At 68.3% G+C, this 106,811-nt stretch carries 101 protein-coding genes, 3 tRNA genes and 1 pseudogene; 55 read left to right on the forward strand and 50 right to left on the reverse strand.

Annotation, left to right across the window (positions count from 1 at the left end; genetic code table 11):
• A partial coding sequence (locus K6T84_RS15000; RefSeq protein WP_329786701.1) for a hypothetical protein occupies positions 1–200 on the forward strand: 200 nt, incomplete at its 5' end.
• 670 nt (positions 201–870) lie between these two features.
• On the opposite strand, the gene ricR is transcribed toward K6T84_RS15000, so the two are convergent.
• On the reverse strand, positions 871–1,161 hold the full coding sequence (ricR, locus tag K6T84_RS15005) for a copper-sensing transcriptional repressor RicR (RefSeq protein ID WP_046189986.1): 291 nt from the start codon (positions 1,159–1,161) through the stop codon (positions 871–873).
• Positions 1,162–1,520: 359 nt separating this feature from the next.
• Between ricR and K6T84_RS15010 the strand changes: the two genes are divergently transcribed.
• Positions 1,521–1,658, forward strand: a complete 138-nt coding sequence (locus K6T84_RS15010) for a hypothetical protein (protein WP_225401027.1) — start codon at positions 1,521–1,523, stop codon at positions 1,656–1,658.
• 27 nt (positions 1,659–1,685) lie between these two features.
• On the opposite strand, the gene K6T84_RS15015 is transcribed toward K6T84_RS15010, so the two are convergent.
• The 12 genes from K6T84_RS15015 to K6T84_RS15070 all read right to left on the reverse strand — a co-directional run bounded on the left by K6T84_RS15015 (position 1,686) and on the right by K6T84_RS15070 (position 19,449).
• Positions 1,686–3,200 carry a multicopper oxidase family protein gene (locus K6T84_RS15015; RefSeq protein WP_225401028.1) on the reverse strand — a complete coding sequence of 505 codons (1,515 nt, stop codon included), beginning with the start codon at positions 3,198–3,200 and terminating at the stop codon, positions 1,686–1,688.
• A 145-nt stretch (positions 3,201–3,345) separates the two neighbouring features.
• On the reverse strand, positions 3,346–5,529 hold the full coding sequence (locus tag K6T84_RS15020) for a heavy metal translocating P-type ATPase (RefSeq protein ID WP_408066120.1): 2,184 nt from the start codon (positions 5,527–5,529) through the stop codon (positions 3,346–3,348).
• 144 nt (positions 5,530–5,673) lie between these two features.
• Positions 5,674–6,693 carry a hypothetical protein gene (locus K6T84_RS15025; protein WP_225401029.1) on the reverse strand — a complete coding sequence of 340 codons (1,020 nt, stop codon included), beginning with the start codon at positions 6,691–6,693 and terminating at the stop codon, positions 5,674–5,676.
• A gap of 433 nt (positions 6,694–7,126) precedes the next feature.
• The gene (locus tag K6T84_RS15030) at positions 7,127–10,204 is read right to left on the reverse strand and encodes a replicative DNA helicase (protein ID WP_225401030.1); all 3,078 of its coding nucleotides are present in this window, start codon (positions 10,202–10,204) and stop codon (positions 7,127–7,129) included.
• Between the two features lie 483 nt (positions 10,205–10,687).
• The gene (rplI, locus tag K6T84_RS15035) at positions 10,688–11,146 is read right to left on the reverse strand and encodes a 50S ribosomal protein L9 (RefSeq protein ID WP_224863801.1); all 459 of its coding nucleotides are present in this window, start codon (positions 11,144–11,146) and stop codon (positions 10,688–10,690) included.
• Between the two features lie 32 nt (positions 11,147–11,178).
• Positions 11,179–11,433: a 30S ribosomal protein S18 gene (gene rpsR / locus K6T84_RS15040; RefSeq protein WP_046285275.1), complete on the reverse strand. Its 255-nt coding sequence runs from the start codon at positions 11,431–11,433 to the stop codon at positions 11,179–11,181.
• 33 nt (positions 11,434–11,466) lie between these two features.
• Positions 11,467–11,985, reverse strand: coding sequence for a single-stranded DNA-binding protein (locus K6T84_RS15045; RefSeq protein WP_224863800.1), 519 nt, complete (start codon positions 11,983–11,985; stop codon positions 11,467–11,469).
• Between the two features lie 69 nt (positions 11,986–12,054).
• Complete coding sequence (rpsF, locus tag K6T84_RS15050) at positions 12,055–12,345, reverse strand: 30S ribosomal protein S6 (RefSeq protein WP_225401031.1); 291 nt, start codon at positions 12,343–12,345, stop codon at positions 12,055–12,057.
• A gap of 86 nt (positions 12,346–12,431) precedes the next feature.
• On the reverse strand, positions 12,432–14,030 hold the full coding sequence (locus tag K6T84_RS15055; RefSeq protein ID WP_225402087.1) for a glycosyltransferase family 87 protein: 1,599 nt from the start codon (positions 14,028–14,030) through the stop codon (positions 12,432–12,434).
• A 41-nt stretch (positions 14,031–14,071) separates the two neighbouring features.
• Entirely contained in the window at positions 14,072–16,468 is a 2,397-nt protein-coding gene (locus tag K6T84_RS15060; protein WP_408066121.1) for a transglycosylase domain-containing protein, read from the reverse strand.
• A 112-nt stretch (positions 16,469–16,580) separates the two neighbouring features.
• The gene (locus tag K6T84_RS15065; protein ID WP_255612418.1) at positions 16,581–19,106 is read right to left on the reverse strand and encodes a transglycosylase domain-containing protein; all 2,526 of its coding nucleotides are present in this window, start codon (positions 19,104–19,106) and stop codon (positions 16,581–16,583) included.
• Positions 19,024–19,449, reverse strand: a complete 426-nt coding sequence (locus tag K6T84_RS15070; RefSeq protein WP_224863698.1) for a DUF5318 family protein — start codon at positions 19,447–19,449, stop codon at positions 19,024–19,026. The genes K6T84_RS15065 and K6T84_RS15070 overlap by 83 nt, the downstream gene beginning before the upstream one ends.
• A gap of 111 nt (positions 19,450–19,560) precedes the next feature.
• Here K6T84_RS15070 and K6T84_RS15075 point away from each other — a divergent pair, with 111 nt between their 5' ends.
• The 9 genes from K6T84_RS15075 (at position 19,561) to K6T84_RS15115 (ending at position 27,623) form a co-directional block, all read left to right on the forward strand.
• Positions 19,561–20,403, forward strand: coding sequence for a DUF1707 SHOCT-like domain-containing protein (locus K6T84_RS15075; RefSeq protein WP_224863700.1), 843 nt, complete (start codon positions 19,561–19,563; stop codon positions 20,401–20,403).
• Positions 20,404–20,527: 124 nt separating this feature from the next.
• The gene (locus K6T84_RS15080; protein ID WP_224863702.1) at positions 20,528–21,076 is read left to right on the forward strand and encodes a PadR family transcriptional regulator; all 549 of its coding nucleotides are present in this window, start codon (positions 20,528–20,530) and stop codon (positions 21,074–21,076) included.
• A gap of 24 nt (positions 21,077–21,100) precedes the next feature.
• Positions 21,101–22,192 (forward strand): inositol-3-phosphate synthase, encoded by a 1,092-nt coding sequence (locus tag K6T84_RS15085; RefSeq protein ID WP_224863705.1) that lies wholly within the window; start codon positions 21,101–21,103, stop codon positions 22,190–22,192.
• 10 nt (positions 22,193–22,202) lie between these two features.
• The gene (locus tag K6T84_RS15090; RefSeq protein ID WP_224863707.1) at positions 22,203–23,063 is read left to right on the forward strand and encodes an alpha/beta fold hydrolase; all 861 of its coding nucleotides are present in this window, start codon (positions 22,203–22,205) and stop codon (positions 23,061–23,063) included.
• 4 nt (positions 23,064–23,067) lie between these two features.
• Positions 23,068–23,862 carry an LLM class F420-dependent oxidoreductase gene (locus K6T84_RS15095; RefSeq protein ID WP_225401032.1) on the forward strand — a complete coding sequence of 265 codons (795 nt, stop codon included), beginning with the start codon at positions 23,068–23,070 and terminating at the stop codon, positions 23,860–23,862.
• A complete protein-coding gene (locus tag K6T84_RS15100; RefSeq protein ID WP_224863709.1) occupies positions 23,844–25,661 on the forward strand; it encodes an ABC transporter substrate-binding protein/permease in 1,818 nt (605 codons plus the stop codon). Before K6T84_RS15095 ends, K6T84_RS15100 begins: the two co-directional genes overlap by 19 nt.
• Positions 25,658–26,413, forward strand: a complete 756-nt coding sequence (locus tag K6T84_RS15105) for an amino acid ABC transporter ATP-binding protein (protein ID WP_224863711.1) — start codon at positions 25,658–25,660, stop codon at positions 26,411–26,413. The genes K6T84_RS15100 and K6T84_RS15105 overlap by 4 nt, the downstream gene beginning before the upstream one ends.
• 47 nt (positions 26,414–26,460) lie before the next feature.
• Positions 26,461–26,967, forward strand: coding sequence for a MarR family winged helix-turn-helix transcriptional regulator (locus K6T84_RS15110; RefSeq protein WP_224863713.1), 507 nt, complete (start codon positions 26,461–26,463; stop codon positions 26,965–26,967).
• Positions 26,967–27,623 carry an SDR family oxidoreductase gene (locus K6T84_RS15115; protein WP_224863715.1) on the forward strand — a complete coding sequence of 219 codons (657 nt, stop codon included), beginning with the start codon at positions 26,967–26,969 and terminating at the stop codon, positions 27,621–27,623. The genes K6T84_RS15110 and K6T84_RS15115 overlap by 1 nt, the downstream gene beginning before the upstream one ends.
• Position 27,624: 1 nt before the next feature.
• Here the strand turns inward: K6T84_RS15115 and K6T84_RS15120 are convergent, their stop codons facing one another.
• Positions 27,625–28,764 carry an adenylate/guanylate cyclase domain-containing protein gene (locus K6T84_RS15120; RefSeq protein ID WP_329786702.1) on the reverse strand — a complete coding sequence of 380 codons (1,140 nt, stop codon included), beginning with the start codon at positions 28,762–28,764 and terminating at the stop codon, positions 27,625–27,627.
• Between the two features lie 17 nt (positions 28,765–28,781).
• Positions 28,782–31,670 (reverse strand): leucine--tRNA ligase, encoded by a 2,889-nt coding sequence (gene leuS, locus K6T84_RS15125; RefSeq protein ID WP_225401034.1) that lies wholly within the window; start codon positions 31,668–31,670, stop codon positions 28,782–28,784.
• Between the two features lie 174 nt (positions 31,671–31,844).
• Here leuS and K6T84_RS15130 point away from each other — a divergent pair, with 174 nt between their 5' ends.
• Together K6T84_RS15130 and K6T84_RS15135 are read left to right on the forward strand one after the other, a co-directional pair.
• The gene (locus tag K6T84_RS15130; protein ID WP_224863721.1) at positions 31,845–32,630 is read left to right on the forward strand and encodes an LpqN/LpqT family lipoprotein; all 786 of its coding nucleotides are present in this window, start codon (positions 31,845–31,847) and stop codon (positions 32,628–32,630) included.
• A 25-nt stretch (positions 32,631–32,655) separates the two neighbouring features.
• Positions 32,656–33,114, forward strand: coding sequence for a hypothetical protein (locus K6T84_RS15135; RefSeq protein WP_224863723.1), 459 nt, complete (start codon positions 32,656–32,658; stop codon positions 33,112–33,114).
• A 1-nt stretch (position 33,115) separates the two neighbouring features.
• Here K6T84_RS15135 and K6T84_RS15140 read toward each other — a convergent pair whose 3' ends face one another.
• Positions 33,116–33,721 carry a YqgE/AlgH family protein gene (locus tag K6T84_RS15140; protein ID WP_224863725.1) on the reverse strand — a complete coding sequence of 202 codons (606 nt, stop codon included), beginning with the start codon at positions 33,719–33,721 and terminating at the stop codon, positions 33,116–33,118.
• Positions 33,722–33,855: 134 nt separating this feature from the next.
• On the opposite strand from K6T84_RS15140, the gene K6T84_RS15145 reads away from it, so the two are divergent.
• Entirely contained in the window at positions 33,856–35,139 is a 1,284-nt protein-coding gene (locus K6T84_RS15145; protein WP_225401035.1) for an MFS transporter, read from the forward strand.
• Positions 35,140–35,148: 9 nt separating this feature from the next.
• Positions 35,149–35,922, forward strand: a complete 774-nt coding sequence (locus K6T84_RS15150; protein ID WP_224863729.1) for a TIGR03084 family metal-binding protein — start codon at positions 35,149–35,151, stop codon at positions 35,920–35,922.
• A gap of 64 nt (positions 35,923–35,986) precedes the next feature.
• Here the strand turns inward: K6T84_RS15150 and K6T84_RS15155 are convergent, their stop codons facing one another.
• Positions 35,987–36,517 carry a pullulanase gene (locus tag K6T84_RS15155; protein ID WP_224863730.1) on the reverse strand — a complete coding sequence of 177 codons (531 nt, stop codon included), beginning with the start codon at positions 36,515–36,517 and terminating at the stop codon, positions 35,987–35,989.
• Positions 36,518–36,542: 25 nt separating this feature from the next.
• On the reverse strand, positions 36,543–37,985 hold the full coding sequence (locus K6T84_RS15160; protein ID WP_225401036.1) for a CCA tRNA nucleotidyltransferase: 1,443 nt from the start codon (positions 37,983–37,985) through the stop codon (positions 36,543–36,545).
• Positions 37,986–38,057: 72 nt separating this feature from the next.
• Here K6T84_RS15160 and K6T84_RS15165 point away from each other — a divergent pair, with 72 nt between their 5' ends.
• The 8 genes from K6T84_RS15165 to K6T84_RS15200 all read left to right on the forward strand — a co-directional run bounded on the left by K6T84_RS15165 (position 38,058) and on the right by K6T84_RS15200 (position 48,380).
• On the forward strand, positions 38,058–38,831 hold the full coding sequence (locus K6T84_RS15165) for an NUDIX hydrolase (protein WP_408066122.1): 774 nt from the start codon (positions 38,058–38,060) through the stop codon (positions 38,829–38,831).
• Between the two features lie 59 nt (positions 38,832–38,890).
• Entirely contained in the window at positions 38,891–41,179 is a 2,289-nt protein-coding gene (locus K6T84_RS15170) for a hypothetical protein (RefSeq protein ID WP_329786703.1), read from the forward strand.
• A complete protein-coding gene (gene murJ, locus K6T84_RS15175; RefSeq protein ID WP_408066123.1) occupies positions 41,101–44,544 on the forward strand; it encodes a murein biosynthesis integral membrane protein MurJ in 3,444 nt (1,147 codons plus the stop codon). Before K6T84_RS15170 ends, murJ begins: the two co-directional genes overlap by 79 nt.
• A gap of 66 nt (positions 44,545–44,610) precedes the next feature.
• Positions 44,611–45,162 carry an RNA polymerase sigma factor SigM gene (sigM, locus tag K6T84_RS15180; protein WP_224863738.1) on the forward strand — a complete coding sequence of 184 codons (552 nt, stop codon included), beginning with the start codon at positions 44,611–44,613 and terminating at the stop codon, positions 45,160–45,162.
• Positions 45,149–45,643 carry an RsmA family anti-sigma factor gene (locus K6T84_RS15185; RefSeq protein WP_224863740.1) on the forward strand — a complete coding sequence of 165 codons (495 nt, stop codon included), beginning with the start codon at positions 45,149–45,151 and terminating at the stop codon, positions 45,641–45,643. The genes sigM and K6T84_RS15185 overlap by 14 nt, the downstream gene beginning before the upstream one ends.
• A gap of 75 nt (positions 45,644–45,718) precedes the next feature.
• Positions 45,719–46,708 carry a thioredoxin-disulfide reductase gene (trxB, locus tag K6T84_RS15190; RefSeq protein ID WP_224863742.1) on the forward strand — a complete coding sequence of 330 codons (990 nt, stop codon included), beginning with the start codon at positions 45,719–45,721 and terminating at the stop codon, positions 46,706–46,708.
• Positions 46,705–47,037 carry a thioredoxin gene (gene trxA / locus K6T84_RS15195; RefSeq protein WP_225397924.1) on the forward strand — a complete coding sequence of 111 codons (333 nt, stop codon included), beginning with the start codon at positions 46,705–46,707 and terminating at the stop codon, positions 47,035–47,037. Before trxB ends, trxA begins: the two co-directional genes overlap by 4 nt.
• A gap of 122 nt (positions 47,038–47,159) precedes the next feature.
• Positions 47,160–48,380 (forward strand): N-acetylmuramoyl-L-alanine amidase, encoded by a 1,221-nt coding sequence (locus K6T84_RS15200; protein WP_224863745.1) that lies wholly within the window; start codon positions 47,160–47,162, stop codon positions 48,378–48,380.
• 12 nt (positions 48,381–48,392) lie between these two features.
• On the opposite strand, the gene K6T84_RS15205 is transcribed toward K6T84_RS15200, so the two are convergent.
• The 9 genes from K6T84_RS15205 to rpmH all read right to left on the reverse strand — a co-directional run bounded on the left by K6T84_RS15205 (position 48,393) and on the right by rpmH (position 54,683).
• Entirely contained in the window at positions 48,393–49,121 is a 729-nt protein-coding gene (locus K6T84_RS15205; RefSeq protein ID WP_224863747.1) for an acetyltransferase, read from the reverse strand.
• Between the two features lie 254 nt (positions 49,122–49,375).
• The gene (locus tag K6T84_RS15210; protein WP_224863749.1) at positions 49,376–50,377 is read right to left on the reverse strand and encodes a ParB/RepB/Spo0J family partition protein; all 1,002 of its coding nucleotides are present in this window, start codon (positions 50,375–50,377) and stop codon (positions 49,376–49,378) included.
• A complete protein-coding gene (locus K6T84_RS15215; RefSeq protein ID WP_224863750.1) occupies positions 50,374–51,324 on the reverse strand; it encodes a ParA family protein in 951 nt (316 codons plus the stop codon). Before K6T84_RS15215 ends, K6T84_RS15210 begins: the two co-directional genes overlap by 4 nt.
• Entirely contained in the window at positions 51,321–52,061 is a 741-nt protein-coding gene (gene rsmG / locus K6T84_RS15220; RefSeq protein WP_224863751.1) for a 16S rRNA (guanine(527)-N(7))-methyltransferase RsmG, read from the reverse strand. The genes K6T84_RS15215 and rsmG overlap by 4 nt, the downstream gene beginning before the upstream one ends.
• Before the next feature lie 77 nt (positions 52,062–52,138).
• A complete protein-coding gene (locus tag K6T84_RS15225; RefSeq protein ID WP_224863753.1) occupies positions 52,139–52,726 on the reverse strand; it encodes a Jag family protein in 588 nt (195 codons plus the stop codon).
• 54 nt (positions 52,727–52,780) lie between these two features.
• Positions 52,781–53,839 (reverse strand): membrane protein insertase YidC, encoded by a 1,059-nt coding sequence (gene yidC / locus K6T84_RS15230; protein ID WP_408066124.1) that lies wholly within the window; start codon positions 53,837–53,839, stop codon positions 52,781–52,783.
• 43 nt (positions 53,840–53,882) lie between these two features.
• Positions 53,883–54,149 (reverse strand): membrane protein insertion efficiency factor YidD, encoded by a 267-nt coding sequence (gene yidD, locus K6T84_RS15235; RefSeq protein ID WP_224863757.1) that lies wholly within the window; start codon positions 54,147–54,149, stop codon positions 53,883–53,885.
• Positions 54,149–54,523, reverse strand: a complete 375-nt coding sequence (rnpA, locus tag K6T84_RS15240) for a ribonuclease P protein component (RefSeq protein ID WP_224863759.1) — start codon at positions 54,521–54,523, stop codon at positions 54,149–54,151. The genes yidD and rnpA overlap by 1 nt, the downstream gene beginning before the upstream one ends.
• Before the next feature lie 16 nt (positions 54,524–54,539).
• Positions 54,540–54,683, reverse strand: a complete 144-nt coding sequence (gene rpmH / locus K6T84_RS15245; RefSeq protein ID WP_024442093.1) for a 50S ribosomal protein L34 — start codon at positions 54,681–54,683, stop codon at positions 54,540–54,542.
• A 604-nt stretch (positions 54,684–55,287) separates the two neighbouring features.
• On the opposite strand from rpmH, the gene dnaA reads away from it, so the two are divergent.
• The 9 genes from dnaA to K6T84_RS15290 all read left to right on the forward strand — a co-directional run bounded on the left by dnaA (position 55,288) and on the right by K6T84_RS15290 (position 67,322).
• Positions 55,288–56,760 (forward strand): chromosomal replication initiator protein DnaA, encoded by a 1,473-nt coding sequence (dnaA, locus tag K6T84_RS15250; RefSeq protein WP_224863761.1) that lies wholly within the window; start codon positions 55,288–55,290, stop codon positions 56,758–56,760.
• Positions 56,761–57,234: 474 nt separating this feature from the next.
• The gene (gene dnaN / locus K6T84_RS15255) at positions 57,235–58,431 is read left to right on the forward strand and encodes a DNA polymerase III subunit beta (RefSeq protein ID WP_224863764.1); all 1,197 of its coding nucleotides are present in this window, start codon (positions 57,235–57,237) and stop codon (positions 58,429–58,431) included.
• Positions 58,432–58,468: 37 nt separating this feature from the next.
• Complete coding sequence (gene recF / locus K6T84_RS15260) at positions 58,469–59,629, forward strand: DNA replication/repair protein RecF (RefSeq protein ID WP_225401037.1); 1,161 nt, start codon at positions 58,469–58,471, stop codon at positions 59,627–59,629.
• Complete coding sequence (locus K6T84_RS15265; protein ID WP_224863766.1) at positions 59,626–60,186, forward strand: DUF721 family protein; 561 nt, start codon at positions 59,626–59,628, stop codon at positions 60,184–60,186. The genes recF and K6T84_RS15265 overlap by 4 nt, the downstream gene beginning before the upstream one ends.
• Before the next feature lie 195 nt (positions 60,187–60,381).
• A complete protein-coding gene (gene gyrB, locus K6T84_RS15270; RefSeq protein ID WP_225401038.1) occupies positions 60,382–62,433 on the forward strand; it encodes a DNA topoisomerase (ATP-hydrolyzing) subunit B in 2,052 nt (683 codons plus the stop codon).
• Positions 62,434–62,495: 62 nt separating this feature from the next.
• Complete coding sequence (gene gyrA, locus K6T84_RS15275) at positions 62,496–66,251, forward strand: intein-containing DNA gyrase subunit A (RefSeq protein ID WP_225401039.1); 3,756 nt, start codon at positions 62,496–62,498, stop codon at positions 66,249–66,251.
• A gap of 44 nt (positions 66,252–66,295) precedes the next feature.
• Entirely contained in the window at positions 66,296–67,078 is a 783-nt protein-coding gene (locus K6T84_RS15280; protein ID WP_225401040.1) for a DUF3566 domain-containing protein, read from the forward strand.
• Positions 67,079–67,163: 85 nt separating this feature from the next.
• Positions 67,164–67,237: transfer RNA gene (locus tag K6T84_RS15285), tRNA-Ile, on the forward strand.
• 12 nt (positions 67,238–67,249) lie between these two features.
• Positions 67,250–67,322 (forward strand) — tRNA-Ala (locus K6T84_RS15290).
• A 50-nt stretch (positions 67,323–67,372) separates the two neighbouring features.
• Here K6T84_RS15290 and cwsA read toward each other — a convergent pair.
• Positions 67,373–67,810, reverse strand: a complete 438-nt coding sequence (gene cwsA, locus K6T84_RS15295) for a cell wall synthesis protein CwsA (RefSeq protein WP_224863770.1) — start codon at positions 67,808–67,810, stop codon at positions 67,373–67,375.
• Positions 67,811–67,868: 58 nt separating this feature from the next.
• On the opposite strand from cwsA, the gene K6T84_RS15300 reads away from it, so the two are divergent.
• Positions 67,869–68,399 (forward strand): peptidylprolyl isomerase, encoded by a 531-nt coding sequence (locus K6T84_RS15300; RefSeq protein WP_224863771.1) that lies wholly within the window; start codon positions 67,869–67,871, stop codon positions 68,397–68,399.
• A 69-nt stretch (positions 68,400–68,468) separates the two neighbouring features.
• Here the strand turns inward: K6T84_RS15300 and K6T84_RS15305 are convergent, their stop codons facing one another.
• Both K6T84_RS15305 and crgA read right to left on the reverse strand, forming a co-directional pair.
• Positions 68,469–68,900, reverse strand: a complete 432-nt coding sequence (locus K6T84_RS15305; protein ID WP_225401041.1) for a PH domain-containing protein — start codon at positions 68,898–68,900, stop codon at positions 68,469–68,471.
• 140 nt (positions 68,901–69,040) lie between these two features.
• On the reverse strand, positions 69,041–69,322 hold the full coding sequence (gene crgA, locus K6T84_RS15310) for a cell division protein CrgA (RefSeq protein ID WP_224863773.1): 282 nt from the start codon (positions 69,320–69,322) through the stop codon (positions 69,041–69,043).
• A 93-nt stretch (positions 69,323–69,415) separates the two neighbouring features.
• Here crgA and K6T84_RS15315 point away from each other — a divergent pair, with 93 nt between their 5' ends.
• Together K6T84_RS15315 and K6T84_RS15320 are read left to right on the forward strand one after the other, a co-directional pair.
• Positions 69,416–70,165 (forward strand): DUF881 domain-containing protein, encoded by a 750-nt coding sequence (locus K6T84_RS15315; RefSeq protein ID WP_224863774.1) that lies wholly within the window; start codon positions 69,416–69,418, stop codon positions 70,163–70,165.
• A gap of 23 nt (positions 70,166–70,188) precedes the next feature.
• Complete coding sequence (locus tag K6T84_RS15320; protein WP_224863775.1) at positions 70,189–70,857, forward strand: aminodeoxychorismate/anthranilate synthase component II; 669 nt, start codon at positions 70,189–70,191, stop codon at positions 70,855–70,857.
• Here the strand turns inward: K6T84_RS15320 and pknB are convergent.
• From pknB to K6T84_RS15355, 7 genes are all read right to left on the reverse strand, one after another.
• Positions 70,851–72,716 carry a Stk1 family PASTA domain-containing Ser/Thr kinase gene (gene pknB, locus K6T84_RS15325; RefSeq protein ID WP_225401042.1) on the reverse strand — a complete coding sequence of 622 codons (1,866 nt, stop codon included), beginning with the start codon at positions 72,714–72,716 and terminating at the stop codon, positions 70,851–70,853. The two genes, K6T84_RS15320 and pknB, sit on opposite strands and share 7 nt — an antisense overlap.
• A complete protein-coding gene (locus K6T84_RS15330; protein ID WP_329786705.1) occupies positions 72,713–73,936 on the reverse strand; it encodes a serine/threonine-protein kinase in 1,224 nt (407 codons plus the stop codon). The genes pknB and K6T84_RS15330 overlap by 4 nt, the downstream gene beginning before the upstream one ends.
• Positions 73,933–75,411, reverse strand: coding sequence for a D,D-transpeptidase PbpA (pbpA, locus tag K6T84_RS15335; protein WP_225401043.1), 1,479 nt, complete (start codon positions 75,409–75,411; stop codon positions 73,933–73,935). The genes K6T84_RS15330 and pbpA overlap by 4 nt, the downstream gene beginning before the upstream one ends.
• Positions 75,408–76,820, reverse strand: coding sequence for a peptidoglycan glycosyltransferase RodA (rodA, locus tag K6T84_RS15340; protein WP_225401044.1), 1,413 nt, complete (start codon positions 76,818–76,820; stop codon positions 75,408–75,410). The genes pbpA and rodA overlap by 4 nt, the downstream gene beginning before the upstream one ends.
• A complete protein-coding gene (locus tag K6T84_RS15345) occupies positions 76,817–78,205 on the reverse strand; it encodes a PP2C family protein-serine/threonine phosphatase (protein ID WP_225401045.1) in 1,389 nt (462 codons plus the stop codon). The genes rodA and K6T84_RS15345 overlap by 4 nt, the downstream gene beginning before the upstream one ends.
• The gene (locus tag K6T84_RS15350; protein ID WP_224863780.1) at positions 78,202–78,669 is read right to left on the reverse strand and encodes an FHA domain-containing protein FhaB/FipA; all 468 of its coding nucleotides are present in this window, start codon (positions 78,667–78,669) and stop codon (positions 78,202–78,204) included. The genes K6T84_RS15345 and K6T84_RS15350 overlap by 4 nt, the downstream gene beginning before the upstream one ends.
• A 163-nt stretch (positions 78,670–78,832) precedes the next feature.
• Entirely contained in the window at positions 78,833–80,287 is a 1,455-nt protein-coding gene (locus K6T84_RS15355; RefSeq protein WP_225401046.1) for an FhaA domain-containing protein, read from the reverse strand.
• Between the two features lie 259 nt (positions 80,288–80,546).
• On the opposite strand from K6T84_RS15355, the gene K6T84_RS15360 reads away from it, so the two are divergent.
• Positions 80,547–80,629: transfer RNA gene (locus tag K6T84_RS15360), tRNA-Leu, on the forward strand.
• Between the two features lie 47 nt (positions 80,630–80,676).
• Here the strand turns inward: K6T84_RS15360 and K6T84_RS15365 are convergent.
• From K6T84_RS15365 to K6T84_RS15380, 4 genes and pseudogenes are all read right to left on the reverse strand, one after another.
• Entirely contained in the window at positions 80,677–80,964 is a 288-nt protein-coding gene (locus K6T84_RS15365) for a hypothetical protein (protein ID WP_225401047.1), read from the reverse strand.
• Positions 80,965–80,971: 7 nt separating this feature from the next.
• Positions 80,972–81,481 carry a GNAT family N-acetyltransferase gene (locus K6T84_RS15370; RefSeq protein WP_224863783.1) on the reverse strand — a complete coding sequence of 170 codons (510 nt, stop codon included), beginning with the start codon at positions 81,479–81,481 and terminating at the stop codon, positions 80,972–80,974.
• Positions 81,478–81,783: pseudogene (locus tag K6T84_RS15375) on the reverse strand (type II toxin-antitoxin system TacA family antitoxin); the annotation flags it as partial. The pseudogene K6T84_RS15375 and the gene K6T84_RS15370, both read right to left, overlap by 4 nt.
• Positions 81,784–82,253: 470 nt before the next feature.
• Positions 82,254–82,871, reverse strand: coding sequence for a TetR/AcrR family transcriptional regulator (locus K6T84_RS15380; protein WP_225401048.1), 618 nt, complete (start codon positions 82,869–82,871; stop codon positions 82,254–82,256).
• Between the two features lie 125 nt (positions 82,872–82,996).
• On the opposite strand from K6T84_RS15380, the gene K6T84_RS15385 reads away from it, so the two are divergent.
• From K6T84_RS15385 to K6T84_RS15410, 6 genes are all read left to right on the forward strand, one after another.
• Positions 82,997–84,361 (forward strand): flavin-containing monooxygenase, encoded by a 1,365-nt coding sequence (locus K6T84_RS15385; RefSeq protein ID WP_225401049.1) that lies wholly within the window; start codon positions 82,997–82,999, stop codon positions 84,359–84,361.
• Positions 84,358–85,275: an alpha/beta hydrolase gene (locus K6T84_RS15390; RefSeq protein ID WP_225401050.1), complete on the forward strand. Its 918-nt coding sequence runs from the start codon at positions 84,358–84,360 to the stop codon at positions 85,273–85,275. The genes K6T84_RS15385 and K6T84_RS15390 overlap by 4 nt, the downstream gene beginning before the upstream one ends.
• Before the next feature lie 8 nt (positions 85,276–85,283).
• Complete coding sequence (gene fadD1, locus K6T84_RS15395) at positions 85,284–86,906, forward strand: fatty-acid--CoA ligase FadD1 (protein ID WP_225401051.1); 1,623 nt, start codon at positions 85,284–85,286, stop codon at positions 86,904–86,906.
• Entirely contained in the window at positions 86,903–87,679 is a 777-nt protein-coding gene (locus K6T84_RS15400) for an SDR family NAD(P)-dependent oxidoreductase (protein ID WP_224863788.1), read from the forward strand. The genes fadD1 and K6T84_RS15400 overlap by 4 nt, the downstream gene beginning before the upstream one ends.
• A 4-nt stretch (positions 87,680–87,683) precedes the next feature.
• Positions 87,684–88,709, forward strand: coding sequence for a zinc-binding dehydrogenase (locus K6T84_RS15405; protein ID WP_225401052.1), 1,026 nt, complete (start codon positions 87,684–87,686; stop codon positions 88,707–88,709).
• An 80-nt stretch (positions 88,710–88,789) separates the two neighbouring features.
• Complete coding sequence (locus tag K6T84_RS15410; protein WP_255613087.1) at positions 88,790–89,815, forward strand: NAD(P)H-dependent amine dehydrogenase family protein; 1,026 nt, start codon at positions 88,790–88,792, stop codon at positions 89,813–89,815.
• Between the two features lie 7 nt (positions 89,816–89,822).
• On the opposite strand, the gene K6T84_RS15415 is transcribed toward K6T84_RS15410, so the two are convergent.
• Both K6T84_RS15415 and K6T84_RS15420 read right to left on the reverse strand, forming a co-directional pair.
• Positions 89,823–90,788: a pirin family protein gene (locus K6T84_RS15415; RefSeq protein ID WP_224863791.1), complete on the reverse strand. Its 966-nt coding sequence runs from the start codon at positions 90,786–90,788 to the stop codon at positions 89,823–89,825.
• Between the two features lie 48 nt (positions 90,789–90,836).
• Entirely contained in the window at positions 90,837–91,253 is a 417-nt protein-coding gene (locus K6T84_RS15420; protein WP_224863792.1) for a WhiB family transcriptional regulator, read from the reverse strand.
• A gap of 163 nt (positions 91,254–91,416) precedes the next feature.
• On the opposite strand from K6T84_RS15420, the gene K6T84_RS15425 reads away from it, so the two are divergent.
• From K6T84_RS15425 to K6T84_RS15445, 5 genes are all read left to right on the forward strand, one after another.
• Positions 91,417–92,187, forward strand: a complete 771-nt coding sequence (locus K6T84_RS15425) for a helix-turn-helix domain-containing protein (RefSeq protein WP_224863793.1) — start codon at positions 91,417–91,419, stop codon at positions 92,185–92,187.
• On the forward strand, positions 92,184–93,008 hold the full coding sequence (locus tag K6T84_RS15430) for a C40 family peptidase (RefSeq protein ID WP_224863794.1): 825 nt from the start codon (positions 92,184–92,186) through the stop codon (positions 93,006–93,008). Before K6T84_RS15425 ends, K6T84_RS15430 begins: the two co-directional genes overlap by 4 nt.
• A 78-nt stretch (positions 93,009–93,086) precedes the next feature.
• The gene (locus K6T84_RS15435; RefSeq protein WP_224863795.1) at positions 93,087–94,433 is read left to right on the forward strand and encodes a DUF4226 domain-containing protein; all 1,347 of its coding nucleotides are present in this window, start codon (positions 93,087–93,089) and stop codon (positions 94,431–94,433) included.
• A 46-nt stretch (positions 94,434–94,479) separates the two neighbouring features.
• On the forward strand, positions 94,480–94,794 hold the full coding sequence (locus K6T84_RS15440) for a type VII secretion target (protein ID WP_225401054.1): 315 nt from the start codon (positions 94,480–94,482) through the stop codon (positions 94,792–94,794).
• Positions 94,794–95,108 (forward strand): DUF2694 family protein, encoded by a 315-nt coding sequence (locus K6T84_RS15445; RefSeq protein ID WP_224863797.1) that lies wholly within the window; start codon positions 94,794–94,796, stop codon positions 95,106–95,108. The genes K6T84_RS15440 and K6T84_RS15445 overlap by 1 nt, the downstream gene beginning before the upstream one ends.
• On the opposite strand, the gene K6T84_RS15450 is transcribed toward K6T84_RS15445, so the two are convergent.
• Positions 95,105–95,263, reverse strand: coding sequence for a hypothetical protein (locus tag K6T84_RS15450; RefSeq protein ID WP_224863798.1), 159 nt, complete (start codon positions 95,261–95,263; stop codon positions 95,105–95,107). The two genes, K6T84_RS15445 and K6T84_RS15450, sit on opposite strands and share 4 nt — an antisense overlap.
• Before the next feature lie 82 nt (positions 95,264–95,345).
• Here K6T84_RS15450 and K6T84_RS15455 point away from each other — a divergent pair, with 82 nt between their 5' ends.
• Both K6T84_RS15455 and K6T84_RS15460 read left to right on the forward strand, forming a co-directional pair.
• Complete coding sequence (locus K6T84_RS15455; protein WP_225401055.1) at positions 95,346–96,947, forward strand: DUF5631 domain-containing protein; 1,602 nt, start codon at positions 95,346–95,348, stop codon at positions 96,945–96,947.
• A 49-nt stretch (positions 96,948–96,996) separates the two neighbouring features.
• Positions 96,997–97,305 (forward strand): DUF2710 domain-containing protein, encoded by a 309-nt coding sequence (locus K6T84_RS15460; protein ID WP_224863917.1) that lies wholly within the window; start codon positions 96,997–96,999, stop codon positions 97,303–97,305.
• 73 nt (positions 97,306–97,378) lie between these two features.
• On the opposite strand, the gene K6T84_RS15465 is transcribed toward K6T84_RS15460, so the two are convergent.
• From K6T84_RS15465 to K6T84_RS15480, 4 genes are read right to left on the reverse strand one after another with little or no spacing between them, the layout of a single operon-like run.
• Positions 97,379–97,780 carry a type II toxin-antitoxin system VapC family toxin gene (locus K6T84_RS15465; RefSeq protein ID WP_224863918.1) on the reverse strand — a complete coding sequence of 134 codons (402 nt, stop codon included), beginning with the start codon at positions 97,778–97,780 and terminating at the stop codon, positions 97,379–97,381.
• Positions 97,773–98,027: a type II toxin-antitoxin system Phd/YefM family antitoxin gene (locus tag K6T84_RS15470; protein WP_224863919.1), complete on the reverse strand. Its 255-nt coding sequence runs from the start codon at positions 98,025–98,027 to the stop codon at positions 97,773–97,775. Before K6T84_RS15470 ends, K6T84_RS15465 begins: the two co-directional genes overlap by 8 nt.
• Positions 98,028–98,059: 32 nt before the next feature.
• Entirely contained in the window at positions 98,060–99,079 is a 1,020-nt protein-coding gene (locus tag K6T84_RS15475) for a CobW family GTP-binding protein (protein WP_224863920.1), read from the reverse strand.
• 16 nt (positions 99,080–99,095) lie between these two features.
• The gene (locus K6T84_RS15480; protein WP_224863921.1) at positions 99,096–100,073 is read right to left on the reverse strand and encodes a PE-PPE domain-containing protein; all 978 of its coding nucleotides are present in this window, start codon (positions 100,071–100,073) and stop codon (positions 99,096–99,098) included.
• Between the two features lie 168 nt (positions 100,074–100,241).
• Here K6T84_RS15480 and K6T84_RS15485 point away from each other — a divergent pair, with 168 nt between their 5' ends.
• Genes K6T84_RS15485 through K6T84_RS15510 form a run of 6 tightly spaced genes read left to right on the forward strand, consistent with a single transcriptional unit; the run spans position 100,242 to position 104,393 of the window.
• Complete coding sequence (locus K6T84_RS15485; protein ID WP_225401056.1) at positions 100,242–101,222, forward strand: PE-PPE domain-containing protein; 981 nt, start codon at positions 100,242–100,244, stop codon at positions 101,220–101,222.
• Between the two features lie 56 nt (positions 101,223–101,278).
• Complete coding sequence (locus K6T84_RS15490) at positions 101,279–101,512, forward strand: type II toxin-antitoxin system Phd/YefM family antitoxin (protein WP_225401057.1); 234 nt, start codon at positions 101,279–101,281, stop codon at positions 101,510–101,512.
• Positions 101,491–101,898, forward strand: a complete 408-nt coding sequence (locus K6T84_RS15495) for a type II toxin-antitoxin system VapC family toxin (RefSeq protein ID WP_225401058.1) — start codon at positions 101,491–101,493, stop codon at positions 101,896–101,898. The genes K6T84_RS15490 and K6T84_RS15495 overlap by 22 nt, the downstream gene beginning before the upstream one ends.
• A gap of 59 nt (positions 101,899–101,957) precedes the next feature.
• Positions 101,958–102,272: a DUF2563 family protein gene (locus tag K6T84_RS15500; protein WP_225401059.1), complete on the forward strand. Its 315-nt coding sequence runs from the start codon at positions 101,958–101,960 to the stop codon at positions 102,270–102,272.
• Positions 102,254–103,750, forward strand: coding sequence for a putative alpha/beta hydrolase (locus K6T84_RS15505; RefSeq protein WP_225401060.1), 1,497 nt, complete (start codon positions 102,254–102,256; stop codon positions 103,748–103,750). Before K6T84_RS15500 ends, K6T84_RS15505 begins: the two co-directional genes overlap by 19 nt.
• 1 nt (position 103,751) lies before the next feature.
• The gene (locus K6T84_RS15510) at positions 103,752–104,393 is read left to right on the forward strand and encodes a hypothetical protein (protein WP_224863927.1); all 642 of its coding nucleotides are present in this window, start codon (positions 103,752–103,754) and stop codon (positions 104,391–104,393) included.
• Between the two features lie 24 nt (positions 104,394–104,417).
• On the opposite strand, the gene K6T84_RS15515 is transcribed toward K6T84_RS15510, so the two are convergent.
• Complete coding sequence (locus K6T84_RS15515) at positions 104,418–105,356, reverse strand: hypothetical protein (RefSeq protein ID WP_225401061.1); 939 nt, start codon at positions 105,354–105,356, stop codon at positions 104,418–104,420.
• Positions 105,353–106,270: a DUF5631 domain-containing protein gene (locus K6T84_RS15520; protein ID WP_225401062.1), complete on the reverse strand. Its 918-nt coding sequence runs from the start codon at positions 106,268–106,270 to the stop codon at positions 105,353–105,355. The genes K6T84_RS15515 and K6T84_RS15520 overlap by 4 nt, the downstream gene beginning before the upstream one ends.
• Positions 106,271–106,811 lie beyond the last annotated feature (541 nt).

The raw sequence follows: 106,811 nt of genomic DNA on the forward strand, positions 1-106,811 counted from the left end.
CAAAATTCGTGAAGAAAACCGACCCAACTGGGGCCAACTCAGGTGACCACACTCAGATATACGCGTATCCAGCGATGCCAGCGGCGAACAGGGCGGTGACGATCCACCGCAGCGCGAGGTCGTCGATCACGAAGCAGGTCGTCGTGACCTGGCGAACGCTGCGCGTGGCGCCGACACCAGCGAAGGTGCTGCTTGTTTAGGTCCGGGACATGACAGTCTCGTGAGTCCGTACCGGCCTGCGCCCTGCGCGGTGTCCATCAAATCTGCCTTACAGTTCGTCTGCTGCTGATTCCGCGCCGAGCGGCTGACCCGTCCGATTCGACAGCTCCGTTGGGTGAATGTTTCCCATAAACCATCGGCCGCTTTGGGTCCTGCCCGGGCGGTGGTGATGTGGCGGTGGCCTGCTGGGCGAACGCGGCATTGTCGCCGCCCAGATCAAGTTCTTGGTCCGCGGCACTCAGCGGTGGTGGAGGTGGAACATCGGCATCGCCCATGTTCCACCGAACGGCCGGCTTGCCTGGATCACTTCAAGCGGACCGTGTCACCAGGGCTCGGCCAGCACCGCACCCCTTGGCCTTCTGTCGCGGCTAGCGAATCCAGGCCAAGGGGGAAGAATCGTCGCGGTGCTGGTTGATCAGTCGTTGCAGGTGCAGGAGGGATGACCGCACTGGCAGCCCGGGCCTTGGGTGCACGAGGCGTCACCGCAATTGCAGGTGCCGGCTTTGCAACAAGTGGCTTCGGCTTCTTTGGTTTCGTTCATAACTTCAACCATACCCAGGTAGGGTATGAGTGTCAAGGTTTCTGCGGCGTCAAATGGCCGGATGCGGTCACGCCCGGGCCGGCCGCTACGGCCCGATCTCGCCGTGGCGATCAGGAGCGCACGAGGCGCGCGATGGCGGCGGAGGCTTCGGTCAGTTTCGCCTGGGCCTCGCCCCCGCCCTCGGCGACCGCGCGGGTCACGCAGTGTTCGAGGTGCTCATCGAGCAGGCTCAGCGCCACCGAGCGCATAGCACTGTTGACCGCGCTGATCTGGGTGAGGACATCAATGCAGTACTTGTCATCTTCGATCATCTTGGCGATGCCGCGCACCTGACCTTCGATGCGGCGCAGCCGCTTGGCGTAGTTGTCCTTCTGCGCCGAATATCCGTGTGCGGTTGTCATCTAGCCTCCCGGCGTTCTCATTGTCGGACCGATCTCGACCACGTTTGGTCATCGGGATAGGGCCCCGATGGCCGAGCATCGACGGCATTCCAGCGCGACCAGCCCAAGGCCAAGGCCGCGGGAACGAAAAAGATCGGCCAGCTTCATACAGCCATGGTACCTACCCCATGGGGGTACCCGGATGTAGATGGGCGCACCGGCACCTACCTGTACCTTGGTTGCTACGGGATCCTCGGCCAATACTCGGTGATCCCAGCACTGTGCGGGTAGCGCGCGGTCAGCGAGTTGCCAGTGCTCGACGATCTTCGACAGGCCCATTCCGTTCGTGGTGGCGCACTGCGCGACGGTAGCGCGCCTAGGTGCCCGTCACGTCGCAGCGGTGCGCTCGAAGCACCAAGTGGTTCCTGACCGAACCACAACTGGTCACAGACGAGATCATCCGGATCGCCGACCACCGGCACGAGCGGATCGACCACGGCCAGTTCGGCGCAACGTAACGATCGGGCGCGAGCAGTCGCACGACATTAGTTGGTGTAGTTGAGGCTGGTCATCATGCCGGCGTCTTGGTGGTAGGTGTTGTGGCAGTGGATCATCCAGTCGCCGGGGTTGTCGGCAACCAGCACGGCGCTGACTTTCTGCTGGGGCAACACGATGACGGTGTCTTTGCGCGACCCCAGGCTGCCATCGGGTTTGATGATTTGGAACGTGTGGCCGTGCACGTGCACGGGGTGCCACATCGCCGTGGAGTTGGTGAACCCCAGGGTGGCTCGCTGCCCCTGCTTGATGATCAGCGGCGGGTTGTCGGGGTAGGGCTTGCCGTTGATGCCCCAGTCGTATTGCATCATCGAACCGGTCAGATCAATGGCGAGGTCGACGTCGGAGTTCGCCGACGCCAGCCCGGCGGCCGGTGTGGCGGTGAACATGTCGATGGTGCCGACCCGGCGGTTGAGTTCGGGCGGCTGAAAATCGGCGTTAGGGGGTGCGCCGGCCCCGGTGGACAGCAGCGCCCGTCCGAGCGCGTTCTTGCCTTCGGCCAGCGCCACCAGGGGGAACACGCCGTCGCCGGCGGTGACGATGACGTCGTAGCGTTCCCCCATCCCGAGCAGCAGCGCGTCGACCTCGGTGGGCACGACCGGATACCCGTCGGTGTGTGTGACCGTCATGGCATGTCCGGCCAGCGCCACCCGGAAGGCGGTGTCGGAGCCGGCGTTGATGAACCGGATCCGGATCCGCTGCCCAGGTTTGGCGTCGAAGACAGTCGGTGCGGCGGGGATGCGCCCGTTGACCAGGTAGTGCGGGTAGGTGACGTCGCCGGCGTCGCCACCCAGAAGATCGCTCGACGCGGCGGGCATGCCAGGCATGCCGGGCATACCGGGCATGGTGTCCATCGAGGGCATGTGATGCCCGCCGCGCAGGTCGTCGTAGATCTGTTGGGGGCTTTTGCCGATCCCGTCGGTCCAGTCATCGAGGACCACAATCCATTCGGCGTCGTAGTTGCCCGGCTCAGCGGGGTCATCGACAATCACCGGAAAGTACAGGCCGGTGTCGGCGTCCAGGCCGGTGTGCGGGTGCGCCCAGTAGGTACCCGGATCCGGCAGCGAGAACCGATAGGTGAAATCGGTGCCGGCCGCGATGTTGGCGGAGGCGGGGGTAGCGCCGTCCATGTCGTTGCGCAGCGCAATGCCGTGCCAGTGCACCGAGGTGGGGTGATCGAGCCGGTTGGCGACCGTGACAGCGAGTTCGTCGCCGACATTGGCCCGGATCAGCGGGCCAGGGAGAGTGTCGCCGTAGGCGAGGGTCCGCGCGAGCCGGCCGCCGAGGTCGATGGTCGCCGGTTGGGGTGTCAGCGTGGCGGTCACGGTACGTCCGGTGTGAGGGCGGGCCGCTTCGGCAGCGGCGATCGCCGCATCAAGGTTGGACGCGGCCGGGTTCGTCGAGCGGCCACAGGCGGCCAGCACCAATCCGGCTCCGCCGACCAGCGAGGCGGTGACAAATACCCGCCGGTTCAGCCGAAGGTCATTCCCCGTCGATCCGGTCACGCCCACTCCCTTATCCTTGGTGCCCGCCATCCGGTCAGGGCTCCTGCTATTGCTGATCGGCCCCCGCCGGTACACACGCCGCTGTCGCGGAGGCGTGTCCGGCAGTGCCTTCTGCTCGTCTGCTGCTGGCTCACGCGTCGTGGCCCTACGGCCGGCCTTGCTGCCCCGCGTCGGCCGACTGCTGATGCCCGCTACCACCGTGGCCATGTGCCTGATGTGCCTGATGTGCGTGGTCAGCACGCGCAGACGGCAGCGCAGCGACGCTGACGTCCGGGCGCAGGTCTAGGCGCCGCAGCAGCTGGGCGTTGAGCGCGACGACAATGGTCGACAGCGACATCAGGACCGCGCCCACCGACATGGGCAACACGAAGCCCACCGGGGCCAGCACACCGGCGGCCAGCGGGACCGCGACCACGTTGTAGCCGGCTGCCCACAACAGATTCTGGGTCATCTTGCGGTATGTCGCCTTGGACAGTTCGATGACCGAGAGCACCGACCGCGGATCCGAGCTGGCCAAGATCACGCCCGCGGAGGCGATCGCGACATCAGTGCCGGCGCCGATCGCGATGCCCACGTCAGCTTGGGCCAGCGCGGGCGCGTCGTTGACACCGTCACCGACCATGGCCACCTTGAAGCCCTCGCGCTGCAGCTCGGTCACCTTTCCCGCCTTGTCCTCGGGACGCACTCCGGCGAACACCCGGTCGATGCCCAGCTCGCCGGCCACCGCGTGCGCGACCGCATCGGCGTCGCCGGTGACCATCGCGACGCGGATACCGAGCCGGTGTAGGGCGTTGACGGCCTGCACGGACTCCTCGCGCACCGCATCGGCCAGCTTCAATGCCCCGATCACCGCGCCGTCGGCTACCACGTGCAAGATGATCGCGCCCTCGTCGCGCCACGGCTGCACCTGCGGCAATTCGTCGAGGTGCTGCTCTGCCAGCATCGAGGGGCCACCGACGTGCACGACCCGGCCACCGACCGTGGCGGTCACCCCGATGGCCGGCGACGACGCGAAGCCACTCGCCTTGGGCACCGACAGCTCGCGCCAGCGGGCTGCGTCCATGATCGCGCGAGCCAGTGGGTGCTCGCTATCGGATTCGGCGGCGGCCGCCAGGGCCAGCACCTGGTCTTCGGAAAAGTCAGGGGCACCGGCTTGGGCGATGACGTCGGTCACCGCCGGCTCACCCTTGGTCAAGGTGCCGGTCTTGTCGAACAGCACCACGTTGACCGTGCGCATACTTTCCAGCGCCAGCCGGTCTTTGATGAGTACGCCGCCGCGGGCGGCCCGCTCGGTGGCAATCGACACCACCAACGGGATGGCCAGCCCCAGCGCGTGCGGGCAGGCAATCACCAACACGGTGATCACCCGGGTCACCGCCTGATCCGGATAACCCAGCAAGCCCCACACCACCGCGGTGATGACCGCCGCGCCCAACGCGAACCAGAACAACCACCCGGCGGCGACATCGGCGAGCCGCTGCGCCCGTGACGACGAGTTCTGCGCCTGCATTACCAGCCGCTGGATCCCGGCCAACGCCGTCTGGTCACCGACCGCGGTGATCTCGACCCGCAACCCGGAGTCTGTGGCGACCGTCCCGGCAACCACGGGATCCCCAGCTGAGCGGCGCACCGGGCGCGATTCACCGGTGACCATGGACTCGTCGACTTCGGCGACGCCCTCGACCACGGCGCCGTCAGCCGGGACGGTGCCACCCGGTCGCACCACCACCAGATCACCCACCCGCAGGTCGGCAGGCGCGACGGTGACCACCGTGTCCCCCTCGACGCGCTCGGCTTCATCGGGCAACAATGCCGCCAATGAGTCCAGCGCCGACGTCGTCTGCGCCAGCGACCGCATCTCCAGCCAATGACCGAGCAACATGATCACGATCAACAGCGCCAGTTCCCACCAGAACTCCAACTGCCGACTCAGCACGCCGAGGCTGGCACCCCACGACGCCACAAACGCCACCGTGATCGCCAAGCCGATCAGCAGCATCATTCCTGGTGCCCGCGAACGGATCTCGCTGACCGCCCCCGTTAAAAAGGGCGCGCCACCCCAGAGGTACATGATCGTGCCGAGAATGGGTGCCGCCCAAGCCACGCCAGGGAGCGCCGGAATCGTGTAGCCGACGATCATCGCGAACATGCCCGACAGCCCAACGGTCGGGATCGCGAGTATCAGCATCACCCAGAACAGTCGCCGGAACTGCGCGGCATGATCCCCGTGACCGTGACCGTGACCGTGACCGTGACCAGCGTGGTCGGCGTGAGGCGGGGCATCGGCGTCCATCAGCATGGCGTGACCGTGTTCGTGGTGAGCAGTCATACCGCCAACATATACCCGTATGGGGTATTGATGGCAAGCCGTCAGTGGATGCCGCACTCCCTCTGGTGGGCGCGCGCGCCGGGCTGCGTCGGCGCGGCGAGGCGAGACGAACCGGTAGCAGTCCGTCCCGCCCGCCGTCCAGCGCTAGAAGAGACCGCTCAGCACGTCCCCGGACCCAAACAGGTCCAGGAAGGCGCCGGGGTCGACGGCGTCCGCCGCGGCGCTGGCCGCGTTGGTCGGCAGATCCGCCGTGCCCACCGTAAGCGCTTCGGCCAGCCGTGCCGGCCAGTCCACCAGCAGCGCGTCAAAGATGCTTCCGTCATTGAGCAGCCCAACGAACACGTTTGGAGTGTCGGGGACCTCCCACCCATTGATCAGGGCGTTCATGAGATCGGCGGGGGCGCTGAGCAGCGCATTCAGGTCTCCGCCGACAGCCTGTGTGATGGTGTTCGCCAGCTGGTAAAAGACCCCGATCAGCGGTTCCATCTGAGTCCCGCTGAATTCCTTTATGAAGGACCACGCGTCGAGGGGCCCGACAAACTCGGAAACGGCGCTCGAGAGGTTCTCCAGCATCCTGGCGGGAATGGACAGCACGGGAGCCATAGCCTTCCCGATGTCCTCGAGTCCGTAGAGCGTCCAGAGGTTGAGGTCGTTGAAGACCCCGAAAGCGTTGCCGTCCGCGGCGTAGCCGGCCATGCGTTCGAACAGAGTTTCCAGCCCCGGGTACTTGAAGGGGTCGCTTTCAACTCCAAAAATCATCTTCTGCAACGCCTCGCCGACACCCGCAAAACCTGAGGTGACGAACCTGGTCATGGGTTCTCCATCGACGATTCTCACGTCGAGCGGGACGTTTTCCATGCCGATGATCAGCTGGCCGTAGTCCGTCAGGTTGCCACCGATCTGCTCCAGCAGCGCGGGGATGTTGGAGTTGCTGAACAATGCGTCGAGGTTCTCCCCCGCCCGCTCGAATACCGAGGACCAGCCCATGAAGTCGTCGGCACCAGCGGTCAGGTGAACATATCTGTGCTGAATATCGGGCGGAACGGGTGCGGCCGGATTGACGAGAATCAGGCCGGTTCCTACCAAGGCGACACCTGCTGCCGCGAATCGGCTCGTGCGGGTGGCGCCGGATCCGGTCGGAGCGGATCCAAGAACTAATGACACGACATCTCCCTTGCTAAGTATGTGCGTGCGCCTTGAGCGAGCGCACGCCAACTGTGAACAGAACATATGCGGTATACCCGTATAGGGTACGTATATAGGGTACCCTACCCTAAGTACCCCTAGTGCCCGGTCGCGTTCACCGACATCGTCCAGGTCGTGCGCACCCGATTCGGACTCAAGGCGCTGGTGCTAGCCGGCGATCGCGACAGTGTGAGCAAATGGGCTGTGGCTCTGTCTGATTCGGGAGTTCTGGTCGGTGTCTGCGGTGCCGGGTCGACCCGAATTGGAGTTGGGATTCCCTTTACCCCGGTCCGTCAGCGAACACTCCGAAATATGCGTCTACCCGCATGACACGTTCGTGAGACACATGACAAGGACATGACACCACCGTTGAGAAAATGACACGGAGCGTGAGACCCTACAAAGTTCTCCCTCAGTGCGCCATGTTCGTAAACCGCGACAAATGCAGCTGGTGCGCCACCGTCACGGTCTTCGTCGGACCGTTGCGGTGCTTGGCCAGGATCAGGTCCGCCTCACCGCCACGCGGGTCGTCACGTTCGAACGCGTCCGGACGGTGCAGCAGGATGACCATATCCGCATCTTGTTCAAGCGAGTTATGGACCGAAATCCCTTGCGCCACAAAGTTATGTGTGCCGTCCACGGTTCCGTCGAACACATCGTGCTCGCCGATGCTGGTGATCTCGACGATGCTGTCCCAGAACACGTCGCTGGTTGCGATCGCGTGGATGTCCAAGTCTTCGAGCACCGCGGCGGCGCGGTGCAGCCGGTCCCGGCTCGGCGCATGTTTCCACATGGTCGACCCGCAGTACTTGGTGTCCATGGCCACGGCGAATTCGCGTTGGGTCATCTGCTGATCGGCCAGTGCCCGGCGGACCTGCGCCCAGACCTCCTTGGGGACGGTGTCCAGGTTGGGGTTACGTGCCACGCCTTGCAGGTGCGACAGAATCTCCTTGGCTCCCACCGCCTTAGCGCCCTGGGCACCGACGTTGTGCAGGAACCGCACTTGATGCTCGGCGCCGTAGATGACCAGGTGCCACGAGTCGCGATAGCCGGCCTTGGGTACCCGCTTGATCCGGCCGAACACCCCCACCCGTGACAGCAGGGCCGCCACGTCATCAATCAGCTGGCGACTGGTCGACGCGTAGTAGATCCGGCCGATACTGCGCTTGGCGTCCCAAATCACCGATCCGTCGGTGGCCCACAGGTGCCGCAGGAACAGCGCCACCTGATCGTTCGGCAGCGCGAAAACCTCTTGCGGCACGAACTTCTCGTAGCTGCGCTTGCCGAACAGCCCCAGCCCATCGAGCCACGCCGCGATCGGATTGCGCTTACCGTGCGTCAGGTGGAACGGCGCCGGCAGCCGCAACGTGGTCACCCGCGCCGCCGGGTACTCGTCGCGCACCGCCATCACCCCGAAGTGCATGGCCGCCGCGGTCACCGCGGTCAGGTTCGCCTCGTCGATCGACGCATACCGGATCGGCTGGTTCTTCACGCACGACCCGTCGCCGATCATGTGCGCCAGCAGAATGACCTCGCTGTTTTCCATCCGCGTGGTCTCTACCGGCTCGGGCACCCGCCGCGGCACCGCCAGGCGGTCCCCGACGTTCAAGTCGCCCAACGCAACCCAACCGTCCAGCGTGAGGAACGGGTGATTCGCGGTGGCCTCGACCTCACGGCCCGAGGCCATCCGCAGCTTGAACACCTCGCGGTGTCCGCTGGGGAACACGTTGGTCATCGGCCGGGCCACCATCCGCAGCCGCTCATCCAGCGACCACACCAGGGGGCGCTCCCCCGTCCGCATCAACTCGCCCAGGGTGACCTCGGAGCCGTTGTCGGCCCGCAGGATTCGCGTCGAGGCGGTCAGGCAGCCCGATTCACGCAGATCCGAGAGCATCGGCTTCTTGTCGGTGCGCTGCTCGGGCCCACGGTTGAGCTGGCTGAGCGCAATCACCGGAAGCTCCAGCTCCTTGGCCAGCAGCTTGAGGTGCCGGGAGAACTCCGAGACCTCGATCTGGCGCGACTCGACCTTCTTGCCCGAGGACATCAGCTGCAGGTAGTCGACCACCACCAGGCGCAGGTCGGCCTTCTGCTTGAGCCGGCGGGCCTTGGCGCGTATCTCCATCATGGTCAGGTTCGGTGAGTCGTCGATGTAGAGCGGCGCTTCGCTGATCTCACTCATCCGCCGGGCCAGCCGGGTCCAGTCGTCGTCGGTCATCCGGCCCGAGCGCATGTCGCCCAGCTTGATCTTCGCCTCGGCCGACAGCAGCCGCATCACGATCTCGGACTTGCCCATTTCCAGGGAGAAGATGACGCTGGGCAGTCGGTTCTTGATCGAGCACGACCGCATGAAGTCCAGGGCCAGCGTGGAGTTGTGGGTCGGCACCATGCCTCGGCCGGCCAGGTAGAGCCGCTCCGGGTTGTCCACCTGCACGCAGCGCACCGCCACGCTGGGCACCCGCCGCACCGACACCAGGCTCAACGCCGGCGCCAGCAGCGCGGTGCCCCCACCGGCCCGCACCGCCGAACCCGCCGGGGCGATCCGGTCCAGCCCGCAGCGCAACTGCGCGGTAGTCCGCACACCCGCGTCCGTCGGCCACAGATGCTCGGCGTCGGCGACGATCACCGTTCCGTCGGAGAACTCGACTTCGTAACAGGGCCGGCCCAACAGGATGCCGGTGGCGGCCACGACGCGGGTGGGCTGCCCGTCGGCGTCCAGCAACTGATCACCGACCGCCACCTCGCCCATCGTGGTCCACCCCGTTGGGGTGGCCAGGGGCGTCTTCAAGCACAGTGCCTTCCCCATGCCCGGCCGCGCCGCGATGATCACCATCTGCCCCGGGTGCAGCCCGTTGGTCACCTCATCCAGATCGGTGAACCCGGTCGGCACACCGCGCGCGATGCCGCCGTGCGAGGCGATCGCGTCGATCTCGTCCATGGTGGGCTGCAGCAGGTCTTCCAGGGGGACGAAGTCCTCCGAGAGCCGGCGGTCGGCGACGTCGTAGATCTCGGCCTGGGCGCGATCGACCACCTCGGCCACATCGGCGCCCTCCGCGCCGGCGTAGCCGTACTGCACCACCCGGGTACCGGCCTCCACCAGGCGGCGCAGGATCGCCTTCTCCGAGACGATCCCGGCGTAGTAGCCGGCGTTGGCGGCCGTGGGCACCGTGGAGATCAGGGTGTGCAGATAGGGGGCGCCGCCCACCCGGCGCAGCAGGCCCCGGCGGTCCAGCTCGGCGGCCACCGTCACCGCGTCAGCGGGCTCACCGCGGCCGTAGAGGTCCAGGATCGCGTCGTAGATGTTCTGGTGCACCGGGCGGTAGAAGTCGCTGGGGCGCAGCCGCTCCAGCACGTCGGCGATGGCGTCCTTGGACAGCAGCATCCCACCGAGCACCGACTGTTCGGCGGCGACGTCCTGGGGTGGCTGACGGCCGACGTCCTCACGGGGCGGTTCCTCGAGCTCAGACTGCCCACGGTCGTCGACAACCGCCATCCGCTCGCCTCCTTCGCCGCATGATCGAACGTCTATTCGACGCATATGCCCGACCATATCCGCAGGCTCTGACAAACCTCGCCGCGTCGTGCCGGGTTGACGCTAGGCGTTGCTGGCAGGCGCAACAACCGGGCTTGTTCACAAAGGTGTGGATGACGTGTGTACACCGGCCCTCCACTTGTTTGGGATGGTGGGGAAGACTTGTGGAGCAACGCTCCGCGGCCGGTCATCACTGCAGGTAAGCGCACCACGCAGGGCGCCCGGGGCTGTGGAGGACAATCCCTTCGGCGTGTCGGCTCAGGTAGACACCTTGGGCGTGTTGTCTTGCCGACGGGTAGACGTCGTTCCACCGTCAGGTGAACAGGCCTCGCGCTACCACACCGGCCAAATGTTTGCCGGAGTTAATTGAAGTTAACTCAAATTCGGCACAGCAAAGCCCCGGCGGTCCCAACCAGGGACCACCGGGGCTGCTGAATGTCTTGCTTAGTTCGCCGCGGTGACGTCGAGCGTGACGTCGACGTTCACGTCGTGGTGCAGGTGCACCGACACCGGGTGGCTGCCGACGGACTTGATGTGCGCCTTGGGCAACCGCACGATCCGCCGGTCCAGGTTCGGTCCGCCGGCCTTCTTGATCGCGGCCACCACGTCAGCGGCGGTCACCGAGCCGAACAGCTTGCCCGAGTCGCCAGCGGTCTTCACCGGCAGCGTGACGGTGCCCAGCGCCTGCAAAGCCTCCTTGAGCTCCTTGGCGTGGTCCAGGTCGCGCACCTGCTTGGTCTCGCGGGCCCGGCGGATGTCGTCGGCCTGCTTCTGCGCGCCGCGCGAGGCGACGATCGCCAGCCCCCGCGGGAGCAGGTAGTTACGGCCGTATCCGTCCTTGACCTCGACAGAGTCTCCGGCCGCTCCGAGGTGGTCCACCTCGGCGGTCAAAATCAGCTTCATCGTTTCGTACTTTCTCTGACTTATGCGATCGGCTAGCGCGCCGACGAGGTGAAGGGCAGCAACGCGACCTCGCGGGCGTTCTTCACCGCGAGCGCGACGTCGCGCTGGTGCTGAACGCAGTTGCCGGTCACCCGGCGGGCGCGGATCTTGCCCCGCTCACTGATGTAGGTGCGCAGCAGCGAGGTGTCCTTGTAGTCGATCACCTGCTTCTTGTTAGAGCAGAACGCGCACTTGCGAGTCTTGATCGGCTTCTCGGGAGCCGGACGCCGCTTGTTGGATTTGGCCATCTACCTGTCTCTTTCGTGCTGTGGTTCGTTAGTTCAGAAGGGCGGTTCGTCGTCGGCGCCACCGAAGGAGCCGGACGCCGGAGCACTGCCCCACGGGTCCTCCGCGGGGGCGCCACCGGCGGACATTCCCGACGCCTGAGACGGCGCGCCGCCACCGCCGCCGAAGCCCCCGCCACCGCCGCCGCGGCTGGCCTTGTTGACCTTGGCGGTCGCGTACTTCAGCGACGGACCGATCTCGTCGACCTCGACCTCGACGACGGTTCGCTTCTCCCCCTCGCGGGTTTCGAAGGACCGCTGCCGCAGCCGGCCGGTGACGATCACCCGCGAGCCGCGGGTGAGGCTCTCGGCCACGTTCTCGGCAGCCTCGCGCCAGATGTTGCACCGCAGGAACAGCGCGTCGCCGTCCTTCCACTCACCGCTCTGCCGGTCATAGACCCGCGGAGTGGACGCCACCGTGAAGTTGGCGACTGCCGCCCCCGAGGGGGTGAACCGCAGATCCGGATCGGCCGTCAGGTTTCCGACGACGGTGATCGTGGTGTCACCAATGGCCACGGGGCCCTCCTATAGATCGGTGTCGCGCTGCATGTGGAGCTGAGCCTACGCAACGGCGGCGACAGCGGGCTACGACTTGTCGGTGCGCATCACCTTGGTGCGCAACACCGACTCGTTCAGGCCGAGCTGACGGTCAAGTTCGGACACCGTGGCCGGAGCCGCCTTGACGTCGATCACCGCGTAGATGCCCTCGGCATGCTTGGCGATCTCGTAGGCCAGGCGGCGCCTGCCCCAGATGTCGACCTTGTCCACGGTGCCACCGTCTTTGCGGACGACGTTCAAGAACGTCTCCAAGGACGGGGCGACAGTGCGCTCGTCGAGAGTGGGGTCAAGGATGACCATGATTTCGTATGGACGCATGGGAACCTCATCACCTCCTATGGTCGTAGTGCGGCCGTGGATGTGACCACGGCAGGAGGGTCGCCTGCGTCGGCAACCCGGTCAGGCTACCGGAGGCTGGGCTGCGGAACGAAATCGGCCGGGACGGGCGTCCTCGCCGACGACGGGCGCAGCCGGGCCGGCAGCCACGACGGCGGGTTGTCCGGCGCGCCGTCGAACACCCCGCCGGCGGGATCGTCGGCCCACCCGCGGGCCCGCACCAAGTCGCACTGAGGGCGGTAGATCTGCCGGATCACCAGCACGCACAATCCGAACACCGCCACGTCACGCAGCAGCACCACGCTGGTGAACCACTGCTCGGGCAGGCTGCGGTCCGGCACGCTGTAGAGGTAGTACATCCGCGGCACCCACACCAGCGCGTCGACGGTCATCCAGGCCAACAGCAGCCGGCGATGCGGCAACGCCAGCACCGCCAACGGCACCAGCCACAGCGAGAACTGCGGACTCCACACCTTGTTGGTCAGCAGGAACGCGGCGATCAGCAGGAACGCCAGCTGCGCCAGCCGGGGCCGCCGCGGCGCGGTCAGCGCGATGTAGCCGATGCCGACACAGCACAGCGCGAACGACACCGCGACTACGCTGTTGAGCACCACCGGCGGCTCCCACAACCCGAGGTCGCCATCGAACCCGCGCCAGCCGGTCAGTGATCTCACCACGTTGTACAGCGAGTCCATGTCGTCGCCGCGGCGGGAGTTGAGCCGGAAGAATTCGCTCCACCCACGCGGCGCGTAGAGCATCACCGGCAGGTTGACCGCCAGCCAGCTCAGCGCCGCCGTCGACGCGGTGCGCTTGACCTCGGCCAGCCGTCCGGTGCGCAGTCCCAGCACCAGCAGCGGGCCCAGCAGCAGCACCGGGTAGAGCTTGGCCGCCGCGCCCACCCCGAGCAGCACCCCCGCGGCCGTCGGCCGCCGTCGTGCCCAGGCCAGCAGCCCGCAGGTGGCCAACGCGACGGCCAACGCGTCGAAGTTGGTGAAGATCTGGAAGATCACCAGTGGCGAGGCCGCCACCAAGGCGGCATCCCAGATCCGTCGTCCGGCCAGCCCGGACGTGGCCCACACCGTCGCCAGCCAGGCCAGCGCCAGGCCCAGCGCGACGATGTCGAAGAACACCACCACCTCGGCCACCCCGAGCAGCGCCGGGATGGCCAGCACCTTGGCGATCGCGGTATAGGTCTTGGCCAGCGCCATCGCGGCGTACTGGTAGAGCCCGGTGACCACCGGATACTCCATGTAGCGCACCGCAGGCGCACCGTCGTAGCGGGTCTGCTCCTGGCCCTTGCCGTCCTTCTCGACCCAGCTGGACCGGTAGGGGAACTTGCCCTGGTCGAGCAGCTCGGCGGTGTAGAGCGGGACGACGTCGGAGTAGCACAGCTCGAAGTAGGCCCGCTCGTTGTCCCAGTTGGCCACCCGCTGGTCGGGGCCACCGGTGCCGGCGCTCTGCAGGCAGGCCGCCTTACTGGTCCAGCCCAGGGCCAAAAACAGCACGGCGATCAGGAACATCACCCGCAGTGGGGTCATGAACCGGGTCCGCCCGATCAGTGCGTGTCGGCCCACCGGCCCGCCGATGGTGCCCGATAGCGCATGGGTGAGCGCGTCGGTGCGGCTCGGCAGGTCTCGATCGTCGGCGGTGCGCAGGTCCGTGGCCATCCGGCGTGGCGAACGGACCAGCCGTTCGGCGATCTCTTCGGTCACGGCACGGCTTCCGGCGGAGGCGGAGGCGGCGGCTCCGGCGGCGGCGGTGGTGGCGGCGGCGGCGGAGGTGGTGGCGGCGGCGGCGGCGGTGGAGGCGGTGGTGGAGGTGGTGGCGGCGGCGGTAGCGGCGGCGGCGCGAACGGCTCCGGCAGCGGCGGCAGGGGCGGCGGCGGCTCGTTCCAGTCCTGCTGCGGCGCCGGGGACCAGTCGTTCTGCACCGGTACAGGTGTGGCAGCCGGCACCCCGGCGAAGCCGCCGATGTCGGTGGGCTTGGGGAACTGCACCGCGGGCTCGCCCCACAGCGCGCCGTCCATGCTGGCTTTCCAGATGTCGGCGGGCAGCCCCGCGCCGTACACCGGCCCGCCCCACTTGTTGGTCAGCGGCTCGTCGCCGGTGGTGGTGCCCACCCACACCGCCGTGGACAGGGTCGGGGTGTAGCCCACCATCCAAGCGTCCCGGTTGGCCCCGGTGTCGCCCAGCTGGGTGGTGCCGGTCTTGGCTGCCGCCGGCCGGCCGGCCAGGTCGTGCCCGCCCGAATAGCTCGGGATCGCCTTCATGGCGTCAGTGACGTTGTCGGCGACCGCCTTGGGGATGCGTTGCTCGCCGGAGTCCTTGGCCGCCGCGATGTCGTAGAGCACCCGGCCGTCGGCGCCCACGACCTTCTGGATGAAGTACGGCCGGTGGTAGATCCCCGAGTCGGCCAGCGTGGCGTACGCCGATGCCATGTCGATCACCCTGGTCTGGTACTGCCCGAGCACGACGCCGTTCTCCGGGGGCCCGCCCAGTCCGTCTTGCGACAGGGTGTGCGGCACGCCCGGGAAACTCTCGGCGACGCCGGCCTCGTGCGCGGCGTCGGCGACATCCTTCGCGCCGTGCTTGAGCTTGAGCATCAGCCGGTAGTAGACCGTGTTGAGGGAGCGCTTGAGCGCCTCGGCGATGTTGCAGGTGCCGCAGCTGGCTCCGCCGACGTTGCTGATCTTGGTCTTGCCGACCGTCAGAGGGCCGCTGTCGATCTCGGTGCCCAGACCGATGCCCTGCTTGAGCGCGGCCACCAGGGCGAACACCTTGAACGACGACCCGGTCTGCAGGCCGGCCTGGGCGAAGTCGAAGCCGCCGGCCTCGTCGCCGCCGTAGTAGGCCTTCACCGCGCCGTTGCGCGGGTCGATCGAGACCACCGCGGTGCGCATGTTCGGTTTCTGCCCTGCCATCACCGAGCCCACCGCCTTCTCGACGGCGCGCTGCGCCTTCATGTCGATGGTGGTGGTGACCCGCATGCCCTGGAAGTTCAACGTCTGCTCGTCCATGCCGAACATGTCGAGCAGTTCTTCGGTGACCTGGCGCTGAATCAGCCCGTTCGGCCCGGAGGCGCGGTCGGCGTTGCGCGCCTGATCCGGTGGCACGGTGGTGGGGAAGAACTGCTTGGCACGTTCGCTCAACGACAGCGCACCGGTCTCCACCATGCCGTCGAGCACCCAGTTCCACCGGGCGACGGCCCGCTCGCGGTTGATCGCCGGATCCAGAGTGGACGGCCGCTGGATGATCGCGGCCAGTAAAGCACCCTCGGAGAGGGTCAGGTCCTCGACCCGCTTGTCGAAGTACGCCCGCGCCGCCGCGGCGATCCCGTAAGTGGTCCGACCGAAGTAGATGATGTTGAGGTAGGCCTCCAGCACCTCGTCCTTGGGCCACTCCTCGGACATCTTGGTGGCGATCACCAGCTCTTTGGCCTTGCGGATCAAGCCGCCCAGACCGGCCCGGGCGTCACCGACGAGGGCGTTCTTGACGTACTGCTGGGTGATCGTCGAGCCGCCCTGGGTGTCACCACCGAGCAGGTTGTTCTTGATCGCCCGGAAGAACCCCGAGGAGGAGTAGCCGGAGTTGGTGTAGAAGTCGCGGTCCTCAGCGGCCAGCACCGCGTCGCGCACGTGGACCGGCACCTGGTCGATGGTGACGTCGACCCGGTTGCCGTCCGGCGGAACGATTTTCGCCAGTTCGGTGCCGTCGGCCGCCAGGATCGTCGACACCTGGGTGGTGTGGATGCTGTCGCGTTCGGGGATCGCGACCGTGTGATAGGCCATGCCGAAGGTGATCACCGGGGCCACCAGCATCAGCGCGATCGCGGCGTAGGCGACGCGGCGCACCACCACCCAGTTCACCCGGCGCCGCGCCCGTTCGTCGGCTTCCTTGGCGGCGTCATCGGCCGCCGGCTCATCCGGGGTCGCCGGTTTTGCGTCGTCGGGCCGGGGCCGCGCCAGGGCGGCCTTCACCTCGTCGATGGGATCGTGCAGATCCGGCTGGCCGGGCTCGGCCTCTTCCGGCTGCTCGTCGACCGGTGGTTCGCGGTGTTCTGCCTCGGTGCTTCCGGGTGCCGGCGCTCTCGGGCCGTTAGTCGTCACGATCGGCGGGCATATCCCACGCGTCGCTGCAGTCGCATGACGAACAGATTACGTGGGCGCTCGTCCGGTGGCGCGCAAACGCGTCAGATAACTGGCCAGAAGTGAACTCCCGCTACGGGATCGGGGATTGCTGCTCAGCTCCCTGCGGAGGTGGCTCGGCCCCGGCCGGTGGTGGCGGTGGTGCCGCCGGCGGTGGTGCCTGCGGCTGTTGCTGCGGAGCAGGCGGGCCGACCGGCACCGTGGTGGGCGGGCCGATCGGAATGGTGATGCCCGGGGCGATCTCGATGGTCGGCTGGATGACGGTCTCCTGCGGCGGCGCCGGCACCGGACTGTTATCCATCTGCGGCGGTGGCGCCACATACGGCACACCCGCGTAGCCGCCGATCTCGGTCGGCGTCGGGAAGCTCTCATTGGTGGTGCCCTGCAGGGCGCCGTCCATGGTGGCCTTCCAGATGTCGGCGGGGATGCTCGCCCCGTACACCGGGCCGCCCCACTGGTTCACCAGCGGCTCGTCGCCCCCGGTGGTGCCCACCCAGACCGCGGTCGACAGCGACGGCGTGTAGCCGACCATCCACCCGTCCCGGTTGGCTCCGGTGTCGCCCAGCTGGGTCGTGCCGGTCTTGCTCGCCGACGGCCGCCCGCCGGCCAGATTGTGCCCGCGCGACCAGCCAGCGATCGGCGCCATGGCCGCGGTGACGTTGTCGGCGACCGCCTTGGGGATGCGCTGCTCGCCGGTGTCCTCGGCGGTGTCGGCGTCAAAGAGCACCTCGCCGTGGGCGTTGACCACCTTCTGTACGAAATGCGGCGGGTGGAACACCCCCGAGTCGGCCAGCGTGGCGTACGCCGACGCCATGTCGATCACCCGGGTCTGGTACTGCCCCAGGACCACACCGCCCTCGGGCGGCCCGCCGTCCTGCGAAAGGGTATGCGGCACACCGGGGAAACTCTTGGCGACGCCGGCCGCATGCGCCGCGTCGGCGACGTCCTGCGCACCGTTCTTGAGCTTGAGCATCAGCCGGTAGTAGGCGGTGTTCAGCGAGCGCTTGAGCGCCTCGGCGATGTTGCAGGTCCCGCAGCTCTCACCCTCGGCGTTGGTGATCTTGATCCGGCCGTTCTCGACGGTCAGCGGCGAACTGTCGATCTGATACCCCAGCCCGATGCCCTGCTCCAGCGCGGCCACCAGCGCGAACACCTTGAACGACGAGCCGGTCTGCAGCCCCGCCTGGGCGAAGTCGAAGCCGTTGGCATCCGCGCCTCCGTAGTAGGCGCGTACCGCACCGGAGCGAGGGTCGATCGAGACCACCGCGGTGCGCATGTTGGGGATCTGGTCCTTGAGATAGGTGTCCACCGCATCCTCGGCGGCGTCCTGCGCCTCGGGGTCGATGGTGGCGGTGATCTGAAGACCCTGGGTGTTCAGTGTCTCCTCGTCGATGTTGAACAACTCCAGCAGTTCTTTGGTGACCTGGCGCTGGATCAGCCCGTTGGGACCGGTGGTGACGTTCTGCGACTTGGCCAGATCCGGCGAGACCGTGATCGGAAAGTCTTGTCCGGCACGTTCTTCGGCGGACAGTGCGCCGGTCTCCACCATGCCGTCGAGCACCCAGTTCCACCGCTCCACCGCGCCCTCGGGGTCGACGGCGGGGTCCAGGGTGGACGGCCGCTGAATCAGCGCCGCCAGCAGTGCCCCCTCGGCCACATCCAGCTGCTCGACGGGCTTGTCGAAGTAGGCGCGCGACGCCGCGGCGATCCCGTACGAGCCGCGACCGAAATAGATGATGTTCAGATAGGCCTGCAGCACATCGTCTTTGGGCCACTCACTGGACATCTTGGTGGCGATCACCAGTTCCTTGGCCTTGCGGACCAGCCCGCCCAAGCCAGCCCGCGCGTCACCGACCAAGGCGTTCTTGACGTACTGCTGGGTGATCGTCGAACCGCCCTGGGTGTCACCGCCGAAGATGTTGTTCTTGATCGCCCGGGCGAAGCCGGAGACCGAGAAGCCCGGGTTGGAGTAGAAGTCGCGATCCTCGGCGGCCAGCACCGCGTTGCGGACGTACACCGGCACCTGGTTGATATTGATGTCAACCCGATTACCTTCCGGCGGAACGATTTTCGCGAGCTCCGTGCCGTCCTTGGCGAAGATCGTCGACACCTGGTTGGTCCGGATGTCACCGGGTGAGGGCACGTCGGTGATCGAGTAGGCCATCGCGAAGGTGATCACCGGCAGCAGCAGCATGAACGCGAAGGCGGCGTAGCAGCCCCGGCGGATCCACTTCCAGTTGATCCCCAGCCCGCGCAGCCGGTCCAGTGGGTGCGGGGCGGCGGGGCGCTCGCGCTCTTGCTTCGGCTTCTGCGGGTCCTTCGCCGGCGGCTCGCGACGCGGGATGCGGCCGCTGAGCGCCGGCTCACGTTCCGGGGCGGAGCCGTCGAGCGCGGCGCGAACCGCGTCGATCGGGTCGCGCAGGTCGACGGTGACGTTGTCGTCGACCGCCGGGATGATCGTGGTGTGCCGGTCGTCGGGCCCGACCGGAGCACCTTCCGGCGGGTCGTCGCTGTGTCTACTCACTGGCGGTGCGGGCTCCACTGCGTGCCGGGCGGCGGCCCCGAGACCCCTTGGGCGGCTGCGCGATGCCCAACACATACGACTTCACCAGGTGATTCCAGCTGCAGGTGCGGCACACCTCGACCACGTGCACCGAGAATTCCGGGTAGCGCGTGGCCAGCAGCACCAGCTCCTCGGCCGAGCGCGCCGAACCCGAGACCGGCCCCAGGTTGTCGCCGTACACCCACGACACCAGGGTCAATGGCTCCTTGCGGCAGATCGGACAGACCACCGCGCTGGTCTTGCCGTGGTACTTCGCCGCCCGCAGCAGATACGGATTGGCGTCGCACACCTCCGACACCCCGGTACGCCCGGAGTAGACCTCGGCCAGCAGGGAACGACGCCTAAGCGCGTAGTCCACCACCTGTCGCTGCAATCGCACGGTGACCAGAGTACGTCGGGTCGCAGGCGACCGGAGCGATGAACGCCCCTTCGCACACCCGCGGGCGGATTCGCCCGTCGTCACCCGCCGCGAACTTCTACCATCGTGGCCGTGGCAACACGGCAGACCAGCGTGACCCGCGCCAAGGACAGTGACCGCGACGACACCTGCCGCATCCTCGACAGCGCGCTGGCCGAGGGTCAGGTGTCCAGCGCGGAACATCGCGAGCGGATCAGCGCGGCCACCCGGGCGGTGACGCTCGGCGATCTGCACGCGCTGGTCGCCGACCTGCAGAATGCCGACGCTCCGGTACAGCTGCCCGCCCTGACCAAACCGCTCAAGATGGGCAGCCGCGGCCTGGCGCTGGGCGCGCTCGGGGCGGCGATCCTGGTGGGCATCGGCATCGGCTGGGGGGTCTACGGCAATACGAGCTCCCCGCTGAGCTTCACCTCCGACCCCGGCGCCAAGCCCGACGGCGTCACTCCGGTGGTGCTCACCCCGCCGCGGCAGCTGCACTCGCTGGGCGGACTGAGCGGGCTGTTCGAGCAGGCCCGCACGAAATTCGGCGACACCATGGGCTATCGGCTGGTGGTCTACCCGGACTACGCGTCGCTGGATCGGCCCGACCCGGGCGAACCGCGCCGCCAGCTCAACTACTCCTACCGCGGTGGATGGGACTCCCCGAGCAGCTCGGCCACCAGCAGCCGCGGCACGGCGGTCGACCTGAGCAGGTTCGACATGAAGGCCACGGTGGGGATTCTGCGCGGAGCGCCCGAAACCCTGGGAATCAAGGCCTCCGAGGTCAAATCCACCTACCTGATCATCGAGGGCTCGACGGATCCGACCGAGCCGGGCACGGTCACGCAGTCGATCTACGTCTCCAGCGACTTCGGCAGCGGCTACATCTCCCTCGACGGGGCCGGCAACGTCAAACGGATCAACTACCCGTCCTGAACTGCTGATTTCCCACAGCACAACAATTGGCGAATAATGACCGGTTAGGTCTGGTTATATCGGCGCGATACTATGGCGCGAACCGTCGACCGGTCGTAACCGAACATCATAGGAGGTGTCTCGAGTGCTGGAGCTTGCCATCCTCGGCTTGCTGCTCGAGTCACCGATGCACGGCTACGAACTGCGTAAGCGGTTGACCGGTCTGCTGGGTGCGTTCCGGGCGTTCTCCTACGGCTCGCTGTATCCCGCCCTGCGGCGGATGCAGACGGCCGGGATGATCGTCGAGGACGCCGCCCCGACGGGAACTCCGGTGCGCCGGGCCCGCCGGGTCTACCGGATGACCGACGCCGGCCGTCAGCGCTTCAACGAACTGGTGGCCGACACCGGCCCGCAGAACTACACCGACGACGGCTTCGGGGTGCACCTGGCGTTCTTCAACCGCACCCCCGCCGAGGCGCGGATGCGGATTCTCGAAGGCCGGCGCCGCCAGGTGGAGGAACGCCGGGAAGGGCTGCGCAACGCGGTGACGCGGGCCAGCAACTCGGTGGACCGCTACAGCCGCGGACTGCACCAGCTCGGACTGGAGTCCAGTGAGCGGGAGGTCAAGTGGCTCAACGAACTGATCGCGGCCGAACGGGCCGCGGGGCAGCACAACACAGCACATCAGCAGTGAAAGCAAAAAAGGAGATCGTCGAAAATGACTGAGCAAACGACGGATGTGCGAGTCGCCATCGTCGGCGTCGGCAACTGCGCGTCCTCGCTGGTCCAGGGCGTCCAGTACTACCAGGGCGCCGACGACAGTTCGACGGTGCCCGGCCTGATGCACGTGCGCTTCGGCCCGTACCACGTTCGCGACGTCAAGTTCGTCGCCGCGTTCGACGTGGACGCCAAGAAGGTCGGCTTCGACTTGTCCGAGGCCATCTTCGCCTCGGAGAACAACACCATCAAGATCGCCGACGTGCCGCCGACCAACGTGATCGTGCAGCGCGGCCCGACCCTGGACGGCATCGGCAAGTACTACGCCGAGACCATCGAGGTCTCCGACACCGAGGCCGTCGACGTGGTAGCCGCCCTGCGGGAGGCCAAGGTCGACGTCCTGGTGTCCTACCTGCCGGTGGGTTCCGAAGAGGCCGACAAGTTCTACGCCCAGTGCGCCATCGACGCAGGCGTGGCGTTCGTCAACGCGCTGCCGGTGTTCATCGCCTCCGACCCGGTGTGGGCCAAGAAGTTCGAGGACGCCGGTGTGCCGATCGTCGGCGACGACATCAAGAGCCAGGTCGGCGCCACCATCACCCACCGCGTGATGGCCAAGCTGTTCGAGGACCGCGGCGTCACGCTGGACCGCACCTACCAGCTCAACGTCGGCGGCAACATGGACTTCAAGAACATGCTCGAGCGCGAGCGGCTGGAGTCCAAGAAGGTCTCCAAGACCCAGGCCGTCACCTCCAACCTGACCGGCTCGCTGGCCGGCAAGGTCGAGGACAAGAACGTGCACATCGGCCCGAGCGACCACGTCGCCTGGCTCGATGACCGCAAGTGGGCCTACGTGCGCCTGGAGGGCCGCGCGTTCGGCGACGCCCCGCTGAACCTGGAGTACAAGCTCGAGGTGTGGGACTCGCCCAACTCGGCCGGCATCATCATCGACGCCGTGCGCGCCGCCAAGATCGCCAAGGACCGCGGTATCGGCGGCCCGATCCTGCCCGCATCGGCGTACCTGATGAAGAGCCCGCCCAAGCAGCTGGCCGACGACGTCGCCCGCGCCGAACTCGAAGAGTTCATCGTCGGCTGAGCGACCCGGCATGTCGGAGTTCGCGCTGCTGGCCGGCAACGCCGAACAGGCCGGGGTGACCGGTCCGTTGCCCGCCGTTGCGCGCGTGCAGAGCGGTGACATCAGCGCACTTCGCTTCGGGACCGCGCCGGCGCGCGTGGTGTTCCTGCACGGCGGGGCGCAGAACGCCCACACCTGGGACACCGTCGCACTCGGGCTCGGGGAACCGGCACTGTCGGTGGACCTGCCCGGGCACGGCCGCTCGGCCTGGCGCGAGGACGGCGACTACTCGCCGCAGCGCAACGCCGACACCCTGGTGCCGGTGCTGCGCGAGCTGGCACCGGCCGCCGAACTGGTGGTCGGCATGTCACTGGGCGGGCTGACCGCGATCCGGATGGCCGCCACCACACCGGAGCTGGTTCGTCGGCTGGCGATCGTGGACGTGACTCCCTCCGCGCTGCAGCGGCATTCGCAGATGAGCGCCGCCGATCGCGGAACCGTGGCCCTGGCCGAAGGTGATCGCAGCTTTGCCGACTTCGACGCGATGTTCGACATGGTGAAGATGGCGGCGCCGGGTCGCGATCCGGAGTCGCTGCGCCGCGGCCTGATTCACAACACCCGACAGCTGCCCGACGGCCGCTGGACCTGGCGCTACGACACCATCCGCACCGTCGGCGACTTCGCCCCGCTCTGGGACGACGTCACGGCGGTCACCGCCCCCACGACCCTGATCCGCGGCGGCGATTCGGGATTTGTGACCGACGACGATGTCGCCGAGTACGCCCGGCGTTGCCCGGGTCTGAGCGTGCACGTGGTGGCCGGTTCCGGGCATTCGGTGCAGGGCGATCAGCCCCGCGCTCTGGTCGAACTGCTGCGCGCGGCGCTACCGTGACGACGTGAGCCGTCCCAGAATCGGAGTACAGCTACAGCCCCAGCACGCCCCGCAGTATCGCGCGATCCGCGACGCCGTCCGGCGCTGTGAGGATCTGGGCGTCGACATCGCCTTCAACTGGGACCACTTCTTCCCGCTCTACGGTGACCGCGACGGACCGCACTTCGAGTGCTGGACCATGCTGGGTGCCTGGGCCGAGCAGACCTCCCGCATCGAGATCGGCGCGCTGGTCTCCTGCAACTCCTACCGCAACCCGGAACTGCTCGCCGATATGGCCCGCACCGTCGACCACATCGGCGGCGGCCGGCTGATCCTGGGCATCGGCTCGGGCTGGAAGCACCGCGACTATCGCGAATACGGATACGAGTTCGGCACCGCGGGCAGTCGGCTCGACGACCTGGCGGAGGCGTTACCGCGGATCAAATCCCGGCTGGCCCAACTCAATCCGCAGCCTACCCGTCCGCTGCCGATCATGATCGGGGGCGGCGGAGAACGCAAGACGCTGCGGCTGGTCGCCGAGCACGCCGACCTGTGGCACAGCTTCGCCACCGCGGCGGACTACCCGCACAAGGCCGCGGTCCTGGCCGAGCACTGCGCCGCGGTGGGGCGCGACGCGACCGAGATCGAGCACTCCGCCGCGGTCGGGGGCGAACAGGGCCGCGCCGCCGTCGACGATGTGCTCGCCGAGGCCGAGACGCTGACCGGACTCGGGGTGCGACTGCTGACCATCGGCTGCAGCGGACCCGACTACGACCTGACCGCCGCCGAAGCGCTGTGCCGATGGCGCGACCGGCGGTGAAGGCGCCCGCACGCCGGGCAGCGCTACTGGGCCGACGGATCTCGGCGTGCATCGCCACCTGCCTGATCATCGGCGGCATCGCGGTGGCACCCCCGGCGGCAGCGGTACCCGACCAGTGCTACCCGGCCGGTGAGCAGGCCGCGGTGGCACTGCCGCCGAAGCTGGCCAATGCCAAACGTCCCCGCGAGGACAAATACACCACCGCCGGTGTGGAACCACTGGATTCGATCGACATCACCAAGTTGGGTCTGAGCACTCCCGGGGTACTGACGGTGGGCACGCTGACCGAGAGTCCGCCGTCGAACTGCATCAACGCCAAGGGCCGCTACACCGGTTTCGACAACGAACTGCTGCGGGCCATCGCCAAAAAGCTGAGCCTGCGGGTGTATTTCGTGGGCACCGACTTCTTCGGGCTGCTCGCCCAGGTGGAGTCGGGGCGCTTCGACGTGGGTTCGGCGTCGATCAACGCCACCGACGCCCGGCGGCGCACCGTCGGCTTCACCAACGGCTACAACTTCGGCTACATGGCGCTGGTGGTCCCCACCGGGTCGCCGATCACCGGATACGACGGCCTGGCCGCCGGCCAGCGCATCGCGGTGGTGCAGGGCACCGTCGAGGACGCCTACGTGGTCGACACCCTGGAGCTGGAGCCGGTGCGGTTCCCGGACCCGATCACGTTGTACGCCAGCCTCAAAAGCCGCCAGGTCGACGCCTGGGTGGCGCCATCGCTGACGGCGCTGAACCTGATGCGCCCGGGTGACCCGGCGAGCGTCGTCGGTGCCACCTTCAGCCCGGCCGGTTTCGAGGCGTACGCGGTGGCCAAAGAGAACCGGGCGCTGATCTCGGCACTGAACTCCGGCCTGGACGCCGTGATCGCCGACGGCACCTGGCCGCAGCTCTACGCCGACTGGGTGCCGCGGCCGTTGCCGCCGGAGTGGCAGCCGGGCTCCAAGTCGGCGGCCACCCCGCACCTGCCGGATTTCGCCGCGATAGCCCAGCGCAATCACAAGGTCGCCGGCGAGTCGTACGCGCCCAAATCGACTCTGGCGCAACTGCGCGATTCCTTCTTCGACTGGGAGCTGTACCGGGCGGCGCTGCCGGACCTGATCAAAACCGGCCTGCCCAACACGCTGCTGCTCACGCTGAGTGGCGGGATCATCGGCCTGGTGGCCGGACTGGGCCTTGCCGTGGCCGGGATCTCGCGCACCCGCTGGCTGCGTTGGCCGGCCCGGATCTACACCGACATCTTCCGCGGCCTGCCCGAGGTGCTGATCATCCTGCTGATCGGGCTGGCGGTCGGCCCGTTGGTGAGCGGGCTGACGCACAATAATCCCTACCCGCTGGGGATCGCCGCGCTGGGCCTGACCGCCGCGGCCTACATCGGGGAGATCCTGCGCTCGGGTATCCAGAGCGTGGAGGCCGGCCAGCTTGAGGCCGCGCGCGCACTGGGTTTCGGCTACCCCGCCACGATGCGCCTGGTGGTGATACCGCAGGGCATCCGGCGGGTGCTGCCGGCGCTGGTCAACCAGTTCATCGCATTGCTGAAAGCCTCCGCGCTGCTGTACTTCCTGGGGCTGGTCGCCGGCCAGCGGGAGCTGTTCCAGGTGGGCCGTGACATCAACGCCCAGACCGGCAGCCTCTCGCCGCTGGTGGCCGCCGGGGTGCTCTACCTGGCGCTGACCATCCCGTTGACGCACCTGGTGAACGTCGTCGACCACCGGCTGCGCCGCGGGCGGCCCGCCGACGCCGAGGATCCCGCCGACCTCGATCCGGTGATCATCGGCCAGGAGATGACATGACCCCGGACATCCCCGCCGGCTCGCGTGAGCCGGTCTCGCTGGCGGCCCAAGGGATTCGACTGTCCTTCGGCCGGAACGAGGTGCTGCGCGGGGTCGACCTGGACGTGCCGGCGGGCAGCACCGCCGCGGTGATCGGGCCGTCCGGCTCGGGCAAGTCGACCATGCTGCGCACCCTGAACCGGCTGCACGAGCCCGACGGCGGCGACGTGCTGCTGGGTGGCCGGTCGGTGCTGGGCGACGATCCCGATGCGCTGCGGCAGCGGATCGGGATGGTGTTCCAGCACTTCAACCTGTTCGGCCATCGCAGCGTGCTGGACAACATCACTCTGGCGCCGCGCAAGCTGCGCGGGCTGTCGCAGGACGCCGCGACCGAGCTCGCGCTGGGCCTGCTGGACCGGGTCGGGCTGCGCAGCAAGGCGGCGTCGCGGCCGTCGGCGCTGTCCGGGGGGCAGCAACAGCGCGTGGCGATCGCCCGGGCGCTGGCCATGCAGCCTCAGGTGATGCTGTTCGACGAGGCGACGTCGGCGCTGGACCCCGAGTTGGTCAAAGGGATTCTGGCCCTGATCGCCGAACTGGGCGCCGACGGCATGACGATGGTGGTCGTCACCCACGAGATGGGGTTTGCCCGGTCGGCTTCGGACACCGTCGTTTTCATGGATCGCGGCAAAGTCGTGGAGAGCGGCCCGCCCGATCAGATCTTCGACGCCGCCGAGACCGAACGCCTGCAGCGCTTCCTTTCACAGGTGTTGTGAGCTGGCTTATCGCCCCTCGTCACGGCCACCGGTTAGACTGGCGAACTATGACCGGGAGCAAAGCCGAAACGCCACAGGTGCCGGCTATCGCCGAGAGCTTGCACCGCTCGCTGGGCAGGCTGTTCTCGATTCTGCGGCGCGGTGACCTCAGCGGCGGCGCGACCACCAGCGAGCTGACCCTGGCACAGTTGTCGATCCTGATCACGCTGTTGGACCGCGGGCCCATCCGGATGACCGAACTGGCCGCCCACGAGCGGGTGCGCACCCCCACCACCACCGTGGCGATCCGCCGGCTGGAGAAGATCGGTCTGGTCAAGCGCAGCCGGGATCCCTCCGATCTGCGGGCCGTGCTGGTCGACATCACCCCGGAGGGCCTGGCCAGTCACCGCGAGTCGCTGGCCAACCGGCACTCCGCGCTGGCGATGATGTTGAGCAAACTCAGCCAGGAAGACCTGGAGACGCTGGCGCGGGCGCTGGAACCGCTGGAGCGGCTGGCGGCCTGTGACGGGATCCCAGCCGAGGCCGCCGACGGCTGCCCGCTGGACTGCACTTGATGCCGAGTGCTCTGATCACCGGTGCCGGCGGCGGAATCGGTTCGGCGATAGCGACGGCGCTGGCACCCACCCACACCCTGCTGCTGGCCGGTCGTCCCTCGGCGCGCCTGGACGCCGTCGCGCAAGCCCTGGGCGCCACCACCTGGCCACTGGATCTGACCGACGCGCACGAAATCGAGTCCGCCGTCGAGCTGGTCGACGAACTCGATGTGCTGGTGCACAACGCCGGGGTGATGGTGCCCGGCCCGGTCGGTGAGTCCTACATCGAGGAGTGGCGCGCCACCTTCGAGGTCAACGTGTTCGGCGCGGTGGCACTGACGCTGGCGCTGCTGCCCGCGCTGCGGGCGGCCCGCGGGCAGGTGGTGTTCATCAACTCGGGAGCCGGACAACGGGTTTCGCCGGGAATGGCGTCCTATTCGGCCAGCAAGTTTGCGCTGCGGGCGTTCGCGGACTCGCTGCGCAACGACGAGCCGGCACTGCGGGTCACCACCGTCTACCCCGGCCGCGTCGACACCGACATGCAGCACGACCTGGTCGCCTACGAAGGCGGGCAGTACGACCCGGCGCGGTTCCTGCGCCCCGAGACCGTCGCCGAGGTGGTGGCCGCCGCGGTGGCCACCCCGACCCTGCACGAGGTCGTGGTCCGGCCGCGCTGAGCTACCCGGTGGCGTGGCGCCTCACCCGGAACAGCCTGGTCTCGCCCCCCACACCCTTGAGTGCGTGGGCGCCCACGAATGACCAGGCGTAGCCGGGTGCGTCGCCGATGGCTTCGCGCGCAGCCCCCTCCACCATGACCTCACCCGGCTCGGCGACGCTGGTGACCCGGCTGGCCACATTCACCGGGCTGCCGAACCAATCCCGGGCCCGGCTCACCGCCCACCCCAACGCGATTCCGGCCCGCAGCTCCGGGAGGTCTCGAGTGTCGGCAGCCCTGTCGACCAGCTGCAGCGTCGTATCGAGCAGCTTCGCGGGGTCGGCAGAAACCAGCATCACGGCATCGCCGATCGTCTTGACCAGCCGTACCGGCGGGCTGACCACTTCGCGGGCCAGATCGGCAAGGCGTTCAACCAGGCCCACGAGTTCCTCCGGCGGCACCGCCTCACCCAGCCCGGTGAACCCGACCATGTCGGCGAAAGCCACCGCGAGCTGCCGCGCCCCGGGCAGCGCCACCCCGGCCGCCCGTTCGCTGGCGTTGACCTCTTCACCTTCCAGTACCCGCCGCAGCTGAACAAACATGATGTCGCGAATCATGTTTCCCAACAGGGGGATAACAGTACGCACGATCTCCTTGTGGGCTTGAGCGACCTCGAGCTCGGTCAGGCCCGGCCGCATGATCGCCGATATCGTGCTGTACCGGAATGCCGGAACGGCACGGGAGATGCCGTCGGAAAGTCTGCGGATCATCAACAGCACCTGACCCTGATCCAGTCCGACGTCCATAAGCTGCCGTAACCGCACGGCTGCCTCGGCGTCGGCCCGCAACAGTAGGGCGGCGTCGGGGTCGTCCAACCTGGGCAGCCCCAAGGCACGTTCGATGCCCTGCAACAGCGCCAAGTCGATCCCGCCGGCGGCGCTGGCCTCACGTTCGGACACGTACCTGCCGTCGTCACCGAGCTCCCGGTGCGCCGGCATCAGCATCGGAGCGACCGCGGCCCGAATCTGCTCCAAGTCGAAGCCCTGCCCCAAGAGCCAGGCCACCAACTCGGCCCGTTCCTCGCGCGCGCTACCCGCGAGCCCGTCCAGCAGACCCAGCTCCTCCAGCATCTCGCCGAATGCTCCGGTGTCCGCCCCCATCATGACTTCCTAAACCGTTGTCATATAACCAGGTTGACCAGGCGACCGGGCACCACGATGACCTTCTTCACCGGTGCTCCGGACAGGAACGCCTGCACCTTCTCGTCGGCCAGCGCCGCGGCCTTGATGGCGTCGTCGGCCGCGTCGGTGGCAACCGTCACCAGACCCCGCTTCTTCCCGTTGACCTGCACCGGGTAGTCGACGCTGTCGGTGACCAGATACGCCGGGTCGGCGACCGGGAACGGTCCGTGCGCCAGTGAGGTGTCGTGACCCAGCCGCCGCCACAGCTCTTCGGCCAAGTGGGGGGCCAGCGGCGCCAGCATCAGCGCCAACGGTTCGGCCGCCGACCGCGGAACCCCGTCGCGCAGTTCCTTGGTCAGGTGGTTGGTGTACTCGATCAGCTTGGCGGCGGCGGTGTTGTTACGCAGTCCCGCGTAGTCTTCCGATACCCCGACGATGGTGCGGTGCAGCAGGCGCAGGGTCTCGGTGTCCGGCTCGGTGTCGAGCACCCGGGTCTCGCCGGTCTCTTCGTCGACCATCAACCGCCATACCCGCTGCAGGAATCGGTGCGCACCGACCACGTCCTTGGTGGCCCACGGCCGCGACATCTCCAGTGGGCCCATGGACATCTCGTAGACCCTCAGGGTGTCGGCACCGTAGCTTTCGCAGATCTCGTCGGGCGACACCGAATTCTTCAGGCTCTTACCCATTTTCCCGTACTCGGCGAACACCTCGATCTCGCCGTCGGGGCCGGGCAGGTAGAACTTCCCGTCGCGTTCGACCACGTCGACGGCCGGCACATACGATCCGCGGGCGTCGGTGTACGCCGACGCCTGGATGTAGCCCTGGTTGACCAGGCGGCGGTACGGCTCGCGCGAGCTGACATGGCCCAGGTCGTGTAACACCTTGTGCCAGAAGCGGCAATACAGCAGGTGCAGCACCGCGTGCTCCACGCCGCCGACGTAGAGGTCCACCCCGCCCGGGTCGTCCGCGCCGTGCTCGGCCGGGCGCGGGCCCATCCAGTAGGCCTCGTTCTCCGGGGCGCAGAACTGCTCGGAGTTGAGCGGGTCGGTGTAGCGCAGCTCGTACCAGGAGCTTCCGGCCCACTGCGGCATCGTGTTGGTGTCGCGGGTGTAGGACTGCAGTCCGTCGCCGAGGTCCAACTCGACATGCACCCAGTCGGTGGCCTTGGCCAGTGGCGGCGAGGGTTCGCTGTCCGCGTCGTCGGGGTCGAACAGCACCGGTGAGTAGTCGCCGACGTCGGGCAGCTCCACCGGCAGTGCGGTCGCATCCAAGGCGTGCGCGCGACCGTCGCTGTCGTAGACGATCGGGAACGGCTCGCCCCAGTAGCGCTGGCGGGCGAAAAGCCAGTCTCGCAGCTTGTATTCGATGCGCGCCCAGCCGCGGCCCTGGTCCGCCAGGCGCTGCGTCATCGTTTGCTTCGCGTCGGCGACCGACATTCCGTCCAGCGGGCCGGAGTTGACCAGGGTTCCGTCGCCGGCATAAGCGGCCTGCGAGATGTCGCCGCCGGCAATGACTTCCACCACCGGCAGCCCGAACTCGGCGGCGAATTCCCAGTCCCGCTGGTCATGACCCGGCACCGCCATAATGGCGCCGGTGCCGTAGCCGGCCAGCACGTAGTCGGCGATGAAGATCGGAACCTGCTGGTCGTTGGCCGGGTTGGTGGCGTAACCGCCAAGGAACACACCGGTTTTGGTCTTGTTCTCCTGACGCTCCAGATCCGACTTCGCCGCGATCGTCTTGCGGTAGGCCGCCACCGCCTCCGCCGGGGTGGCCGCACCGAACGTCCAGCGCGGGTCTGTTCCGTCCGGCCAGGCCGGCGCGGTCAGCCGGTCCACCAGATCGTGCTCGGGAGCCAGCACCAGATAGCTGGCTCCGAACAGGGTGTCCGGACGGGTGGTGAACACCTCGATGTCGACCGCCGTACCCTCGGCCGGCTGCGCGCTGAACAGCGCCGCCGCACCGGTGGACCGCCCGATCCAGTTGCGCTGCATGGTCTTGACCTTCTCCGGCCAGTCCAGCACCTCGAGATCGTCGAGCAGCCGGTCGGAGTAAGCGGTGATGCGCATCATCCACTGCCGCAGTCGTTTCCGGAACACCGGGAAATTGCCGCGTTCGCTGCGACCGTCCGACGTCACCTCTTCATTGGCCAGCACCGTGCCCAGGCCCGGGCACCAATTGACCATGGAGTCCGAGCGATACACCAGTCGGCGGGCGTCGACGACGTCCGCCTTCTCACCTGCCGACAACTGCGCCCAGTCCCGGTCGTCGTCGAGTGTGCGTGTCCCCGAATCGAATTCGGCGATCAGCTCCGATACCGGGCGGGCCTTGTTGGCGGCGGCGTCGAACCAGGCGTTGTAGATCTGCAGGAAGATCCACTGCGTCCAGGTGTAGAAGTCCACGTCAGTGCTGGAGAAGCTGCGCCGGTTGTCGTGGCCGAGCCCGAGCCGCCTCAGCTGGCGACGGAAATTCTCGATGTTGGCCTCGGTGCGGATCCGCGGGTGCGTGCCGGTCTGGATGGCGTACTGCTCGGCGGGCAGGCCGAACGCGTCGAACCCCAGTGCGTGCAACACGTTGTGTCCGGTCATCCGGAAGTAGCGGGCATAGACGTCGGTGGCGATGTAGCCCAGCGGGTGCCCGACGTGCAGGCCGTCCCCGGACGGATACGGGAACATGTCCTGGACGAACATCTTGGCGGCGGGAATCGCCGATCCGTCCACCGGTGCCAGCGCGCCGACCGGGTTGGCGACGTGGAAGGTGTCTGCGCTCTCCCAGTGGTCCTGCCAGCTGCCTTCGATCTGCCCGGCCAGGGCCGCCGTGTAGCGATGCGCAGGTGCCTGGTCGCTGGTTTCGTGCAGCGGTCCGGCGGTGGTCGGAGCTTCGTTCACCTCAACAGGGTAAAGGGCGCTCTCGGCACAGCTTGGTCTCGGTTGCGTTGCGGGCCGATGTGGGCTTCGTTCCAGGTCGGTTGCGGCGCTGGCGGGCACCTCACCTGCTGGTTACCGTCGATTCAAGGCCGGGGCAGCGTCGCCCGGCCCGCCCGTGGAAGGACCCTGAGCAAGATGACTAACACCACCCGCCGCTTGCGGCTTCTGGTCGGCTGCACCGCCGTAGCGGCGGCGGGGATCTGCGGCCCGAGCGCCACCGCCGATCCCCAGCCGGTGCCATCGAACCCGTACGGCCCGGTCACCGCACCCGCAGCACCGGCCGCTATGCCGGTGACGTCCGCCACGACGGCCGGTGCCCCCGTGCAGGCACCCATGCAGGCACCCGCGCCCGCGCAGGTTGCGCCGAATGCGGTCCTGCCGGCGGCCACCGGCACCCTGCGCGACTACTTCGCCGCCCACAAGGTCCAGCTGGAGCCGCAGCAGGCCACCGGCTTCTCCGCGTTCAACATCACCCTGCCGATGCCGACGGGCTGGACACATGTCCCCGACCCCAACGTGCCGGACGCGTTCGCCGTCCTCGCCGACCGGCACAGCGGATCGCTGTACGCGCCCAACGCCCAACTCGTGGTCTACCGCCTGGTGGGACAGTTCGACCCGAAGGAGGCGATCAGCCACGGCTACGTGGACAGTCAGCAGCAGATGGCCTGGCAGACCACCAACGCCTCCCTGAACGACTTCTGCGGATTCCCGTCGTCGGTGATCGAGGGCACCTACCGCGACGCCGACATGACGCTGAACACCTCTCGTCGGCACGTGATCGTGCCGGCGGCCGGCTCGACCTATCTGGTCTCGCTGACCGTGACCACCGGCGCCGGGCGCGCGATCGGTGCCGCGCCGGCCACCGATGGGATCATCAACGGGTTCCGGGTGAGCTTGCCCGGAGCCCCGCCGTCGCCCTGATCAGCCGCCTCGTATCCTTGAGCCCATGCAGATCATGGGTGTGTTGTGCCTGGTTGCGGCCGCGGTGTCGCTGATGTTCGGAGTGCGGACCCTGATGCGGCCGCTGACCGGCGACCCCGAACAGCTGGTGCTGCGGGCGGTCGCCCCGGCCCAGATCGCGGTCGGCGTGATCCTGGCGGTGGGTGGCGCGCTGGTGCTGGCCGGCCCGCCCGCGGTGGCGTTGCTGGCGCTGATCATCTCGATCACCGCCGCACTGGCCATCCTGGCGGCCGGAGCCTGGCAGGGCGCCCGCTTCGCCGCCCGGCAGTCCGAGCTGGTCTCGGCCGGCGGCTGCGGTGCCGGGTGCGGGTGCGCCGCCAGTGCGCCCGTCGAGACCGCGCCGGTTGAGCAGGGGAGCTGTGGTTCGGGCTGCGGGTGCGCGGGCGAACCGGAACCGGAGCCGGAGCCTGCGTCGGGGTGCGGCAGCGGTTGCGGCTGCAGCTGATTCAGTTGCGGCTGATGTCGATCGGGTGGGTGGCCAGCAGCGCCGTCGGCCAGGGCTGACGCCGCAGCGCCCGGCCCCACAAGTCCACCCGCGGCGGCGCCATCACATCCGACGGCAGCGCCGACAACACGACCCAGTCGTCCCGCTCGATCTCGCCCTCAAGCTGGCCGATGGTCCAGCCGGCGTAACCGGCGAAAATCCGTACCCCCTCGACGTACGGGGCGATGGTGTCCGGTTCCGCGTCGAGGTCGACCATCACCAACCGGCCGTCGATGTGGCGCAGCCCCGGCATGCCGGTGGGCTCAACGCCGACCTTGAGCAGGCCGACGCACAGGGCCGCGTCGCGTTTCACCGGGCCGCCCACGAACATGGTCTTGGGTTTTGCGGCCAGCTCGGACCACTGCGGCAAAACATTGTACACCGCGGTTTCGCTGGGCCGGTTGAGCACCACGCCCAGGGTGCCGCCGTCGTTGTGCTCGACAACGTAGATCACCGTGCGACGAAAGGTGGGCTCGAGCAGGTCTGTGTTGGCCAGCAGCAGCGTGCCGGCCCGTACCCGATGCGCGGCGGGCGCGACGTAGTCCTCGGGGTCTTCAGGTTGCGCCACCCTCCCATAATGGCACCCCCACCCGACGATCGTGGGAGAGCTGTGCCAAACGCCAAGAGGCGTCGAAGATTTGTACTCTGGTCTGGGGCCGGTGCCACCGCGACAACCGCCCTCCTCGGGAAGTAGGTCTTGTGGTGGACACCCGTGCACCCGCACACCTGTGGCGCGCAGCGCGCAGCCTGCCGGACTTCTGGCGCCTGCTGGAGCTGCGTGCCGCAAGCCAATTCGGCGACGGACTCTTTCAGGCCGGCCTGGCCGGTGCGCTGTTGTTCAACCCCGACCGGGCCGCATCGCCATGGGCGATCGCCGGCGCGTTCGCCGTGCTGTTCCTGCCGTATTCGGTACTGGGGCCGTTCGCCGGGGCACTGCTGGACCGCTGGGACCGTCGCTCGGTGCTGGTGGCGGCCAACCTCGCGCGGCTGGTCTTGGTGATCGCCATCGCGGCGCTGCTGGCGACCGGAGCCGGCGACCTGCCGGTGTTGTGCATTGCGCTGATCGCCAACGGATTCACCCGGTTCACCGCGTCGGGGCTGTCGGCGGCACTGCCCCATGTGGTGCCGCGCGACGACGTCGTCACGATGAACGCGCTGGCGATAGCGACCGGCGCGGTGGCCGCGTTCGTCGGCGCCAACTTCATGCTGGTCCCGCGCTGGCTGGTGGGCGCCGACGACCGTGGGGCGGCGTCGATCATCGCCGCGGTGGCGATCCCGGTCACCATCGCGCTGGTGCTCTCCCTGCTCTTCGGCGCGCACGTGCTCGGGCCCGACGACACCAAGCGCACCATTCACGGTTCGGTGCTCTATGCGGTGACGACGGGTTGGCTGCACGGCATCCGCACGGTGCGGGCCCGGCCGACGGTGGCCTCCACCCTGGCCGGGCTGGCCGCGCACCGAATGGCGTTCGGTATCAACACCTTGCTGGTGCTGGTGCTGGTCCGCCACGTCGGCGAGCACACGGTGTCCGGCCTGGGAACGACCGCGTTGTTCGTCGCCTCCGCGGGTGCCGGGTCGTTTCTGGCCACCGTGCTTACCCCGCCGGCGGTGCATCGCTGGGGCAGTTATGCGACCACCAACGGGGCACTGATCGCGGCCGCGGCGATCCAGCTGGCCGGCATCGGGCTGTACCTGCCGGTGCTGGTGCTGTGCGGATTCCTGCTCGGGGTGGCCGGGCAGGTGGTGAAACTGTGCGCCGACACCGCCATGCAGATCGACGTCGACGACGCGCTGCGCGGGCACGTCTTCACCGTGCAGGATTCCCTGTTCTGGGTGTCGTTCATCATCGCCGTGGCCGCGGCCGCGGCGGTGATCCCGCCCGATGGCCAGGTGCCGGCACTGATCGTGGCCGGCTCGCTGCTCTACCTGGCCGGACTGGCCGGGCACGCCGTGATCGGGCGCAGCCGCGAAGCGGTCGGGGCCTAGGGTAGGCAGATGGCCGAAACCGAATCGATCGTCGCCGATCTCAGCGCCGAAAGCGACGCACTCGATGCGTTGGTGGCACCGCTGGCCGACAGCCAGTGGGGCACGCCCACGCCGGCGGCGGGCTGGACCATCGCCCACCAGATCGGGCACCTGCTCTGGACCGACCGGGTGTCGCTGATCGCCATCACCGACGAGGCCGGGTTTGCGGACGCACTCGCCGAAGCGATGAAGGACCCGGCCGGATTCGTCGATGCCGCAGCCGATGAACTCGCGCAGGTGCCGCCGGCCGAGCTGCTGGCGGACTGGCGCTCGACCCGGGCCCGGCTGCACGCCGAGCTGCGCGGTGTTGCCGACGGCCGCAAGCTGCCGTGGTTCGGCCCGCCGATGAGCGCGGCGTCGATGGCCACGGCCCGGTTGATGGAGACCTGGGCGCACGGCCTAGATGTCGCCGACGCCCTCGCGGTGCGCCGGCCCGCCACCGATCGACTGCGCTCGATCGCGCACCTGGGGGTGCGGACCCGCGACTACGCCTTCACGGTCAACAACCTGACGCCGCCGACCGAACCGTTTCACGTGGAACTACACGCCCCCGGCGGCGGAGTGTGGGCGTGGGGCCCGGTAAACGCCGAGCAGCGGGTGGTCGGGTCGGCCGAAGACTTCTGCTTCCTGGTCACGCAGCGCCGCGCGCCGGCCGAGTTGGATCTGGTCGCCGACGGCGCCGATGCCCAGCGGTGGCTGGAGATCGCCCAGGCGTTCGCCGGGCCGCCCGGCGCCGGTCGATGAGCGCTTGCGCGAAGAGAGCCGGCGGCGCATAGGCCCGGCGCCGGTCGATGAGCGCTTAGTCCTCTCACACCGTCGTCGCCCCGTCCGCGACACCGTCACCGTCGGAATCTGTGAGGTGGACGTCCCACCGGCCGTCGCCGTCGGTGTCGACATACGCCGAGCCGTATCCCCCCGCGCCGTCGCTGATCAGCACCCGATCGGCCCGTCCGTCACCGTCGAAGTCGACCAGCAGATCCTCCGCCCGCCCGTCGCCGCCGAAGTCGACCAGCGGGCCACCGGTGTGTTCGGCACCGTCGAGGTCCAGCCACCGCAACTCCCCCGTCCGGCCCGCCACACCCACCGGGGCACCGTGACCCCAGGTACCGGTTCCGTCGTCGGCGAAGTAAGCCTCGGGCGTGCCGTCGTCGTCGAGATCGAGCACCAGATGGTCGGCGATCCCGTCCCCGTCAAGGTCCACCAACGCGTCGTCGCGCAGCCCGTCACCGTCGAAGTCCAGGCCGATCGCGTCAGGGACCCCGTCCCCGTCGAGGTCGAGGTCCGGAACCCGAGTCCACATCGTCGCGCCGCCATCACCGTCGCCCAGGCAGTAGTCCATACCCGGTTCAGACGCGCGCGTGCGGCTAGCGGTTCCCCTGGTTCCGCCACCAGGCCAGCAGCTCCGCGGTCGCCTCCTCACGCGTCAGCGGACCGCGCTCCAGGCGCAGCTCCTTGAGGTAGCCCCACGCCCGGCCCACCTGCGGGCCCGCCGGGATGCCCAGCAGCGCCATGATCTCGTTGCCGTCCAGGTCCGGCCGCACCCGCTGCAGATCCTCCTGCGCGGCCAGCACCGCGATCCGCTCCTCGAGCTGGTCATAGCTGGCCTGCAGCCGCGCCGCCCGCCGCTTGTTGCGGGTGGTGCAGTCGGCGCGGACCAGCTTGTGCAGCCGGGGAAGCAGCGGCCCGGCGTCGGTGACATAGCGGCGCACCGCCGAGTCCGTCCACTTGCCGTCGCCGTAGCCGTGGAACCGCAGGTGCAGGTAGACCAGCTGCGAGACGTCGTCGACCATCTGTTTGGAGTAACGCAGCGCCCGCATCCGCTTGCGGGTCATCTTGGCGCCCACCACCTCGTGATGGTGAAAACTGACCCCGCCGTCGGCTTCGTGGCGGCGGGTGGCCGGCTTGCCGATGTCGTGCAGCAGCGCCGCCCACCGCAGTACCAGGTCGGGTCCGTCGGATTCGAGATCGATCGCCTGCCGCAGCACCGTCAGCGAGTGCTGGTAGACGTCCTTGTGCTGGTGATGCTCGTCGATCGCCATTCGCATGCCGCCGACCTCGGGCAGCACCACCTCACCCATTCCGGTGGACACCATCAGATCGATACCGGCGACCGGGTCGGCACCCAGTAGCGTCTTGTCCAGTTCGGCGGCCACCCGCTCGGCGGTGATCCGGGCGAGTTCGCCCGCCATGTCCTCGATCGCCGCGCGTACCCGCGGCGCCACGGCGAAGCCGAGCTGCGCGACGAATCGGGCGGCCCGCAGCATCCGCAGCGGATCGTCGCCGAAGGAGTCCTGGGGTGCGGTCGGGGTGTCGAGTACGCCGGCCCGCAGCGCAGCAAGGCCACCCATCGGGTCGAGGAACTCCCCCGGCCCGTCCGGGGTGATCCGGACGGCCATGGCGTTGGCGGTGAAGTCGCGGCGCACCAGGTCGGCCTCCAGCGAATCTCCGAACTGCACCAACGGATTACGTGAGACCCGGTCGTATTGATCGGCGCGGAAAGTGGTGATCTCCACCCGCTGGCCGGCGACCTCGGCGCCGATGGTGCCGAAGTCGATGCCGGTGTCCCACAGCGCGGTGGCCCGGCCCCGAAGGATGCGCTGCACGGCGTCGGGGTGGGCGTCGGTGGTGAAGTCCAGGTCCGGGCTCGGCCGCCCCAGCAGTGCGTCGCGAACCGACCCACCGACCAGGTACAGCTGATGGCCCGCGCCGTCGAACATCGCGCCGAGGTCCCGCAGCACCTCGGCGTGCCGGTTCAGCGCGACCGCCGCCGCGGTCAGCAGCTCGGCATCGGAGTGGGCTTCTGGCACGGTCGATGAGCCTAATAGCGGTCGCAAGCACGGCGAAGTCCAGACCGGCGAGGGACGCAGGTCGGCCCGCGCGTGCCAGCTACTATCGCATGGGTGTCGTCCGACGGTGAAGAAGCCAATCCGGGACGTCGCCGCAGGCGGCGCCGTGGTCGGCGCGCTTCGGGCCCGAAATCCGCTCACACCGAGGCGGCCCCTTCAGTCGACACTCCCGCACTCCCCCGATCAACCCAGCGTCGGCACCGTTCGACGCGGCACGGCCCGGACCGATTGCGCACCGTGCATGAGACCTCCGCCGGCGGCCTGGTGGTCGACGGAATCGACGGCCCGCGCGAGGAGCAGGTCGCTGCGCTGATCGGGCGCATCGACCGGCGGGGCAGAATGCTCTGGTCGCTGCCCAAGGGCCACATCGAAGTCGGTGAGACCGCCGAGCAGACCGCGATCCGCGAGGTCGCCGAGGAGACCGGTGTCCAGGGCGACGTGCTGGCCGCCCTGGGCAGCATCGACTACTGGTTCGTCACCGACGGCCGCCGGGTGCACAAGACCGTGCACCACTACCTGATGCGGTTCTCCAGCGGAGAACTGTGCGACGACGACGTGGAGGTCACCGAGGTGGCGTGGGTGCCGATCCGGGAACTGCCGTCCCGGCTGGCCTACGCCGACGAGCGGAAGCTGGCGGTGGTCGCCGACGAACTGATCGACCGGTTGCAGGCCGACGGCCCGGCGGCACTGCCGCCGCTGCCGGTGAGCGCCCCGTGGCGGCGGCCGCAGACCCACTCCAGCACCCGCCGCTCCCGAGACGGCGAGCGCAGCCCGGACCGGAAGAACGGTCCCGGGCTGGAGCCGTGATCCGTACCCGACGACGCGGTGGGGGTGTTGCGTCCGGCTCCCCCACGGCCCTCACGGCGGTGATCGCCGCCCTGCTGGTGGTGCTCGGCGCCGCTGCCGTCCCACTCGCCGGTGCCGGCGAACCCGATGCCGTGCCGTTCGTCCAGATTCGGGTGGACCTTGTCACCCCGGAAGTGGTCACCACCTCCAGCGCCCCGGTCGTCACCGTCGCCGGCTCCGTCCGCAACGTCGGTGACCGGCCGGTGCGCGACGTGATGGTGCGGCTGGAACAGGCCGGTGCCGTCGCGTCGTCGGCCGGACTGCGCACCAACCTGACCGGTACCAACGACCAGTACCGGCCGGTGGGCGCGTTCACCACCGTCTCCGCCGAGCTGCAGCGCGGCCAGGAGACCCGCTTCAGCCTGTCGGCCCCGCTGCGGTCAGCGAGCCAGCCGGCCCTGAGCATCGACCGGCCGGGCATCTATCCGCTGCTGGTCAACGTCAACGGCACCCCCGACTACGGCGAGCCGGCCCGCCTGGACGACGCCCGCTTCCTGCTGCCGGTCACCGGCCTGCCGCGGACCGGCGCCGAGTCCGATCCACCGGCCGGCGCCGTGCCCCCGGACACCTCCCATCCGGTCGGGATCACCATGTTGTGGCCGCTGGCAGATCGTCCCCGGCTGATGCCCGGCGCGGCCGGCGGCACGGTGCCGGTGCGGCTGATCGACGACGACCTGGCGACCTCCCTGGCGCCGGGCGGACGACTGGACGCGCTGCTGTCCGCCGCCGAGTTCGCCGGCAGCGCCGCGGTGGAGGGCGGCAGGGCCGTCAACCGAGCGCTGTGCCTGGCGGTCGACCCCGACCTGTTGGTCACGGTGAACGCGATGACCGGCGGTTACGTGGTCGCCGACTCCCCCGACAGCCTGACCTCGCACCCGGGCACCGGTCAGGCGGCCGCCACCACCTGGTTGGAGCGGCTGCGCAGGGTGGCACGCGACAGCTGTGTGGCCGCCACCCCCTACGCCCAGGCCGACCTGGACACCCTGGCCCGGGTGGGCGACCCGGGACTGGACGCGATCGCGGTGAGCCGGCCGGCCGAGGTCGTCGACCGGATCCTGCGGGTCAGCTCCACCCGGGGCGCGGTGCTGCTGAGCGACGGGCGGCTGACCGCCGGTGCCGCGGAGATGATCGGCGCCCAGGGTGACGCGGTGGTGATCACCGGCGGCGACTGCGCGGCCCACGATTCGGGCAGCGGCGCCGCCGCGACCGCCGACCTCACGCCCCGGCGACTCTCGCCCCAGCTGGTGGCCGCTCCCTACGACCCTGCGGTCGGTGCGGCCCTGGCCGGACTGGGCACCGATCCGGTGGCGCCCACCTACCTCGACGGCTCCCTGGCCATCCGGCTGCAGCACGACTCGGCCCTGGCCCGTCGTCAAGACGCCCTCGGTTCGATGCTGTGGCGGGCGCTGGAGTCCCCCGATACTCCCGGCGCCCCGCGCGATGAGATCCTGATGCCGCCCGCCTACTGGAAGCCCCGGGCCGACGACGCCCGGGCCGTGCTGACCACCCTGGCCACCGCGCTACGGTCGGGCCTTGCCGTGCCGAAGCCGCTGACCGCGGTGATCGAGGAGGCCGCCGCCGTCACCGCCACGACGGAGCACCCGTTGCCCTCCGGACAGCCGGTGGGCGGTTTCGGGCCGGAGATCGTCAGTACCGTCGCCGGGGACGTCGACCGGCTGTGGCGGCTGACGGCCGCGCTGACCACCGACACCCGCACCGGTATGACCGGTGAGGCCTACACCGCGCCGCTGGCCGAGGACATGCTGCGGGCGCTGAGCCAGTCCGAACCGGCCGACGTGCGCAACCAGGTGGCCACAGAGCGCCTGGGGGTCGTCGGCCACGCCGTCGGCGATCTGATCGGCGCGGTCACCATCGTCAACCCTGCGGGCACCTACACCCTGGCCACCGAACACAGCCCGCTGCCGCTGGCGCTGCGCAACGACCTGGCGGTCCCGGTCCGGGTGCGGCTGCACGTCGATGCGCCACCGGGCATGACGGTGGCGGACGTCGGCGAGCTCGAGCTGCCGCCGGGCTATCTGCCGCTGCGGGTACCGGTGGAGGTGCGGGTCAACCAGCACTTCGTCGTCGACGTGGCGCTGCAGACCCCGGACGGTCTGCCGCTGGGCGAATCGGTGCGGCTGTCGGTGCATTCGAACGCCTACGGCATGGTGCTGTTCCTGATCACCATGGCGGCCACCGCGGTGCTGATCGCGCTGACCGGGCGCCGGCTGTGGCACCGGTTCCGCGGCCAGCCGGACCGCGCCGACTTGGACCGCCCCCGCCCGCCCGACCCGGACCCCGCCCGGTGAGCGCGCCGAATCCGCGGCCGGTCCGCGCGGAGCTGACCGACGCCGCGGTGGTGTCGCGGTCCTGGGGGATGGCGCTGGCCACCCTGGTCAGCCGGATCACCGGGTTCGTCCGCATCGTGATGTTGGCGGCGATCCTGGGAGCGGCGCTGTCGAGCGCCTTCTCGGTGGCCAACCAACTGCCCAATCAGATCGCGGCACTGGTGCTGGAGGCGACCTTCACGGCGATCTTCGTGCCGGTGCTGGCGCGCGCCGAACGCGACGACCCCGACGGCGGCACCGCCTTCGTGCGGCGGCTGGTCACGCTGGCCACCGCGCTGTTGCTGGCCACCACGATGATCTCGGTGGCCGCGGCGCCCCTGCTGGTCCGACTGATGCTGGGCGGTGACCCTCAGGTCAACGAGCCGCTGACGATCGCGTTCGCCTACCTGCTGCTGCCGCAGGTGATCTGCTACGGGCTGTCCTCGGTGTTCATGGCGATCCTGAACAACCGCAACATCTTCGGGGCGCCGGCGTGGGCGCCGGTGGTCAACAACGTCGTCGCGATCGCCACCCTGGTGGTGTACCTGCTGATGCCCGGGGAACTCTCCGTCGACCCGGTGCGGATGGGCAACGCCAAGCTGCTGGTGCTGGGTCTGGGCACCACGGCCGGGGTCATCGCCCAGACCGTGGTCCTGCTGGCGGCGATCCGGCGTGAGCGGATCAGCCTGCGTCCACTGTGGGGTATCGACGACCGGCTCAAGCGGTTCGGCACGATGGCCGCCGCGATGGTGCTCTACGTGCTGATCAGCCAGATCGGGCTGGTGGTGACCAACCAGATCGCGGCCACCTCGGCGGCGTCCGGGCCGGCGATCTACTACTACGCCTGGCTGTTGCTGCAACTTCCGTTCGGGATGATCGGCGTGACGGTGCTGACGGTGGTGATGCCTCGGCTGAGCCGCAACGCCGCCGCCGGCGACGACCCCGCGGTGCTCGCCGATCTGTCCCTGGCCACCCGGTTGATGATGATCACGCTGATCCCGATCGTGGCGTTGATGACCGTCGGCGGTCCGGCGATCGGCAGCGCGCTGTTCGCCTACGGCAACTTCGGCGACGTCGACGCCGGGTACCTGGGCAGCGCGGTCGCCCTGTCGGCGTTCACGCTGCTGCCCTACGCCATGGTGCTGCTGCAGCTGCGGGTCTTCTACGCCCGCGAACAGCCGTGGATCCCGATCGTGATGATCGTGGTGATCACCGCGGTCAAGATCGTCGCCTCGCTGGCCGCCCCGCACCTGACCGACAACCCGGACCTGGTGGCCGGCTACCTGGGCCTGGCCAACGGGCTGGGATTCCTGGCCGGCGCGATCGTCGGGCACTTCCTGTTGCGCCGGCAGCTGCTGCCGCCCGCCGGCCTGGGGGCGGTGCCGGTCCGCCGGGCCCTGCTGGGCACGGAGGTGCTTCGCACCGTCCTGGTCACGCTGACGGCGTCGCTGCTGGCCGGGCTGGTCGCGGTGATCCTCGACCGGGGCCTGAGCGGGCTGACCGATCACGGCGCGGCCGGGTCGATGCTTCGGCTGCTGGTGCTGGGGCTGGTGATGCTGCCGATCATCGCGACGGTCATGGTGCGTGCCCAGGTTCCCGAGGCCGTCTCGGCACTGGCGGCGGTGCGCCGCCGGCTCGCCCCGGAGATCGGCACGTTCAACCGGCCTGCTCACGGCCGAATCGTCCCGTACGCTGAGCAGAACCGTTTGCCCACATCGGGCGGGGAGGAGTTCGACGCTCCCAGCTGGCATACGCCCCCGGCCGACATCGCCGGTGGCCGGAGACCGAAAGGCGCGGATGTGGCCGACACTTCTTCGACGGGCGCGGGGGCGGGCACCACAGCGCAATCGGTAGCTCACCCTGGTGACGATGCAACGCCGGCCAGCGCCCATCTGACACCCGGCCTCAGCATCGCCGGTGGCCGCTACCGGCTGCTGGTGCGGCACGGCGCCACCGCCACGCTGCAGTTCTGGCAGGCGCAGGACACCTCGCTGGAACGGCAGGTGGCGCTGACGTTCGTCGACGTCGATCAGACGATGAACGAAGCCCAGCTCACCGGCGTCCTGTCGCGCACCCAGCGGCTCAGCCAGATCGACCTGCCCGGGATCGCCCGGGTGCTCGACGTCGTGCGGATCGGCGCGGGCGGGCTCATCGTGTCCGAATGGGTGCGCGGCGCCTCCCTGCAGGAGGTCGCCGGCACCGCCCCCTCACCGATCGGTGCCGCTCGTGCGATGAAGTCGCTGGCCGCCGCCGCCGAGGCCGCCCACAAGGCCGGCGCCGCCCTGTCGCTCGACCACCCGGCCCGGGTCCGGGTCAGTATCGACGGCGACGTCACGCTGGCCTTCCCGGCGACGATGCCCGAGGCCAAACCCGAGGACGACATCCGCGGAATCGGTGCCGCCCTGTACGCACTGCTGGTCAACCGGTGGCCCCTGCCGGAGTCCGGCGCCGACTGCGGACTGCCCCCGGCCGACGTCGACGACTCCGGCAACCCGGTCACCCCCGACTCGATCAACTCCGACATCCCGTTCCCGATCTCCTCGGCGGCCGCCCACGCGATCCAGCGGGACGGCGGGATCCGCGGCGCCGCGACATTGTCGAACCTGCTGCAGCAGGCCACCGCGGCGCACGAGCAGACCGAGGTGCTGAACACGGTCGGCGAAGCCCGGCCGCCGGCACGTCCGGCGGTACCGGCACCACCGGACGCCGAGGAGCAGGCGGAGCGTCGGCGGCGCGTGCTGATCGGTATCGGCATCGGCGGAGCGGTCATCCTGATCGCACTGCTGGTGCTGGCCTCGGTGCTCAACCGGATCTTCGGCGACGTCAACGGGCTGGACAAGACGGAGCTCGGCCTGAGCAGCCCCTCGGCGTCGGCCCTGCCGGGTGCCGAGGCGCCCGGCACGGTGCGGCCGACGGTGGCCACGGTCTTCTCCCCCGGCGGCGAGGCCGACCGGCCCCAGGATGCGCGGCTGGCGATCGACGGCAATCCGGCCACCGCCTGGTCGACCGACACCTACTCCGACGCGGTGCCGTTCCCCGGGTTCAAGAGCGGTGTCGGACTGTTGCTGACGCTGCCCAAGCCCACGGTGATCAGCAGCGTCAGCCTCGACGTGCCCAGCACCGGGACCAAGGTGGAGCTGCGCTCGTCGCCGACGCCGCACCCGACCCGGCTGGAGGAGACCACGGTGCTGGTGCCGGCCAAGGCGTTGCAGCCCGGGCCCAACAAGATCTCGGCGGACTCCTCGGAGCCGACCAGCACCCTGCTGGTGTGGATCTCCACCATGGGCAGCACCAACGGTGAGAGTCGCACCCAGATCTCCGAGATCACCGTGCAAGCGGCGTCCTGAGTGGTCCTGAAATCGCCTGTGGACAGGTGAAGTGCCGCTGACCCGTGGGCTGGCTACTGTCCGCGCATGGGGCTCCGGGACCGCAGCGACACCGAACTTCTGGCCGCGCACGTCGCCGGCGACCACACCGCTTTCGGTGAGCTCTACCGCCGCCACGAGCATCGGCTGCGCCGGCTGGCCCGGCGCACCATCGGGTGCCGCGACGACGCCGAAGACGCCCTGCAGGACGCGATGCTCTCGGCGCACCGCGGCGCGGGGTCGTTTCGCCATAACGCCGCGGTCGGCAGCTGGCTGCATCGAATCGTGGTGAATGCCTGTCGGGACCGGCTGCGGCGCAACAGGTTTCACCAGGTGGAGCTACATGACGAGATGTCCTGGGTCGCCGACCGCACCGCCGAGGTCGATACCGCCCTGCAGGTCCGTGCGGCGCTGCGCCGGCTGCCCGCCGGACAGCGGGCCGCGGTGGTGGCCGTCGACATGGCGGGCTACTCGATCGCCGAGGCCGCCGCCGCGCTCGGGGTGGCGCCGGGCACCATCAAGAGCCGATGCGCGCGGGGCCGGGCCCGGCTGGCGATCCTGCTGGGCCGGATACCCTTGCACTGCCATGGATGCAGGTGATCGAGACGGCCGGGGCCACCCGGCGCATTCCAGCCGGCCGCTGCCCCGGTTCAACCGGATCGCCGCCGGTGTCGGCGGTGGCGCCGCACTGCTGGCCATCGCGGTCGGCACGGCGGCGCTGATCCGTTCCCCCGGTGACACCGCCAGCGGCCCGCGCACCCTGGATGCGATCACCGTGTCGGCTGAGCCCACCGCGACGCTGCCGCTGACCGGGCCGGAGATCCTCGCGCTGCTGGACCGCAGCCCCGAGTACGGCGCACTGGCCGACCCGGCCCGCCGGATCGGCTGCCTGGCCGGCCTCGGCTACCCGGCTTCGACCCGGGTGCTGGGCGCCCGCGAGGTAGAGATTCGTGGGCATCCCGGGGTGGTGCTGGTGCTGGCCGGCGAGCAGACCGGCAGCTATGTCGCCGTCGCGGTGTCTCCCACCTGCAGTTCCGCCGATACCGGTCTGCTGGCAGATACCACCGTGCGCAGCCCTTAGCGGCCGCGGGAACATCCTGCCCCTACGCTGACGTTGCTAGCCCCTGAAACCAGATCCGAAAAGGAAAGGCCCTGGATGTCCTCGCAGCCTGAGACGCCGTCGGTCCACGACGTGATCATCATCGGTTCCGGTCCGGCCGGCTACACCGCCGCGATCTACGCCGCGCGGGCCCAGCTGGCTCCGCTGGTGTTCGAGGGAACCTCGTTCGGCGGGGCGTTGATGACCACCACCGAGGTGGAGAACTTCCCCGGCTTCCGCAACGGCATCATGGGGCCGGAGCTGATGGACGAGATGCGCGAGCAGGCGCTGCGCTTCGGCGCCGACCTGCAGATGGAGGACGTGGAGTCGGTGTCACTGGAGGGTCCGGTCAAATCCGTGACCACCGCCGACGGCCAGACCCACCACGCCCGCGCGGTCGTGCTGGCCATGGGCGCCGCAGCGCGCTACCTGAACATCCCCGGCGAGCAGGAGTTGCTGGGCCGGGGAGTCAGCTCGTGTGCCACCTGCGACGGATTCTTCTTCCGCGACCAGGACATCGCCGTGATCGGCGGCGGTGACTCGGCGATGGAGGAAGCCACCTTCCTGACCCGGTTCGCCCGCAGTGTGACGCTGGTGCACCGCCGCGAGGAGTTCCGCGCCTCCAAGATCATGCTCAAACGCGCGCAGGAGAACGAGAAGATCCGCTTCCTCACCAACGCCACCCCGGTGGCGGTCGAGGGTGAGAGCACCGTGACCGGCCTGCGGGTGCGTGACACCGTGACCGGCGCCGAGAGCACCCTGGCGGTGACGGGCGTGTTCGTCGCGATCGGCCACGATCCCCGCTCGGAGTTGGTGCGCGGTGCCATCGACCTCGACGCCGACGGCTATGTGCAGGTCACGCACCCGAGTTCGCGCACCTCGCTGGAAGGGGTGTTCGCCGCCGGTGACCTGGTGGACCGCACGTATCGGCAGGCGATCACCGCCGCCGGAACCGGCTGTGCGGCCGCGATCGACGCCGAACGCTGGCTGGCCGAAGCAGCCGAATCGCAGGACGACACCGCAACCCTGATGGGAGCACAGAAGTGACCGACAACCACCACACCGTGACCGTCTCCGACGCCACCTTCGCCGCCGATGTGCTGGCCAGCAGCAAGCCGGTGCTGGTGGACTTCTGGGCAACCTGGTGCGGCCCCTGCAAGATGGTCGCCCCGGTACTGGAGGAGATCGCCGCCGAGCAGGCCGCCGAGCTGACCGTCGCCAAGCTCGACGTGGACGCCAATCCTGCCACCGCTCGCGATTTCAACGTGGTCTCGATCCCCACCCTGATCCTGTTCAAAGACGGTCAGCCGGTGAAGCGGATCGTCGGCGCCAAGGGCAAGGCGGCGCTGCTGCGCGAGCTCGCCGACGCCGACTGACCACCTCGTCGTTTACCGAAAATCGGGCCGCGTCTGAGACAATGCTGGCGGATCTGCCGTCAACCGTCGGCTAAATCACGGCTGCCACAGCGGCCACAGCGACGACCAGGGAGGGCCAGGCCATGCCGGGTCGGCATCGCGGCGCGCACGACGTATTGCGCCGTGGCGACCGCAGCGGCGCGGTGGTCGAGATCCGGGCCGCACTGGCCGCGCTGGGCCTGCTGAACAGCCCCGACGCGGATCTGAGCACCGGCAAGCACGTGGCGCTGGATGTCTTCGACGACGAGCTGCTCCAGGCGGTGCGCGCGTTTCAGCAGCAGCGCGGCCTGCTCGTCGACGGCGTGATCGGCGAGGCCACCTTCCGTGCGCTCAAGGAGGCGTCCTACCGGCTGGGCGCGCGGATCCTCAACCACCAGTTCGGTGCGCCGATGTACGGTGACGACATCGCCACGCTGCAGGCCCGCCTGCAGGATCTGGGCTTCTACACCGGCATGGTCGACGGCTATTTCGGTATCCAGACCCACAATGCGCTGATGTCCTACCAGCGCGAGTACGGGCTGTGCGCTGACGGCATCTGCGGTCCGGAAACGTTGCGCTCCTTGAACTTTCTCGCTTCCCGGGTCAGCGGCGGTTCACCGCACGCGATCCGCGAGGAGGAGTTGGTGCGGCGCTCGGGGCCCCGGCTGTCCGGCAAGCGGATCGTCATCGATCCCGGCCGCGGCGGCAGCGACCACGGCCTGATCACCCAGACCCCCTCAGGTCCGATCAGCGAGGCAGACATACTGTGGGACTTGGCAAGTCGGCTCGAAGGCCGGATGACGGCGATCGGTATGGAGACGTTCCTGTCCCGGCCGCATGGCCGCGGGCCGTCGGATGCGGAACGCGCCGCGACCGCCAACGCGGTTGGTGCCGACTTGATGATCAGCCTGCGTTGCGCGGCCCATACCAGCCCGGCGGCCAGCGGGGTGGCGTCGTTTCACTTCGGCAACTCGCACGGCTCGGTGTCGACCATCGGCCGTAGCCTCGCCGACTTCATTCAGCGAGAGATTGTGGCGCGCACCGGTTTACAGGACTGTCGCGCTCACGGCCGGACCTGGGACCTACTGCGTCTGACTCGGATGCCCACCGTCGAGGTCGACGTCGGCTACATCACCAGTCCGCGCGATCGCGGTTTGCTGGTCTCCCCCGCCACCCGCGACGCGATCGCCGAAGGCATGCTGGCAGCCGTGAAGCGGCTCTACCTGCTCGGCAAGAACGACCGGCCCACCGGCACTTTCACCTTCGCCGAGTTGCTGGCCCACGAACTGTCGGTCGAACAGGCCGGCCGGCTCACCGGCGGTTAGGGGCGCAGCTGGTCAGCCGGACGCCGGGGCCCCCGCCCCGATCGGCTGGGCGATCCGGGAGCTCTCCAGCAGCCGCTCCAGCGCAGCCTCCACCTCGGCCTTCCAGCCCAGTCCCTTGTCCAGTTCCAGCCGGAGCCGCGGGAAGTACCGGTGCGGTGCCACGATCGTGAAGCCGGCGTCGAGGAGGACTTCTGTCGCGATGACGCAGTGCTCGACCGAGCAGTCACCGACTGCCTCCAGCACCGGCGCAACATCGGGCGGGACCGCCAGCGGGTCCAGTAACTCCCCCACCTCCGGTGTGCGGCCGAACGCCTCCAATGCGCGGACGCCGCGGCGCATGAGTTCGTTGACGGCGTGGCCGATCAGCTCCCGCGGCAATCCGTCAGCCATCGCGGCGGGATCGACACCCATCGACATCAGCAGGACCGCATCGGCCGAGACCGGCGCCGTCGGGAACCGGTCAGCCCGCGGCACCGTCCGCGGCGGGGCGTAGAGCACGTAGCCCAGGCAGTCCGGGTCGCCGATCGCGCGGGTGGCGGGCGACGGGGTGGCGACCTGACCGCAGCATCCCCACTCCAGCATCACCATCGAGAGCCAGGCTTCCTTTTCGAACTCCGGATCTGAGAGGTGTTCGTCGTTGCCGAGGGTGGCCGGATCGACCTCCCAGAAGACACAGCGGCGGGCGTGCTTGGGAAGTTGCTCGAAACCCTCGAGCTTCAGGGGTGCGATTCGGACAGCCACTCAACTCCCGGTCTCAAACCGTGCTGTCACTGCTGACAGCTCCTTAAGGATAGGAGGAATACGCCACCGGATGCCACCATCGGTGACCGCGAGTGCCGTCGTCCCGCTCTGAGACGCAACCTATTGTTGCTCAACATGTTTCACTCGATCGGACACCGTCCGAGAGTCATACCGTCACAGTGACGTAATTGCCGTGTGGGGTAGGACGTCGGTTGGTCGGGGTTGTTCCGGTTGTTCGGCGCCGGTTGGCGGTTTCAGTCGTTCGTCGAGTCCATCAGCGCGACGATCCGCTGCAAATCGTCGACAGACCCGAACTCGACGACGATTTTGCCCTTCCGCTTGCCCACACTGACCGTCACGCGGGTGTCGAACGCGGTCGACAGCTTCTCCGCGAGGTCTTGCAGACCCGGCATCTGAATCGGTTTGCGCCGGGGCGCGGCGGGCGGCGGGGGGCCGTTGCGGTTGGCCAGAGTGACCGCTTCCTCGGTGGCCCGTACCGACAGTCCTTCGGCGACGATCCGCGCCGCCAGTGCCTCCTGGGCCTCCGGACCGGCCTCCAGCGACAGCAGGGCCCGGGCATGGCCGGCCGACAAGACGCCCGCCGCGACCCTGCGCTGGACCGCGATCGGCAACCGCAGCAGGCGGATCATGTTGGTCACCAACGGCCGGGATCGCCCGATCCGGGTGGCCAACTCCTCGTGGGTGACCCCGAACTCTTCGAGCAACTGTTGGTAGGCGGCCGCCTCTTCCAACGGGTTCAGTTGCACCCGGTGGATGTTCTCCAGCAGTGCGTCGCGCAGCAGGTTGTCATCCTCGGTCTCCCGCACGATGGCCGGGATGGTCTCCAGGCCGGCCTGCTGGGAGGCGCGCCAGCGGCGCTCCCCCATCACCAACTGATACCGCGGTGCCCCAGCCGTGGCGCCCGCTACCTCCCGGACGACGATCGGCTGCATGAGCCCGAACTCCCGGATGGAGTGCACCAGTTCGGCCAGCGCCTCGTCGTCGAAAACCGTTCGCGGCTGACGGGGGTTCGGCTCGATGTCACTCGGGCGGATCTCGCGGTAGACCGCGCCGGCTTCGACCGCAGGCGCCGGGGAAGCGCCGGGCCGCCCGCCCATGACCACGTCGGCCGCGGCGTCGCCCAACCGCGGCCCCAGCGGCCCGCGGTCTCCCGAGGTCTCGTCGCCGGGCCCGGTCGGGATGAGCGACGCCAAGCCGCGGCCCAGGCCGCCCTTCTTCCGCGATGGTCCGGTCACCTGCGCCGCCCCTCCCCTGTGTCTGCCGCATCGCGCTCGACGAGCTCGCGGCTGGCGTCCAGATAGCTCATGGCCCCGCGCGAACCGGGGTCGTAGTCGATGATGGTCATGCCGTAGCCGGGCGCCTCCGAGACCTTGACGCTGCGCGGGATCACCGTCCGCAACACCCGGTCACCGAAGTACCCCCGCACCTCGTCGGCGACCTGGTCGGCGAGTTTGGTGCGGCCGTCGTACATCGTCAGCAAGACGGTCGTCACCTCCAACTGCGGGTTGAGATGCGCCTTGACCATCTCGATGTTGCGGACCAGTTGGGACACGCCTTCCAAGGCGTAGTACTCGCACTGGATGGGGATCAACACCTCCGGTGCCGCGACCAACGCGTTCACCGTCAGCAGGCCGAGCGAGGGCGGGCAGTCGATGAAGACGTAGTCGAAGCCGAAGCCGTCCAACTCACTCAACGCGGTCCGCAGCCGGTTCTCCCGCGCCACCATGCTCACCAACTCGATCTCGGCGCCGGCCAGATCGATGGTCGCCGGGATGCAGAACAGTCGTTCGTTGTGCGGGCTCTGCCGCAGCGCGGCCTGCACCGGCACCTCGCCGATCAACACCTCGTAGGACGACGGTGTACCGGACTGGCGATCGGTGATGCCGAGCGCCGTGCTGGCGTTGCCCTGCGGGTCGAGGTCGATCACAAGTGTCTTGATGCCCTGCACCGCGAGCGCCGAGGCGAGGTTGACCGCCGTAGTGGTCTTGCCGACGCCGCCCTTCTGGTTGGCCACCGTGAAGATCCGGCGGCGCTGCGGCCGGGGCAGGCGGTTGCGGGTGTGCAGCACCTGCATCGCGCGTTCCGCCGCGGCGCCGATCGGGGTGTCGAGGTCGGTCGATGTTTCACGTGAAACGGAGGCTTGCGTTGTTTCACGTGAAACGGGGCCGCCTGGGTTGCTCATTCTGATCTCCTGGTGGGCCGTCGCGTCGAGCTTCCCCGCGTCGGGCTTGCTGCGGTCCGGCGCCGTGGGCGCGCCGCCTTGGGCTCCCCTCGCAGCGCCATCACCACGGTCGCGGGCGGGGTTAAATAGTTCACGCCACATCTCACCACCCTTACGTCGTCTGCGCCTAGCGCGATCATCGCGCGGCGATGCTCCTCGATCTCCGCCTCTGCCCGCTCGCCCTTCATGGCGATCATTCGCCCTCCGGTGCGAAGCAGCGGCATGCTCCATCGGCAGATCTTGTCCAGCCCGGCGACCGCCCTTGAGACCACCGCGTCCTGTCCCACGACCACGTCGCGCACAGGCTGATCCTCGGCACGACCACGTACCACTGTCACGTCACCGAGTCCTAGTTCGTCGACCGCCTCGCGGAGGAAATCGCTGCGACGCAGTAGCGGTTCCACGAGTGTCACGCGCAGGTCCGGCCGAGCGATGGCTAACGGTATCCCTGGCAGCCCGGCGCCGCTGCCGATATCGACAACCCGCTCATCCGCTTCGAGAACCTCCGCGACGGCCGCGCAGTTGAGTAGGTGGCGGTCCCAGATCCGGTCGACTTCCCGCGGCCCGATCAGGCCGCGCTCGACGCCCGGCCCAACCAGAAGTTGCGCATAGCGGCGGGCGATCGGGAGCCGTCCGCCGAAGACGTCGCCGGCACTGTGCGGTGGTCCAGGCCCCGCTGCGTCCGCGACATGTTTCACGTGAAACGTTCCTCCGGCTTCCCGGGGACGGAGCGCGGGCCGAAATTACCCACGTGTAATTTCGGCTGCTGAGTCCGTCAGTCCCGCCGAACCACGACTCGTCGGGCCGGCTCGACGCCCTGACTCTCGCTGTGCACACCCGCGACGGCCGCCACCGCATCGTGGACGATCTTACGTTCGAACGGGCTCATCGGAGACAGTTCCTCGTCAGCACCACTGTCCAGCACTCGGCGGGCCACCTCGTCGCCCAGTGCCGTCAGATCGTCGCGGCGACGCTTGCGCCAGCCGGCGATGTCGAGCATCAGGCGGCTGCGCTCACCGGTCTTTTGATGCACCGCCAGGCGGGTCAGCTCCTGCAGCGCGTCGAGCACCTCGCCCTTGCGGCCCACCAGCTTGGTCAGATCACTGCCGCCGTCGATGCTCACGATGGCACGGCGGCCCTCGACGTCGAGGTCAATGTCGCCATCGAAGTCCAACAGGTCGAGCAACTCCTCGAGGTAGTCGCCGGCGATCTCGCCCTCGGCAACCAGACGGTCCTCCAGGTCCACCCCCGGCGCCGCGGCCGGCTCTCCCGTCTCGGCGGGGGTCTCCCCCGGCGCCTCGGTGGCCCCTTGGGCGTCCACCGCGTCGCGCTCGGTGGTCTCTGAATCAGTCGTGTCGGTCATGTCGTCTCCCTCCGTGTCCGGCTGCTCACGCGCCGGCTGGCTTGTGGCGGTCTGTCACCGCTTGCGTTTCCTGGGCTTGGAACCGGCTCCGGGGCGGCCGCCGCGGGCCGCCGGCCGGGCCGGGTTGCGCTTGACGGGCTCGGCCCGGGTCACCTCTGGCGCGGTAGCCGTGTCCCCGTCGGCCTCCGCGTCGGCGGTCTCGGCCTTAAGTGCATCGCTGTCGCCCGCAGCGTCACTGACCGCGGCGCGACCAGATCGCTTGGGCTTGGCACCGGGGGCCGGTGCGTTGGCAGCGCGGCGACGCAGCGCCTCGTCCTTCTTGGCCTCGTCCTCCTTGGCGATGAGCCCGAAGACGTAGTGCTGCTGGGCGAACGTCCAGATGTTGTTGGAGAACCAATACAGGATGATGGCCAGTGGCAGGAACGGTCCACCGACGACGACGCCGAGCGGGAACACGTACAGCGCCAGCTTGTTCATCATCGCGGTCTGTGGGTTGGCGGCGGCTTCCGGACTCTGCCGCGCCACCGACGCCCGGCTGTTGAAGTAGGTCGCGATGCCCGCCGCGATCATGATCGGCACCCCGACAGCGATCACCGATAACCGGTTGAACTCAGTGAATGCCGTCAGGCTGGTGCCTTGCTGGATCATGGTCGCACCCAGCGGTGCGCCGAACAGGTTCGCGTCGAGGAAGTGGCCGACATCGGTGGCGCTGAAGAAGTAGTTGCCCAGTTCCCGGTTCTGCTCCGGGGTCAGGCCCAGCTGCCCGATCCCGGTCGTGGTGCGGTTGAACGAGCGCAGTACGTGGAACAGGCCCAAGAACACCGGGACCTGAGCCAGCATCGGCAGGCAGCCCAGGATCGGGTTGAACCCGTGCTCGCGCTGCAGCTTCTGCATCTCCAGCGCCATACGCTGGCGGTCCTTGCCGTACTTCTTCTGCAGCGCCTTGATCTGTGGCTGCAGTTCCTGCATCTGCCGGGTGGTGCGGATCTGCTTGACGAACGGCTTGTAGAGGATGGCCCGCAGGGTGAACACCAGGAACACCACCGACAGCGCCCACGTGAAGAAGTTCGCGGGGCCGAGAAAAAGGCCAAAAGCCTTGTACCACAACCACATAATGCCCGAAACCGGGTAGTAGACCCAGTCCAGACTCCATGGATCAAAGGTCAATGGACTCACTCTCCCTCGCTTGCGGCTCGGGTATCGGATCCCAGCCACCTCGGTGCCACGGTCCACACTTTGCCAGCCGCACCAGCGCCAGCCAGCTCCCATGAATCAGCCCGTACTCGCTCAGCGCATCCACCGCGTACTGGCTGCAAGTCGGCATGAACCGACAACTCGGCAGTCGCAGCGGCGACACCATGTGCCGGTAGAGCTGGATGACGAAGATCAGCGCCCGAACGGGGGCTGCGGTGATTGCGTTCATCAGCGTGCCGCGTCTCGGGTTCGCCGGATCGAGGACAGGCCGTCACGCAACTGGGCCCGCAGTGTCTGTGAGGTGGCGCCGTTGCTGCCCGGCAGGGCGCGAATCACCAGCTGTTCGGCCGGCGCCAATTCACCGATCACGTCGCGTGCCACGTGCCGCAGCCGCCGGGCCACCCGGTGACGATCCACCGCCGAACCCACCGACTTGGCAATGATCAAACCCACTGCCGGGGGCGATGATTGAGACTCGACATCCGTCGAAGGCTCCGGACGCCGACCGTAGACCACGATATCGGGCTGTACCGCCCGTCGGCCGCGCTTGACCGTCACACCGAAGTCGGCCGAGCGTCTCATCCGGTATTGCGCCGGAAGCACAGCCGTGCCGCCGTGTTCAGGCGGTCAGCGAGCGACGGCCCTTGCTGCGCCGGGCGGTGACGATCGCACGACCGGCGCGAGTCCGCATCCGCAGCCGGAAGCCATGCACCCGGGCCCGACGACGGTTGTTGGGCTGGAAGGTCCGCTTGCCCTTGGCCACGGCACACTCTCCTTATTGCATCTCGCGTCGCGTCTGCCCGACACACCGGATGCCCGTTGTGCCTGCCGCACGCGACGCACTGGGTAAGTTCGGTGAACTTCTGCGTCTTTGCTCGTAACCGGCGCGGTCTCCGGCTTGGGGCCGGTCGCTGCCGTATCGCCAGCGTTCGGGCGACTGTTCGAGGGTACTGATGCAACTTCGCTGGGTCAAACCCCGGCTAGACAACCGTCTCTGAGGCAGACGAACCAATCGCTCTGTTAACACTGGTCTCACCTGTCTCAGCTGTTCAGAAGCCCGGCGCTTTGCGGCCAGTCATCTGCCCAAAAGGTGTAGTCCCCCGCCCAGAAACCTGTTAGCTTCCTTGCCAACACCGTTTCATCACTCGATCGGTGAGCGTCCACGGAGTCAAGCGGACCAAGGGGCCGGCGCCTCAGATATCAGAAGAACGTCTGGGGTGGCCGTTGCCGAGTAACCGGGCCGGCGGGCCCCGACGGAGAACGCGCATCTCATCCACAGCTGTGGATAACTGTGTGGATAGCATGCCCTACGATGCTCAAGCAGGATATCCATTCCAGTCACGGCATCGAATCAGGGGGATGGAGCATTGACCGATGACCCCGGAACGGCGTTTCTCAGCCTATGGGACGAGGTCGTCGCCGAACTCAACGGTGAATCCCCGGAAGCGGACCCCCCGACACCTGCTCTGACACCGCAGCAGAAGGCCTGGCTGAACCTGGTTCACCCGTTGGCCATCGTCGAGGGATTCGCGCTGCTCGCGGTGCCGAGCAGCTTCGTCCAGAACGAGATCGAACGCCACCTGCGTTCCCAGATCACCGCTGCACTCAGTCGCCGGCTCGGTCACCAGATCGAGTTGGGCGTCCGTATCGCTCCGTCGGAGTCCGAGAACCAGGCCACCCCGGCGGCCGACAGCACGCCCACCGCGGCCGATGATGACCTCGACGACGAAGACGACACCACCGATGTCGCCTATGACTGGCCCAATCACTTCACCGAGCGTCCCAGCGACGACTCGACCACCGCCGACGGTGCCAGCCTCAACCGGCGCTACACCTTCGACACGTTCGTCATCGGTACCTCGAACCGGTTCGCCCACGCCGCCTCCCTGGCCATCGCCGAAGCACCCGCCCGCGCCTACAACCCCCTGTTCATCTGGGGTGAGTCGGGCCTGGGCAAGACTCACCTACTGCACGCGGCAGGCAACTACACCCAGCGACTCTTCCCCGGGATGCGCGTCAAGTACGTCTCCACCGAAGAGTTCACCAACGACTTCATCAACTCCCTGCGCGACGACCGCAAGGTCGCCTTCAAACGCAGCTACCGCGATATCGACGTGCTGCTGGTCGACGACATCCAGTTCATCGAGGGCAAAGAGGGTATCCAGGAAGAGTTCTTCCACACCTTCAACACGTTGCACAATGCCAACAAGCAGATTGTCATCACCTCCGACCGGGCGCCCAAACAGCTTGCGACACTGGAGGATCGGCTTCGCACTCGGTTCGAGTGGGGGCTGATCACCGACGTTCAACCACCCGATCTGGAGACCCGGATCGCGATTCTGCGCAAGAAGGCACAGATGGAGCGACTCGATGTTCCCGGCGACGTGCTGGAGTTGATCGCCACCAGCATCGAGCGCAACATCCGCGAACTCGAAGGCGCGCTGATCCGCGTCACGGCCTTCGCCTCACTGAACAAGACACCAATCGACCGGGCCCTGGCCGAGATCGTGCTGCGCGACCTCATCGCCGACGCCAGCACCATCCAGATCAGTGCCGCGATCATCATGGCCGTCATCGCCGAGTACTTCGACATCACCGTCGAAGAACTGCGCGGTCCGGGCAAGACGCGGCCGCTGGCCCAGTCCCGTCAGATCGCGATGTATCTGTGCCGTGAGCTGACCGACCTCTCACTTCCCAAGATCGGCCAGGCCTTCGGCCGTGACCACACCACCGTGATGTACGCCGAACGCAAGATCCGCAACGAGATGGCCGAACGCCGCGAGGTCTTCGATCAGGTCAAAGAGCTCACCACCCGGATCCGGCAACGGGCCAAGCGCTGACCGCCGCATCCACCGGGTGGGTGTCAACTTTCTCCGCAAGAAACTTTCGACACTCTGTTATCACCAGTCACTGTCCACACCTGTGGATGCCGCTGCGGACAACCTGTCGAGGATCCGGGCACCAACCGCCCGCGATACACACACATCATCGTCATACACAGACACCCACGGCCGGCTCCGCGTGTCACTCACCGGCCCTCCCCAACGTCACAACCCCGTTCAACAGCGCAGATGCCCCGCTGTCCCCAGATTCCACAGGACTTATTACTAATACTGAAATCTCTTCATCGATTCTCTTTCAAAACAGGACGTTGGGGATTCAGCGCGGATCTCCCTGTTCACAACTAGACGAAGCCGCCCCGGCGCCCTGCCTTCGGTGTCTGGGATTAACTTTCAAGACGGGCGTCGAGGCTCTACGGTTGTGACCTACCGCTCTTACGCCTGGCGTAGGGCGTTTCGTGACGAAGGGACACTATGGACGCGGCGACCATGAACGCGGGCCTTACCGACTTGAGGTTCCGGCTAGACCGAGACGACTTCGCCGATGCGGTGGCGTGGGTAGCCAAATCCCTGCCGGCCCGGCCGACGGTTCCGCTGCTGGCAGGTGTGCTGCTGACCGGCTCGGACGACGGCCTGAAGGTGTCGGGCTTCGACTATGAAGTCTCCTCTGAGGTACAGCTCGCGGCGGAGATCTCTTCCCCGGGAAGTGTTTTGGTATCCGGTCGGCTGCTTTCCGACATCACCAGAGCGCTGCCGGCCAAGCCGGTCGAGGTCCAGGTGGAGGCCACCAGGGTGTCGTTGACGTGTGGCAACGCACGGTTCTCGCTGCCGACCATGACAGTCGAGGACTACCCGACGCTGCCGACGCTGCCCGATGAGACCGGCACACTTTCCGCTGATGTCTTCGCCGAGGCGATAGGTCAGGTGGCAGTGGCCGCAGGCCGCGACGACACCCTGCCGATGCTGACCGGAATCCGAGTGGAGATCTCCGGCAACACAGTGGTTTTGGCCGCTACCGACCGCTTCCGATTGGCGGTCCGGGAACTCACCTGGTCGGCGGCTCCCGGTACCGAGGCCGCGGTGTTGGTCCCGGCCAAGACTCTGGCCGAGGCGGCCAAGGCCAGTACCGACGGCACCGACGTGCATCTTGCGCTCGGCGCGGGCTCTGAGGTGGGCAGCGACGGCCTGCTGGGTATCACCAGCGCCGGCAAGCGCAGCACCACCCGGCTGCTGGACGCGGAGTTCCCGAAGTTCCGCCAACTGCTGCCCAGCGAGCACCTCGCGGTGGCCACGATCGGCGTGGCCGAGCTGACCGAGGCGATCAAGCGCGTGGCCCTGGTGGCCGACCGCGGTGCGCAGGTTCGGTTGGAACTGTCCGAGGGGACTTTGCGGCTCTCGGCCGGTGCCGAAGATGTCGGCCGAGCCGAAGAGGACCTGCCGGTCGACTTCGTCGGTGAGCCGTTGACCATCGCGTTCAACCCGACTTATCTGACCGACGGCCTGGGTTCGCTGCACAGTGAACGAGTGTCGATGGGTTTCACCGACCCGAAGAAGCCTGCTGTGTTGCGGCCGGCCGGCGCCGACGACGCGCAGCCGACCGGAAGCGGCCCGTTCCCGGCGGTAGCCTCGGACTACGTGTACCTGTTGATGCCGGTTCGCCTGCCCGGCTGATCGGCGCGACTGCGACGACGGGAGGGGTGGGTTTCGCGTGTATATCCGTCACCTGGGCCTGCGCGACTTCCGATCCTGGGCCCAGATCGACCTCGACCTCGAGCCGGGTGCCACGGTCCTGGTTGGGCCCAACGGGTACGGCAAGACCAATCTCGTTGAGGCACTGTGGTATTCGTCCACACTCGGCTCACATCGGGTGGCTACCGACGCACCCTTGATCCGTTCGGGTGCGTCCCGGGCCGTGGTATCGACGATCGTGGTCAATGAAGGCCGCGAGTTGGCGGTCGATCTTGAGATTGTCGCCGGACGCGCCAACAAGGTCCGGTTGAACCGCGCCCCGGTCCGTCACGCCCGCGAGGTGATCGGTGTGCTGCGGGCGGTGCTGTTCGCCCCCGAAGACCTCGCGCTGGTGCGCGGCGATCCCGGCGAGCGCCGCCGATACCTCGATGAACTGGCCAGCGTGCGCCGGCCGCGGATCGCCGCGGTACGTGCCGACTATGACAAGGTGCTGCGCCAGCGGACCGCGCTGCTCAAGAGTGCGTCCGGGGCGCTGTACCGCGGCGACCGCTCGGTCCTGGACACCCTCGATGTCTGGGATGCCCAACTGGCCGCACACGGCTCGGAATTGATGGCGGCCCGCATCGAGTTGGTGAATCAGCTTGCGCCCGAAGTGGAGAAGGCCTACCAACTGCTGGCCCCGGGCCCGCGGGCGGCGGGCATCGTCTACCGACCCAAACTGGAGGTCACCGACGGTCAGGTCGGCGAGAGCCCGGCCGAGCTACAGGATGCACTGCTGGCGGAATTGGCGAGTCGCCGCCGGGCGGAGTTGGAGAGAGGCGTCTGCCTGGTCGGCCCGCACCGCGACGAACTGGAACTCAGTCTTGCCGAGAAACCCGTGAAAGGCTTTGCCAGCCACGGTGAATCGTGGTCGATGGCGTTGTCGCTGCGGTTGGCGTCCTATGAACTGCTACGCAGCGAGGGCCCCGAGCCGGTGTTGCTGCTGGATGACGTGTTCGCCGAATTGGACGCGGCGCGGCGCCGCGCACTGGCCGACGTCGCGGCCTCCGCCGAGCAGGTGCTGATCACCGCCGCCGTCCCCGACGACATACCCGGCCAGTGGTCGGCCCGCCAAGTCGGTATCACCGTCGCCGAAGACGACCACGGCAGGGTCTCGGAACTCTCCGGTGGGCCGACGTGACCGACCCCGAGGACCCGCAGCCTCCGGCACAACTGGCCGGCCTGGCCGGGATGGATCTGGTCCGTCGAACCCTGGCCGAAGCCCGGGAGGCGGCACGCAGTCAGGGCAAGGACGTCGGGCAGGGCCGCCGGGCACCACTGCGGCGCCGCGCGCCCGGGGCCGGTGGGGGCCGCCGTCGTTGGTCCGGTCCGGCTCCGGACGGCCGTGACCCCCAGACCCTCGGTGCGGCCACCCACGACCTGGCGCAGGCGCGCGGCTGGTCGGCACAGGTGGCCGAGGGAACGGTGCTGGGCCGGTGGAGTTCGGTGGTGGGTGAGGACATCGCCTCACACGCCGTCCCGACGAGGTTGGCCGAAGGGGTGCTCAGCGTGTCGGCCGAGTCCACCGCCTGGGCCACCCAGCTGCGGCTGGTGCAGGCGCAGCTGCTGGCGAAGATCGCCGCGACGGTCGGCGACGGGGTGGTGACCAGCCTGAAGATCACCGGTCCCAGCGCGCCGTCCTGGCGCAAGGGACCGCGGCATGTGTCGGGCCGCGGCCCGCGCGATACCTACGGATAGGTCCGGCCACCCACCGCTGAGCGGCGCTACGAGCTGAGAAATCCCGTCGTCGAGCGATCGGACACACCATCGACCGCGATATCCGCGCCACGACGCAATCAGATGGGTGGAAACACCCGGAGAAAATGCCCGCCGCCGGGCCGTCACGGTAGACTGTTGCGGTATCCAGCGCACCCACTCGGAGTGGTGTGACGAATGCTGGCTTGTGACCCTGAGGAGAGCTTCCCGACCGTGGCTGCCCAAAACCAATACGGTGCCGATTCGATCAAAGTTCTCGAAGGCCTCGAAGCCGTTCGCAAAAGACCCGGTATGTACATCGGCTCCACCGGTGAGCGCGGCCTGCATCACCTGATCTGGGAAGTCGTCGACAACGCCGTGGACGAGGCGATGGCCGGCTTCGCGACCAAGGTCGCGGTGCGCATCCTCGAAGACGGTGGCGTCGAGGTCACCGACGACGGCCGCGGCATTCCGGTGGCAATGCACGCCACCGGTGTCCCCACCGTGGATGTTGTGATGACCGTGCTGCACGCCGGCGGAAAGTTCGAAGAGGGTGCCTACACGGTCTCCGGTGGACTGCACGGTGTGGGAGTCTCCGTCGTCAACGCCCTGTCGAGCCGACTGGAAGCCGACATCCTCCGTGACGGGCACGAATGGTTCCAGACCTACGACAAGTCCGTGCCGGGAACCCTGCGCCAGGGCGACAAGACCAACAAGTCCGGCACCACCATCCGGTTCTGGGCGGACCCGGACATCTTCGAGACCACCACTTATGACTTCGAGACCGTCGCACGACGCCTGCAGGAGATGGCTTTCCTCAACAAGGGCCTGACCATCGACCTGACCGACGAGCGGGTTCGGGTCGAAGAGGTCGTCGACGAGGTGGTCAGCGATACCGCCGATGCGCCGAAGACCGCCGAGCAGCAGGCCGCCGAAGCCCAGGGGCCGCACAAGGTCAAGCACCGCACCTTCCACTACCCCGGCGGACTGCGCGACTTCGTCGCGCACATCAACCGCAGCAAGACCCCGATCCATCAGAGCGTGGTCGACTTCGACGGCAAGGGAACCGGACACGAAGTCGAGATCGCCATGCAGTGGAACAACGGCTATTCGGAGTCGGTGCACACCTTTGCCAACACGATCAACACCCACGAGGGCGGCACTCACGAAGAGGGCTTCCGGTCCGCGTTGACCAGCGTCGTCAACAAGTACGCCAAGGACAAGAAGCTGCTCAAGGACAAGGACCCCAACCTCACCGGCGACGATATCCGCGAGGGCCTGGCCGCGGTCATCTCGGTGAAGGTGTCCCAGCCGCAGTTCGAGGGCCAGACCAAGACCAAGCTGGGCAACACCGAGGTCAAGTCGTTCGTACAGAAGGTCTGCAACGAACAGCTGGGCCACTGGTTCGAGGCGAACCCGGCCGAGGCCAAAACCATTATCAACAAAGCCGTTTCGTCGGCCCAGGCCCGAATGGCAGCGCGCAAGGCACGAGAACTGGTGCGGCGCAAGAGCGCTACAGACCTGGGTGGGTTGCCCGGCAAGCTGGCCGACTGTCGCTCGAATGACCCGAGTAAGTGCGAACTGTATGTGGTGGAGGGTGATTCGGCCGGCGGCTCGGCCAAGAGCGGCCGTGACTCGATGTTCCAGGCCATTCTGCCGCTGCGCGGCAAGATCATCAACGTGGAGAAGGCCCGTATCGACCGGGTGCTCAAGAACAACGAGGTCCAGGCGATCATCACCGCCCTGGGCACCGGCATCCATGACGAGTTCGATCTGGCCAAGCTGCGCTACCACAAGATCGTGTTGATGGCCGACGCCGACGTCGACGGTCAGCACATCTCCACGTTGCTGCTGACCCTGCTGTTCCGTTTCATGCGGCCACTGGTCGAACACGGGCACGTCTTCCTGGCGCAGCCGCCGCTGTACAAACTCAAGTGGCAGCGCGGAACTGCGGCCGAATTCGCCTACTCCGACCGTGAGCGCGACGGTCTGCTCGAAGCGGGCAAGGCGGCCGGCAAGAAGATCAACATGGACGACGGCATCCAGCGTTACAAGGGTCTCGGTGAGATGGACGCCAAGGAACTGTGGGAGACCACCATGGATCCGACGGTGCGAGTGCTGCGCCAGATCACCCTGGACGACGCCGCCGCGGCCGACGAGCTGTTCTCGATCCTGATGGGCGAGGACGTCGAGGCGCGCCGCAGCTTCATCACGCGCAACGCCAAAGACGTTCGCTTCCTGGATGTTTAGGGATATACCGCGCCATTTAGCGCCCGCTGACCTCCTTGCCTGCTGATACGAACGAGGAATAGATGACAGACACCACGTTGCCGCCCGGAGACGACTCGGTAGACCGGATCGAACCGGTCGACATCCAGCAGGAGATGCAGCGCAGCTACATCGATTACGCGATGAGCGTCATCGTCGGCCGCGCACTGCCCGAGGTGCGTGACGGCCTCAAGCCGGTGCACCGCCGGGTCCTCTACGCGATGTACGACTCCGGTTTCCGCCCGGACCGCAGCCACGCGAAATCCGCGCGCTCGGTTGCCGAGACGATGGGTAACTACCACCCGCACGGCGACGCCTCGATCTACGACACCCTGGTCCGGATGGCCCAGCCGTGGTCGCTGCGCTACCCGCTGGTCGACGGCCAGGGCAACTTCGGCTCGCCGGGCAACGACCCCGCGGCGGCGATGCGTTATTGCGTCACCGGTGATTCGCTGGTGCGGTTGCCCTTCGGGCAGTCCGTGCGAATCGCCGACGTGGCCGCGGGCGCTCGGCCCAACTCCGACAGCGTCGTCGAGTTGAAAGTTCTTGACCGGCACGGCAATCCGGTTGTCGCCGACCGGCTGTTCCACTCCGGGGACCATGAGACATACACGGTGCGAACTGCCGAGGGCTACGAAGTCACCGGCACGGCGAACCACCCGTTGCTGTGCCTGGTGAACGTCGCCGGGGTACCGACGCTGCTGTGGAAGCTGATCGAGGAGATCGGCCCGGGCGATCATGTTGCGCTGCAACGCACACAGCCGACGGAGTTCGGACCGGCGGAATGGCGCGCAACGATGGAAGCCCTTTTGGCGGGCGCGTTCGTCAGCGAAGGCTTTATCTCCAAGAATCGTGCAGGCTTCAACAACCTCGACGTCGATTACTTCAACATGGTCCTCGCCGCCTACGACGCGGTGGTGGGTGGTACGCGATATGTATCGCGGCGGGTCATCAAGTCCGGGTCGCTGCTGCATGAACTCGACATCCAGAACCTCGAGGCCCTCAAACGCTCCCGACTGGCGGACCTCATCGGTCAGCGGTCCGCGGACAAGTCCATCCCAGACTGGATCTGGCAGGCCCCAGCCGCGGTCAAGCGAGCCTTCCTCCAGGCTTTGTTCGAGGGCGACGGATCTTGCTCAGCCTTGCCCCGCAACTCGATTCAGGTCTCGTATTCCACGCGCAGCAAGCGCTTGGCCCGCGACGTGCAGCAGATGCTGCTGGAGCTCGGCGTGGTGTCGAAGCGGTATCGGCACGCCACCGGTGAGCACAAAGTCGTCATCACCAACCGCAGCCAGGCCGATCTGTTCGCGAACCAGATCGGCTTCGGCGGTGCCAAACAGGAGAAGCTGGTCGGGATCCTTTCGACATTGCCGCCCAGCGCCGGCATGGACAGCGATCACGTTCCAGGATTGGGAACGTTCATCCGGGACCATTGCGGCAGTGGCCGGGTCGACGAGAACTGGCTGCGCAGGCACAACGTCGATCGACTCTCGCGTTGGCGTCGAGACGGGGCGGAGATCCTGGGCCGCATCGCCGACCCCGACGTCCGCGCAATCGCCACCGACCTCACCGACGGCCGGTTCTACTACGCCGAGGTCGAGTCGGTCACCGCAGCCGGCACGCAGCCCGTCTACAGCCTGCGGGTGGACACCGAGGACCACGCGTTCATCACCAACGGGTTCGTCAGCCACAACACCGAGGCCCGTCTCACTCCCCTGGCTATGGAGATGCTGCGCGAAATCGATGAGGAGACAGTCGATTTCATCCCGAACTACGACGGCCGGGTGCAAGAGCCGACGGTGCTGCCGAGCCGGTTCCCCAACCTGCTGGCCAACGGCTCCGGCGGTATCGCGGTCGGTATGGCGACCAACATCCCGCCGCACAACCTGCGCGAACTCGCCGAGGCGGTGTTCTGGTGCCTGGACAACCACGAGGCCGACGAAGAGGCCACCCTGGAAGCGGTGATGGAGCGGGTCAAGGGCCCCGACTTCCCCACCTCCGGGCTGATCGTCGGCTCGCAGGGCATCGGTGACGCCTACCGGACCGGGCGCGGCTCGATCCGGATGCGCGGCGTGGTCGAGATCGAGGAGGACGCGCGCGGGCGGGCCCTGCTGGTCATCACCGAGCTGCCGTACCAGGTGAACCACGACAACTTCATCACTTCGATCGCCGAGCAGGTGCGCGACGGAAAGTTGGTGGGAATAGCCAACATCGAGGACCAGAGCAGCGACCGTGTGGGCCTGCGGATCGTCGTGGAGGTCAAGCGCGACGCGGTGGCCAAGGTGGTGCTGAACAACCTCTACAAGCACACCCAGCTGCAGACCAGCTTCGGCGCCAACATGCTGTCGATCGTCGACGGGGTGCCGCGCACTCTGCGGCTGGATCAGATGATCCGCTACTACGTGGCGCATCAGCTCGACGTGATCGTGCGGCGCACCACCTATCGGCTGCGCAAGGCCAACGAGCGGGCGCACATCCTGCGCGGTCTGGTCAAGGCGCTCGACGCCCTCGACGAGGTCATCGCGCTGATCCGGGCCTCGGAGACCGTCGATGTCGCCCGGGCGGGCCTGATCGACCTGCTCGACATCGATGACATTCAGGCACAGGCGATCCTGGACATGCAGCTGCGCCGGCTGGCTGCCCTGGAACGCCAGAAGATCATCGACGACCTGGCCAAGATCGAAGCCGAGATCGCCGATCTGGAAGACATTCTGGCCAAGCCGGACCGGCAGCGCGGGATCGTCAAGGACGAGCTCGCCGAGATCGTCGAGAAGTACGGTGACGATCGGCGCACCCGGATCATCGCCGCCGACGGCGACGTCGCCGATGAGGACCTGATCGCCCGCGAAGACGTCGTGGTGACCATCACCGAGACCGGCTACGCCAAACGCACCAAGACCGACCTCTACCGCAGCCAGAAGCGCGGCGGCAAGGGCGTGCAGGGCGCCGGCCTCAAGCAGGACGACATCGTGGCGCACTTCTTCGTGTGCTCTACTCACGACTGGATCCTGTTCTTCACCACCCAGGGCCGGGTGTATCGGGCCAAGGCCTATGACCTGCCGGAGGCACTGCGCACCGCGCGCGGCCAGCACGTGGCGAACCTGCTGGCCTTCCAGCCCGAGGAGCGCATCGCCCAGGTCATCCAGATCAAGAGCTACGAGGACGCGCCGTATCTGGTGCTGGCCACCCGCAACGGTCTGGTCAAGAAGTCCAAGCTGACCGATTTCGACTCCAACCGCTCCGGCGGCATCGTTGCGATCAACCTGCGCGACTCCGACGAACTCGTCGGTGCGGTGCTGTGCTCGTCCGAGGAAGACCTGCTGCTGGTGTCGGCCAACGGCCAATCCATCCGGTTCTCGGCGACCGACGAGGCGCTGCGGCCGATGGGCCGGGCCACCTCCGGCGTCCAGGGCATGCGCTTCAACGCCGACGACCGGCTGTTGTCGCTCAACGTGGTCAGCGAAGGCACCTACCTGCTGGTCGCCACCGCCGGCGGTTACGCCAAGCGGACGGCAATCGAGGAGTACACCGCGCAGGGCCGGGGCGGCAAGGGCATTCTGACCATCCAGTACGACCCGAAGCGTGGCAGCCTGGTCGGGGCGCTGATCGTCGACGAAGACAGCGAGCTGTACGCGATCACGTCCGGCGGCGGGGTCATCCGCACCGCGGCACGGCAGGTTCGCAAGGCCGGCCGGCAGACCAAGGGCGTTCGGTTGATGAACTTGGGCGAGGGCGACACACTGATAGCCATTGCCCGTAATGCCGACGAAGAGGCGGCCGACGAGGACGCGGGTAGCTGAATTCGGCCCGAGACCGGTCCGGACACACAGGTAAGGAGCCGTGGGTGAGCGCACCGAAGGAGCCGGGGCACCCGGGCAATGGTCCGGCCAAGAGGGAGACGCCGGGCGCGGCGCCCCCCTGGCAGCGTGCCGGCCAGGCCCGCCCATCGGGGCCGAATCAGCCGGGCCACTCCCCAGGGGTGGACGAGCGGCTTCGCCGCTTCGTGTCCGGCGGCGACGCACCGAGCGCCCCGGCTGGGCAGCCCCCCGCCCCGGCGCCGGCCAAACCCGCCACCGCCCCGGCGCCGGCCAAACCCGCCACCGCCCCGGCCGCTCCGGTCGCCGCACCAGCGGCGGCGCCGGCTTCACCGCCGGCACCCGCGCCGAAGCCGGCCGCTGAGGACGCCTACGGTAGCGAGCTGCCGGACCTGTCCGAGTCGGCCAAGCGGCGAGCTCCGGTCCGGCGGCCGCAGGTGACGGCCGGGCCACGCGGGCCGGTGCGAGCCACCATGCAGATCCGCCGGATCGATCCGTGGAGCGCGCTGAAGGTCTCGCTGCTGCTCTCGACGGCGCTGTTCTTCGTCTGGATGATCGCCGTCGCCGTGCTTTACGTGATGCTGGGCGCGATGGGCGTGTGGAGCAAATTGAACAGCAACGTCGGTGACCTGCTGACGAATAACAGTGCCGCAGAACTGGTTTCAGGCAGCTCAATCTTCGGTGCGGCCGCCCTGATAGGTCTGGTCAACATCGTGGTGCTGACCGCGATGGCCACGCTGGGGGTGGTGATCTACAACCTGAGCACCGACGTCGTCGGCGGTGTCGAGGTGACGCTGGCGGACCTGGACTGACCGGGTGGTCGTCCCAGCGCGTTTTGGGTGCATTTTGGTCGGGGGGCGGCCGGTGCGGTAATCTCGCTCGGTCGTAGATGACTAAGGGCCTATAGCTCAGGCGGTTAGAGCGCTTCGCTGATAACGAAGAGGTCGGAGGTTCGAGTCCTCCTAGGCCCACGAGTCCCACCAGGGGCCTTAGCTCAGTTGGTAGAGCGCTGCCTTTGCAAGGCAGATGTCAGGAGTTCGAATCTCCTAGGCTCCACAAGTTAGTTCGGCGGCCGGCTATGACGGCGTCTCACCCCTACAAGGCCCCTAAATCTTGGGCTGCGCGTCCACGCTCGGTGGGCGCGGTGAGGTCTCCTCGGATTGACTCGACCGGCGGATCAGCACCGCGGCGACTCCACCCACCGTTACCGCCGCGACGACGGCACCCGCGATGACCCAACCCCGGTGCAGACGGCGGCGTGACGGCGGTTCCTCGAGCAGCTCGGGCAGACCGGCGAGCGCCTCTTCGGCGGCGGCCAGGGTCCCGGAGGCGGCTTCGGCCAGCTGGCGCGCCAGCCGGCTCTCGCGGTAGCGCCGGCGCAGTTCGGCGGCGCCGGCGTACACCTGCGCCGCGCCCCGATACACCGCTGCCCCACCGAGACCGGCCGCGCCGCGCGCCACGTCCACCGGCCCCGCCGCGGAGTACGCCAGCCCTCGGGTCAGGCGTTCCCGGTGGGTCAGAGGTGCATCGGTGGCCAGCGGCATGGCTGCAACGCTACCCGTGACGCAGCCCACCGCGACGTGTTTGGCACACTGTCATCCCATGACCACCAGCTCAATCGCCACCGCAACCGCAACCCTGCACACCAACCGCGGCGACATCAAGATCGCGCTGTTCGGCAACCACGCCCCCAAGACCGTCGGCAACTTCGTCGGTCTGGCGCAGGGCACCAAGGACTATTCGACCGCTAACGCCTCCGGCGGCTCATCGGGCCCGTTCTACGACGGCGCGGTGTTCCACCGGGTGATCAGCGGCTTCATGATCCAGGGTGGTGACCCGACCGGCACCGGCCGCGGTGGCCCCGGCTACAAGTTCGAGGACGAGTTCCACCCCGAGCTGGTGTTCGACAAGCCCTACCTGTTGGCGATGGCCAACGCCGGCCCCGGCACCAACGGTTCGCAGTTCTTCGTCACCGTCGGTGCGACTCCGCACCTGAACCGCAAGCACACCATCTTCGGTGAGGTTGTGGACCCGGACTCGCAGCGCGTCGTCGACGCCATCGCGACCACCTCCACCGACCGCGGCGACCGGCCGACCGAGCCGGTCGTGATCGAGTCGATCACGATCTCCTAGAACCCGCCGGGTTCATGCGGCGGTCCCAGTTTCGCCTCTCCTACGTCGAGGCTCGCTGAACCGCCGGGCTCAGCGGCCGGTGTAGCCGGCCGCTGCCAACGTGTCGAACACCTCGCGTGGATCGGCGCCCAGATCCCATCGCGACAGGATCACCAGGGCGTCGTCGCTGGTCTCGATCTCCAGCAGCCGATGGGTGCGGCCGATGCGTTGGAAGTCGGTGACCCGGACCCGCGCTAGCGCGTCCCGGGTCAGCAGCCGGGTCCGCCACCAGCCCCGCACGGCCAGGCCGTCGGGTGTCAGGGCGAGCTTCGGCCGGGCTCGCCACGAGAAGCTGGCAAACACCAGCAAGCCGACCCCGGCAAGGCCTGCCACCAGCGTGCTGGCCCCATCTGTGGCGAGCGTCACAGCGACCACAGCTAACACGGCGCCGCCGATCGCGCAACCGATGATGCCACCTGTGGGCGGCGACCACTGTTGTTGCGCGGACGAGTTCTCAGGCAATTCGACCTGCGACTTCGGGGTTATCTACAGGCGTTGTCCACAATGGGGATGAATCACATCGATGTGATTGAGCAATCGCTTGGTTCGTCAGCTGGCATCGTGGACAGAGCGACATAACCGAAATCCGGGCCCGCGACGGCTCAGCGCCAGCGCATGGTGAGCAACAGGCCGCTGATCATGAAGGCAAACGCGATGGCGTAGTTCCACGGACCCAGCTCGCTCATCCAAGTCAGCGCCGCGGGGGTGTCCAGGCCGGTGGCTGCCAGCTGGTACACCATCAACCACATCAGCCCGAAGAGCATCAGGCCCAGGAACAGGGCGATGAACCAGGTGCTCGACGGCCCACCCTTGACCTTGACCGGGGTACGGCTCACCGACGACGGGGTGAAGCTGGTCTTCTTGCGAACCTTCGACTTGGGCATCGGTACCTCGGGACAGTGCGGCAGTGAAGCTGCGAGGATGGGTCGGGTACGAGATTAACCCAGCCGGGTGCGCACAGGAGAATTGGAGAGCCGATGGAGCACGACCGGCGCCGCCCCTCCCCCTGGCGGTTCGGCGTCCCGCTGGTGTGTCTGCTGGCCGGCCTGCTGCTGGCCGCCACGCACACGGTGTCCGGCGGCCGGGAGATCCGCCGCGGCGACGCGCCCCGCCTGGTCGACCTGGTCCGCTCCACCCAGGCCAGCGTGGAGGACCTCACCACCAGGCGCGACACCCTGGCAGCCGCCGTCGACGCGGTGCACGGCCGCGGCGCCGGCAGGGCGCTGCAGGCGATGCGCCAGCGCACCGATCAGCTCGCCGACGCGGCCGGCCTGGCGGCCATGCACGGGCCCGGCCTGGTGGTGACGCTGACCGACGCCCAACGCGACGCCAACGGCCGGTTCCCGCGGGACGCCTCCCCCGATGACCTGGTGGTGCACCAGCAGGACATCTCCGCGGTGCTCAACGCGGTGTGGAGCGCCGGCGCCGAAGCCGTCCAGATGCAGGACCAGCGGATCACCGCGTCGTCGGCGCCGCGCTGTGTGGGCAACACCCTGCTGCTGGGCGGGCGCACCTACAGCCCTCCGTATATCGTCACCGCGATCGGCGACCCGGAGGCCATGCAGGCCGCGCTGGCCGCCGCCCCGCTGGTCACGCTGTACAAGCAGTACGTGATCCGGTTCGGCCTGGGTTACAGCGAGCAGGCCGGCACCGATCTGCAGGTCACCGAGACGCCGGGTCCGGCCAAGATGCGCTACGCCGTCCCGGCCGGCCCGGTCGACTACTGACCGCCGGCGGTAGCCTGTCAGACGTGCGGATCCTGGTCGTCGACAACTACGACAGCTTTGTGTTCAACCTGGTGCAGTACCTGGGCCAGTTGGGTGTCAAGGCGGATGTCTGGCGCAACGACGACGAGCGGCTGGCCGACCCGGCCGCGGCCGTGGCGGACTTCGACGGGGTGCTGCTGAGCCCGGGGCCCGGAACCCCGGAACGCGCCGGCGCGTCGATCGCCCTGGTCGGCGCGTGCGCGGCCGCGCGGATCCCGGTGCTGGGCGTGTGCCTGGGCCACCAGGCCATCGGCGTCGCATTCGGCGGCACCGTGGGCCGGGCGCCGGAGCTGCTGCATGGCAAGACCAGCACCGTCTTCCACACCGACGCCGGGGTGCTCAAGGGCCTGCCGGATCCGTTCACCGCCACCCGGTACCACTCGCTGACGATCCTTCCCGAGACCATGCCCGCCGAGCTGCAGGTCACCGCGCGCACCCGCGGCGGGGTGATCATGGGCGTGCAGCACACCGAGCTGCCGATTCACGGGGTGCAGTTCCACCCGGAGTCCATCCTCACCGAGGGCGGCCACCGAATGCTGGCCAACTGGCTGGGCTACTGCGGCCAACCCTGCGACGACGCCCTGGTGCGCCGGCTCGAAGAGGAGATCGCGGCCACCGTGCAGTCCGCCCGGGAAGCGGCCCCGACTCACTGACCGAAGCGCAGGGTGATGTTGCCGTCGGTGTTGACGCCCTGGCCGGCCGCCGGGGTCTGATAGAGCACCCGGTTGTGCCCCGAGCCGCCGGCGTCGACGTCGGCGCCTTTGACCAGCACCCCGGTCCAGCCCAGTGCCCGCAGCGCCGGCTCGGCGTCGGCCCAGAACATTCCGCTCAGATCCGGCATCACGAATTGGTTGCCCCGTGACACCCGCAGCTCGATCACTCCGTCGACCGGCGCGGTCTCCCCGGACGGCGGGCTGGTGGCGATCACCTCGCCGGCCGGTCGTGGGCTGTCGGCCGTCACCTCGGTGATCTTGGTGAAGCCGTAGACGGTCAGGTTCTTACTCGCGAGCTCAAACGTCTGACCGGTGACGTCGGGCACCTGCTTGGTGGCCGGGCCGGTGCCGATCGTGATCACGATCTCGTTGGTGATCGCGGTGGTCTGGTTAGCCGGCGGATTGGTGCCGAGCACCTTGTCCTTCAGCTCGGGACTCGACGGTGCATCGACCTGCTTGAACTTGCCGAACCCGGCGGCGGTCAGTTTCTTGACCGCGTCGGCGTAGCTCAGGGCCGCGACGTCGGGCAGTTGGCGCTGCTCGGGCCCGTAGGACACGTTGACGGTGATCTTGTCGCCCTTGTTCGCCGGGGAGCCGGCCGGCGGTTCGGTGCTGATCACGTGGTCCGGTGGGACCTCGGAGTCGGCGCGCTGCTCGGTGCGGGTCTTGAAACCCTTGTTCTGCAGTTCGGCGATCGCGTCGAACGACGCACGCCCGTGCACGTCGGGAATCTGAATCTGGTGGGTGCGGCCACCGAAGTTGTTGATCGACACCGTCACCATCACGGTCAGCACGGCCAGCACGATCGCGGCGATCAGCCACCGGCCCACCGAACCCGGGCGTTCCGGGGTGAAGTCCAGTTGCTGGCGCGGCAGCGGATCGGTCTGCTGACCGCTGCCGTCGCGCGCCATCAGGCTGACGCGGTCGGCCTCGGTGAGCACCCGGGGTGCCTCCGGCCGCTCCCCGTTGTGCACCCGCACCAGATCGGCACGCATCTCTGCGGCGGTCTGATAGCGGTTGTCCGGGTTCTTCGTCAGCGCCTTGAGCACCACGGCGTCCAGATCGGCAGGCAGGTCCGGGCGGCGCTGCGACGGCGGCACCGGGTCTTCGCGGACGTGCTGATAGGCCACCGCCACCGGGGAGTCGCCCACGAAAGGTGGGTCACCGGTGAGGATTTCATAGAGCACGCAACCCAGCGAGTACACATCGGAGCGGGCGTCGACGGTGTCGCCGCGGGCCTGCTCCGGCGACAGGTACTGGGCGGTGCCGATCACCGCCGCGGTCTGGGTGACGCTGTTGCCGGCGTCGGCGACGGCGCGGGCGATGCCGAAGTCCATCACCTTCACCGCGTTGGTCTGGTCGATCATGATGTTGGCCGGCTTGACGTCGCGGTGCACGATGCCGTGCTGGTGGCTGAAGTTCAGCGCCTGGCACGCGTCGGCGATCACCTCGATGGCGCGGGTGGGCGACATCGGGCCGTCGTTGTGCACGATGTCGCGCAGCGTCTCGCCCTCGACGAGCTCCATCACGATGTAGGGCAGCGGACCGGCCGCGGTCTCGGCTTCGCCGGTGTCATAGACCGCGACGATCGCCGGGTGGTTGAGCGCGGCCGCGTTCTGCGCCTCGCGCCGGAACCTCAGGTAGAAGCTGGGATCGCGGGCCAGGTCGGCGCGCAGCACCTTGACGGCCACTTCGCGGTGCAACCGGGTGTCGAGGGCCCGATGCACCTCGGACATGCCGCCGAAGCCGATGATCTCGCCGAGCTCGTAGCGGTCGGAGAGGCGCTGCGGGGTGGTCACGGTGACGTCCCGGTCCGGGTCCAGCCGGTGGGGTGTGCCGGGGTGCTGTCCGGGTGCGACTCGGAGCTCGGCGGAGAGACCTTCTCGATGACGGTCTGTTCCGTGCCCGAGGTCCCGGGCTGGTTCTTGTTGAACGCCACCAGCATCACCGCGATGATGATCGCCAGCGTGCCCAGCACGCCGGCCGCCCACAGCAACGCGCGCTGACCGGCGGTGAAGGTGCGCCGCGGCTCCGGCGGGCGGTGGCTGCCGGTGGCCGGCCGGGCGCGCCGCGCCGCGGTCTGCCGTGCTGACACCGGCGCCACCGCGCGGGTCACCTGACCCGACGGGATCGACGACGGTGCGGCTCGTCCGGCCGGAAGGGCCTGGCCGGGCCGGGTGGGACGGCGGCCGGAGCGCACCGCGGCGACTGCGTCGGCGAACGGGCCGCCGCTGCGGTACCGGGAGCCCGGGTTCTTGGCCAGGGTGATCTCGATGAGCTCACGCACGTTGGGCGGCAACTCCGCCGGCAGGGGCGGAGGCGGCTCCTTGATGTGCTTCATCGCCACGGTCAGCGCCCCGTCACCGGTGAACGGGCGGCGCCCGGACAGCACCTCGTAGCCCACCACGCCCAGCGAGTACACGTCGCTGGCGGCAGTGGCGTCCTGGCCCAGGGCCTGCTCCGGGGCGATGTACTGGGCGGTGCCCATCACCATGCCGGTCTGGGTGACCGGGGCGGCGTCGACGGCCTTGGCGATACCGAAGTCGGTGATCTTCACCTGGCCGGTGGGCGTGATCATGATGTTGCCCGGTTTGACGTCGCGGTGCACCAGCCCGGTGCTGTGTGCCACCTGCAGGGCGCGGCCGGTCTGCTCCAGCATGTCCAGGGCGTGCCGCAGCGACAGTCGCCCGGTGCGTTTGAGGACCGAGTTCAACGGCTCACCGTTGACCAGCTCCATCACCAGGAACGCGGTGCGGCCCTCGCCGTCGAGCTCGGTCTCGCCGTAGTCGTGCACGCTGGCGATGCCCGGGTGGTTGAGCATGGCGGTGTTGCGTGCCTCGGCGCGGAACCGCTCGATGAACTCGGGGTCGGAGGAGAACTCGGGCTTGAGCACCTTGACCGCGACACGGCGGCCCAGCCGGTTGTCGACGGCTTCCCACACCTGGCCCATGCCGCCGGTGGCGATCAACCGCTGCAAGCGGTACCGCCCGGCGAGCGCCGCCCCGACCTGCGGACTCATGATCGCCCCTGTAGTGCTGCTTCGATGACGGCCCGGCCGATCGGGGCCGCCAGGGCGCCGCCGGTCGCCGACAGGCGGTCGCCGCCGTCTTCGACCACGACGGCAACGGCCACCTTGGGGGCGCTGGCCGGGGCGAAGGCGATGTACCACGCGTGCGGCGGCGTGTGCCGCGGATCGGGACCGTGTTCGGCGGTACCGGTCTTCGACGCGATCTGTACGCCCGGGATGGCCCCCTCCTGCTGGGTCACTCTTTCGGCGTCGATCATCAGTTCAGTCAGCTTAGCCGCGACCTGCGAGGACACCGCACGGCGCTGTTCGCGCGGCTGGGTGGTCGCGATCCCGGCCAGATCCGGTCCTTCCAGCCCGTCGACCAGGTAGGGCGCCATGGTCAGGCCGCCGTTGGCGATGGTCGCGGCGATGACGGCGTTCTTCAAAGGCGTGACCGCCACGTCCTTCTGGCCGATGCTGGTCATGCCCAGTGCCGCGGCGTCGCGGATCGGGCCGATCGTCGACTCGGCCGCCTGCAGCGGGATCGGCTCGGGGGGCAGGTCCAGACCGAAGCCGGCGGCGGTGGAGCGCAGCGCGTCGGCCCCGGTGCGGATACCCAACTGGACGAAGGCGGTGTTGCAGGACCGGGCGAAGGCCACCTTCAGCGGAACGGTCGCCTCGTGGCCGTCGCAGGTGTTGCCGCCGTAGTTCTCCAGCGTGACGCTGGAGTCGGGCAGCCCGATGCGCGCGGCGTTGGTCAGGGTCTCGTTCTCGCTGATGCCGGCCTGCAACGCCGCCGCGGTGGTGATCACCTTGAACGTCGAGCCGGGCGGGTAGGTCTCGTTGAGGGCGCGGTTGGTCAACGGCGATTCCGGGTTGTCCCGCAGCTGCTGCCAGGCCTTGCCCTGCGCGGCGGAATCGTGCGAGGACAACTCGTTGGGGTCATAGGACGGTGCCGACACCATGGCCAAGACCTTGCCGGTGGACGGTTCCAGGGCCACCACCGCACCGCGGCAGCCGCCCGAGCAGCCGTTGCGCATGGCCTCCCAGCCGGCCTGCTGTACCCGGGGGCGGATGGTGGTCTCCACGTTGCCGCCGCGGGGGCTGCGGCCGGTGAAGAAGTCGGCCAGCCGCAGCCCGAACAGCCGCGAGTCGGAGCCGTTGAGCACGCTGTCCTCGGCGCGCTCCAGGCCGCTGCTGGAGTAGCGCAGCGAGTAGAACCCGGTGATCGGGGCATAGACGGCCGGGTCGGCGTAGATGCGCTGGTATTTGATCCGGTCGTCGGTGGCCACCGAGTAGGCCAGCAGTTGGCCCGCGGCGGTGATCTGTCCGCGCTGGCGGGAGTATTCGTCGAGCAGCACGCGCTGGTTGCGCGGGTCGGCGCGCAGGCCGTCGGCGGCGAACACCTGGGTCAGGGTGGCGTTGCCCAACAGCAGCACGATCAACGCCATCAGCGTCATCGCGACGCGGCGCAGGGAGGTATTCATATGCGCTCGATCACCGCCGTGCCGGCATCGCCGATCGAGGTAGCGCGCTGCTGCGGCTGGGTGCTCAGCGGTCGGCGAGCGGCGTGCGAGACGCGCAGCACGATCGCCAGCAGCACGTAGTTGGCCAGCAGTGAGGACCCGCCGTAGGACAGCCACGGGGTGGTCAGCCCGGTCAGCGGGATCAGTTTCGTGACGCCGCCGACCACGATGAACAACTGGATGCCCAGGGTGGCGGCCAGACCGGCGGCCAGCAGCTTGCCGAAGCTGTCGCGCACGGCGATCGCGGTGCGCATGCCCCGCACGATCACGATCGTGTACAGGATCAGCACCCCGGCCAGACCGACCAGGCCCAGCTCCTCGCCGAACGCGGCGATGATGAAGTCCGTCGACACCGCGGGCACGTAGCCGGGCTGTCCGTTGCCCAGGCCGGTGCCGAAGATGCCGCCGGTGGCGAAGCTGAACAGTGACTGCACCATCTGGTAGCCGATGCCCTCGGGGTCGGCGAACGGGTCCAGCCAGGTCTGCACCCGCACCCGGACGTGGCTGAACATGAAGTACGCCGCGGTGCTGCCGGCGGCGAACAGCAGCATGCCGATCACCATCCAGCTGAACCGGCGGGTGGCCAGGTACACCACCACCAGAAACGAGGTGTAGAGCAGCAGCGAGGTGCCGAGATCCTTCTCGAAGGCCATCACCGCCACCGCGATGACCCAGGCCGCGAGCAGCGGGACCAGGTCCCGCGGGCGGGGCAGGTTCATGCCGAGTACGTGCTTGCCGGCGCTGGTGAACACGCCACGCTTGGCCACCAGCACCGCGGCGAAGAAGATCAGCAACAGAATCTTGGAGAACTCGGCGGGCTGAATCGAGAAGCCCGGCAGGCGAATCCAGATCTTGGCGCCCTGCTGTTCGGACATCGACGCGGGCAGCAGACCGGGGATCACCAGCAATACCAGGCCCACCAGACCGCACAGGTAGCCGCTGCCGGCGAGCTGGCGGTGATCTTTGAGCAGTTCCAGGACCGCGGCGAACACCAGCACGCCGACCAGCGTCCACAGCATCTGGGCGCCCGCACCCGGGCGTGAGTCGGCGCCGTCTACTCCGACCCCGAGGTCGATGCGGTGGATCATCACCAGCCCGAGTCCGTTGAGCAGCGCGACCACCGGCAGCAGCAGCGGGTCGGCGTAGCGGGCGCAGCGCCGGATCACCAGGTGGGCGAAAGTGAACAGAACCAGAAACGCGGTCCCGTAGCCGACCAGGTCCCAGCGCAGGCCCTGCTCGTGTCCGGCCTCGACGATCGAGATCGCCACGGCGACGATCATGGTCGCGAAGCACAGCAGCAGCAGTTCGGCGTTGCGCCGATCCGGCAGCACCGGGATCAGCGACACCGGCGGCTGCGGTTCTGTGGTCATGAGGCCGCCCGACAGTCGGTCCCCGGTTCTGGCGGGGCCGGCGGCAGGTTCGTCAGCGTGGGCAGGTGTGGTGTGGGCGCGGTGTCGCCGCCGGTCTTCGGCGTGGCCGGCTTGGCCGGGCACGGCGGCAGCAGTGAGTCGCGGGCCAGGTTGCGCAGTTGGGTGATCGCGTCGTCGAGGGTCCCGGCGGGCAGGCCGTTGCTGACCTGTTGGCGGGCGGGTGGGCGCAGATCCTGCAGGGTCATCAGCCGGCAGCCCAATTTGTCGCCGGACTGGCTGAAGCTGATCTGCACCAGCGCCCCGCGGCTGTCCAGACACCCCAGCAGGTAAGGCTCCTGCAGTGGCATACCCAGGACGGCCCCCTGCACGCCGCGCATGATCGCCACGGTGCCGCCGTAGGCCGTCACGTAGTAGTTGGTGCGGATGATCACCCGCCCGATCAGCAGCCCGGCGAACAGCAACGCCACCAGCAGCGCCGCCACCGTGACCATCCGCCGCCGGGACCGGGGTGGCCGGTCCGGGGTCTCGATCTGCGGCAGCACTCGCTTGACGACGGCTTTGCGCGGTGAGATCGCCGAGGCGCGGCCGGCGGCCGTGTTGAGGGAGACGACGTGCTCGTCGGCGTTGTCGGAGACCGCGCCGGCCAGGATCGGCTGGGTCTGGCCGTAGTCGACGTCGACGACGTCGGCGACCACCACCGTCACGTTGTCGGGGCCGCCGCCGCGCAGCGCCAACTCGATCAGCCGCAGCGCGCAGTCGTTGACGTCGGGGATCTCCAGCGCCTCGTGGATGGTCTCGGTGCTCACCGGGTCGCTCAATCCGTCGGAGCACAGCAGGTAGCGGTCCCCGGCCTGCGCCTCACGCATGATCAGCGTCGGCTCCACCTCGTGGCCGGTCAGTGCCCGCATGATCAGCGAGCGCTGAGGATGGCTGTGGGCCTCCTCCAGGGTGATCCGGCCCTCATCGACCAGGGTCTGAACGAAGGTGTCGTCCTTGGTGATCTGGGTGAGCTCGCCGTCGCGCAGCAGGTAGCCGCGCGAGTCGCCGATGTGGGCCAGCCCGAGCCGCGGAGCGGCGAACAGGATGGTGGTCAGCGTGGTGCCCATGCCTTCGAGTTCCGGATGGTCCTCGACGTAGGCGGCGATAGCTGAGTTACCTTCTTGCACAGCCGATTCCAGCTTGGCCAGTAGGTCGCCGCCGGGCTCGTCGTCGTCCAGGTGGGCGAGCGCGGCGATCACCAGCTGCGACGCCACTTCACCGGCAGCGTGCCCGCCCATGCCGTCGGCCAGGGCCAGCAGCCGGGCCCCGGCGTAGACCGAGTCCTCATTGTTGGAGCGCACCAGTCCGCGGTCGCTGCGGGCGGCGTAGCGCAGGACCAGGCTCACCGGCGGAGCTCGATCGCGGTCTTGCCGATTCGAATCGGCGTTCCGACGGGAACTCGGACGGCAGTAGTCACCTTCACCCTGTCAAGGTAGGTGCCGTTGGTCGATCCGAGGTCTTCGACATACCATTCCGTTCCCCGTTGGGACAGTCGCGCGTGCCGGGTGGAGGCGTAGTCGTCGGTGAGCACCAGGGTGGAGTCGTCGGCGCGCCCGACCAGAACAGGCTGGTCGCTCAGCGCGATCCGGGCCCCGGTGAGCGGCCCCTCGGTGACCACCAGGTGGCGCGCGGTGCTGCGCTGCTCGCGCGACGGCAGCAGAACACCGCGGATCGACAGGCCGCGGCGAACCATCACCGCGCCGGTCGGGGCGTAGATGTCGGTGCGCAGGATGCGCAGCACCGACCAGATGAACAGCCACAGCAACGTCAAAAAACCGGCGCGCGTCAGCTGCAGCACGAGTCCCTGCATCCGGCGTCCTCTCCGTCTTCGCGCCGACCATGTGGTGCTCACGCGGAGCACTTCGGCAAAGTCACGATACTTGGACGCGGCTGACCGTAGGGAAAAGCGGGAGGGCCCCGCATGCTCTGGGCCTTCTTCCGGCTTATCCGGGCCGCGTGACGTGTGCCGGAAGCTAGTGGACCCGGACGATGATCTCGGAGTGACCCAGGCGGATCACGTCGCCGTCGGCCAGCTGCCACTCCTGCACCGGGGCGTTGTTCACCGTGGTGCCGTTGGTGGAGTTCAGATCGGACAGCAGCGCCACCCGGCCGTCCCAGCGGATCTCCAGGTGCCGGCGCGAGACCCCGGTGTCGGGCAGCCGGAACTGAGCGTCCTGGCCGCGGCCGACCACGTTGGCGCCTTCGTGCAGCTGGTAGGTGCGGCCGCTGCCGTCGTCGAGCTGCAGGGTGACCGACGCCGGAGCCGAGTAGGCGCGCTGCCCGTAGTCCTGGCCGTAGCCGCCCTGGGGTTCGCCGTAGCCGCCGGGGGCGGGCTGCCCGTAGTCCTGGCCGTAGCCGCCCTGGGGTTCGCCGTAGCCACTGGGGGCCTGTTGGCCGTAGTCCTGGCCGTAGTCGTAGCCGGGCGCGGCGGCCGGGGCCTGCTGGCCGTAGTCATAGCCGGGCTGGCCTGCGGGCTGGGAGTAGTCCTGCCGGCCGTAGGACGGGGCGCCCTGGTCGGGGTAGGACTGCCGCTGCTCGTCGGGGTAGGAGTAGTCGTTGCCGTAGCCGGGCTGACTGCCGGGGTACCCCTGCTGCTGCTGCGGGTAGCCCTGGGGCGCCTGGGGAGCTGCCTGGGGTGCGCCGTAGCCGCCCCGGTCCGGGTAGGAGGGGCGCGGGTCATAGCCCTGAGGAGCGCCCTGAGGCGGGCCCTGGGGTGCGCCGTAGCCGCCCTGGCCGCCGTGGCCGCTGGGGTAGCCCTGGTCGTAGCCGCCCTGGTCGTAGCCGCCCTGACGCGGCGGGGCGTACCCGCCCTGACCACCCGGAGCCTGCTGGTAGGGGTCGGGCTCGGGGGCGTAGTGGCCGCCTCGGGCGTCGTCGCCCGGCCGGCCGTAGCGCGGGTCGTAATAGTCGTCGCCCGGACGGTCCTGACCGTGGGCGCCGCGGTAGCTCGGGTTATCGGTCATCGGTGACACTCCTGATTCTGCGACAGACGCATGCTCTGATAGGGGCGGGCGGGGTTCATTGACCGTCTGGCTGGGGCGGGCATCCGGATTGACAGCGCCTCGGGTGCGCACCTGACCGGTACGCAGACTCGGCGACTGCTCGAACCGGACAACCACATCACCATACGTTTGCCACCCCTGTTCGCCGATGTGTCCGGCCAAATGCCGGGCGAAGGCCTTCGACGTCAGTTCCTGGTCGGCGCCCACATTGTCGTAGTCGTCCACACCGAGGGTAATGACGTATTCGTTGGGTGCCAAAAGCTGATTGCCGGCCAACGCGCGGACTCCGGCGGCGGCTTCACGGCGCAGCGCAGCCTCGATGTCCTCGGGGACCACTTCCCCTCCGAACACCTTGGCCATCGCATCCTCCACGGCGGATTCGAGCTTGCGCTCGATGCGCTGAACCAGCCCATGCTGGCTGTCCATCTGCAGTTCGCCTCACTTGCCGTCATCGACTCACCCGGTCAGGGGACGCCGCCGCGGCGTGTCGCCCGGCTGCATCCGCCCTGCACATGGTATCGACCCGGTAAGCCAGGGCGGCACCCTAAAACGGCGGAGAATCGGATAAGACCAGGTCACGAAGGGGTCACGGTGAGCGGTACGTGGCCAGCACCACGGTGGGTGGTCGTGCTCCAACCGCTGGGAAGGGGACCCGCGCGGCCGTGATAGGCTCCCCCGGTCGCTCGGGCGAGTGGCGGAATGGCAGACGCGCTGGCTTCAGGTGCCAGTGTCCTTCGGGACGTGGGGGTTCAAGTCCCCCTTCGCCCACAATGTGATGAGTCGGGTCATGGGTTACACATGAGTCGCGTCATCGGTTACGGATTGCCTCGGCTTTTGCCGGGGGTTTTCTGTTTGTTGGGCCAGTAGTTGTGGTCGGGGTCGATGTGGTGGTTGGCGACCTGCCCGCCGTGGCGGCCCACGACGACGCCCGACTGATCGGCCAGCCACGCTTGCAGGTCGGACTGGGCGGCGTGCTGATCGGCCTGAAGCTGCCGGCCCTGTGGTGACCGCCAGAACTCGTCCATGTGGTCGAAAAGCTCCTGTAGCGTCTCTGCTGGTCGCCACCGCCGGTCCTCGGGCGCGTTCTCCATGTCGTCGGGCATCAGCCAGTCACTTCGGCGGCGGGTCGAGCAGGGCGCGGGCGTCTTTGATCAGCAGCAGCAGGTGCAGCGGGTCGGTCGGGGAGGGCTCGAAATCGAAGTGCGCGTAGAACGCGCGCGCCTGCTCGTGCAGCGCGTGAACCAGCAGTGCCCGCACCCCGATGATCTCCGCGGCGGCCACCGCGCGGGTGATCGCGTCGCGCAGTAGTGCAGCGCCCAGCCCCTGGCCTTGTTCCTTGCGGTCGATCGCCAGCCGTGACAGCAGGATCACGGGAACCGGGTCGGGCATATTGCGCCGTACCCGCCCTGGAGTTCCGGCGCGCTCCACCACCGCTGAGGCCAACGCGTAGAACCCGACGACGCGGCCGCCCCGGCACGTCACGAAGCACCGGGAGGCACCCTCGACGTGGTTGGCCAGTGCGCGTCCCCGCAGGTACTCATCCAGGGTTGGTTCGCCGCTGTCGAAGTCGGCGACCACATCGTGTTCGCTGATCGGCCGGGGCGCGCTGTAGTTGCTCACTCGTCGAAGATCGAGGACTCCGCGAACAACTTCTCCAGCCGCGGCTTCTGCGACACCGGGCGGTCCAGCACCGCCACGAACTCCGACCAGGCCGACGCATCAAGCATGAACAGCCGCCGATCGGCGAGCACCGCGCGGGCATGAGCCAGCGTCGCAGTCACCGCGAAGTTGGTCAGATCGGTCCCCTCCACTTCGGCGGCACGACGAATCAGCGCGTCCTGCTCAGCAGTCAGGCGCACCGCGAACCGCTCCGTCTTCGTAGCCATGCCGTCCATTGTGTGCCTATCAGGCACACAATGCAACAGGGTTTTGATCATGCCCCTGACCAGGCTCGATGCACTTCATACCTGTTAAAACACGCTCTGACTCACGGAAAGGGTTACCGGGGCCAGTCGGGTCGCGGGGCGTGGGCCGTCACGAACACCTCGGCATCCTGACCGGACAGGTGCAGTTGACGGTGGAGCTGGCGGTCGTAGTCGGGGTGATCTGGCCACGCTTGCCGGCGTGGAAGAGGTCGTCGGTCACCGTGACCCTGGGCGGCGGCATGCTGGCTGACCCCGCGGCGTGCGCCGCGAGCGGTTTGAGGCGCCAGCAAGGTCGATGGGCGGACTGGCGGTGGGCGCGGCCCGGTCAACACCTTTGGGGTGCGGTGCCGAGGCGCTCCTCGTCTGTTCGCCGCGCGTAGCTGTCACTGTTACAGGCGAGACTGGCACGAATGACGGCCACCGAACCGCACTGGCGGCACATCTGCGAAGTGTGCGGGGTCGAGGAGCTACTCCCCTGTCGGCGCCTGCCGCAGTCCCGGCAGCACGTACCGGCGCAGATGCCGGCGCAGGGACGCCGGGTCGTCGGGGTCGATGTGGTTGCCCGGGACGCTGCCCAGGCTGATCATCACCCGCGCCACCCACTCGCTGGCCTCCGGCAGATCGGTGTCCGGGTGGATGTCGCCGGCGGCGGCGGCCGCCGCCATGAACGGGAACCAGAACGCCGCGAGGTCGGGCACCAGGTCGCGGACGCCGGCTCCGGCGCAGGCGGTGAACTCGTCGGGTTCTGCGGCGCGTAGCCGCATCAACAGGGTGCCGGGGTCGTCGTAGGCGCGCCGGCCGATCTGCACGCCGGCCAGCAACTGTTCCTCGAAGGAGTTCATGGCGGACAGCTCGGCGCGTGATCGGGCCCAACTGGTCTCGACCAGGCGGATGATCGCGGCTCCCACCAGCGAGGGCTTGTCGGGGAAGTTCCGGTACAGCCAGGCCCGCGACACCCCGGCGCGTTCGGCGACGTCGGTCATGGTCGTGGCCCGGATTCCCCTGTCGGCCAACAAATGTTCGGTCGCATCCAGGAGCCGGTCGGTTGTCGACGACGCGGTTCCCGGCGGCGTCTTTGTCTCCACGGTGCACCTCCTGTGGCGGCCAGCGTAGCAAGGCGGTAGACAGATTCTACGATCTGTGTACTATGACCTGGCGCACCATGTAGACACTTCTGCGAACCTGTCTACCCCCGATCCCGGAGGTCCCTATGCCCACACCCCGCACCGCGATCATCGGTGCCGGCATCAGCGGCCTGACCGCCGGCAAGATGCTCACCGACTACGCGATCGACTACACCTGCTTCGAATCGTCTGACCGGATCGGCGGCAACTGGGCCTTCGGCAACCCCAACGGGCACTCCAGCGCCTACCGCTCCCTGCACATCGACACCTCCAAGCACCAGCTGTCGTTCAAAGACTTCCCGATGCCTGCCCACTACCCCGATTTCTTGCACCACACGCTGGTCAAGGAGTACCTGGAGGCCTACGCGGCAGCGTTCGAGCTCAAACGCAACATCGAGTTCGAGATGACGGTCGCCCACGCGCAGCGGCTACCCGGCGGCGGATGGGAGCTGGAACTGGCCGGCGGTCGGCGGGAATGCTTCGACCTGCTGATCGTGGCCAACGGCCACCACTGGGACCCGCGTCTGCCGGAGTTCCCGGGTGAGTTCACCGGCCAGACGCTGCACGCCCACCACTACATCGACCCGAAGACGCCGCTGGAGTTCAGCGGCAAGCGGATCCTGGTGGTCGGGCTGGGCAACAGTGCCGCCGACATCGCCGTGGAACTGTCGTCGAAGGCCCTGGACAACGAGCTGACGCTGTCGACGCGCTCGAGCGCCTGGATCGTGCCGAAGTACGTGGCCGGCAAGCCCGCCGACAAGTATTACCGGACCAGCCCCCACATTCCGCTGTCGTGGCAGCGCAAGGTGATTCAGCGAGTCCAGCCGTTCCTGTCGGGGCGGCCCGAGGATCTCGGCCTGCCGACGCCCAACCACAAGCTCTTCGAGGCGCACCCCACCCAGTCGGTGGAGCTGCCGCTGCGGCTCGGGTCCGGCGATGTGATCCCCAAGCCCGACATCAGCCGATTCGACGGCGCCACCGTGCATTTCACCGACGGCACCAGCGGTGACTTCGACATCATCGTCTACGCCACCGGTTACAACATCACCTTCCCGTTCTTCGACCCGGAGTTCATCAGCGCACCGGACAACCGGATCGACTTGTACAAGCGGATGTTCTACCCCGGTATCGAGGACTTGGTGTTCGCCGGTTTCGCCCAGGCGACGCCGACGCTGTTCCCGTTCGTGGAGTCCCAGGCCCGCCTGATCGGTGCCTACGCGGCCGGCCGCTACCGGCTGCCGTCGACCGCCGAGATGCGCCGGGTGATCGCCGCCGACACCCACAAGTACACCGGGCACGTGATGAACAGCCCGCGTCACACCCAGCAGGTCGACTACTTCCTCTACGAACACGACATGCGTACCCGTGAGATCCCGCGCGGCGCCCAGCGGGCCGCCGAACGCGGTGCGCCCAGTTGGGCCGGCGTGCGTGCGATGGAGGTATCCGGATGAGCACCGAGATCCGATTCCGCAGCGAAGGCACCACCTGCGTCGGGCAATTCTTCCCGGCCACCCGGGACAACGGCACCGAGGCGCCGGTCGTGGTGCTCGGGCACGGCCTGGGCGGCACCGTCGACTCCGGACTGATCCCGTTCGCCGAGCGGCTGAGCGCGGCCGGGTTCGCCGCGCTTGCGTTCGACTACCGGTACTTCGGGGCCTCAGAAGGACAACCGCGCCAACGGATCTCGATGCGGGAACAGATCGTCGACTTCCGTGCGGCCTGCACCGCCGCGGCCGGGCAGCCCGGCGTCGATCCGGAGCGCATCGTGCTGTGGGGTGTGTCGCTGGCCGGCGGCCACGTCTTCGAGGTCGCCGCCACGCTGCCCGCTGTTGCCGCCGCGATCTCGCTGACCCCGTTGGTCAGCGGTCCGGCCGCCGCTGTCGCGGCGCTGGGTCAGCACCGCCCGACGACGATGCTGCGTTCCACGGCAACCGGGTGGCGCAGTGCGCTGGCCCAGCGCGTCGGCCGGGAGCCCGCGACGATCCCACTGGTCGGCCGCCCCGGCGAGCAGGCCACGCTGACCGCCGACGGCTATTACGAGGCGTACCTCGCGATGGCCGGGCCCACCTGGCGCAACGAGATCGACGCGCAGGTCGGCGTGCAGCTCGGCGGCTACCGCCCGGCGGCCAAGCACGCCGCGGCCATCAGCTGCCCGATGCTGGTGCAGATCGCCGACTTCGACCGGAGCGCTCCCCCGCGGGCGGCGGCCAAGGCGGCGTTCGCCGCCCGCGCCGAAGTGCGGCACTACCCGTGCGATCACTTCGATGTCTTCGCCGGCGGCGCGTGGTTCGAGCACGCCGTCGAGCACCAGATCGCCTTTTTGACCCGGCATCTGGCGGCCACGACCGCTACGGTCACGGGTTAGGAGGCCTGATGGCAGAGACCATGCAGCAGTTGCTCGCCGAACGCACCGCTGACACCGGCCTGGCGGTGCTCCACAACGACACCGACGGCCGGCAGACCCGCTGGACCTGGCGCGAGTACCTCGACCGCGCCGCCCGCCATGCCGCCGCGCTGATCGACCGGGCCGACACCGCCCGCCCGGTGCACGTCGGTGCGCTGCTGGGCAACACCCCGGCGATGCTGACCGCACTGGCCGGCGCCGCGTTGGGAGGCTACGTGCTGTGCGGGGTCAACAGCACCCGGCGCGGCTCGGCGCTCATCGGTGACCTGCGCACCGCCGACGCACAGATCCTGCTGGTCGACGCCGAGCACTCCGGTTTGTTGGCGGACCTTCGGCCCGATCTGGACCTGGCCGGGATCACCGTCATCGACGTGGACGACCCGGCCTGGGAGCAGCAGTGCGCCGGCGCCGGTGAGCTGCAACCGCACCGGCAGGTCGCACCGCTGGACCCGTTCATGCTGATCTTCACCTCGGGCACCAGCGGCGACCCGAAAGCCGTTCTGGTGAGCCATTTCATGGTGCTGGTGGCCGGACAGAGCCTGACCGAACGGTTCGAACTGGGCGGCGACGACGTGGTCTACCTGTCCATGCCGCTGTTTCACTCCAATGCGATCGCGGCCGGGTTCGGCCCCGCGGTGGCGGCCGGCGCGGCGATGGCACCGGCGAAGTTCTCCGCGTCACGGTTCTTGGCCGACGTCCGCGGTTATGGCGCCACCTACATGAACTACGTCGGCAAGCCGTTCGCCTACCTGCTGGCGCACCCGGAGCAACACGACGACGCCGACAACCCGCTGCGGGTCGCCTTCGGCAACGAGGCCTCCGAACGCGACATCGGCGAGTTCGCCCGCCGCTTCGGGGTGCACGTGGTCGACGCCTTCGGCTCCACCGAGAACGCCGTCACCATCACCCGCGATGAGGGCACCCCGCCCGGCTCGGTGGGCCGCGGATTCCCCGGCGTCGCCATCTACAAAGACGATCCGATCGCCGAATGCCCACCGGCGGTCTTCGACGAACACGGCGCGTTGTCCAACGCCGAGGAGGCCATCGGCGAGTTGGTCAACACCGCCGGGTCGGGATTCTTCACCGGCTACTACAACAACGAGCAGGCCACCGCCGACCGGATGCGCGACGGCATGTACTGGTCGGGTGATCTGGCCTATAAGGACGCCGACGGCTGGATCTATCTGGCCGGACGCACCGCCGACTGGATGCGGGTGGATGGCGAGAACCTGGCTGCGGCGCCGATCGAACGAATCCTGATGCGCCACAACGCTATCAACCAGGCAGCGGTCTACGCGGTGCCCGATGGCAACGTGGGCGATCAGGTGATGGCGGCGCTGGTGCTGCGCGACAACGCGAGACTGAGCGAAGCCGAGTTCTCCGATTTTCTAGCCGCTCAGGAGGATCTCTCCCCCAAGGCGTGGCCCCGCTATGTCCGGCTGACCGCCGAGCTGCCCGCCACGGCTACCAACAAGATCCTCAAGCGTGTGCTGGCCGCCGAGCGTACCGATGTCGGAACGGACACCCTGTGGGTCCGCCCCGACCGCCAGCGCACCTATCGAACCGCTACGACGACGGGAGCATCCCGATGACAGGTCAGACACCGGTCGCCCTGATCGTCGGCGGCGCCTCGGGCATCGGACTGGCCAGCGCGCACGCCCTGGCCGAGCGCGGCGACCACGTGGTGATCGCCGACGTCAACGAATCCGCCGCCCGCGCCCGGGCCGCCGAACTCGGCTCAACCGCCACCGCAGTGGCCGCCGACGTGACCGATGAGGCAAGTGTCGCAGCGGCTTTCGCGGCCGCACGCGAAATCGGGCCGGTGCACAGTGTGGTCAGTTGCGCGGGCTTGTCGATCATCGGGCCGATTGCCGATATCGAGTTGTCCGGCTGGCAGACCACCATCGACGTCTGCCTCACCGGCACCATGCTGGTGATCAAGCATGCGGCACGCAACCTCGAAGAGGGCGGCAGCGTGGTAGCGATCTCTTCGCTCAACGGCCGCCAGCCCGGTACCACGATGGCCGCCTACTGCAGCGCCAAAGCCGGTGTGCTGATGCTGATTCAGGTGGCCGCCCTGGAGTTGGCCGCCCGTGGCATCCGGGTGAATGCGGTCTCCCCCGGCCTGGTCGACACTCCCCTGGTCGCCGGCCTGGCTATGGTCCCCGGCCTGACCGACGAGTACATCGAGAACACTCCACTCGGGCGCCAGGGTGTGCCCGACGACATCGCGTCCGCCGTGGAGTTCCTGACCTCGCAGCGGGCCTCCTGGATCACCGGGGCGGCCTTCGACATCAACGGCGGTGCGCACCTGATGCGCTACCCCGACGTGCTCGGCAAAGTACAGGCGTTGGCAGGGAGTTGATCACATGCGCAGTGTCGTAATCGATGCCCCCGGTTCGGTCCGGGTGGACACCCGGCCCGACGCGGAACTGCCCGGGGCCGACGGCGCCGTGGTGGCGGTGACCGCGACCGCGATCTGCGGCTCGGATCTGCACTTCTACGAAGGCGATTACCCCCTGGTCGACGCGGTGCCGCTGGGGCATGAGGCCATCGGCACCGTGGTCGAGGTCGGCTCGCAGGTGAGCTCGGTGCGCGCCGGTGACCGGGTGATGGTCTCCTCGGTGGCGGGCTGCGGACACTGCGCCGGCTGCGGCACCCTGGACCCGATCCGCTGCCATTCGGGCCCGCTGATCTTCGGCTCCGGCGCACTCGGCGGTGCGCAGTCCGAGCTGCTCGCGGTGCCGGGAGCCGACTTTCAGCTGGCCCGGATCCCCGACGGCATCAGCGTCGAGCAGGCCCTGCTGCTCACCGACAACCTCGCCACCGGATGGGCGGCCGCACAGCGGGCCGACATCCCGGTCGGCGGCACGGTCGCGGTGATCGGACTAGGCGCGGTCGGCCTGTGCGCCGGGATCAGCGCGCTGTTCCTCGGTGCGGCAACAGTTCTCGGCATCGACCCGGTGGAGCAGCGGCGGGATCGGGCGGCCGGCATGGGGATGACCCCGGCGTCACCGTCGACCACGGCCGCGGCGATGGAGCTGACCGGCGGGCGCGGGGTGGACGCGGTGATCGACGCCGTCGGCTCCGACACCACCATGGCCGACGCCCTGACCGCGGTGCGCGCCGGGGGAACGGTGTCGGTGGTCGGCGTGCACGACCTGCAGCCCTTCCCGTTCCCGGCGCTCGCGGCGCTGATCCGCAGCGTCACCCTGCGGATGACCACCGCCCCGGTGCAGCAGACCTGGCCGCAGCTGGTGCCGCTGCTGGTCTCCGGGAGGCTGAAGGTGGACGGCATCTTCACCACCGAGATGGCCCTCGACGACGCGACCGAGGCCTACCGGGCCGTCGCTGCCCGGTCCGGAGACGTGGTGAAAGTGCTGCTCACGCCGTAGGGTGAGGCGAACGCCGACCAGCGAGAGGACAGCACGTGGCAAAGCGGATTGTGTTCTGGGGCACCGGTTTTGTCGGCAAGATGGTGATAGCCGAGATCGTCAAACACCCGCTGTTCGAGCTCGTCGGCGTCGGCGTCAGCGACCCGGCCAAGGTGGGGCGCGACGTCGGGGAGATCTGCGGCATCCCCAGCGTCGGGGTCACCGCCACCGACGACGTCGACGCCTTGATCGCCCTGGCGCCCGACGCGCTGGTGCACTACGGCCCGACGGCCGCACACGCCGCGGACAACATCACGCTGATGTCGCGCTTCCTGCGCGCAGGCATCGACGTCTGCTCCACGGCGATGACCCCGTGGGTGTGGCCCGGGCTCAAACTCAACCCGCCGGAGCTGCTGAAGCCGATCACGCAGGCGTGCGAGGACGGCGGGGCGTCCTGCTTCACCACCGGTATCGATCCGGGCTTCGCCAACGACCTGTTCCCGATGACGCTGATGGGCGTCTGCGCCGAGGTCCGCAAGGTGCGCGCCTCAGAGTTGTTGGACTACACCAACTACACCGGGGACTACGAGAACGAGATGGGGATCGGCCGCGAACCCGACTTCCAGCCGGTGCTCAAGATCCCCGAGGTGCTGATCTTCGCCTGGGGCGGAACGGTTCCGATGATCGCGCACGCCGCCGGCATCGAGCTCGATGAGATCACCACGACCTGGGAGACCTGGGTGACCCCGAACGAGCGCCCGACCGCCAAGGGGGCGATCAAGCCCGGTCAGGTTGCGGCGGTGCGCTTCACCATCAACGGGGTCTACCGGGGCGAGACCCGCATTCAGCTCGAACATGTCAACCGGATCGGACAGGACGCGGCACCGGAGTGGCCGTCGGGCACCCAGGATGACGTCTATCGCGTAGATATCGAAGGGACGCCCAGTATTTCGCAGGAGACGGCGTTCCGATTCACCGACGGCTCCGGACGTGACGCGGCGACCGCGGGCTGCCTGGCCACCGGGATGCGTGCGCTGAACGCGGTGCCGGCCGTCAACGACCTGCCGCCGGGCTGGGTCACCGCGCTGGACCTGCCTTTGATTCCCGGGGCCGGAACCATTCGCTGAGGCCGCTTCAGCTCCGCGGCCGCAGCCGCAACGGCGGCATCGGCGGCGCGGGCAGCCGGTCGAGGCGGCCCCGGTAGCCGTCCACCGCACCGAAGCGTTCGTCGCCGTCCTGCCACAGCTGCCGGAACGCGACGATCTCCTCGTGGCTGCGGCCGATGAAGTTCCACCACATCACCAGCTCGGATCCGAAGGGCGTCCCGCCCAGCAGCAGCACCCGGGCGGGGGAGTCGCCCGGGTTGCGCAGCGACAGCTCCCGGTGCCCCGTCCCCTGATAGCCGACCGCGCCGGAACCGAGCGGCACGCCGCTGAGCTGCACGGCCCCGGTGTCGCACAGCACCCCGTGCTCGAACCCCGGGTCGACGTCGAGCACCAGGTCGGTGCGCGGCTCCAGGTCGAGTTGGGCGCCGAGCAGCGCAGTGAAGGACTCGACGGGGGAGCGGCGTCCGGCCAGCTCGCCGAGAAACACCAGCGCTGTCGCACCGGGCAGCGACACCGGCTCGGGTGCGTAGTGGTCGAAGGCACGCTCGGCGTCACGCGCGGCGTCCGGCAGTGCCACCCACAGTTGCACGCCGTGCAGGATCGGCGCGGATTGGGCGTCGACCGAGACCTCGGAGTGGCAGATACCGGCACCGGCGGTCATCAGGTTCAGCTCGCCGGGGCGCACCACCGCGTGCACGCCACCGCTGTCGCGGTGCTCGACGCGCCCGCTGAACAGCCAGGTCGCGGTCTGCAGCCCGGTGTGCGGGTGCGGGGGCACATCCATGCCCCCGGCGGTCGCGATGTCATGCGGACCGTAGTGGTCGATGAAGCACCAGGCGCCGATCAGCGAGCGTTCGCGCTGGGGCAGGGTGCGGCGAACCAGGATGGCCCGCGGCCCGCCCAACGGAACCTCGCGGGGCTCCAACACCTCGATGCCTTCCGACGGCCCTGCCGCACAGTCGAATTCACTTGCAGTGGATTCCAGGTTGCTCAACCGCCCACCTCCGCGCCGTGCGCCATGCCGTTGCGGCGACCCTACCGCTCAGGCCGCAGACGGGCGACCGATCGGACCGGACGGCAGGTGAAACACGGCCGCGGGCGTCGTAAGACGGTGACGTTCGTGGTTGGCCAGCAGCGCCTGGTTCTCGGGGAGTTCACGGGTGTTGATCTCGCCGTCGGCGATCTTCTGCAGCACCGCGTGGGCCGCGGCGAGTTCGGCCCGCTTGCGGTACTGCCCGCCGGGCAGTTTCACCCCGGCCCACACGCCGTACTCCTCGCCGCGTTCCACTGCCAGCGCGGCGCACCGGCGTTGCTGGGCGAGCGGGCAGCGCCGCAGGCACTGCAGCCGGGCTTCGGTCGAGGACTGTTCGTATGCGCGGGCCTTGGCGGCTCCGTCGGCTCCGTCGGCGTCGGGGTAGCCGAACCACAGTTCGGGATTCGCGGAGCAGGGGGGTGCCATCAGAACGACCTCCTCATTGTGCGGACGTGTAACCCGGAACGGATAACGTAGATGGAAACATATATGAACAGATATGCCGAACGCAAGAGAAGGTGATAAAAACATATATGTAACTAGTGAAGGGCCAGGCTGTGTACTATCCGGACATGGCCTGGGCGCAACGATGAGCCGTGAGGCAGCGGGCGCGGCCATCCGGGCCCTGCGGGAGGCGCGCGACTGGTCGCTGGCAGACCTCGCCGCCGCCACCGGCGTCAGCATCATGGGCTTGAGCTACCTGGAGCGCGGAGCGCGCAAGGCTCACAAAAGCACAGTTCAGAAGGTTGAGAATGGGCTCGGCCTGCCGCCGGGCACCTATTCTCGGCTGTTGATGGCCGACGATCCCGACGCCGAACTCGCCCAGTTGATGTCGGTCGCCGCACCTCCAGCGTCGTCTGCCAGGCCCGCCGGAGCGGTCGTCGTCGACCGCCACAGCGACACTGAAGTCCTGGAGGGATACGCCGAAGCGCAACTCGACGCCCTGCGTTCGGTGATCGCCAGACTGCCTTCGGAAGCATCAGACGAATACGAGACGTATATTCTTTCCGTGATCGCGCAGTGCGTGACGGCGGAGATGTTGGCGGCCAGTTCCTGGCGGGTGGCCGTCAACGCCGGCGCCGGTCACGCGGACCGGCTCATGGCGCACCTGCAGGCGCTGGAAGTCACCCGCGCCGACCTGTTGGCCCGGATGCCCGCCAGCCTGACCAGCCGGTTCGACCAGGCGTGCACACGCTCGGCGCTGCCGGAACCGGTGATCGCCGGGTTGCTCGGCATCACCGTCGAGGAGATGTGGGACATCCGGAACACCGGCGTGATCCCGCCGGGAGCACTGGCCCGGGTGCGCGCGTTCGCCGACGCCGAAGCAACCGACCGACACAACGAGGGGGCGCAACGGTGAACAGTGAGCTGGACCTGCTGACCAGGGCCCACGCGCTCTTCGGCGCCGGGGGGCAGCCGGCGACGTTGGATGCCGGACTCGATCGCTATGCCGATCTGCTGGAACGGAACGCGAACAGCTACACCGGCCCGGCGCACGAGCGCTATCGGCAGACGGTAGGTGCCCAGCGGGCACGGCTGTTGGCGAATGCGCGTACCGATGCGGCCGCAACGGCTGTGCTGGCCGCCGCGTTCGCCGACCATGCCCACGGCCGGCAGCAGACGGCAGGGGTACTGGCCGCGGCGCGCGCCGACGGGCCGGCCGCCGACTCTCCGCTGGCGCAGCGGGAGGCCATGCGCCGGCGCGCGGCACGACTGCGAGCCCAACGTGCCCACGTGCTCTCGGCACACCGGCGTGCCCGGGCGCACCGGGCCGGGTTGGCACGGCTGCGGTATCGCGGTGCGCGACGTCGTGTGGACCCGAATCGGTTGCGGCTGCCCAACACTCGCGCCGGGGCGGCGGTGCGTGCGGCGCTGTCGCGGATCGGCAGACCGTACGTCTGGGGTGCCACCGGGCCGGACCGATTCGACTGCTCGGGCCTGACCCAGTGGGCGTACCGCCAGGCCGGCGTACCGCTGTCGCGCACCACCTACACCCAGATCTACGACGGAATTCCGGTGGCGCGCTCCGAGATTCGGCCAGGTGACCTGGTGTTCCCCAGCACCGGCCACGTCCAGATGGCGATCGGGAACAATCTGGTGGTCGAAGCCCCACACCCCGGTGCGGCGGTTCAGATCAGCCCGCTGGGCGGATATGTCGCGATTCGGCGCCCGGTGTCCTGAGGAGTCCACAGCCCCCGGTCGGGTGAATTGTCGGCGTCGCGTGCCCTGCGTAGTGTCACCGGCCATGGAGCGGTCAGCGTGACGACTCGCGACGACGTGTTGGACGTGATTCACCGGATCGAGACGGCCGGGAACGCGGGTGAGGCGACGCGTGCGGCACAGGCCGCCTTGACTCTGCCGCTGCCGTCGGCGGGTTATGACCGGGTACTGGATCAGCTGCGCACGGCGTATCCGCGAATCGTCGGCGCGGCAGCTACCGAGCAGCAGGGCGCCGCAGCACAGGCCATGAAGGAAGCTGAAGCGGAACTGCGCCAACAGCTCTCGGCAACAGCGGAATTCGACCGGCACATCCTAGAAGCGTTGCGTCACGCCGGCCAGAACACAGTGGAGGGCCGTCGCCGCCTCGACAACCTGGAGGCCGAGATCGTCGGCGCGGCGCGGGCGTGGGATCTGAGCACCGCGGCCGGGTCCCGCGAGTTCCAGCGTTACCTGATCGGCAAACTGGGCGAGATCATCCGGGTGGTCGCCGCAGCCGACGACGACGACACCGCCAAGCAGGAGCTGACGACCGCGCTCACGGCGTTGTACACCGACAACACCGGCCGCGATGAGTCATCACCGGCCGCGCAGCCCCCCGCGGGTGTCACCGACCCGGTGTTGATGCCCGATGTCCCGGCAAAGGCAGGTCCCGACGAGGAGGATCCCTGGCTCGACCCCGACCTGGACGACGCTTACCTCGACGACGAACTGGAGCCCGAACCCGGTCCTGCGGCCGCAGCGCACTACCAGCCCGGGATGCCGTCGATGCCCCCGAACTTCGGCGGCGAATCGCCGGGCTTCGGCGGAATGCCGGCGGGGATGTCGCCCGGTTTGCCGCTGGCCGGACTGGGCTCGGACCCGTTCGACGACATCGGTGACCAGGAGTACCCGAGAGAGACCGAGGCCGAAGACGCTGGGCCGGAGGACAAGGCTGACACGGACACCGCCGCCGACGCTGATGACGCCGGCGGACCCGCACCGGAGCCTCCGGCCGACGACGGGCCGGTGACCGTGCGGCTGCCGGACGGGCAGACCACTAGCGTCGCCGATCCGCAGCTGGCCGCAGCCATGCAGGCCGCCGCGGACGGCACGCCGGTGGCGGAGGCGTTCCGTCGGCAGGGGATCGCCATCCCGCCGCCGGGCACACCCGTGACCGCCCCCGTGGACCAGGCGCAACTTCAGCCCGGTGATATCGGGGTGTTCACCGACCGCCATGCGCTCGCCGTGGGCGATGGCCGGGCCCTGCTCGACGGGCAGCTCCACCTGGCCGGCAACCTGCGGGGGCCCGGATTCCTGGGCTGGCAGCATCCCCCGATCCGCGCCGGCGGGCCGGCACCGGTCCCCGAACCCGTCCCTACACACACCGCCGGCTACCGGTGGGCTTGAAAATCGCCGTCTCAACCGTCATCGTCGACTAGCCAGGGAGGTAAACATGCCACAGGAGATCCACGTCAACAACGCCGTGCTCACCAAGGCGGCCGGAAACCACCAAGAGACGTCCGAATACCTGGCTACCGTGTCGGCCTCCCACGAGGGCATCCGGGCGATGCTGAGCTCGCTCGGGCCGATCTACGGTGACCTGCGTCAGGCCGCGGACTCGATGCTCGACGCCCGCAAGGGCTGCTACGACAGCCAGGCAGGCGAGCATTCGGACGTGGCCGGCAACCTGCACGGCGCAGTGTCAACGTGGAACAAGCACGAAGACGACGCGGCCAGGTCCTTCCGGAACCTCACCGATGGGCGCTGATGACTGAGCCGAATCCGGCATATGACACCGCGCATCCCAGCGGCGACGTGCTGTTCCGGTCCTGCCGCGGCGGTTATCTGCACAGCGTGGCGCTGAGCGAGACAGCCATGGGGGCCGACGTCTCTCGGCTGGCCGAGGCGATCGTGCTGACGGCCGAGGTGTCGTTCCTCAAGGCGGCGTTGGAGATCCGGGCCGACATGGTCACCACCGGGCACGCGCCCTCAGCTGCGGTGCCCACCAACGACGATCTTCGGGTGGCCACCGAGCGTCTGGTGGAACACCGACTGCACGGCGACCGGCACACCGGGCGTTAAGTCACCCACTGCCCGGCGGCATCGGCCCTCGGTGCAATGCCGTCGGGTGCGTCGATCACCGTGTCACCGAACAGGTTTCGGGCGCGCTCCAGCAGCGCGAGCACTTCGCTCAGCGTTGCTTCACATCCCGTACCCGGGGACCCGACGTCGGCCATGAAATGCACGCTACCGACCTGCTGTGGGGCTGACAATTCACGACACACAGGGGTTGGGGATAGCCAACGGTACGCTTGCGCGGTGGCACTATTCGGTCGACGGTCGGCGCGCCAGCGCCTCCGGAGCGCGGCCCGGGAGTCGCTGACGATCCCGGCGTTCAGCGCTCCGGTCGACTGCAGTGCCTGGGTGCTCGGCGGACTGTGGCCCGCAGAGTTGGCGACGGTGACGCCGGCGACGGCTCAGCTGGCCGAGTACCTGGACGCCGATCTGCGGCGCATTGCAGATTCGGCGAACGAAAAGCTGCATGCGATCGGTCGATCGGGGCTGGCGGGTCAGGCGCGGCAGACCGCCGAGTCCAGAGTGATCAACGTGGCCAGGGCGTTCGCCGTACTTCGGGTGGAGTCGACGGTGCGCTATCTGCACAACGAGGCCCTGGAGTTTCGTCCGCAGTACGCCAGCCTGAATTCGGCCCCGCCCCCGGCGGCGGTGACCGAGCAGATCCCGGCCCCGGTAGAGCCGGAACCCGTCGCGGTGGAACTGCCTCGCCCGGTCGATCCGCCCCCGGAGGCCCCGAGACCCGCGGCCCGTCATCGGATGCCGGAGCCGGTCGTGGTCGAGGCGCCGCCCGCACCGCTTCCCGAGCCCGAGTCCGAGCCCGCGCCGGTCCCGGAGGTGGCGGAGCCGGCTCCCGAGGTGCCGGTGGCGGAGGAGCCGGTTGTTGTGCCGCCGGTTGTTGTGGAGCCCGTGTTGGTGGAACCGGTGGTGGCGGAGCCAGTGGTGGAGCCACCGGTTGAGGTTGTGCTTCCGGTCGAGGTGGTACCAGTCGTCGAGGTGCCCGTCGTCGAGGTGCCGGTTGTGGTCCCGCCACCGGAGCCGGTGGTGGCCCTGCCGCCCCCGCCCGAGCCGGTTGTGGTCAGGCCGGAGTCTTCCGAGCCGACGGTTCTCATTCCGGTGGAGCCCGAACCGCCCGTCGTCGTCGCGGCCGAGCCCGAACCGCCCGTCGTACCCGCCACGCCACCCCCGGCCCCGCCGGCCGTGACCGAATCCGATGACCAGCGCCTGCAGCGCCTGCTGGCGTTCGTCGCGCGGCAGGAGCCCGGCCTGAGCTGGGCCGTCGGCAGCTTCGCCGACGGCAAGACCGTGCTGGTCACCGACTTGGCCCACGGCTGGATCCCGTCCGGGATCGAGCTGCCGGCCGAAGTGCACCTGCTCGGTCCCGGGCAACGAACCGGCACCGCGGCCGCCATGCTGGGCGACGCAACGGCGTCGGCCATTTACCACCCCGGCGATCGGCTGGGCTGGGCCAGCGACTTCGGCGTGACCGAAGCCTCGGTACAGCCTCGCGAACTGGACGCCGTCGACGACCTCGGCTGGCAGCTCAGTGAGGCCACCCACTGGCGTGACGGGCTGCCGCGGATGGCCAACACTCTGGTGAAGGCTGGTGCGACCGGCACCGGTGTGGCCGACGCTGAAATCGACTTACTGCGAGTGCATCTGGACACCGTGCGCTATCAGCTGCTCGCGCAGTATCCCGGCGCCGACGCCGCTCTGGTGCTCAACTGCATGCTGCTGGCCGCGACCGAGGGCATCGCCGCTGGCGATGGGGTCTCGGCCAACTACCACTACAGCTGGTTCCGTGCGCTCAGCGCTCCGCAGCCCAGCCAGTGGGACCCGCAGAAGTAAGGCCGGCATTGAATTGACGCTACTCACACGGGCTCGACATACTAAGTGAATGTCGGGGCCGGACAGTCGCACGGAACTCAGCGACAGGGACCTCGTCGAGTCCGTGCTGCGGGACCTGCGTGAGGCCGCGGAGAAGTGGGAAGCGCTCGTCGCGGAAGCCGAAAACACCACGTACAGCGTCGATCTGGGTGACGTGCGGGCGGTGGCCAATGCGGACGGGCGGCTGCTGGAGCTGACCCTGCACCCCTGTGTGGTCACCGATTACACCCACGGTGAGTTGGCGGATCGCCTCAACATGGTGTTCACCGCCCTGCGCGAAGAGGCGGTGGCCGACTTCGAAGCCCGGTACGGCAGCTAGGAGTGATGCCGGTCGCGTCACACGCCGCGACCGTGGACTGACGCCTCCGGGTGCACGCGAATGGGGCCGTTTCTCAGATGGAGATGATGTGGACGATGTCCTCAAGGCCGCGAAAATCGTTGGGGTTCCGGGTGTATAGCGGCAGGCCCGCAGCCAGCGCAGTCGCCGCGATGAGTAGGTCGACAGCGCGCCACCGGGGTTGGCGGCCGGCAGCGACACCGGCGGCGTAGATCCGTCCATACGCCCTCGCGCAGTCACCGTCGAACGGTAGCGGTTCCACCCAGGATTCGATCTGTTGCAGCCGATCTTGGCGGCGTGCACTTTCGGCCCGGTCGTCGGTCGCATGCGGGCCGGCGGAGAGCTCAGCCATGGTTACCGCGCTGACAGAAGCCCCTTCGGGGAGATCGGCCGGGACAACAACGTCCAGGTCGATGATGACCGAAGTGTCGAGCAGGCCGGTACCGGTATCAGCCACGCGGCGTGATGTCCTGATCGGCGTGGCTGTCGAGGTCCTTGCGGAACCGCGCGTACTCGATGCGCGGAGCGCCGCGGAAGGCCTCCGCCAGTGCCGGGCCGTTTACGACGTACCGCCGCCGCAGCGGGACCAGTTCCCCCACGGGCACGCCATTGCGGGTGACGACGAACGCTTCTCCTTCGTCGAGCTTGCGCATGATGTCACCGCTGCTGTTACGCAACTCGCGCTGGCTGATTTCCCGACTCACTCCACGAGTGTAGCGCTGGTGCTACGGGGTGCCTAGATGCTGTAATGCCGCAGCCGCTGCAACCGTCGCATCCCGGCGGCGGCCACCTTCTCCGGGGCCGGGCGCAGCGCCGTCTCCATCCGGGAGCGGACGTCGTCGGTGTCGAGGTGCGTACCGATCGCGACGAGGTGGCCGGCGCCGGAGCCCGCGGGCGCATTGGCCACATGGACCGACGTGCCGACGACGTTGAACAGGTAGTGGCGCTTGCCGATAGCCACGGTGCCCTTCATGCGGTAGACGCCACGCGGCGGGCTTTCGAGCAGGTCGATGAGCGGGCCCGGGTCCACGGGGCCGTCGCCGAGGACGGTCACCGACGCCGCATGCACATGCTCATCGTGATCGTGATCGGGCTCGGCAAGCAGGAGTTCTCGAAAGGACATCTGCCCGTCCTCGCCGCCGTCGTCGACGTCGTAGAGTAACCGGGGATCGATGCGGCCGGCTATCGCACCCACCACGTACGCGTCGGGATTCAGTTCGCGCACACGGGATTCCACCCGGCGCAACGTCTCCTCGCGGGCGTCCTCGGCGATCCGGTCCAACTTGTTGACCACCACCAGCGACGCCGCGCCGTACCGCGGCGGGGGAGCGGGGCCGGTGTCGACGGTGTCGAAGTGCTCCGCGCCGTCGATGACGTCGACGACACCGCCGTGGCGGATCCGCTCCACCCCGCTGAACCGGATGAGTCGCGATATGGTCACCGGTTCGGCCATTCCACTGGCCTCGACGATGATCGCGTCCAGCGCGAGCTTCGGGTCGGCGAGCTTCTCCAGCGCGTCGTCGAGCCCGCCCTCGTCGGGCAGGCAGCAGATGCATCCCCCGGCGATCGAGACGGGTTCGTCGATTTGACCGGTGACCAGTCCGGCGTCGACATTGAGTTCACCGAAGTCGTTGATAACCACCCCGATTCGCGCTCCCGGCGCCCGCAGGACATGGTTGAGCAGGGTGGTCTTGCCCGCGCCGAGGTAGCCGGTCAGCGCGATGACAGGGATGGCAGCAGCGTTCCGGTCGGCCATCCGGCCATTATCGCGGTCAGGCGTCGGCCGGGAACCAGTAGTCCAGTGTCTGCTCGACCCCGCCCCAGTCGACGCCCAGCCAGTCGCCGAAGAAGCCTTCGATGTTGCCGAAGGCGCTGTAGACGAACGCCACGGCCGAGTAGAACAGGCCGTCCCACCAGGCGCTGTCGACCAGGCCGTGGCTCCAGGCGTTGACCCAGGCGCCGAACTGGTCGAAGTCCCCGGAGATGTCGATGTTGGTGATCATGCCGTCGGTGCTGGACGTGTGGTTGCCGACCTCGGCGGGGGACAGTCCCAGATACATCATGTGCTCGTAGAACAAGCCGAGCCCATCGGTGGAGGTGGGGTCGGTGACCGGGTCGCCGGGAATCGTGTAGTCGGTTACCGCGAACGCGTTCGTCGGGGTCTGGACGCCGTTCAGCAGAGCGGTGTCGAAGAAGTCGGGGGACGAGGCCCCGCCGCCGTCCAGCGACGCGGTATCCGCACCAACGGGATTGCCGATGAACACGAAGTGCAGAAGGTTCGGGTCGACGCCGTCGTGGGCCAGCTGCGCCATTGCGATCGAGCCGGCCGTCGCACCCTGCGACCAGCCGAACACCCACAGCGGGTGGTCGGCGTCGTAGGCGTCCGGGTTGGCGGCGAGTTGGGCGTGTACCTCGCGCACGATCTCGGCCGCCCCGACGAAACTGCTGTGCCCCTGCTGGACCAGCGCCGGGGTGGACAGCAGCAGCAACGACCCGTCGCACCCGGCGGAACCGACCACGCATGCGGTCGGGTCGTCGCCGACGTCGAAACCCAAGGGGCGCAGGTACAGATCAGCCGCGGTCTCGGCGAACGTCGCCGACGGCGTCGACAGGATGGTCGGTCCGACGAAGATCGCGGTGTCGGCAAGCAGGTCGATATCGACGTACGCGGCGTGGACGGTGGGTGCGGCCAGGACGCTGCCGGCGACCGCACCGGCGATGGCCATCGGCGCGATCGCTCTGGTCAGCATCCTGGGCCCCTCCACCCGCAAGCTAAAAATCACACGAATAAATCACAAGAGTGAGCTGAGGGCGATCATGGCAGGGACCTCCGTCGAAGTCAACGGATCATTGACTCTCGCAGGCAGAGAATGCCACTATTGCGTCTTCGGCCGTCTCTCGTCCTAGGAGCCTCCGCAATGATCGCAACCCGAGCGTTGGCGCCGGTCGCCGCCGCGTTTACCGTCGCCGCCGGCGTCCTCGGAACGCCCGTCCTGCCGACCACCTGGACGCAGGTGGCGCTGCTGGCGGACACCGCGATCTTCGTCGGCGGCACCATGCTGTCCACGCCGTCGGCGACATTCGCGCAGACCGCGGCCGATCTGTACCTGAACCCGTTGGGTTTCGACGCCGGCGACGACCCGACGGTGTGTGTGATCGGTTCCGGCGTCTGCGATTCCCCACTGCAGGTGTTGACCACCCCGGAACTGATCCTGCAGGGGCACAGCAGTTTTGTCGGCGCGGCGGAGATCGTGCGGACGGTGCAGGCCGAGCTCGCCGGGAACCCCGGTGTCTACGACGCCGAGCATCCGCTGTGGGTGTTCGGCTACTCGCAGGGTGCGACGGCCGCCTCGATCGCGATGGCGCAGCTGGCGCACGACGGTGTCGACCCGCGGGCTTTGCACTTCGTGTTCATCGGCGACCCGTCCGATGCGGACGGCGTCAGCGCCACCAACCAGAGCGACACTCCATGGGACAGGCTTTTCGACATGCCGATACTGAACGGCAACCTGACCCCGAACGACGCGTTCCCGACGACCATCTACACGTTCCCGGGCGACCCCGTCGCCGACGCCGCCTCCAATTCGATGCTCGGCCTGTTCTACGAGCACATGATGTACATGGGGCTCACGCCGGCGCAGGTTGCCGACCAGACGAAAACTGTCGACGGCATGATCACCAACGTCGATATCTCCGGGGACATCGATCAGTTCAGTGCCTGGATCAACTCGTTCGGACACGGGTTGCTCGACAGCGCCTCGGTGGAAGCGCTCTTCAATTCGCTTGTGGCCCTTGTGTACAGCGCCTTCGGCAACATCGAGGGCTTCTTCACCGACTGGATGGGCATCGACTGGGGCGGGGTCGAGCAGACGCTGGACTACTGGTTCCCGGAGGCCTGACCGAATCGCGCTAGTTGCGCTAGCGCGAATCCTGGAATCTCCCTACCATGGCCTCCATGGAGACGATCAGCAGCACAGACGCCAAAAACCAGCTCAATCGGCTCTTGAACGACGTCAAATCCGGTGCTTCGTTCACCATCACCAGCCACGGCAAGCCGGTTGCGCAACTGGTGCCAGTCGCGGCCGTCCCACGCAGATTTGGTCAGCTGCCAAGCGTCGCCGTTCCCGATGACTTCGACGCCGCACTGCCGGCAGCAGAACTCGAGGCATGGGACGGGTCCCAGGGGTGAATGTCCTACTCGACACCCACGTACTGCTGCGGCTGGTCAGTAACCCCTCGAATCTGGCTCCCGAAACGCTCGCGATCTTGTCCGACCCCGGGACCGACCTGTGGGTGACGGCCGCGTCGGCCTGGGAGATCGCAACCAAGACCCGGTTGGGGCGCCTCGACGGTGCAGCGTTGTTGTCGACATGGACCGACGTCATGACCGACATGAGCTGTTCGGAACTGGCGATCGACTCCGCCGACGCGATCCTTGCCGGCCGACTTCCCTGGGAACACCGCGACCCGTTCGACCGGATCATCGTCGCCCAAGCGTTACGACGCAATCTCACCATCGCAACCCGTGATGCCAAGATCATCGACGCGGCGATCACCCCGACCCTGACAGGGTGAATTGACGGTAAAAAGTTCGCCTGCCACGATCGCCGAAAGACGATCGAGGGGAGGTCGGGATGTTCGTCGATCCGGCGATGCTGACGGCGGGTGCAGCCCATGCCCACACGGCGTCCGAGCACGCCCAAGCAGGCGCGAAGGAGCTGGATCAGCGCACGGTAACGGCGGGAATCTTCGGGGGCTTCGGCGCGGCCGATGTCTTCCACCAGGCGATTTCGACCAGTCACGCCGAGCACGTCACCACGCTCAATGATCACCGCCGGACGCTGGCTGATGTCGGGGACAAGGCCCACCTCGCCCGGCGGGCGTTCCTCGGCATGGACCATGAAGCCGCGGCCCAACTGCGTGGGGTGCGGTGCAACTCCAACATCTGAATCTGCCGTGGCTCATCGAAGCCGCCGGCGGTGATCCGTGGCAGGTCAACAGCACCCTGCAAAGCGGCAATCCGGGCGTCGTCGACGAGCTGGCGCAGGCCTTCCACAACGCCGCTTTGTGTACGTCCGAGTCCAGTGCGGCGTTCACCGAGGCGGGGAAACGCTTCCGGGCCGCGTGGAACCGGGAGAACGGTGAACACCCGATCAACGACTCCCTGGAAGTTCAGCGCGCCACCCAAACCCTGCACCTGCAGCAGAACCAGCTCCTCGCGATTGGCACCGATCTGGAGAACATCGCCGCCGCGCTGGCTGAGGCTCAGCGCGACGCGGCGGACAAGATCGCCGCACTGGAGACGCAGCTGCAAAACATCGACGACCACATCGGCGTCTACCTCGACGCCGACGCCGACGTCTCGGACCTGGTGCAGATGGCTGCCGACGACACCGCCGGGATTCTGCATCAGATCGAAAAGATCCGCGACGACTACGCCGCGACACTTCAAGCCGCAACGGCCAAGCTGTTGTCCGACGGCTACGACCCGGTGGCCCTGCACGGCTACGACGGCGACGGGCAGCCGACGCTGGACCAGCAGACCGACCGCGCCGCCGATGCCTACGGCACCACCCAGCGCGACCACGACCAGCAGCTGGTGGACGAGCCCGGCGAGATGACGCCGGAGAAGGCCGAAGCCGCTGCGCGCCTGCGCGATTACGCCACCGTCAGCGACCCCGCGGCCGATCCGGATGCCCGACGTCTCGCCGGTGAGCGCCTCGATGACTTCCGGATGGCTAATTTTGTTGGGCAGCTGCCGCCGGACATGGTGTTGGGCGGCGATGCCCGAAGCAACGCGGCCAATCGGTTGGACATGCAGCGCCGCCTGGAATCTGGAACCGTGCATCCCGATATCGCGCCGATGACTCCGGATCAGGCCACCCGAGCCCTCGACGAGGCTGAAACCGTCGCCCGCGCTTGGACACTCACCAGCTTCGCCGACCGACTTCGCAACAGCGGAGTGTCCCCGGGAGGCGTCACGCGGGCTGTCACCGCAATCAGGAACGGGATCCCGGCCAGGGAGTTCTTCGACCAGCTCTCGAACGCCTCCGGCAGCGTAGGCAAGGGACTGGCGAAATACGGAGAAGTATTATCTCCGGCGGATCACCGAATCAACCCGAGCGCGTACACCAAGGCCGACGCCGCGGCGTTGGCGAAATTCGGCAGGAATCTCGGCGGTGCGGCGACTGTACTGGACGGTGCACTAACCTTGATCGACGTGGTGAACGGCGATATCTCGCCGAAGCAGGGTGTGGCGGAATTTGGTGGCCGTTGGGCAGGGGGTGCAGTAGGTGGATGGGGCGCGCTTGTTGCAATGTCCTTCTTGGTCGCACCGGAGATAGCCGTGCCCGTCGCAGTGGCCGGTGGCGTAATCGGCGGCTCCAAATTGGGTCAAACAGCCGTCGATAAACTGCTGGGATACTAACTTGAATTATGCACTGATCATCGCAGGCGGTCTCTGCCTTTTCGCCGGTGGGCTGCTTGAGCATCTAAAGGTGCCGTTGACGACAAAGCGTCGCATGTACTGGTATCTGGCGGCACTGTCGGGGATACTTTGGTTCCTAGCGGGCTACCCCAATCTTGAGAATATGCTCGGTTTCCTCGCCATGGCATTGGTAATCCAGCTGGGATGGGCATATGCCCACACGCCATATATTCGCATAAATGGCAAAATTTACGCGTTTGAATCAAAGTATGTAAACATCGAATCGGAAAATGGCCCGGACGAACTTCGGCGGCGCAATGAATTTACTACACCGACCAAGATGTGGTGGGTAGTTGCATTTTGGCCGATAGTGATTTGCGCCGCGATATGCAGTTCATTTCTGCCGGGCCGTGAAGGATTTAGTATTCACAACGACGGTGCGTGGATTCTCGGTTTGCTCGGATACTGCCTGTTCTTCGGAATCGTTGTGGGCCGAGGCGAGGCGAAGCTCGACCGCTCGATCGCGCAAGGACAATGGCCCCAGTTCATCATCGCGTCGATATGCTCAGCGGGTCTGTTCGCCGTGTTCTATCTGACGGCCTACCACGCGACCATGCTGGTGAGGGAACGACGGGAAGACTGACTGGGCGCTGCCTTCCCAGCCGCCTTACTTCGACGAATCCTTCTTGTCCACAATGCGTTTCAGCGGCGTGATGCCGGGGTGGCTGGCGTCCTTGGTGGCGGACTTCGTCACCGGCACGTTCGGGGCGGCGGTGGTCCGACCCTTGACCGGTTGACCGTTGGGCATGCCGGGGGTCGTGATCCGCTTCGACTCGGTCGGTCCGTCTTTGCCGCCCTTGCCGCCGCCGCCCGCTCCGCCGGGCATCATCGGCATCATTCCGCCACCGCCGCCACCCGGTCCGGCCGCCCCACCTGGGGCGCCGGCCATTCCACCTTTGGCCATGGCGCTGGCCGGTGTTGTCGGTGTCGAGGTGCCCGGGACCGGTGGCGGGCCGAGATTGCTGGCCGGCGTGGTACCCATGCCGAGCCCGCCGCCGCTTCCCCCGGAGCCCGAGATTCCGGTCGATCCAAGATCCGGGTGGACGTTCGAGGCAAGTGTGGTGCCGCCGAGGCCGCCTTTGGCCAGCGACATCAGCGGCGACAGCGCACCCTGGCCGGCCTGCATCAAGCCCTGCGGCACTTTGCCCACCGAGCCGAGCACGCCACTGAGAGCGCCGGTGACGCCTTGCAGCGCGCCGGTGACGCCCTGCATGGCGCCGCCCATCGCGTCCTGAGGTGCCTTTCCGGCCAGGGCGGCGTCGCCCTTGCCGGCGAGCTTCTCGAACTGCGACGCCGCGTCGGCCTCATGCTCACTGAACTTTCGCACCGCGTCTAACGCATGCCCGGTGCGGTCGGCGTGGTCCCCGGCGATGTCGGTGTTGGTCCCGGGGAGGTCGGCGTTGGTCGCGGCGCCGAATGCCGCAGCGTTGGCGTCGGTGGACGAGACGCCGCCAGTGTGGACGGGAGCAGGCGCAAGCGGAGTCGGAGGGGCGCTCATGCCGGTCTGCATGTATTTCTCAAGCTCGGCGATGACGTCGTTGGTCATGGCTTCAAACCTCCGTACCGCACCGTCACGGCCTGGTGCCAGGCCAGGTGGTAGCGGGCGAGTTCTTCACTTCCGTCGATCAGGGCGTCGACGGCCGCCAGCAGCATCCAGTCCGCGACGTCTTTGGGGGCGTGCGCCGGATATGCCGAGAGTACTCGTGTCCGCGTCGCATCGACCACCTGCTGGAACAGTTCGATTTCATTGTCGGCGGCACCGTATCGGCGGGACACGGCCTGCGCGACGGTCTGCACGATGCGCGGCAGACGCGAATTGGCTCCGACGGTGTCGATCAGCGTGGGGCCCAATTCGTCGACGCGCTGGCCGTGGCGGGCGCGTTCCCCGGTACCGGGAATCGGGTCCTGCGGATCGGCGCCAGCGATGTAGGTGTTCGGCTGGTGGGAGGCCACGGCCACCACCGCACCCAGAAGGTCGACCGCGCTGGTGTCCCGGCGGCGCTGCGCGGGGCTGAGAAGGGTCACACCTGGTGGGAGTTTGACGGTGGGGGGAATCCAGCCGCCGGCCAGATCGGTGACCAACACGGTGGTGGACTCGTCGTCGCGCAATCCGGCGGCCCATGCCAGTCCCGGTTCCTGACGGGCGACGGCGTCAACTTTGCGCTGCAGATCCTGTTGCTCGGCAAGACGTTTGCCGGCAGTACCAGCGCCGGCCCCAGCCGTTCCGCCGGCCGCCGCGCTGCCGGCCATCGCCGCAGCCGAAGCCCCACCGGCACCGGGCGTCGCTCTGCCCGGGGCGGAACGGTCCCCCGAGGAGGTCACCGCGGTGCCGCCGGAGGTCGGGGTGGTGGCACCAGCTGCCGGCGCCGGGGCGGCAGGACCGCTCGGGGCGGCCGGTGCCGATGGGGCGACAGCGCCAGCCGGGCGCAGATCCGCACCGTAGCCAGGCAGCGGACCCACTGGTGCTGCGGGAGTAGCACTGATGGGCGCTGACGGCATCGGTGTCGGCGCCATGGGCGGGGCTGGGGTTGGGCTGACTGCCGATGTCATGGGGGCGGCCTCCGGGCTTGGGCCCGCCAGGTTACTCAGGTTCCCGAGCAGCCCGCCGGCCATCGGCGTCGACGCGGGGGACGGTGGCACCTGCGGACCCTGCGGGAACCCCGACCCGCCTGCTCCGACCGGCGGCAGCGGTGGCATGCCACCAGCTCCCGGCGGACCCCCAGGAAAGGACGAGGCCATTGCCTGGCTTGGACCGCCGCCCGGGAGGTCGCCGGGAAGGCCGGGCGGCATGCCGGCGCCACCACCTCCGAGGCTGGGCATGGACGACGTCAGGGGTGACGGGCCGGCGCCTGCTAGGCCAGGAGCTGTGCCGGAGCCGGGCGCTCCAGCTGTACCCGGTAATGCAGGTACTGCACTACCCCCGCTGCTTCCGCCGTTAGCGCCGCTGTTCCCGCCGCTCCAGTTGCCGCCGTTGGTACCGCCGCCGTTGGTTCCGCCGTTA

The organism is Mycobacterium zoologicum, assembly GCF_020181635.2.
GTDB lineage: Bacteria > Actinomycetota > Actinomycetes > Mycobacteriales > Mycobacteriaceae > Mycobacterium > Mycobacterium zoologicum.

What these genes read in the sequence shown, in the direction of transcription:
- ricR (WP_046189986.1), bottom strand. Translation starts at nt 1,161, where the DNA reads ATGACAACCGCACACGGATATTCGGCGCAGAAGGACAACTACGCCAAG.
- K6T84_RS15020 (WP_408066120.1), bottom strand. Translation starts at nt 5,529, where the DNA reads ATGACTGCTCACCACGAACACGGTCACGCCATGCTGATGGACGCCGAT.
- K6T84_RS15030 (WP_225401030.1), bottom strand. Translation starts at nt 10,204, where the DNA reads ATGGCGGTTGTCGACGACCGTGGGCAGTCTGAGCTCGAGGAACCGCCC.
- rplI (WP_224863801.1), bottom strand. Translation starts at nt 11,146, where the DNA reads ATGAAGCTGATTTTGACCGCCGAGGTGGACCACCTCGGAGCGGCCGGA.
- rpsR (WP_046285275.1), bottom strand. Translation starts at nt 11,433, where the DNA reads ATGGCCAAATCCAACAAGCGGCGTCCGGCTCCCGAGAAGCCGATCAAG.
- rpsF (WP_225401031.1), bottom strand. Translation starts at nt 12,345, where the DNA reads ATGCGTCCATACGAAATCATGGTCATCCTTGACCCCACTCTCGACGAG.
- K6T84_RS15055 (WP_225402087.1), bottom strand. Translation starts at nt 14,030, where the DNA reads ATGGCCACGGACCTGCGCACCGCCGACGATCGAGACCTGCCGAGCCGC.
- K6T84_RS15065 (WP_255612418.1), bottom strand. Translation starts at nt 19,106, where the DNA reads ATGTGTTGGGCATCGCGCAGCCGCCCAAGGGGTCTCGGGGCCGCCGCC.
- K6T84_RS15085 (WP_224863705.1), top strand. Translation starts at nt 21,101, where the DNA reads ATGACTGAGCAAACGACGGATGTGCGAGTCGCCATCGTCGGCGTCGGC.
- K6T84_RS15090 (WP_224863707.1), top strand. Translation starts at nt 22,203, where the DNA reads ATGTCGGAGTTCGCGCTGCTGGCCGGCAACGCCGAACAGGCCGGGGTG.
- K6T84_RS15100 (WP_224863709.1), top strand. Translation starts at nt 23,844, where the DNA reads ATGGCGCGACCGGCGGTGAAGGCGCCCGCACGCCGGGCAGCGCTACTG.
- K6T84_RS15105 (WP_224863711.1), top strand. Translation starts at nt 25,658, where the DNA reads ATGACCCCGGACATCCCCGCCGGCTCGCGTGAGCCGGTCTCGCTGGCG.
- K6T84_RS15110 (WP_224863713.1), top strand. Translation starts at nt 26,461, where the DNA reads ATGACCGGGAGCAAAGCCGAAACGCCACAGGTGCCGGCTATCGCCGAG.
- K6T84_RS15115 (WP_224863715.1), top strand. Translation starts at nt 26,967, where the DNA reads ATGCCGAGTGCTCTGATCACCGGTGCCGGCGGCGGAATCGGTTCGGCG.
- K6T84_RS15120 (WP_329786702.1), bottom strand. Translation starts at nt 28,764, where the DNA reads ATGATGGGGGCGGACACCGGAGCATTCGGCGAGATGCTGGAGGAGCTG.
- K6T84_RS15130 (WP_224863721.1), top strand. Translation starts at nt 31,845, where the DNA reads ATGACTAACACCACCCGCCGCTTGCGGCTTCTGGTCGGCTGCACCGCC.
- K6T84_RS15135 (WP_224863723.1), top strand. Translation starts at nt 32,656, where the DNA reads ATGCAGATCATGGGTGTGTTGTGCCTGGTTGCGGCCGCGGTGTCGCTG.
- K6T84_RS15150 (WP_224863729.1), top strand. Translation starts at nt 35,149, where the DNA reads ATGGCCGAAACCGAATCGATCGTCGCCGATCTCAGCGCCGAAAGCGAC.
- K6T84_RS15155 (WP_224863730.1), bottom strand. Translation starts at nt 36,517, where the DNA reads ATGGACTACTGCCTGGGCGACGGTGATGGCGGCGCGACGATGTGGACT.
- sigM (WP_224863738.1), top strand. Translation starts at nt 44,611, where the DNA reads ATGGGGCTCCGGGACCGCAGCGACACCGAACTTCTGGCCGCGCACGTC.
- K6T84_RS15185 (WP_224863740.1), top strand. Translation starts at nt 45,149, where the DNA reads ATGGATGCAGGTGATCGAGACGGCCGGGGCCACCCGGCGCATTCCAGC.
- trxB (WP_224863742.1), top strand. Translation starts at nt 45,719, where the DNA reads ATGTCCTCGCAGCCTGAGACGCCGTCGGTCCACGACGTGATCATCATC.
- K6T84_RS15200 (WP_224863745.1), top strand. Translation starts at nt 47,160, where the DNA reads ATGCCGGGTCGGCATCGCGGCGCGCACGACGTATTGCGCCGTGGCGAC.
- K6T84_RS15215 (WP_224863750.1), bottom strand. Translation starts at nt 51,324, where the DNA reads ATGAGCAACCCAGGCGGCCCCGTTTCACGTGAAACAACGCAAGCCTCC.
- K6T84_RS15225 (WP_224863753.1), bottom strand. Translation starts at nt 52,726, where the DNA reads ATGACCGACACGACTGATTCAGAGACCACCGAGCGCGACGCGGTGGAC.
- yidC (WP_408066124.1), bottom strand. Translation starts at nt 53,839, where the DNA reads ATGTGGTTGTGGTACAAGGCTTTTGGCCTTTTTCTCGGCCCCGCGAAC.
- yidD (WP_224863757.1), bottom strand. Translation starts at nt 54,149, where the DNA reads ATGAACGCAATCACCGCAGCCCCCGTTCGGGCGCTGATCTTCGTCATC.
- dnaN (WP_224863764.1), top strand. Translation starts at nt 57,235, where the DNA reads ATGGACGCGGCGACCATGAACGCGGGCCTTACCGACTTGAGGTTCCGG.
- gyrB (WP_225401038.1), top strand. Translation starts at nt 60,382, where the DNA reads ATGCTGGCTTGTGACCCTGAGGAGAGCTTCCCGACCGTGGCTGCCCAA.
- gyrA (WP_225401039.1), top strand. Translation starts at nt 62,496, where the DNA reads ATGACAGACACCACGTTGCCGCCCGGAGACGACTCGGTAGACCGGATC.
- cwsA (WP_224863770.1), bottom strand. Translation starts at nt 67,810, where the DNA reads ATGCCGCTGGCCACCGATGCACCTCTGACCCACCGGGAACGCCTGACC.
- K6T84_RS15300 (WP_224863771.1), top strand. Translation starts at nt 67,869, where the DNA reads ATGACCACCAGCTCAATCGCCACCGCAACCGCAACCCTGCACACCAAC.
- crgA (WP_224863773.1), bottom strand. Translation starts at nt 69,322, where the DNA reads ATGCCCAAGTCGAAGGTTCGCAAGAAGACCAGCTTCACCCCGTCGTCG.
- K6T84_RS15315 (WP_224863774.1), top strand. Translation starts at nt 69,416, where the DNA reads ATGGAGCACGACCGGCGCCGCCCCTCCCCCTGGCGGTTCGGCGTCCCG.
- K6T84_RS15330 (WP_329786705.1), bottom strand. Translation starts at nt 73,936, where the DNA reads ATGAGTCCGCAGGTCGGGGCGGCGCTCGCCGGGCGGTACCGCTTGCAG.
- pbpA (WP_225401043.1), bottom strand. Translation starts at nt 75,411, where the DNA reads ATGAATACCTCCCTGCGCCGCGTCGCGATGACGCTGATGGCGTTGATC.
- rodA (WP_225401044.1), bottom strand. Translation starts at nt 76,820, where the DNA reads ATGACCACAGAACCGCAGCCGCCGGTGTCGCTGATCCCGGTGCTGCCG.
- K6T84_RS15350 (WP_224863780.1), bottom strand. Translation starts at nt 78,669, where the DNA reads ATGCAGGGACTCGTGCTGCAGCTGACGCGCGCCGGTTTTTTGACGTTG.
- K6T84_RS15355 (WP_225401046.1), bottom strand. Translation starts at nt 80,287, where the DNA reads ATGGACAGCCAGCATGGGCTGGTTCAGCGCATCGAGCGCAAGCTCGAA.
- K6T84_RS15365 (WP_225401047.1), bottom strand. Translation starts at nt 80,964, where the DNA reads ATGCCCGACGACATGGAGAACGCGCCCGAGGACCGGCGGTGGCGACCA.
- K6T84_RS15385 (WP_225401049.1), top strand. Translation starts at nt 82,997, where the DNA reads ATGCCCACACCCCGCACCGCGATCATCGGTGCCGGCATCAGCGGCCTG.
- K6T84_RS15390 (WP_225401050.1), top strand. Translation starts at nt 84,358, where the DNA reads ATGAGCACCGAGATCCGATTCCGCAGCGAAGGCACCACCTGCGTCGGG.
- fadD1 (WP_225401051.1), top strand. Translation starts at nt 85,284, where the DNA reads ATGGCAGAGACCATGCAGCAGTTGCTCGCCGAACGCACCGCTGACACC.
- K6T84_RS15400 (WP_224863788.1), top strand. Translation starts at nt 86,903, where the DNA reads ATGACAGGTCAGACACCGGTCGCCCTGATCGTCGGCGGCGCCTCGGGC.
- K6T84_RS15405 (WP_225401052.1), top strand. Translation starts at nt 87,684, where the DNA reads ATGCGCAGTGTCGTAATCGATGCCCCCGGTTCGGTCCGGGTGGACACC.
- K6T84_RS15410 (WP_255613087.1), top strand. Translation starts at nt 88,790, where the DNA reads ATGGTGATAGCCGAGATCGTCAAACACCCGCTGTTCGAGCTCGTCGGC.
- K6T84_RS15420 (WP_224863792.1), bottom strand. Translation starts at nt 91,253, where the DNA reads ATGGCACCCCCCTGCTCCGCGAATCCCGAACTGTGGTTCGGCTACCCC.
- K6T84_RS15425 (WP_224863793.1), top strand. Translation starts at nt 91,417, where the DNA reads ATGAGCCGTGAGGCAGCGGGCGCGGCCATCCGGGCCCTGCGGGAGGCG.
- K6T84_RS15440 (WP_225401054.1), top strand. Translation starts at nt 94,480, where the DNA reads ATGCCACAGGAGATCCACGTCAACAACGCCGTGCTCACCAAGGCGGCC.
- K6T84_RS15445 (WP_224863797.1), top strand. Translation starts at nt 94,794, where the DNA reads ATGACTGAGCCGAATCCGGCATATGACACCGCGCATCCCAGCGGCGAC.
- K6T84_RS15450 (WP_224863798.1), bottom strand. Translation starts at nt 95,263, where the DNA reads ATGGCCGACGTCGGGTCCCCGGGTACGGGATGTGAAGCAACGCTGAGC.
- K6T84_RS15460 (WP_224863917.1), top strand. Translation starts at nt 96,997, where the DNA reads ATGTCGGGGCCGGACAGTCGCACGGAACTCAGCGACAGGGACCTCGTC.
- K6T84_RS15475 (WP_224863920.1), bottom strand. Translation starts at nt 99,079, where the DNA reads ATGGCCGACCGGAACGCTGCTGCCATCCCTGTCATCGCGCTGACCGGC.
- K6T84_RS15480 (WP_224863921.1), bottom strand. Translation starts at nt 100,073, where the DNA reads ATGCTGACCAGAGCGATCGCGCCGATGGCCATCGCCGGTGCGGTCGCC.
- K6T84_RS15485 (WP_225401056.1), top strand. Translation starts at nt 100,242, where the DNA reads ATGATCGCAACCCGAGCGTTGGCGCCGGTCGCCGCCGCGTTTACCGTC.
- K6T84_RS15490 (WP_225401057.1), top strand. Translation starts at nt 101,279, where the DNA reads ATGGAGACGATCAGCAGCACAGACGCCAAAAACCAGCTCAATCGGCTC.
- K6T84_RS15495 (WP_225401058.1), top strand. Translation starts at nt 101,491, where the DNA reads ATGGGACGGGTCCCAGGGGTGAATGTCCTACTCGACACCCACGTACTG.
- K6T84_RS15500 (WP_225401059.1), top strand. Translation starts at nt 101,958, where the DNA reads ATGTTCGTCGATCCGGCGATGCTGACGGCGGGTGCAGCCCATGCCCAC.
- K6T84_RS15515 (WP_225401061.1), bottom strand. Translation starts at nt 105,356, where the DNA reads ATGACCAACGACGTCATCGCCGAGCTTGAGAAATACATGCAGACCGGC.